The organism is Fusobacterium mortiferum ATCC 9817, from assembly GCF_000158195.2.
GTDB lineage: Bacteria > Fusobacteriota > Fusobacteriia > Fusobacteriales > Fusobacteriaceae > Fusobacterium_A > Fusobacterium_A mortiferum.
In genome coordinates this window covers 143371-258713 of record NZ_GL987988.1, presented here as the reverse complement: position 1 = coordinate 258713, position 115343 = coordinate 143371, and the positions used below count along the sequence as shown (strand labels likewise).

Sequence of the window (115343 nt, the reverse complement as noted above, 5' to 3'; positions counted from 1 at the left end):
ATCTTCATGTCCGTGAGTTACAAATAATCCCTTTATCTTATCTTTATTATTTTCTAAAAAGCTAAAATCTGGAATAACTAAATCTATTCCTAAAAGATTTTCATCCGGAAATATAACCCCAGAATCAATAATGATTATTTCATCTCTATATTGGACTACTGTACTATTTTTCCCTACTTCTTCCATTCCTCCAAGAGGTATTACATACATTTTTTCCTCTTTTTGTGCTTTAGCTTCTTTTGTTTCTACTACAATATTAGTAGCTACTTCCTTTGCTACTTTACCTGTAGCTTTTTTTACCTTTTCAGTTTTTAACTCTTTTATTCCTTCTTTGATAGCTTTTATTTTTTCTTTTATGCCATCTACTCCTGTATTACTACTTTCTAACTTAAATTTTCTCTCTAATCTTTTTCTTTTTTCTTGACTTATACTACCTTTTTCTGTTCTTAACATCTTCTCTCCTTTTTTCTAAAATCTCCCTCCATTACAAATCTTTTTCATCATTTTCTATTTTTCTCCCCTCTTGTGGAACTTCAGTTGGTCTATTTTTTATCTCTAGATATTTATCTATAAATTTTCTAGCCATTCCTCCAGCTACTGCTCCTCCTCCTCCAGCTCCTTCTAAGATAGTTGCAAAAACTATCTCTGGATCATCTGCTGGAAAATATCCTGCTACCCAAGCATGAGTTATTTTTGAATGAGCATTCTGTGCTGAACCACTTTTAGCTGCTACTTTCATTCCTTTTGTTCTTAATACTTTCGTAGTTCCATTATCCTGTGATACTGTAGCTATCAAAGCATCATTTAGAATATTATAGTATGACTTTGGATAATACTTAATCTCTTTTTTATATAGCTCTATAGGGTAGCTTTTTCCTTTAGAATCTTTAAATTCCTTCACTAAATGCGGAGTATATATCTCCCCTTTATTTGCTATTGCTGCATAGAGATTTGCTATTTGTAATGGTGTAACCAAAAGATACCCTTGCCCTATTGATAATAGTATGGTATCTCCTTTAAACCAACCACTTCCTATCATCTTCTTTTTCCAAGCTGTGTCAGGAAGCAAACCTTTTTTTTCTCCTGGAATATCAATTCCAGTTTTCTCTCCTAGCCCAAAAGAAGCAGCTACATCTATAATTGGCTTATGTCCAATCTTATCTGAATATTTATAATAATATGGATTCGCAGATTCTACTATAGATTTCTTCATATCTGTATATCCATGTCCTCCAGCTTTCCAAGCTCTCCATTTCCATTTTCCTATTTGATAATATCCAGTTTTATCATAATATTGTTCTTTTGGGTCTACACCATTTTCTAAAAAAGCTATTGCCGATACCACTTTAAATACCGAACCTGGTGGATATTCTCCTGCTATTGCCTTATTAGAAAGTGGCTTTCTAGGATCATTTATTATCTTATCCCATTCATCATAGGATATTTGTGAACTAAACATATTCAATGAGTATGTTGGATAACTTACCATTGTAAGTATCTCTCCATTTTTGGGATTTAAAGCTATGAAAGCTCCTGCTCTTCCATCAGCTTCAAACTGTTTTTCCATATATTCTTGAAGTTCCATATCCAGTGTTATATGCATATCTTTTCCTGGAATTGGATTCTTTTTTTCTTCGATTTTTCTCTGTAACTTATTAAGGGCATTAACTTCTATATATTCATACCCATCTTCCCCTTGAAGTTCTCTATCATATCTGTTTTCAAGTCCATCTTTTCCAATAATATCCCTTGGTCCATATCCTTCATCTTTTAATTTTTCATACTCTTTTTCAGATATCTTTTTTACATATCCTATACTATGGGCTGCTACATCATCAAAAAGATATCTTCTTTTTGAATAAGTCTGTACTTGAAGATATGGATAATCTATTAATTGCTCTATCAATTTATGAGCTATCTCTGGTTTTAAATCATCAATTATGACATTCTCTCTTGTATATGGAAATATCTCTCCATATTTTATTCTTTTAGATATATAATCTTCACTATAGCCTGTAATTTCACTAATTTCTTTCAATACCTCTGGTGTTTGTTTTCTCTCTTGGAGATAAACTAATCTATATCCAGAACCATTAGTTACTATAAGTCTTCCCTTACTATCATATATTTTTCCTCTAGGAGCTTCTATCTCCTTTATCTTTATTCTATTTCTTTGAGAGAGATAGGAATATTTATCTCCCATTAAAACTTGTAAATAAAAAATTCTTAACCCCATTAATAAAAAGACTAATAACATAAAAGCTTTTAATATTATATTTCTAGAGTTATTCTCCTCTCCAAGTTTTATATTAATATTCCTTCTCTTCAATTTTTTCATAATTATCCTTTAATATTTTCCCTTTTCTTTGAAATTTTTACATAAATAAAGTTTAAAACTATAAAAATACAAATATTTGCAATAACATACTCTTTTTTCAATCTATTTATAGAAAGAGCTGCATATACTCCTAACTGTAACAATGAAATTAGAATGATATTTGCTTTTCCATAAGTTAGATGTGTAAATAAATAATAAAATAAATAATAACCAAGTAATAATATAATAAGTATCTCAAAAAAATTATTTGTTTGCAAAGAACGTATCAAAATTACAAGAATAACAAGTCCTATCTCTTTTTCCTTTTTTAAACTTACTAAATAAGTTAAAAATGGTAATGTAACTCCATACATATTAGCAGTAAGAGGTAAACTCACTTCAACTACAATTAGAAAAAAAGAAATTAAATAAACCATTTTCTCTCACTACTTTGTTATTACTCTTATTTTATTTTTTAAATTATTATTTTCTATTAAACTATCTATATTTAAAGTTTTTGCTATCTTATAAGCTATAAAATAATCTTCAGAAGCATATTCTACAAAAGAACTCTCAACTTTTATTTTATCTTTTTCACTTTCAACTTTTCTATATCCTTCTCTTTTTAATTCATTACTTATACTTTGAACAGTTGCATTATTTTCTCCAGCTACCTCTATTGTAAAATCTATATTTTTCTCTTGTCCTAACACTACTACTATATTAGCAAGTGTTGGAATAGTTGGTACCTGTTGAATTTTAAAATATTTTTCATTCAATTGCATAACTATATCTTGAGCTTTTTCTATTGAGATATCATTTAATATAATATAACTCTCTTCTAAATTTTTCTCATAGTTAGCAGCATTATATTTCATTCCTAATTTATTTTTAATATTCTCTCCTGTTCTTCTAGCATATCCATTTATTCCATTAGCATTCAATACATCCACTATGATATTTTCATTTACTTCATTTTTATTTTGTTGTTCATTGTACAAAGAATCATACATAGAGTATAAGCTAGATGTTATTATATATCTTTTATTATCCACTGTTGTTTCAGGAATATTTTTAGCATTTTTTACATTTAATTTTACTTGTCCAAACTTAACTGTCATATAATTATTTACTTGAACTGGCAATAATTTATTTATAGTTTTTAAAACTTCTTCTTCATTTTTATTAGCAACTAAATCTCTTACAGTTGTATCTTTATCAATATTTATTTCAAAAGGAATTCTTACTGCTAATTTATCTTGGTACACAGCTATAAGATTTTCTTTTCCTATTATTAAGTAGCTACTATTTTTATCTAGCTCTGGATTCTTTCTCATTGAATTTACAAATAAAAATCCACCTAATGCAACTATTATTAAAATTACTGTAAATATTGCTCTCACTCTTTTATTCATCTGCTACTAACAACTCCTTTTCTAATGAGGTAATCTTTACTTCTATTATCTCATTAATCATTTTTTTGTCCCCTTTTACTTTTACTCTCAAGTAGTTTTCACTATAACCATATAGATACCCATCTATCTCTTCCTCTATTAAAATTTTTAAAGATTTTCCTATATAGTTTTCTCTTTCAATTATAGCCATCTCTTTCTTTAACTCTTCTAATCTATCTGCTCTCTCTTTTTTCACTTTTGAGTCAATCTTATTTTCTAATCTACTAGCAACAGTATTTTCTCTATCAGAGTATTGGAAAATATGTAATCCTGAAAATCCTATTTTCTCTATAAGATTATAAGAGTTTTGGAACATCTCCTCACTCTCTCCAGGAAATCCTACTATAATATCAGCTGTATATTCCATATTCCCTACACTGTTTTTTAACTTTAGAAGTCTCTCTTCTATCAAATCACTTCCATATTTTCTCTTCATCATCTTTAAAACTGTATCATCACATGATTGAAGAGATATATGTAAATGTGGCATCAGATTTTTATATTTAAACATATCTACAAATCTATCAGAAATTTTATCTGGATATACAGAACCTATTCTGACTCTTTCTAATCCCTTTACTTGTAAAATCTTCTCTAACAGATCTTCAAAATCTATATCCTCTTCTAAATCCTCTCCATAAGCTCCTAGATTTATTCCAATTAAGATTATCTCTTTAAATCCTTCATTTACAAGTTTTTCTATCTCTTTTAAGATATTCTCTTTTTTTCTTGACCTACTTCTTCCTCTTGCAAAAGGTATTTTACAATATGAACAAAAATTATTACATCCATCTTGTATCTTAACGTATGCTCTTGACATCTCTCTTAGAGTAGCAAACTCATACTCTGTGTATTCATACTCATCAAAGATATTGTCATTTTTCAATCTATCCATTGTCCTATTCTCAATATCTTCTATAAAATTTACTATCCCTTTTTTATATTTATTTCCTATTACATAATCTATATCTTCCATCTCTAGTAATTCTTTACTATTAGTCTGAGCATAGCATCCTGTAACTATTACTTTACTGTGAGGATTTACTTTTTTAGCTCTCCTCAACATATTTCTTGTTTTTCTATCTGCTACACTAGTAACAGTACAAGAGTTTACTATATAGATATCTGCCTCATCTTCAAAAGCTGTTTCTGTATACCCCTTTTGAAGAAGTTGATTTTTTATACTCTCAGTTTCATATTGATTTACTTTACAACCTAGAGTATAAAAAGCTACTCTTTTATTGAAATTCATTGATTAAAACTCCTCCTACTACAATAGAAGCTGTCTCTGCTCTTAGAATTCTTTTTCCCAATGTTACTATATTAGCACCCTTTTGTTTTAGATACTCTATCTCTTCAATATCAAAACCACCCTCTGGTCCTACTATATATAAAACACTCTTTAACTCTTTTGTCTGCTTTCTTAAAAGATTTTTTAAAGTATACTCATCTTCACACTCATAGGGAACAATTACTAAATCATAATCTTCCAGCTTCAATTTTTCTATTTTTGTTACTTCATCAATAATTAGAGGCTTCACTCCTTGACACTGTTTCAAAGCCTCTCTCACAATTAAATCCCATTTATCTTTCTTTTCACTTACCTTTGCTACTCCTCTTTTAGTACTCAAAGGTATTATTTTATTTATTCCTATCTCAGTAAGTTTTTGGATAGTTAAATCCATCTTATCATTTTTCAATATTCCAATAGCAGCATCTATCTTTACCTTAGTAGAAAATCTATCTTCAAAAATCTCATCTATAACTAGAGTTACACTTTTTTTATCTAACTCTGCTACTCTACAAAGATATTCCTTTTCTCCGTCTACTGCTCTTACTTTTTCATCTATTTTTACTCTAAAAACATTTTTTAGATGATTGACATCTCCCTTTTCATCTATTATAATCTTATTTTCTAAAATATTCTCTTCTGATATTATAACACTTATCATAGGATTCTCCTATATCATATCTTTATTTTTTATAAATTCATCTAAAGTTGTTTCTTCTAGTATCTTAGTCATAGCATTGTCCAATTTTCCCCAGATACATTTTCCAGAACAAGTTCCATCACTACATACTGCTTTATGCTCCTCACTTTCATTACAATCTATCACTTTTTCCTCTTCATCTAATATCTTATAAAGTTGATGCAATGTAATCTCTTTAGGTTCCTTGGCTAGTCTATATCCACCATTAGGTCCTCTTTTTCCCTCTATTATATTTTCATTTTTTAACTTAAATAGTATCTGCTCTAAATATTGAACTGATATTCCTTGTTCATCAGATATCTCTTTTATTCTTACTAATTTATTTTCACTACTTTTATCGGCTATATATACTAAAGCCTTTAATCCATATCTAACTCTTGTACTTATCTTCATTACTTATCCTGCTCCTTCACTCTTTTAAAATGCTCATAAGCTTTCTCTGTAACAACTCTTCCCCTGTTAGTTCTTTTAATATATCCAATTTTTACTAAGTAAGGTTCATATACCTCTTCTAAAGTTCTTCTATCTTCACCTAAAAGTAACGATAATGTCTCTATCCCCACTGGTCCTCCACCATAATTGTCTATTATAGCATTGATTATATCTCTATCTAAATCATCTAATCCCACTGAATCTACTCCTAATATATCTAATGCCTTCATAGAAATTTCTTTAGTAATTACTCCATTTCCTCTTATCTCACAATAATCTCTTACTCTTTTTAGAAGACGATTGGCAATTCTTGGAGTTCCACGACTTCTACTAGCAAGCTCTAAAGCTCCCTCTCTCTCCACCTTTACTCCTAAAATTTTTCCCCCACGAAGTATGATTTGAGCTAACTCCTCTTCAGTGTAATATTCCATTCTATGAGTAACTCCGAATCTATCTCTAAGTGGAGAACTTAAAAGTCCAGCTCTTGTAGTAGCTCCTATCAATGTAAAATTAGGCAACTCTATTCTGATAGAACGAGCAGATGGTCCTTTCCCAATTATAATATCTAACTCTCCATCTTCCATAGCTGGATAAAGTATCTCTTCCACTGTATTATTTAATCTATGGATTTCATCTATAAATAATATATCATTCTCCTCTAAAGATGTAAGTATTGCTGCTAAATCTCCTGCTCTTTCTAGTACTGGACCAGAAGTTATCTTAAGATTTGCTCCCATCTCATTGGCAACAACCCCAGCTAGAGTAGTTTTTCCAAGTCCAGGAGGTCCATATAATAGTATATGGTCTACAGAACTTCCTCTTCTTTTAGCTGCCTCTATATATATTGACATCTTATCTTTCAAAGACTCCTGTCCTATATACTCTCTAAAACTTTTTGGTCTTAGACTTTTTTGTACCTCTATCTCATTTTCAAACTCTTCATTTGCTACTACTCTCTCCACTTATTTCTCCTTACATTATCATTCCAATGATAAATTGAACAAAACCAATAATTGCTCCTAATATTGCTCCTATTACTTCAATATGTTTAAACTCTCTCGCTGCTAAAGTGTATGTTACCTCTTCTAATTTTTCTAATGAGAAGGCATCTACATTTTTTACAATAATTCCTTTAAAATCTACATTCCCTTTTAAATAATTTGAAAACATCTCAACTATATTATCTTTATTTTCTAAAATTGAATTTTTTATTATACCTTTTATTTTTTCTAGCATATCACTACTTAAAAACATAGCTAACATAGGAAAATTTCTTGTTATTTCACTTTGAAGTTTCTCTTCTAAAATTCTGTCAATAACCGCACTCATCTCTTTTTCAAGTTTCTCCCCATCTAAAGATTTTAAAATCTCTTGTAAAGAAACTAACTCAGTTTGAATAACCTCGGCTATGCTCTCTCCTATCTCGTGCTTTCTCTTAGGTAGAAGCCCCTGTATTTTAAATAATCCTAAGTTTATCTCTTTGTATGGTCTGAATAACATTTTTATTGCAACATAGTTAGTTACCCAACCAATTCCTGCTCCTATTCCTACTATCAACAGTAATTTTATAAATAATTCTGTATTCAATTTTTACTCCTTTATTTCTCTTTTTATTTTTAAATATTTCCTGTATTTTTTTACCATTCCAGTAAACTATTTTATCATAAAAACAGGATTTTTTCAATTATATTATCCTATATTATTAAGGATAAAACTACTATTTTTTTTATATTCAAATTTCTATATTTAATTTTCTATTTCTATTTTATCTACATTTTTTTCTAAAAAAAGATAAAGAAAAACAAAGATTTACATATCCTATTTTATTTTTTAAAATAAATATATAACAAATATTTAGGAGGAAAATATGGCAGATATGACTAAAGAAACATTAATAGAAACAGCTGATATGATTTGCTGTAATACCTTTATTTTTAACCACAAATGGGATATGGAAGTTTGTAAAACTCCAGTAACTTTTGATAATGATATAAAATGGAATCATATCCCTTTTGATGATCCAGAGTGGACCTTTATGATGAATAGACATAAATTCTGGACTTTCTTAGCCAAAGCCTATCATCTTACAAAAGATAAAAAATATTTAGATACTTTTATCAGACAAATAAATTCTTGGATTGATAGTGTAGATATCTTTTCTGAAGAGTATAAAGATTGTTCTCGAACTATTGAAATGGGACTTAGATGTATCAACTGGATTAAAACTTTAGAAATTTTTGAAAAAGATTATACTTTTGATAAAGAGTTTAAAACAAAAATATTTAAATCTTTAAAACAACAATGTGATGTGTTACTTGAAGTTTATGATGATTTTAGAATTTTAAGTAATTGGGGTGTTTTACAAAATTGTGGACTTATTACTTTTGCTTTTTATTACCACCTCACTGATACTGATTATTTTTCTATACCATTAAAAAGATTGAAACATCAATGTGCTATTCAAATATTACCAGATGGAGTACATTGGGAACAATCTCCTATGTATCAAAATGAAGTTTTAAACTGTATTCTTGAAGTGGCAATAAATTTTAAAAAGTATAAATTTTCTATTCCACCATTTTTAAAAAGAACAATATCTAAAATAGGATACTCAAATATGGCTATGAAAAAACCTAGCCATACTCAACCTATGCAAGGAGATAGTGATTATACAGATTTAAGAGATATTATTACTAGATGTGCTGCTATTTTAAAAGATGGAACTCTAAAATCTGCAGGGTATTCTGAAATTGATTTTGAATCTATCTGGGAATTAGATGAAGAAAGTATAAAAAATTATCCTAGTATTCCTACTAACTATCCTAAATATCCTTCTATGGCTCTTGAAGAGAGTGGAAACTTCTTCCTACGTAACTCTTTTCACGAAGATGGGAACTATCTATGGTTTAACTGTGGAGCTATTGGAAGTGGACATGGACATGCTAATTTACTCCATTTCGATTTAAACTATCAGGGAGAAGATTTCTTAATTGATTCTGGTAGATATACCTATGTGGAAGAAAATCCTGTAAGAGTAGAATTGAAAAATTGTTATGCTCATAATACAACTATTGTAGATGATGAGATGTTTTCTAAATTTAAAGGTGCTTGGGGAATAGTTGAAGCTGCTCTTCCCTTAAATAATTATTATAAATTTAATAAAAATTTTGACTATGTAGAGGGAGCTCATTTAGGATATCTTAATCTTCCTAATCCCGTTATTCCTATGAGAAAAATCTTTTATCTAAAACCAAAGCTATGGATTATAGTAGACCAGTTTAATACATCAGGAGAACATAAGTACTCTCAATTTTTTAACCTTGATGATAAGATTACTCCAACTATTGAGAATAACTCTGTTACCCTTCAAGGAAAAAATACTCTATTTATGAAGTGGTCTGATAAATTGGATATTGATATAAAAGATATTCAAATCTCTAAAGAATATAATAAGCTCCAACCTAGTAAACGTATCACTACTAATTTTTTAAATAGTGGAGCTACTACAATAATAACTGTAATCTCTCCTAAAGATTTTGAATTGGAGAAAATCCAAGTGAGAAGAGGAAATGATGATTTAGTTGAGGAAAATGAATCTAAAGCTATTAAAATCTCTTTAGATAATGATGAAATTATTTTCTTCAATTCTACAAAGGAAATTAATAATCAAAAGAAAACTTATAAATTAAATGATACTCTTTTCTACGGTAAAACTGCCTTTTTCTTAAACGGAAAATTAAGAGTTCTAAAATATTAAATATAAAAAGAGCAAGTCAACTATAAAGTTACTTGCTCTTTATTTTATAACCCAGTATCCTCTAATGTAAATATTAAAGTTATTCTTTTATTGAACTTTCTTCCATTCTCAATAACTCCAATACTTAATCCATCATTCAGATTTCCTAATTTTTCATTTTTTAATTTATAGTATTTTTTTAATTTTTCAACTCTATCTAAGGCTATATCTAAATTTTTAACAATTTTATTTTCAGACAGAAGTATAATTATATTTTCAGCACCAAATAGTGCAGAACTTGTATTATAATCTCCTACCATAACTATCTGTCCATCTTCAGTTATAAATTCCCCTTCTAATATAGCTATCTCCGCTGTTAAAGAATCTCTTTTTATCTCTTCTTTCTTTTCTCCAGCTTCCATATAGTTAAAAAATTTACACTCTTTTAATCTCTCTATGAATTCCTCTGTATTTAATTCCCAAGTATCTCCTAGAGCTACTGTTTTATCTTTGTTAAGTAAAGAGATTATTCTTTCTTTTCCCTCTTCTAAACTCTCTACACAATATATTAAATACTCTTTATTTAATAATATTCTACTCAACTCTTCAACTCTCTTATTCTTATACCATAATATATTTTTATCCATCAGTATCCCAATTCCTCTTTTATTAAAATTACTTTTACATTTCCAAAAGGTCTTTTACCGTTTGAAATAATAGATATAAAATTACACATTCTCATATGAGTAGAGCAGTTTTCGCATTTTCCACTTATATTACAAGGTGTTTTATGATTTAATCTTTTAGAGTTTAAAGGTCCTGCATATTTTAATCTTTCAAGTCCCTCATGAGTATCAGCTACTATTTTATTTATTCCACTTATAACTATAACATTTTTTGGACCATATGCCATACCTGCTACTCTATTCCCACCAGAGTCCACTTGTAACAATTTTCCATCTTCAGTTATAGCATTTGTTCCTGTTACAAGGTAATCACTTAAAAGAGATTCTCTCATAACTTTTACTGTATCTTCCCAAGTAGGTTGAGCAAATCTTTCAAAGAAAGAATACTCTTCACTTCTAAATTTTTGTAGAAGCCCTGTCATATTTAAAGTAACAGAGCCTCCCATACTTATAAAACTCCCTCTTGGTATCTCTTGTAATGTAAGCTTTTCAGCTTCTTCTACATTATTTACTAATACTACATCAAATCCATTATTTTTTAAATTTTCAATAGTTTTATTTATTTTTTCTTCCCTAAATAGAGCTTTTATATTCTGCATAATTCCTCCAGAGAATTAATTATTTTTCGCTTCTCTTTTTAATCTTAAAATTTCTGCATTCTCGTTAACTTTCTTCTTAGATAGTGGATATACTAACATAAACATTAACACAACTAAACAGAATAATGTTGCAGGAACAGCAGTTGCTAAGTTATAGATTCCATTTAAAACTTCTTGTGTTTGCTCTTTTACTCCAGATTGGAATCCTATAATTGCAAGAGCATATCCTACTATACTACTTCCAAGAGCTTGTCCAATTTTTCTCGAGAATGAATAGATAGCATAAAGTGTTCCATCTTCTCTTTTTCCACTTTTAATCTCTGCGTCATCAATAACATCTATGATAGCTCCCCATACTGTATATCCAAAGAAAGTTACTCCTGAGAATCCAACTGATGAAATAGCAACATATACCCAAGGATTTTTTATTCTTAAGAAGAATAATAAAACAAATACTAATGAAGCAAGCCCTGCCATCACGCTGATAGACTCTCTTCTTCCAATTTTCTTAACTACTAAAGTAACTCCTGTTGCCATTGCTAAAGCTACTCCTAATTTAATAGCATTATATGTTGAAAGTGCTTCTGGCATTTTGAAATAGTAAGCATATAGATAAGCATTTACTCCACCAGTTAATAGGTTACCAAATATTAAACATACAGTTCCTCCTAGTATTCCTATCATAGCACGGTTGCTAAATATCATCTTAACAGAGCTTGCAAAAGATACCCCCTCTTTACTTAATGCAGGTACTTTTATACGTTCTGTTGTACAAGTATAACAGATATAGTAACACACTATTGCTATTAAAGATATTCCTCCAGCTGCAACTGGGAATATATTTCCATTATTTCTGATAACTACTTGAACTCCTTCATCTGTTATTATACGTTGATAGATTACTAATGGTCCAAAGAATCCTATTAAAAACTCTCCAATATATGCTCCCATTGCTCTAAATGTAATAAGTGATTGTCTCTCATCTGGTTTGTCAGTTATAGCTGAAGCCATTGCTCCATAAGGAATGTTTATTCCAGTAAAACAAATACTTCCATATAATAAGTAAGTTATATACATATATACTATTTTCACAATCATTGGATAATCTCTTAAGAATGATTGATACATTAAGAAACTTGCAATAGCAACTGGAGCTGCCATTATTCTTATCCACTTTTTGAACTTACCATCTTTACCTTGTGGAGCAGTATCAACTATTCTTCCCATAGTTATATCTGTAAAAGCATCTACTAGTCTTGACACTAGAAACATTGTTCCTACTACTGCTGGCTTCATTCCCCATACTTGTGTATAGAATACCATTAAAAATTGGCTTACAAATATAAGCATTACGTCGTTTCCAAAATCTCCAAAAAGATAACCTATCTTATCTCTCATACCAAAAGGTCTTATAGTTTTATTCGTTTCCATTGTTTTATTCTCCTCAATATTCCTATATTATTTTAATTTATTACCAGTACATTTTCCACTCTGGCTTCATTATTCTTACTAGTGCTTCCATATAGAAGTAATCTCCCCATATACAACACTCATCTACTCCTGAACCATGTGGTTTACTATATACTGCTTGAGTTAACAATCCGTTTGAATATTCTATATCCTTTGTTGTATATTTCTCTATTAATGATTTCATTATTGTATTTACAGCATTCTTATAAATTTTCTTATCTGGGTCTGTATCTGGTAAATATTTTAACATCTCTAACATTCCACATACTGCTATTGCTGCTGCTGATGTATCTCTCTCTTCTCCAGAATTATCATCAAACATTAAATCCCAGTAACATACGCTGTCTGCTGGTAATTTATTTAAGAAGTAGTTTGTTACTCTCTTAAATAGTGTTACAAATTTTTCATCTTTTAGGTAACTATATGCTAGTGGGAATCCATATACTCCCCATGCTTGTCCTCTTGCCCAAGCTGATTCATCTGATGCTCCTTGTGCTGTTACTCCTTTTGTTGGTTTTCCAGTTTCTGGGTCAAAGAAGAATGTGTGGTGTGTTGAACTATCATCTCTTACCACTACACTTGCTGCTGTATTGATATGTTTTGTAGCTACCTCTCTATATTTAGGATCTCCTGTTACCTCTGTTGCCCAAAATAGTAAAGGTACATTCATATTACAATCTATTATTAATCTATATGCATTAGGATCATCTAAATCTCCCCATGCTTGAATAAATTCTCCTTTTTCTTTAAATCTTCCTAATAGATGATCAGCTGCTTTTAATGCTGCTACTTTAGCTCTTTCTAATCCCGCTACTTTATATCCTGCTACTGCTGATGGAGTATATAAAAATCCTAAGTCGTGATGGTTTACTCCTACTTTATTTGTTATTCTCTCATCATAAAATTTTATTTGAAATTGAGCTACATTTTTATATCTCTTTTCTCCTGTTATTTCATGAGCTAGCCATAACATTCCTGTCCAGAATCCACTAGTCCAGTCGTCCCATTCTCCTCCATTTAATATTCCAGGATAGATATAGTTAGTACTACAAGGTCTTGGGTATGTATTGATAAATGTTTTACAATTTCCATCTATCTTTTTTAATGCTTCATGTAATGCTCCAAATAGCATCTCTCTTGGTAATTCTACATCTTTTGAAAATCTTTCTCTCATCTCTTTAGTTAATTCCATCTTATTTCCTCCTACAACTATTTAAAATTTAAAATTATCTTGATACTTATTTGCCCATTCCTTTAAAATTTTCTCAAATTTTTCAGCCAATGGATTTTCTTCTATTTTATCTATTTTTACTGGATTTAGTTGATATGGGTCTGCTATATTATCATAAAGTAATCTTTCCACTCCATAATCTAGTCTATATCCTCTATTGATTACATAGGTATATCTCTCACTTCTTACAGCTCTCCAACCATAATCTATATTTTTTTCTCCTACCTCTTCAAAACCTTTTACAGCTCTCGCTTGTCCAGGATATGCAGAAAGTATTGCATAGTTTTCTTTCTTATCTCCTGTAAGTATAACCTCTTTTAAGTCTACTCCTTCCACAGTATTAGGAATTGGTAACCCCATAAGTGAAAGTATTGTAGGCATTATATCTACTCCATTTAATACACTTTCTGTTCTTCCTTTTATATATCTATCTCCATACTTTATTATAAAAGGAACTGCTACTGATTCCTCATACCATACATGCTTACTCCATAGTCTATGAGCACATAGTAACTCTCCATGGTCAGCTGTTAAAACGATTATTGTATCATCATAAAGTCCATCATCTTTTAATTTTTGTAATAGTCTTCCAAAGTTTTCATCTACTCCAGTTACTGCTGCAAAATATTTTCTCATTATCTCCTGATACTCATCATCAGTGAAATTAAGTCTTGGATTTACTGACTCTGTATGGTCAGTTACATCAGTTAAAAGAACATTTGGGTTTACCTTAAATTTTTTACCAGCATAGATATCTACATATTTTTGTGGTACCAAATCAAGTGGTGTATGTGGTGGATTCCATGAAACTATCAAGGCAAAAGGATTTTCCTTGTTTTTATCAATAAACTCTAATGCTCTATCTGTTTCATGCTCTACAGACCATTGTTTTACCTGTATCATTTCCTCACTATCATTCCAATAGTGTGGTTCTAAGTGATGATCATAAGCTCCATAGGAATACCAATAATCTACCCCATGTCTTTTCTTTCCAGGTGGAGTATATGCGTCCCAATCTCTTGCTCCAGATTTTGGATTTTCTACTAAATTACTCTCTGGAAGATCTAGATGCCATTTTCCTATATACCCTGTTGTATATCCATTATTTTTTAAAACATCCATTAGAGTAATCTCTTCCTCTTTTAAAAATACATTATTTAAACCATTTTTACAGTTTGTCCATACACCATGACTTATTGGATATTTTCCAGTAAACATAGTAGCTCTATTAGGAGAACATAGTGGACATGCACTCATAGCATTATCAAAACTCAATGCTTCTTCTGCAAAAGAATCAATATTAGGAGTTATTACTTCATCTTTTTTCATAAATCCCATTGCATCTCTTCTCCATTGATCTGCAAATATAAAAAGTAAATTTGGTTTTTTCATAGTTAATCCTCCCTCTTTTTATCTTCACTTTACATCAACATAATATTAAAATTTCGGCTTAATGTAAATCTTCATTATTCTTTTTTAATACAAAATAGAATATCGAAATCATCATTATTCTCTTTCAATACAAAATAGAATAATGATGATGTTTTATTTTAGAGTTATTTTTTTAAAATTATTTCTATTTCTGTATTCTTCTCCTTTTTGTTTGTTTATTTTTTTTATATTTTTTATTTTTTTCCTTTTTTTGTACATTTTTTTTGATGTTTTATTTTCATTTTTTATTGTATTTTTTTCTTATCAAACAGTTATTTTTTATAATTTCGTCTATCTTCCTCTTAATATTTAAAATTTATTAAAATTTACAAATTATTTTTTCGTCTATATTTTCAAAAAATTTTATAAAAATATCCTCTAGAATTTTGACATAGAAAAAACAAAAAATTTATGATAAAATAATACTTGTTAAGTGGCAGTTTATTGAAAGAAAAGGAGAGATTATGATATTAAAAAAAACATTATTTATTTTATTAGAAATTATTTTTTTTATAATTCCAACATACTCTCAAGATAATTTAAAAATAACTGACAAGCCATTGGAAGTTACAATATTAGCTATACATAATGACTTAGTTTTTAATGAAAATTGGTCTGTATTTAAGGAAGCATTTAAAGATACGAATATTAAATTGAAAGGAATTGGTTCAAAAAATCTTGCTGATGAAATACAAGCTTTTAATTTAATGATTACCTTTGGAGAGTTACCAGATATCATCTCATTAAGTCAAGGAGATAAACTTGAAGAGCTTGGAATGAATGGAAAAATACTTCCTCTAAATGATTTAATTGATAAATATGCTCCTAATATTAAAGCTTTTTTTGAAAAATATCCACGTTATAAAAAAGATGCAATTTCTGCAGATGGAAACATATATTTTATCCCAGATTATTATGATTGGTATGCTATGAGAGCTTCCCAGGGGCTCTATATTAGAAGAGATTGGCTTAATAACTTAAATTTAAAAGTTCCTAATACAATGGAAGAGTTTTATAAAACTTTAAAAGCTTTTAAAACTCAAGATCCAAATGGTAATGGAATACCTGATGAGATTCCATATTTTGAAAGAAATACAGAGTTTGTGGAAAAAGAGCTCTTAGGTTTATTTGGAGCTGAAATAAGTTTTTATATAGATGAAAATAAAGTTAAATTTGGTCCTAAAGAAGAAAGATTTAAAGAAGCTATTAGAGAAGTTATAAAATGGTATAGTGAAGAATTAATTGATTCTGAAATTTTTACAAGAGGGTTTCAAACAAGAGATTATATTTTAAAAAATAACCTTGGTGGAGCTACATTTGATTGGTTTAGTAGTACAAGTACATATAATACCTCATTAAAGGAAGAGGTTAATAATTTTGAATTTATAGCTATTGACCCCCCACTATATAAAGGTAAACGTTATGCTCCAGATGCTAGACCAACTTATTTAGGTGGCTGGGGAATAACTAAATCAGCTCAAGATCCTATATCTATTATAAAATACTTTGATTATTGGTTTTCTCCTAAAGGATATGAGTTAGCTAACTGGGGAATTGAGGGAGATACATTTCTAAAAGATATTGATGGAAATAAATATTTTACTAAGAAGGTTATGAAGGATAAAAATAGAACTCCTCTACAAGTTTTAAGAGAAGAGGGAGTTCAATTTAGAATAGGTGGTCCTCAAGATTATGAGTATGAAAAAGCTTGGGGAGAAACTGATGCAAATTTTTGGATGAAAAGATATACTCAAGAAGGCTTCTTAGTAGAACCTATGCCTACACTAAAATATACCTTAGCTGAAAATGAAAAATTGCAAACTATAAAACCTAAATTAGATACCTTTGTTAAAGATATGTGTCAAAGATGGATATTAGGAGTTGAAGACTTCGATACTACATATGATAATTTTTTAAAAGAATTAAAACATATTGGATTAAATGAAGCATTAGAAATAAACCAAAAAGCTTATGAGAGATTTATTTCTAGTAATTAACTTTATGCTTAGGAGAGTGTTATGAAAACTATTTTAAAAAAAGAGTATTGGAATAAAATTTCAAATAAACTTATTCCAATATTTGTTTTCCTTATTATATTTTTATTGACTATCTATAATACTAATAAAATACTCAATCAAACCCAAAAAGAAAATTTACAAAAAGCCGAAGAGCTTTACCAGAGCATTGATAAAAAATTAAATTTTCTTAATATTACTCTTTATGAGTTAAAAACTAGTTCACAATTTAAAGCATATTTTTCTGAAAACTCTTCTATTAGTGAAAAAAGATATAAGAGAATTAAACTTTATGAATATTTGAAAAAAACTAATACTATATATAATAGACTTGGATTTTCAATAGAATTTTTTGAAAAAAATGAAAATTTAGTTTTTTCCAATTTAGGAGTTATGGATAAAACTCAATATTTCAAATACAATGATTTTCCTGAAAATTTAGAAGAAAAACAAAAATTTCTTAATAAAGTGGGAGAAAAAATAAATTTTGTATTTTATCAAGGAAGTTTTGAGAAAAATAGTAATATTTATTGGATAATCTCTTTAGATAGAGAAGCTTTTTTTCAGAAATATATTTTGAATTAGATAACTGGTATCTGACTAACGGAAATTTTAATATCAATCTAGGAAAAAAACCTCCTTTTTCTGATATTATTCCAGAAAAAATGATTAAATTTAAAATAAGTTATTTTAACGGTGATTTTATATATAGTTTCCCTAAAATTAATAGGGTTGAAATTTTTTCTTATGAATTATTTAAACTTATTGTAATAGCAGGAATATTATACTTTTTATGCTATCTATTAAAACTTTTTATAATTGAGCCTGTTAGAAGTTTAGCTACTAAAATTGGTTATTCAGGAAAAAATATCAAGCAAGAAGTAAAATTTATAGAACAGAAGATTGAGGAAATCACATTAGAAAATAAAAATCTTGAATATACTATTAGTGATATGAAAGTTTATCAAAACAGAAAAAAAATTAAAGATTTTTTACTTGGATTAAATAATTTAGAAAGTATTCAAGATATTATCTCAAATATCCCTGTTTTAAATTTAAAAAACTATAGAGTTTTAATTCTTGAAATTTTAGATGTAGAAGTTACAGATAATATTTATGATAAGATTAAAATCTCTAAAGAGTTTGTTTCTAAATATTTTGAAGAGGAAGTTATTTATGAAATAGTAGATATAGACTATAAGAGTATTGCTATTATTTTAGAAGATAAACTTAGCGAAGAAGAGTTAGAAGAGGTAATGATCTGTCTTGCTAATCATTGTGAAAGAAACTTCAAATTGACATTTTCTATTGCTATTACAAAAGAATATGCTAAATTAAATGAGATGCCAAGAGCATACAAAGAAGCTAAAAAAATATTAGATTACAAGTTTGTATTCAAACAAAAAAGAGTTATTTTCCTTAAAGATTTAGACGAAACTCAAACTAAGAAATATTACTATCCTATTGAGATAGAAGCTAAGCTTATAACTAAAACTTTAAATGCTAATGAGATAGGAATTAAAAGAATCTTAGATGAAATATTTGATGAGAGTAACACAGCAGATATTGATAAAAAACATTTAAAAGAATTTAGTGGGCTTCTTTATAATAGTTTAGGAAGAATTTTAATTCAATTAAAAGAGATGAATTCAGATATTGACCCTAAAATTTTTAGTAGTGAAGAAATTTTAAGAGCCAATGATTTAAAAGAGCTTAGAGAAAAATTTGAAGAAAAAATTCTAGATGTATGTAAAATAGCTAAAGAAAAAGATGAAGATGATAACTCTGATATAAAAAATAAAATAGAAAAATATCTTGAAGATAATTACCATATAGATATCTCTCTTGATAATCTTGCTGATTATCTAGGACACTCTTTTAAATATACAAGTATTTTATTTAAAAAAGTTATGGGGGATAATTTTAAAAACTATCTAAATATCTATAGGATAGAAAAAGCCAAAGAGATTATGGCTGAAAATAAAGATATTAAAATAAAAGATTTAGCCGAAAGAATTGGATACAATAGTTCAAATACTTTTATAAGAATCTTTAGGAAATATGAGGGAGTTTCTCCTGGGAAATACTTTGGTTTAAATGAATAATAGTAACTACCTAGCCAGTAAATTACTTTAAGAAAAAAGGAAAAAGTTTTGTTAACCTATAGGGTAATACAATAAACTTTTTCCTTTTATTATAAAGCTATTTTATCTCTATTTTAGGTAGAATATTATTTAAAATATCCATATCTATTGTTCCTGTAGAATCTAACATAGCGTTAGTAGTTCCACAAGCTATTCCTAATCTAAAGCACTCTGCTAAATCTTTTCCTTGAGAAAGTGCATAAGCAAATCCCCCTACTGTTGAATCTCCTGAACCAACAGTATTTTTTATCTCTACTTTAGGAAATGTTCCTCTATATACTCTCTCTGGTGTTATAAGTAAGGCTCCTGCTCCTCCAAGAGTTACCATAACATTTTCAGCTCCTTTTTTCATAAGCTCTCTAGCTGCATCTGCTATCTCTTCAATAGAGTTTAATTTTCTTCCTAAAATATCCTCTAACTCCTCTTGATTAGGTTTTATAAGGAAAGGCTTAGCTTCTATTCCCTTTACTAGTGTACTTCCACTTGTATCAAGAATAAATTTTATACCTCTTTTATTTCCCTCTTCAATAAGAGTATTATAAACTAATGGGTCTATTCCCTTTAGTAAACTTCCAGAACCACATATTACTTTAATCTCTTTATCTTCTAATATTTCTAAATATTTTTTTATAAATAGATTACAAACTTCCATATCTCCTTTTCCAGACTCTAGGATCTCTGTAATTCCATCTATTTTCTCATCAATTATAGCAATACATGTTCTTGTTTCATACTCACTCTCTAAAAAATTGTTTTTTATAGAGTTTTCATTTAATTTTTTTAAGAAAAGTTTTCCTGTAAATCCACCAACTATACCTGTTGCTAATATATCTCCACCTAAAAGGTTTATTATTCTACTTACATTTATTCCTTTTCCACCAGCATTTTTTTCTATCCCTTGAGTTCTGTTGACATTTCCTAATCTAAAATTTTCAACATTATATCTCACATCAATAGCTGGGTTTAAAGTAACTGTTAATACTCTACTCATTATGCTTTCCCGTTACTTCCACACATTAAGATTTTTTCCATAGCAACTTTTTTCATAACCTCTTTAGCTGGTCCAAAATATTTTCTAGGGTCGCTTTCATTTGGTTTATTTACTAATACTTCTCTTAATTTTTCAGCAAATGGCATCTTTAACTCTGTTGCAATATTTACTTTTGTAATTCCTAATTCAATAGCTTTTTTAACTTGATCAGCTGGTACTCCAGAAGCTCCGTGTAATACTAATGGTACATCTACAACTGCTCTTATCTCTGCAAGTCTTTCGAAATCTAATTTTGGCTCCTCTTTATATACTCCATGAGCTGTTCCAATAGCTACTGCTAGAGAATCAATTCCTGTTCTCTCTACATACTCTTTAGCTTGAACTGGATTAGTATATTTGCTATCTTTATCATCTCTTACTAAGTCGTCCTCTTGTCCTCCAAGAACTCCTAACTCTCCCTCTACTGTTACATCAAATCTATGAGCATAATCTACTACCTCTTTAACTCTTCTGATATTCTCTTCAAAATCAAAGTGAGAAGCATCTATCATAGCTGACTTAGTTCCTAATTGAATAGCGTTTACTATCTCATCATAGCTCTCATGATGGTCTAAGTGCATAGCAATAGGGATATCATATTTATTTGCACAAATTTCTACAAGTTTTATAAAAAACTCTGGTCCTGCATATTTCATTGTTCCTGGAGTTGCAGCAACTATAATTGGAGATCTTAACTCTACAGCTGCCTCTACTACTGTTTGAATTGTTTCCATATTATGTACGTTAAAAGCTGGTACAGCATATTTTCCTTTTTGAGCATCTAATAATAATTGTCTTGTTGATACTAACATTTTTTCCTCCTATAAATCTATTAAAATTTTAAATTTACTTTTTTAAAAAATTATTTATTATATTCATGGATAATTACACCTTTAACTACTCTGTTAACCTCTCCTGTAGGACATGGATTATCAGGGTTAATTCCTAATTTTGCAGATTTTACTAAAGATATTAATTGTCCATATACTAGGTATCCTAATCCCGCAAATACCTCTTCAATCTCTCCTAGTTTTTCATCAGCAAATGAGAAGTAATAATCACAGTTATTTTTTACCTCTTCATCACATACAGTATCTAGTACGATTATTTTTTTCTTTCCACCTTCATTTTTAAACTCTTTTAAAAGGTCTAATTCATATATTCTTGTATATGGATTATTTGACATCATACATACGATAGCTGTTTTATCATTTACTATTGATTTAGGTCCATGTCTAAATCCTAAAAATGTGTTATAGAAAGAAGCCAATTTTCCACCTGTTAACTCTAGAACTTTTAAAGATACCTCTTCAGCTAATCCTTTTAAAGCTCCATCTCCTAAATAAACTATTCTCTCTATATCTAAGTCAGTTATTGTTTCAGCATCTGCTAATATTTTTTCTAGATTTTTTTCTACTAAGTTAGCTACATAAGTAACTTTTCTTTCCATTTCAGCAAAATCTTTTCTTAGTAAAACTAATACCCCTGCTACTACCATTGATGAGAAACTTCCTGTCATAGCAAATCCCTTATCATTTGTTTTTTCAGGCATTAGTAGAAGATATTTATTATCTCCCTCTTTAGAAATTTTTGCTAAATGTCCTTCTGGATTACAAGTTATAAAGATGTGATAAATATTTTTCACTAATTTATCAGCTAGGTTTACTGTAGCTACACTTTCAGGAGAATTCCCTGATCTAGCACATGAAACTAATATAGTAGCTGTATCTGCTTCTAAATATTGTTCTGGCATAGATACTATATCAGTAGTTGGTACTGATAAAACATCTATATCTACTTTGCTGTTTACATATGAACAAAGAGTATTTCCTACAAATTCAGAAGAACCTGCCCCTGTAAAAACTACTTTTACTTTTTTTCCTTGAACTTTTTCAATAAAAGCTCCTATTGACTTAAGGTTATTTTTTACTATTTCTAGTTCCTCTCTCCAAATAGAAGGTTGTTGAATTATTTCTTGCCAAGTTACACAATTTTTAAATTCCATCTTTTTTCTCCTTTTATCCTCAATTTATTTTATTTATTCATTACAAGGGCTGCTGCTCCCTTTATTCCCGCTTCCTCTTCTAACTTACCAAATGTAAAAATAAGGTTTTCCATTGTCATTCCTAATGCATATTTAGGTAGATATTTTTTTACACCATCTGTAATTATCTCTCCTGCTCTTGCTACACCACCAGTAAATATTATTATTTCTGGATTGATTATATTTAAAAGCATTCCTACCCCTTCAGCTAATTTTTCACAGAAGAAATCTACAATCTCACTTGAAAATTTATCTCCTTTTTTAGCTAAATCAAATATATGCTTTGCTTCTAGTTTTTCTAAATCTCCACCTATTACTTCATATAAGGCATTATTTTTATCTAGCTCTAATCTTCTTCTTCCCTCTCTAACTATACCAGTAGCTGAGCAATAAGTTTCTAAACAACCAGTAAGTCCACAACCACATTTATACCCCTCTTTATTTACCACTACATGTCCAAACTCTCCAGCTGCTCCTCCAGCTCCTTCTAATATTTTTCCATCTATTATTATTCCAGCTGCTATTCCTGTTCCTATTGGTATTGTTATACTATTTTTATACCCTTTTCCAGCTCCAAAAAGTGTTTCTCCTAAAGCTATTACCTTAACATCATTTCCAACTTTTACTGGTTTTCCTGTTACCTTCTCCATCAAATCCTTAGCAGGAAAATCGTTATTCCATGAAAAGTTTGCTGCTATTTTTACCACTGAGTTATTCACTACTGGTCCAGGTATCCCTAATCCTATAGCTTCTATATCCTCTACCTTAATTTTTAATTTTTCAGCTAATTCCTTTGTCTTATTCCAAATTCTATTAAAAGTATCCTCTGCTCCTTTTTTAGATTCAGTTTTTATACTCTCTTTTCCTAAAATATCTCCTTGAGCATTTAAAATACCTATCTCAACATTTGTCCCACCTATGTCTATTCCTACAAAATAATTCATCTTCTCCTCCTAAAATTTATACTGTTGTCCGTACCAATTTTATTTTAATTAAAATCAGACCCGTTAGAGTCTGTTATTTTGCTCTTCCTCAAGTTCAACTTCAAATTCGAATCTATCTCCTCTAACTGAACTTATGGTGTACTCGATAATCTCTATTCCTGTATATGTCCATCTCTGAAGCTTTATAACTGGTGTTCCCTCTACTATTGAAAGTACATCAGCAACCTTTTTGTCAGAAATTTCTAATGAAAATCTCTCAATGGCTTTTGTGAATATCATCTTGTATCTACTTTGTAGGATATCATATAATGGACTAATTAGCAAATCTTTTTTTGATAAATTTGGAAATTTTTTCACAGGTAGGTATGTTTTTTCATACATAATTTCCTCTCCATCTGCCAATCTAAGCCTTATCAGTTCAAAAACCTTATCTCCTTTTTCAATATTTAATTCTTTAGAAATTTTTTCACTAGCTTCAACTTCTTTAAAAGATAAAATTTTAGATTCAGGAACTTTACCTTGTTTTTTCATTTCCTCTGTAAAACTATAAAATTTTAAAAGTTTTTGTTTTAATCTTTGAGAGGAAACAAAAGTTCCACTTCCTTGAATTTTATATATATATCCCTTTTTCTCCAAATAATCTATAGCTTGCCTTACTGTTGATCTACTTAATTTATATTTCTCACAGTACTCTCTTTCAGCAGGTAACCTATCATTTTCATGTAACCCTTTACTCTCTATCTCTCCTATTATAATCTCTGCTAATTGATAGTACAGTGGAATCCTCTCTTTTCCTAATAACATAAGATTCCTCCATCATAATATTTTCCAATTATTATGATAATACCACTTTTATCACTTTTTTACAAGAATTTATTTTAAAGGAGTTGTCACAAATCATTTGCCACAACTCCTTTTATTTAAACTCTATTAAATTTCATAGATTATTCTATATAACCAGTTTTCTAGTGGATCTTTGATCTTTACCATTTCAGCATGAAGTTCTTCTAACATCTCTCTTTTTATTTTAGAATACTTCTCATCATAGAATAAATTGTGTAACTCTTGTGGGTCATTTTTTAGATCATATAGTTCTCCAACATCAGTGGCATTGAAGATAAGTTTATAATCATCTCTTCTCCACATTCTTTGTTCAAAAGCCACAAAATGTCCAGCAAGTTGTCCTAATACACCTTTTCTATCATTATTTTTTCCCTCTCTTAAAATAGGTAATAATGATTCTCCATCAAAGAAATCAGGTGCTTTTTTCCCTGCTACCTCATTACAAGTAGAAGTTAAATCGTGAAGATATACAAAGTTATTATCTTCCTCTCCTTTTCTATTTGAAAGTGGATCTTTTATTATCATAGGGATTCTATATGTTGTATCAAACATAAACTCTCCCTTTTCTATCATTCTATGAGCTCCCATAGCATCTCCATGGTCAGCAGTTATTGCCATAAATAAACTCTCATACAATCCCTCTTCTTTAAGGAATTTTACAAACTCTCCAATAGCGTCATCAATAAGAGTTATATATCCCCAGAACTTACTGATTACCTCTTTCCATCTCTCTTCTGAAGCACTCCACATTCCCCACATTTTAGATATATCTTTATAGTGTAGTGGCTTTCCTTCTAATGGATTATAAAAGCTCTCATCTAACACAACATCTTCTGGCTTATACATAGAATAATATGGCTCTGGTATTACACATGGTGTATGTGGTCCCCAAAAGTTCATCCATACAAAGAAAGGTTTATTTTCTTTTTTAGCTTCTAATACAGCTTTTTTAGCTTCATCTACTACGAAGAATGGTAATGAAGCTTCTCTTGGTCCACTTAATAATCCACATAACTCTTGAACTCTAAGATGTGGGTTCTCTCCAAAATACTCTCTTGTTACTTCTGGAATCTCAAATCCTTTCTCTTCTAACCACTCTCTATATCTTGGCTCCTGTTTTGGTCCTTGAGCAAATACCATATTTTTGTATACTCCACTTCCTGGATATCCATATCCATCAAAGTTGTGTCCTCTAAATCCAAAATCTCTTGGGAGTACTGTTTTTCCAACATGCCATTTACCAATTAAGTAGTTAGCATAATCTCCCATCTCAGTTATGATATTAGGATTATCTAATTTAGGATCTCCCTCTCCACCTTTTTCACTATTTCTCATTAATTCATGATTACTTGGCATCTGTCCTGTAAAAAGAGATGTTCTTGCTGGACCACACACTGAAGCTGGTGTAAAAGCATTATTAAACTTTACTCCATCTGCTGCTATAGCATCCATATTTGGAGTTTTTACTATTTTATGTCCATATGTTCCAAGCATATCTACTCTTACTTGGTCTAATAATATAAAAGCTATATTATTCATTTAATATTGCCTCCTTAGTTGTTTCTTTTTTTTGTTTTATTTATTATAAATAATATAATAACTGTTAATACAACAAATATTCCTGTTAATCTTCCTAATCCATTTCCTCCAGCTAATCCTATTGGTGATAATACTGCATAAAGATATGCTAAACCTATTATTAATAATGCTGAAAATTCTCTTACATATTTCCAATCACTTAAATCTACATTTGATTTATTTCTTGTTGATGGAACATATGGAGTTTCTCTTTTGAAAATACTTCCTAGTATAAACATTGCAACTATATCAAATACAAATAATCCTCCCATTACATGAGTAAAGTTTATTTGAACTTTAAAAATCCATACTAGTGAATAGTATAAAATAACATGTAGTAATACAACTATTCTTGCTGCTTTTCCTGATATTGTTTTATTTAAAAATCCTACTGCTACTAAAGCAACTATTGGAATATTAAAGAATCCTGCAAATCTTTTTAATAGTAAAAATAATCCTCCTGTTCCATATTGTAATAATGGAGCAATTATCATAGATACTATTGCTATTATTGTTCCTGCTATCTTAGCAACTTTAATCAAATCTTCATCTGAAATATCTTTTTTAAATATTGGTCTATAAATATCATAACAGAAAAGTGTTGCAGCACTATTGATAAATGAGTTAAATGTACTTAAAATTGCTCCAAATAAGCAAGCTGTAAAGAAACCTAATAATGGTTTAGGTAGTACTTTTGAAACTAACATTGGATAAGCTAAGTCTATTGTTTTTATAGAATCTCCAAAAATATGGAATGATACTAATCCAGGTACATTTAATAAAAATGGTAAAAATAATAGGAATACTCCTGCATATAATATACCTTTTTGTCCCTCTGCTAAACTTTTAGCTGCTAACGATCTTTGAATAATTGCTTGGTTTGTTGTCCAATAGAAGAAGTTTACTATTAAGATTCCTGTAAATATAGTTGTCCAAGGTACAGGATCTGCTGCTCCTCCCCAAGCTGTAAGTTTATCAATATGAGTAGTAGTTACTATCTCTACTCCTTTTGCCATACTTCCTTCTCCAAGATATTTTAAAGCAAAGAAAGGTATCATAGCTCCACCTATTATTAGAGCAAAACCATTTAATGTATCAGATACTGCTACTGCTTTTAATCCTCCAAATATAGCATATATTCCTCCAATAATTCCTATTAACCACACCACACTCCATAATGCTACATTAAAACTTACTCCAAACATTGCTTCTACGTCAAATATTTGTGTAAAAGCTATTGCTCCTGAGTATAAAGCTCCTGGAATCATTACAAATGTATATGCTACTAAGAATAAAAGAGACATTATCTGTCTTGTTTGTTTATCATATCTTTCTTCGAAAAACTCTGGTATTGTTGTAAATCCACCTTTTAAATATCTTGGTAGTAAGAATATTGCAAGTACACATAATGGAATTACTGATTGAACTGTCCAAGCTATTATTGAAAAGTTACTAGCATATGATGAAGCATTTACTCCAACAAGTTGTTCAGTTGATAAACTTGTAAGAACCATTGAAAACCCAATTACTGTTGCTGTCAGTCCTCTACCTGCTAAAAAATACCCCTTTGCACTATTCTCTTCATCTTTTGTTTTTAACCAAGATATAAAAGCTATTAATGCTGTAATAAACACAAATGATATAAATGTCATTTTACCACCCCTAAATTTATCTTCTAAAAAATCCTAAAACTTAACTAAAAATTTGTAGTATATATAAATCTATCTCCTCTTACTGTAGAAGTTGTATATTCTACTACATCTTTACCTTGAAACACTACCCTTTCTACCTTCATTCCTAAATCATTTTCTTTTAATCCTAAATTTTTTGCTTCATTTATGTCTAATTTACATGGATAAAATAACTCTTTTCCATGTGTCATTTTTATTCCGTACTCCTCAGATAAAATATCATAAAGTTTTTTGTCAGTAAGTTCTTTCATTTCTATTCCATCTACTAGCTTATAGTTAAGATTAATTGTTTCATAAATAAGAGGCTCATTATTTCCATATCTTATCCATTTAATTTGGCATAGCATTTCATTCTCTTCTAGTTGCATTTTTTCTCTTACATAGGCATCAGCTACTTTTATTTTCAATGAGATTATTTTTGAAACTGGAACTTTTCCAAGGCTTCTCATATCATCATAAAACTTACTAAAACTAGAACGATTTTGATATATCTTAGGAGTAGAAACATAACTTCCTTTCCCTCTCAATTTATAAATATATCCATCTTTTTCTAAAATATCTAGAGCTTGTCTTACTGTTGTACGGCTTAAATCATAAATTTTACAAAATTCATTTTCTGCTGGAATTTTATCATTTTCTTTAAGCTTTTGCTCATCTACAGCTTTTTTTATACTATGAGCTAACTGTTGGTATAAAGGTATTTCACTTTTTTTGTCAATTTTAAACATTTTTTCTCCCATGGTTTAATAAAATGATATCATCTTGTTATAACAAGTATAACCTTTCTACTTTTCCTTGTCAACCCTTATTTTTACTGGCTTAAACTTGTATCATACAAGAAATACAGCTTTTTCATCACTTTTAATCAACTTGTATCTAATAAATTTTTTCAAGGTTTTTTACAACTCATTTTGTTCTTTTTAAGACTGTAAAGAACTATTTTACAATAGATATTCTATTTAGAAAATATAATATACAAAAATAATAAATTTACTTTTTAAAACCCCCTATAATTTTTTAAATCAACTAAATTTATTTTTTTTGTTTTTTACTTCAAATTAAACTTTTTTAATAAAAAAAATACTAAAAAAAACATTTTATCTATTGACATTATATTTTTAAAGTTGTAAAATTATCGAAAGAGGTACGTACAACACAACATTTTAAGGAGGATTTTATTATGCCTAATATCGTTTTAACTAGAATTGATAACAGATTAATCCATGGTCAAGTAGCTACTGCTTGGACTCAATATTCAGGAGCAAACTTATTATTAGTTCCTAATGATGATGTTTCAACTAATCCTACTAGACAAAATTTAATGAACCTTGCTGCACCTAAAGGAGTCCAAACAAGATTTTTTTCTATTCAAAAAACTATTGATATCATTCACAAAGCTGCTGATAGACAACTTATAGCTATCATAGCTGAAACACCTCAAGATGTAGTAAAATTAGTTGAAGGTGGAGTTCCTATAAAAAAAGTAAATGTTGGAAATATGCATATGTCTGAAGGAAAAAAACAAATTTCAAAGGCTGTTTGTGTTGATGATAATGATATAAAAGCTTTTAATAGATTAAAAGAACTTGGTGTAGAAGTAGAAATACAAAGAGTTCCTACTGAAGCAAAAGAAAATATTTGGGAATTAATAAAATAAATTTTTAAGGGAGGAAGACTATGTTACTAGAATCATTGTTAATAGCAATATTTGCTGGTATTGCTGGTATTGATTTATTTAATGGACTTTTTCATATCCATAGACCTATTGTAACAGGAGCAATTGTAGGTTTAATTCTAGGTGATTTAAAAATGGGGCTTATTGCTGGAGCTACCCTTGAGCTTGTATGGATGGGAGCAGTGCCAGTTGGAGGAGCACAACCACCTAACGTTGTAGTTGGAGGTATTATAGGTAGTGCTTTCGCTATTTTAACTAAACAAGATCCTGCAACAGCAGTTGGAATAGCAATCCCATTTGCTGTAGCAGTTCAAGCTTGTATTACATTGATGTTTACTTTCTTCTCACCTGTTATGCATAAGGCAGATAAGTTTGCTGAAGAATGCAATACAAGTGGAATTGAAAGAATCAACTATCTTGGAATGGCACTATTATTTGTATTCTATTTCGTTGTTACATTTTTACCAATTTCATTGGGTGCTGAAGCAGCTAAAGAGATTGTTGAGCTTTTACCAGAGTGGTTAATAGCTGGATTTGGAGTAGCTGGTGGATTAATGCCTGCAATTGGATTTGCTATGTTATTAAATATTATGTTTAAGAAAAATTATATCATATTCTTTGTACTAGGATTTATCTTAGCAACTTATCTAAATCTACCTGTTATAGGTATTGCTGCAATTGGATTCATAATTGCTCTATACGATTACTTCATAAATAAAAAAATGGATAGCTTAGAACCTGTAGCAACAGCAAATGGTGAGGAGGATTATAGCGATGGAATATAGAGATACAAGTAAAGAGAAAGTTTTAACTAAAAAAGATTTAAATGGAATGGTTTGGAGATCATTACTTTTACAAGCTTCTTTCAACTATGAAAGAATGCAAGCTGGTGGTTGGTTATATTCTATTCTTCCTGGACTAAAGAAAATTCATAAAAATAAAGAAGATTTAAGTAATTCTATGAAATTACATCTAGAATTTTTCAACGTACATCCTTTCTTAGTTACATTTGTACAAGGGCTTGTACTTGCAATGGAAGAAAATAAAGAGAGTAGAGATTCTATAAGAGGTATAAAAATAGCTTTAATGGGACCTCTTGGTGGTATTGGAGATGCTTTATTCTGGTTTACTTTACTTCCTATTGCTGCTTCTGTTGGAGTTTCTTTAGGAATACAAGGTAATATAGCTGGTCCTATTATCTTCTTATTAGTTTTTAATATTGTTCATCTCTTCTTAAGATTTTTCTTAATGCATTACTCTTATAAAATGGGAGTAGGAGCTATTGAGAAATTAAAAGATGATACTCAATATGTAACTAACGGTTCTCTAATCTTAGGACTTACAGTTATTGGAGGACTTATAGCTTCATTTGTAAGAATGAATATCGCTTATGTTGTTAATCTAGGAAGTATTAGTATAGATATTCAAAAAGATATTATAGATAAAATTATGCCAAATATGCTTCCTCTTCTTTATACATTATTCATGTTCTATCTATTGAAAAAAGGTAAAAAGCCTATCTTCCTAATAGTAGTAACATTAGTTATTGGTATTGTTGGAAAATTCTTTGGTGTACTATAAATAATGGAGGTCATATGATACCTATTGTAATAACTGGACATGGACAATTTGCCACTTCTATAAAAGAAACCATAAAATATATTCTTGGAGAACAACCTAATGTATATTTTGTAGATTTTAATAACGGTATGGGAAATAGAGAATTAGAAGATAAATTAAAAAATCTTATTCAAGAATTAAATAGTAAGCAAATTTTATTTTTAACTGACTTAGTTGGTGGTACTCCTTTTTCAACTGCTGTTCTCTTAAGTGAAGAGAATCCAGAATACAAGATTTTTGGTGGTTGTAATATGCCAATGATAATCTCTGCAATCGAACTTTCAGAAGAAGAAGATATAAATTACATAGCAGATGAGATTTTAAACTTCGCTAAAGACAATATAATACTATTTAATCCTATTATAACTAATACCTCTACTGATGACGAAGATGGTATTTAAGAATTAACTTTAAAATTTAAAAGAAGGTACTATTGCAATTTAAGAATTTGCAACAGTACCTTCTTTTTTACTTTAAATTCTCTTTAAGAATTTATAATATTTTTTAAATTTTTTGTAACTTAATTTTTATAACTTTAGAATAAGTAGTTGTTATATAAAGAATTGTTTTCTCATCTTGATATTCAACTTTTATCCCTTTATTCTCTTCTAATTTGTATTTTCCATTTAAAACAACCTTTGAAGTATGAGGTATTGAATTATTTTTATTCCAAGCTCTAGAATATATACTTACCTCTCTCATTTTACCATTTTTATCATACTGGCTTTCATCTCTTCCTTCATAAAGTCTTAAATCTGGATCAACAAAACTAAGTTCTATCCCAGCTTCCATTGGAGCAATCATTATCATAGATGGGGTATCTATTTCAGAGATATACCTATCCTTTATCTTTCCACTTTCAAATAAAGCATATCCCCTCATTTTAGATACTTTATCTTCCACTATATGTGCATTATAATCTTTTTTAAGTACCTCATATCCTTTATCAATTTTAAATTTATTTTGTTCCTCCTCATTTCCTTTAACTAAGATACTATACTCATATCCCTTATCTTTTGGATTTTTTCCATGGTTAATATACGCTAACTCATAATTATTTTCAGTTGGAGTTCCCTCTTTTTGGTCAAAAGAGTGTTGTTTTTCTCTTTTATAATGTACCTCTCCATCAGCAACTGCATAGATATTATTTTGACTATCTATTAAAACTATATCTCCCTTCGTTACCTTTTCTACTTTTTCAATTTTCCCATCTCCTAAATAGTTTTGGAAAAGAGTAGTATGAGTTTCATTAACTTTATCGTCATTTTCTATATTGCTACCTAATAATACCACTCTATTATCAAAGAAAAATACAGATTTTCTAGCTCTATGGCTTCCATTATATTTTGGATTTTCGTGTAATTTCATAGCAAACATACCATTGTTATTTAAGTTATTTCCTCCAGAATAAGTTTCATCTGAAAGTAACATCTCCTCTATTCCACTAAATGTATCTACTTGAGCTATGCTTGATTTCATCTCTTCCAGTGGCAAAGCAATGGCAGTAGTTCCAGGATAATGTGCCCAGTTCCATCCCTCTTGTACAAATCCACTCTCTTTTAAAGAGTTTTGTAATATTTGAACAGTTCCATAACTCATATATCTTCCATATAGATTATTTTTTTTATAAGTTTCATTTCCTACCAAATATCTACTAAATCCCTTTACTCCCACTAACCACTCATCTCTTCTATGAAGTTGTAGCGATCCCATATTCATTGTCCAAGCTCCATTTGGAGTTTCTTCCTCTCTATACCCAAGTTTTTTTAATTCTTTGGCAAATTTTCCATCACTATCAAGTCTTAAATATGCTTCAGCTAGCTCCTTATCTATACCCTCTTTTTTCCCATATGCTGTATATCTAAATACATCAGTGGATATTTTAAAACTATCATTTGGATGTCTTCCACTTATACTAATTAACCAATTATATTTATTAGAATAGATTCTTGACATGAGAACAGATTTTTTTACCTTATTATAGGCAATTTCATCTAAAGCAAAGTCTGTATTTCCTAAGTAATAGATTATTGGAGTTAATCCTTCAAAAGCTCCTTTTGCATAAGCTGGATAATTTTGCATATGATGAAATACAGAGCCATCATCTTTAAATCCACCAGAAAGCCCAGGTGTATAATTTATTCCATAAGCTAGATAATTATTGAATTGTCTAAGTTGTGCAGTTGCTACTCTTTCATCTTCATTTAACATTATAGCTGTTAACATTCCAGATAACATTGTATTCAATACATCTATATTTACACCTTTTATCTCTTCACTTGGAGTATATATCATTCCCATAGCACTATACCACATTACCATCTCTTTAGCTTTAATTAAATCTCTATGAGATAAAAGCGGTTCTCTCATAAGTAAGATACTTTGATATACCTCTCTTATATTATATCCAAGATGGTGTATTGTTCCTTGAGAGCTTCCCTTTGTCCACCCTTGACTATACATAAAATCAAGAGCATCTTTAAATATAGAATATATCTCTTCTTGTTGGTTTTTATCATTTGTAGAATTATACATATATGCTAGCTCTCTTAAATAAGTTCCAAACTCTTGAAGTGGAAGATAATCTATCAAAGCAAACTCCTCTTTTGATAACTCTTCATAGATTTCTATCAACTGTGGAGTAGCTAAGAATTGTTTTTTATACTCTTCTAACTTTTCTCTCTTCTCTCTAATATTTTTATCTTTTACTTTTACACTTTTCAATATATCTTTTCTTAACTTTTCCCCTATCTTTTGTAATCCTATTCTCTCTTGAGATGTTATCTCTTTTAAATTACTTTTCTTTATTTGATTATAATTTTTATATAGAGCCATCCAGTGAGCATTAGCTGTGTAATCAGCTGGCAGATTTACAAAATTTACCTGCTCATCTCTAGCATTATATCTAGGATCTATCAAAATAGAAGGTATAATCTGATCTAAATATATCTCTCCATCAGAATTAGGAGCAACAAATACTATTTCATCCATTCCTGTAATTGCTCTTCCCTTCATATCTCTATCATACTGCACCCACATAGTTCTCCAACCTGTAAAATCCATATTTATTTCAAAGTATGACTTCGTTTCTCCATACTTTTTAAACTCTACCTTTAGTTTATCTTTTATTGGAGTTTTATTATATATCCACATAGCAAAACTTGCTCTTGATTTTTCCTTTCCTCCCTCTTGAAAAGGTTTATATCCTACATCTCCTTTTATAGAGAGTTTATCTCCTTTTTTAAATTTCCATTTTAAAGATTGCTCTCCATCTTTTACTATCTCTTTTGATATCTCTATTTTTGAATTCTTTCCAACAATTATATTTTCTGGAATTCCTCCTTCAAATTGATAATTTCCATAAGCATAACTATTGATTAAAACTGCAATAGAAAGCAACATCTTTCTAAAGGTAATCCTATTTTTTCTTGTCATCATAACCTCTTTTCTCATAAATTTAATTTTTATAATAATACTTAATACTATATAATTATCTTAATCAAAATCATTTCTAATGTAAATCTTCATTATTCTGTATAATTCATTTTATAGAATAATGTAGATACTATTTTTCTATAAAAGAAAAGAGGATAGAAAATTAATAATCTATCCTCTCTATTTATTGGGAAAATTTTATGAAAACTTATTAGCTATTTTACTTTTCTTAGTTTTATATATTTAGTAGCACCATTATTTTTTAAATCCACTTCTATTTCTGTTATAAAGTTCTTAATATTTAGCTTGATATTCTTATCTGTACTTTCTACTAACTCATATTTTCCATCTAATTCAATTTTTGAATCATAATTTTGTATTTGAGCTGGATCACTTACATATAAATCTAAGATATCTCCTTTTTCTTTCTTTAAGACTGAAAGGGTAGAGTAAGTTTTTATTCCTCCAAATTTTTGTGGTTTATCTTTCCAGAAATTTATACCCACTGTATTAGTTTGTCTATCTTTAACTATATGAGCCTCATTATCAGCTTTTACTATTTCAAATCTTGAAGTGTCAAAACTATCCACCTCTTCTTTAGAGAACATTGGTAAAATTACATAAGCATATTTTGCATCTTTAGGATTTTTTCCATGATTAATATATGTTGTAAAATATTTTTTTGTTATCTCTTTATCAGAGTTTCCTCCAATATCTTTCCAACTACCTTTATTTTCAGTTACTTTTACTACTACCTCAGGAGCTTCTACTATCTTATATCCAATATTTTCTTCTGGATAGTTTTCATTAAAGTTTATAGAAAGATTTTTAGGATTTTGAATTGTAATCTCCTCTTTTAATTGCTTTCCATCTAAATAGATTTTTCCATCTTCTAAAATTCTATTATCTATTGTAGTATGAATTATTCCATCTCTACTATCTATATTTGAAGCTATTGCTAAAATAACTCCATCTATCATAAACCAAGATTTTTTCATCTCAGTTTGTTTATTCCAAGATATCATATCCATTCCTACAAATGATTCTCTTCCAGTTTCAACTCCTCCTACAAAAGATTTTGGAGATACAAATCCTATCATTCTTCTCTCTCCTGATTTATCTCCTCTAGGATTTAAACTATTAGTTACTCCTGGTAGATGATAGTCATCTACTGTTGGCCAAAATTCTGTAAATGCACTTGAATCCTTACCATAGATATATGTCATTCCATCTCCAGTATACCAACCTTTTATATTTTCTCCATTCATTGTCTCAAAGTTAGCTACTCTTGATGAGTGCATTGACACTACTACTTTTCCATCTTTTCCATTGAAATATACAGCTCTATCCATGGCACCAAAAACTTTTGTCCCATTTACTTCTAAAGGTTTTATACTTTTATTATTCATTATATCTATTAAGATATTTTTTATAGTTTGATTACTTACTCTGTCTATTGTATAATAAGAATTATTATCTAGAATTAATTTCTTTATTAACGATTGTAACTTTTCTTTATACTCTGGACTAGCCCCCTCTGATAACATTGCAAAAGAACTAACTAACGCTCTTCCTTTCTCAATATCATTAGATTTATCTCTTGAAATAGATCTTCCATTTACAGAGTCATTCACTCCTCCATTTATCATAAGGTAGCTATATCCATTTAAAATAGACTCATAAATATTATCTATTCTTGGGTCTTTTATTTTAAACTCTGTTCCATTAATTAACCATAAAATAGAACCTAGTCCATTAAAAAGTACTGCTGCATATGTTCCATTATATGCTACATTGTCATGTTGAATAAAAGAACCATCTCTATAGAATCCATCTCCTGATGTTACATACTCTCCAACATCTGCAACAGCATTTAATCCATCTAATACTTGTACCTTATCTTCCATCAATACCCCTCTTAAAAATGAGATTATTGATGTATCCATTCTATTTCCCCCAGTAGAAATTCTCTTATCTGGAGATGAAGAGTAAGAAGCCGATGGACTTACACCTGACCACTCTGCATATTGTTGGAAATATTGAGAAGCTTTTAAGTATTTCGTTCTTTTTTCTGCTGGTACATCATCATATACTAAAGTTAATAAATCATTTAAATTTTTAGGAATTCCTAATTCCCATTGCCACCAGTTTCCTAGTTCTGGTAATCCTTCATGATAAGCATTATCATATAACCAATCTAAACTCTCTATTATATCTTGTTTAGTTTTTTCATTTTTATAGTATTTAGTTCCTGGAGTTGCATATGCCTTGGCTATTTTTACTAAGTTCTCATATTGTCTCATTACATGAACTCCATTTTTCATATTTTCAGCACCTTTAAAAATAGATGTTCTATTTTTATCAAAGTTCATATTCTCATAAACTTTATCTGCTACTCCCTCATTCATAGCCACTATTCTAGAGATGTCAGCTTTTGACATCTCCAAAATTCTATTATCTTGTGGTAAGCCAGTTAAAAACTCCACCCAACCATCTCTTATCTTTTTATAATCTCTTATCTCCTGTTGAGAAATCTCCTGTTTTTTTGTATTCTCTATTTTTTCTACCTCTTGAGAGAAAGAAGTAGTTGTTAAAGCTAGTATTGCACATATTAATATTAATTTCTTTTTCATCTTTTCTCCTTCCTCCTATTAGAAATTATAACTGAATCCTACTGTTGGTCTAAATGAGTATGCTCTTGTAACTTTTCTATCATTTTCTTTCGTTACTTTAGTTTTTAAATCTAAGAAAGTAAGTTCTCCAAAGATATTAAATCCAGGTACTACCACATGGTTATACTTTACTGTATACCTTGTTTCATAGCTTTCAGAATCTTTCTTATTATTATCTAATGAGTTATACCAAGCTCCGTTTCCTAGTGGTACTCTTAGAGCAAATGTTACACTATCTCCATTTCCAAAATAGTAAGTTGCTGATGGTCTTAATTGATTCATTTGATATCTTCCTGCTCCTTTAGCAAATACATATTCTCCTGAATTAGCATTATAACTAGAATACTTTATCCCATCATGATCCATCCATCTATCTTCTCTATAATATCCCATTCTTAATTGCCATCTTGGCATAAATCCAGTATACACTAAATTATGTTCATTTTCCATTAAGAAATCCATTTGTCCTTCTAAAAGTCCAGTGTAGTTATACTCAAATATTCCTGTAGTTTTCATATCTAATCTAAATCCACTACCTAAATTATACGAGAAGTTTGGTGTTAATCTTAATTGATGAACCCCTCTTTCTACTCTTGCTGGTCCTTTAGTATATGATAATGCTGGCTTATCTGATGTTTCATTTCTATATCCTATGTTAAATCCATATCTTCCCTTAGAATATGAATCACTCCATCTAGCTTCCCCATGAAGTCTTGTAGCCTTTTGTTCTGCTTCTCCAGCCTTAGTATCTTTTAAGAAATCATTTGCCATATAGTAACCTTCAAAATAGTATGACCATTTTGTTTTCTTATCATTTAAGCTCAAAGTAAACTTAGGTTTCATCTTCATTGATGTAGCATAATCCCCACTACTTAATGAATTATCTATTTGTGAATAATATACTCTATCTGAGTCATCTTCTGACTCCATCATCAATGCAAAAGTTCCACTCCATCTATCTGATGATAATCTAGTATTTTCTATACCACTTAAAAGAGGTCCAAAAATTGGAGTATCTGCCATAGTATCCATCTTATATGTTAATCCCATTGTTAGCATATCAGCATCATACTCATCTGATATTGAAGATGTATATCTACCATTTAAAGCTAAAGATTCTGTTATATCTAATTGTCCAAAGATACTTGTAGAAAATACATTTTCTCTCTCCATAGTTCCTACTTTATATTGGTCCGTTATACCTTGCATATTTAATCTTTTTCCATCTTTAATATTTCCTAACTCTGTTTCCCAAGCTAAATCTGCTCCTACTAAATATTTTCTATCAAAAATATACCCTGTATTTTGGAACATAAATCCTGCATGTGGAGTAATTGAGTAATAAGAAAATTCATTAGCATTTTGATTTTTTACCATTAAATTTATATTATCTTGATTTGTTGAATGAATTCTCTCCTCTTCTTTCTCATTTATATTCCCTTGCATTATTCTATTTACATCTATTCCAGCATAGAATGAAGCTTTATTTTTAGCATCATCTTTAATAGTATAGATAGCACTTGTTCCTACTCCCATAGCATATGTAGGATAATGAGATTTTAATTCCTCATTAAAGTTTCCTATATTCACTCTTCTATTTATGTTATTGTGTCCATAAACAAAAGAGAAATTTGTATTTAATGCTAATTTTTCACTTAAATTATGGTTATAATAAAGTCCTACATAAATATTATCTGTTGCTATTTCTCCACTATCTCCACCATCGAACTTAGCTTTTCCTTTACTTCCACCATATACAAATCCTAATCTTCCATTTTTTACAGATTGTTTTTCTGAGATTCCAAGTATTCCATTTTCTTGATAACTTCCAGACATAAGTCCACCTAATCTTTGATTATTATCCAAATATATTACATCTTGATACCAAGAATTTAATGGTCTAGCTGTTAAATAATCTCTTGTTAATGCTTTATTTTTCATAGTATTAACTAAATTTCTTGAATTGATAGCTGCTATATCCACAGTATATCCATGTATCCCACCAGAAATTTGTCCCATAGCTTTTGTAAATTCTTCTTCTGTTTTTAAAGTATCCAGCTCTCCAACTACTTGTTTAAAAAATTCTCCTGACATCTTACTTCTGTTTTTTTCGAATATCTTTGCAAAATTATCTAATCTACTATCTGTAATTACATTATCATAAGTTTCTTTCTTAGCAATAAGATCTCCATTTTCATCAACTTGATAATCCCATACAGCTGTTGTTTCTAATTTTGCCTCTTTTAAATTTATCTTATCTTTTCCTTCCAAACCTAAAGCTTCATTTAAATTAAACTCTGTTCTTCCATCACTTGAATTAAAAACAAAACTTGTCTTTCCTTCAAAACTTAAACTTCCAGTATCTATTATTGGATTTTCTGTTGCATTTGGGTTTGTCAACGAATCTTTAAAATCTATAATTAAATTACTATTTTTCATAGTTAAATTTCCTGTACTATCTATCTTTGCAGTAGAGGAATTTTCTAATTTATCCAATTCATTATTACTAGTATTTAAATAATCTTCTGTTCCTTTGTTATATTCTAATGCTATTGTAGAATCTGAGATTGTAGCATCTCCATTTCTAACAGTTATAGCTTCATATTTTGAAACATCAAGGTTATTATATTCTCCATCTTTTCCTTCTAAAGCAAGTACATCTATTCCAGTATTTCCTACTATTTTTCCATTTATCTTACTTCCATTTTTTAAGTAAACAGTATTATTAGTTGGCACAATTACAGTTTGATTATTCTCTTTTTTGCTAGTAGTTGAAGATTGAATAGCAATATCTCCTATGCTAATCTCTCCACTATTTACAAAAATACCACCAATTAGATTTATCCCTGTTCCACTTCCTTTTATAGTTCCACTATTAGTTCCTATCCCTTCTTTTTCTATTTTCATTCCAATAGCATTATCAAATAATTCTGTTTTTCCAATATTTTCTGCTTTTGAACCTTTTCCACTAGCTGACATTGCTGAAGTTGTTTTCCCACTAGCTTTTACTACTCCATCTTTTCCATTAACTACTTTTCCACCATTTTGAGCAAGCATTCCATTAGAAGTATTTTTTTTATCTCCATTAATAGTTAAATTTCCATTATTCTCTGCTAACGCATTTTTTCCAGCAGTCTTCATTCCTGAAGTATATTTTCCTGCATTTACTAATATATCTTCATTATTTACAACTTTTCTATTATCATTAGCCTGCATTCCTGTCGAATTATCTCCACTTACTTCAATAACTCCTTCATTAATTATATCAGTATAACTTGTTGTATTTCCATCTACCTTTGACGTTGTTATTCCTGTTGAACCATTTTTTACAATAATAGTTCCTTTATTTGTTGCTGTTCCTTTAGCTGATACTTGTATTCCATAACTTTTTCCATCAGCTTCTATTATTTCATTATTAATGGCATTTCCACTATCTATTACATTTATTCCTATTCCACTTCCACTTACTTTTATTCCACCATTATTTGTAAATGTTCCTTTTGTTCCTACTCCTATTCCATTTCTTTCAACAATAATAGTTCCTTTATTTTCTGCAGTAGCAGTTGCACTATTTATATTTATTCCTTTTGATTGATATCCAGAGTATGCTCCATCAGTAGTTCCCGATACCTTAATAATCCCATTATTTACAAAGTTAGAAGTTCCATTTACTTTTACACCACTTGCTTCTGATTTACCAGAAGTTAATTTATCACTTCCATTTACTTCAATCACACTATTTTCATCTGTTGTAAAATTACCTTTTTCTATTCTTACTCCATCAGTATTTACTCCAGAAGCTATTATTTTACCACTATTTGTTAAGTTTCCTCCATTTACATAAACTCCGATAGCACCATCTTTTGCTTCTATTATACCTTTATTTTCTGCTGTTCCTTTTGTTATTTCTATTCCTTTTGAGTTTTCACCAGTTGCTATTATTTTTCCAGTTTCATTATTTACAAAAGAAGCACTATCATTACTTACAACAACTCCACTTGCTCCCCCATTAACTTCTATTGTTCCATTATTTTCTGTTTTTACATTAGCTCCAGTTATATTTATTCCTTTTCCACCAGTACCATTAATACCAATAGTTCCATTATTTACAAACTTCCCACTTTGAATAGAAACTATCTCTACTCCTTTTCCACCATTATTAGTAGCTTTTATAATTCCATTATTAGTAGTCGCAATATCAGAACTCCCACTTGCTATATTTATAACTTTTTTTAGAACTCCATCTTCAGAATTTACCAACTCTAAATTTACTTTCTCATCAACACTAGCCCCCACATTTTTAGCAATACTTACAATTGTTGCTACACCATTCTTATCTGGTTTTTCTCCCAAATGTTTTTCTATATTCTCTTGGGTAATTACTTCTCCATCTTTAGGGTATAATCTTCCATAACTATTTGTTCCCATCAATAAAACTATTGCTGATAATAATAATAATTTTTTCTTCTGCATATTCCCTCCCTAACTCATATCTCACCTCTAATTATTATGTATTATTTTAGAGCTGAATGTTGTTTTTCATTCTTATATTATCATAATTTCTTCACAAAATAAATCATTATGATTCTATATTCCATTTTCTTTTATTAAGAGAGAATACTGCAAAGTATTTTATTATATTTATTTTCAAAAATAATTTTAAAATAAATTATTTTTTTATTTTTTAACAGCATTATTATTTTTCTATCTTTCTATATTCAATTTTCTATATATTTTTTAACCATAATAAGTTAAAGATTCTACTTCCAAAGCTTTTTTCAGTTTGTATATGTGTATATATAATATATTTATTCTTCTTGTAATAATAATCTTGTATTATTCTTCTTGTATTATTATACTTCGTCTTTTTATTAATAGGTAAATCATTTTTTTCTTAATACCCTCCCCTATTTTTTATTGATACCCCCACCATTTTTTGATTATCCATCACAGATTTTTGTGATACCCCCTCACAATTTTTATTGATAGGCATATCACACTTTTTTTCTTCCTATTATTTCATTTTCTTCTATTTCTTTTTTTATTTTTCTCCAAATTTTTCCCTAAATAAATCTTTCAATCACAGACTAACTGCATTTTTATGAACTTTATCAGGTACGTTCACTATAATTTTAACTTTTATTTTTCAAAAATTATACAAGCAATTTCTATTTATTTTAAATTAAAAAGAACTACCATATCATTAAGATACAGTAATCCTTTTATATTAAGAGGTATTGGTTAACAATTTTAATTTTTCATAAATCTATCATATGCATTTTTTTGGATTTCTTGAGCTCTCTTTAATCCTAAAGAATTTAATCTCTCTATATAGCTATCCCAATCTTTTTCTACATCTGATACACCTAATATCCATTTTTGTCCCATCTCTTCTGACACAGAACGAAGTTGAGCTTCTATTTTTAAGAACTCTTTCAGCTCATCTTTTGTATATTTTAACTGTGGCATTGGTAGATCAACTACATTATTTTTTACATATAGGTCTACTGCTTTTAATGCAGCTTCTCCAGATGTTTGCTTTTCAGCCTCTGCATCTTGGAACATTCCCAATCTATATTGAGCTCCAGTTTCTCTAATCGCTGCTACTGGATTTTTTCCATTAGGATCTTTTAAAATTTTATCAGTAAACTGAGGTTTCCCATCAATTATTGTATAATCTTCTCCCTCAATTCCAAAGTTCCATAATCTTCTTCCCTCTTCTGAATACCAGAAATCGAAGTATTTAACTATTGTTACTGGATCTTTAGCAGCTATTGTAATTCCCCAAGCTCCCATATAGTTAGGTCTTGCAAAGAATGTTTTATTATTTCCTTTATACTCTGGTGGTAACATTACTGAAAAATCAAAACCAGGTATTGTTTTTGACAAACTTTCATTATATGTTCCAGCACTTGGCCAGTCATTAGTAAATCCACCTAAGTCATTACTTAACATATAGTCTCTTGAAGTCATTCCTCTTGTAAATACCTCTTGGTCTATTAATCCCTCTCTATACCATTTTGCTAAATTTATCATAGCATCTTTCCATTCTGGTTCTGCAGGTCCAAATTTTGGTGTTCCATTATCTGCATACCACACTGCTTGTGCCTTAAATATATCTGTTAATGGTAGTAATATCTTTCTTACTACATTTCCTCTAATAAAAATAGGTACTTCATCTTTTTTCCCATTTCCATTTGGGTCTTTATCTCTAAATGTTACTAATACATTATATAGCTCATCAACTGTTTTAGGTTCTTCTAATCCTAATTTTTCTAACCAATCTTTTCTTATATAGTATTGTTGAGTTAAACTTAAATTTTTAACATCATTATAGTTAGGTATCATATAGATATGTCCATCTACTGCTACAGCATCCTTTTTATATTGAGGATTCTCTTCCCAAAATTTTGTAATATTTGGAGCATGTTCCTTTATTAAATCTTCTAACGGAATTAATCCTCCATCTATTCCTAATTTTTCTAAATCTGGTGTCAATTCATAAGCTATTACATCTGGTAAATTTCCTGATGATAACATCAAGTTAAAGGCTTGTACTTCATCACTTTGATTTTTTGATGCTACTCCTACCATTTTTACATTTGTCATATCTTCAGCTTTTTTAAATACTGGCAATTCAGAATCAAAAGCCTTTCCTTGAAATATTGCAAATACTGTAAATTCTTTATGTTTTTCTGTAATAACTGACCCTTCTAATTTTTTAACTGGTCCTGTTACTTTCTCCTCTTTTTCTTCTCCACATCCTATAAGAGCTAATATTGCAACTACCCCTAATAATATTTTTTTTAACATAGTTCCTCCTACTCTTTCCCTAAACTTATTCTTTTACCGCTCCTAATGTAACCCCTTTTCTAAAGAATTTTTGTATAAATGGATATACTATAAATATCGGTATTAATGATAGAGCTATCACAGCATATATGATTGTCTGTGGAGATGTCAAACTTTGTGCTGTTATCATTTGACTTGCTTCTCCAGCCATGTTCTTTTCTACTATTAATTTTTTTAAGAAAACTTGTAATGGTGCTTTCTTATCATCTATTAAAAGTACCATTGTCCAGAAATATCCATTCCATCTTGAAACAGCATAGAATAAAGAAACTGTTGTCAATGCTGATACTGATAGAGGTAGATATATCTTTGTCATTATTTGAAATTGTGAAGCTCCATCTATTCTTGCTGCTTCTTCTAATGATTTTGGCACTGCTTCAAAGAATGACTTTAAAATTATAACATTAAATGTATTTATTGCAAATCCTAAAATTACTCCTGTGTAACTATCTATCAATCCTAAATCTCTAAAGTTTAAATATTTAGGTATCATTCCTGGATCAAACCACATAGTTACTATTACCATAAATGTCCAAAACTTTCTAAATTTCAGCTCTGGTTTTGATAAAACATAGGCTCCACTTATAGTAAATACCATGCTCACTACTGTTCCCACTGCTGTTATAAATATTGAGTTTCCATAAGCTCTCCACATCCCTGTTAACTCCATAGCACTTTTAAAAGAATTTAAATTAAATCCTTTTGGAAAAAGTACCACTGATCCTGTCTCTACAAGATATGGATTGCTTACTGCTGCTGAAAATACATAAACTATTGGATATAAAAACATTATTGCGAATATAGTAAGAAGTATATAATTTACTGTATAAAAGATTTTTTCATCTGTTCCCATTTTTATTTTCATCTTTTTTCCTCCTACCATAAACTCGATTGAGTAACTTTTTTACTCCATCTATTTGCACTATATACTAAAATAAACCCTACTACTGCATTGAATAACCCAACTGCTGTTGCAAGTCCAAAGTCTTGCATCAACATTCCTGTTCTATATACATAAGTACTAATTACATCTGCTGTTTCATATGTTGCTGGTTGATAAAGTAATAACACTGTTTCAAAAGCTACATTTAGCATACTTCCTACTTTTAATACTAACATTACAACTATTGTAGGAATTATTGCTGGTATTGTTATATGTCTTAATTGTTGAAATTTATTTGCTCCATCAATTTTTGCTGCTTCATAAAGTTGTTCATCTACAGCTGTTAGTGCCGCTAAATATATTACAGCATTAAATCCAGCTGTCTTCCACATATTAAGTCCTGTAAATATCCCTCTAAAAAATTCTGGTTTAGCTAAAAAATATACTCTTTCAAATCCTAATTTTTCTAAGAAAACATTTACTACTCCAGTACTTGGAGATAAAATATTAACTGTTATCCCTGTTGCTACAACTATTGCTATAAAGTAAGGAATAAACGAAGCTGTTTGAACTATTGTTTTAAAATATTTGTTCTTTACCTCGTTTAACATTAAAGCTAATAAAATAGCAAAAGGAAATTCTAATAGTAAGCTATATACATTTAACATCAATGTATTTTTTAAAGTAACATAGAATTCTGGGCTTGTTAAAAAATCTTTAAAGTTCTTAAGTCCTACCCACTCACTTCCAGATATTCCTCTAAACAAACTATAATCTTTAAAAGCTATTACCATTCCATACATAGGCTTAAACATAAATACTGCATACCATATTATAAATGGTAGTAGTATTAAATATAACATTTTTTGATCTCTATTAAATTTTACTTTCATACTACCTCCAGTTATAAAGTGATATTCTCTTCAGTTTCTATATCAAATATATGAGCTCTCTTTATGTTGAAGTAAAACTCCCCTACTTCTCCATATTTTACATTTTCACTCTTTCTTGCTTCTATTCTTGATGTAAATTCATTTCCGTCTATGTTGAAGTAGATATACTCTTCATTTCCCATATGCTCTACTATACTTACATCTCCTTTTAAGAAATTTATCTTCTCTCCCTCTGGGTGTGTTACCTTATTTCCTATATTCTCTGGTCTTATTCCTAGTACTACTTTTTTACCTATATATGATTTTACCTTTTCTCCCATATCCTCTGGTAGTACTACATATCTTCCTTGTCCAAACATGAAGATTACTCCATTTTCATTTTCCTCTATTGCTCCCTCCACAAAGTTCATTGCTGGTGAACCTATAAATCCTGCAACAAATTTATTTGCTGGTTTATGATATAGATTTAACGGTGTATCTACTTGCATTATCTTTCCATAGTTTAATACACAGATTCTATCTCCCATTGTCATTGCTTCTACTTGGTCATGTGTTACATATATCATTGTAGCTGTTTGTCCCTCAGCTTTTAATTGCTTATGTAGTTGAGTTATCTTTACTCTCATTGATACTCTTAATTTTGCATCTAGGTTAGATAGTGGTTCATCAAATAGGAATACATCTGGTTTTCTTACAATAGCTCTTCCAACTGCTACCCTTTGTCTTTGTCCTCCAGACATCTCCTTTGGTTTTCTATCTAATAATTGAGTTATCTCTAATTTTTCTGCTGCTTCTCTAACTCTTCTATCTATCTCATCTTTTGGTACTTTAGCCATCTTAAGTCCAAATGCCATATTATCATATACAGTCATATGAGGATACAGAGCATAGTTTTGGAATACCATTGCAATTCCTCTATCTTTTGGTGGTAAATCATTAACTAACTTATCTCCAATCCAAATCTCTCCACCAGTAATCTCTTCAAGACCAGCTATCATTCTAAGAGTAGTAGATTTAGCACAACCAGATGGACCAACAAAAACCATAAACTCCCCGTCTTTAATATCTAAATCTATCCCATGTACAGCTTTAAACCCATTAGGATATTGTTTTTCTACTTTTTTTAATATTACTTCTGCCATTATTTTCCTCCAACTTTTTTATCAAATATCAATCTTTTACCCTTTAATAAATACTTAAAACATTAAGTATTCATTAAAAAATAAAAATTAATAAAAGGAGGGAAAAGAGTGGTGTATGGGTGAAAATAGGTTCCCTCCTTCTTAGTAATTAACTATTTTATTATCTTAAATCTTCCATTGCTACATGGTCCATATCTGTAAATGTTTGGTTCTCTCCTACCATTCCCCAGATAAATGTGTAGTTACTTGTTCCTACTCCCGAGTGAATTGACCAAGATGGTGATATTACTCCTTGCTCATTTCCTACTACTATGTGTCTTGTCTCTTGTGGCTCTCCCATTAAATGGAATACTCTTGTTTCTGGTTGCATGTTGAAGTAGAAGTATACTTCCATTCTTCTCTCATGTGTATGACAAGGCATTGTATTCCACATGTTATTTGGCTCTAATACTGTCATTCCCATTAGTAATTGACAAGATTTACATACTGCTGGGTGTACATATTGATATATTGTTCTCTCATTTGATGTTGCTAAGCTTCCTAATTTTACTGGGTTAGCTTTCTCAATATCTATTTTTACTATTGGATATGTCATGTGTGCTGGTGCTGAGTTTACATAGAATTTTGCTGGATTATTAGCATCTTCAGAGATAAATACTAACTCTTTTGAACCCATTCCTACATATAATCCATCTTTTGGATTCATTTTATACTCTACTCCATCTACTATTATTTTTCCTGCTCCACCTATGTTGATTACTCCTAATTCTCTTCTCTCTAAGAAGTATTCAGATCCTAACTCTTTACTTCCCTCTAATCTTACCTCTTTAGTTACAGGCATTATTCCTCCTGCTATTATTCTATCTACATGAGAGTAAGTTAGTGCTGCTTCATCAGCTTCAAATATTGTTCCTATAAAATAATGTTTTCTTAACTCCTCAGTTGTATAACGTTTTGAATCCTCTGGGTGATTTGCATATCTTACATCTAATTTCATTTATATTTCCTCCTAATATCTTCTCTATTCTATAATTGGTAATTATTATCTTACTAACCATCCACCATCTACTGCTAAGATGTGTCCATTTACATAATCTGATGCTTTACTTGCTAAGAATACTACTGCTCCCATTAAATCAAATGGATCTGCCCATCTCTCTGCTGGTATTCTACTTAGTATCTCTGCATTTCTCTTTTCATCTGCTCTTATTGGTGCTGTATTTGCTGTTTTGATATATCCTGGTGCTATTGCATTGATTTGGATATTGTGTGCTGCTAATTCATTAGCAAATGCTTTTGTTATTCCTGCTACTCCATGTTTACTTGCTGTGTAAGGTGGTACAAATTTTCCTCCTTGGAATGATAACATTGATGCTATGTTGATTATCTTTCCTGAACCTTGTGCTACCATTACTTTTGCTGCTGCTTGGCTTAAGAAGTATACTGAATTTAAGTTGATATCCATTACTGCTTTCCAATCTTCATCTTTGTACTCTAATAGTGGAGCTCTTCTTATTGTTCCTGCATTATTTACTAATATATCTATTTTTCCATATGTCTCTACACATGCTGAAATTACTTTATCTATTTGTGCTCTGTCTGTTAAATCTGCTTGGAAGAACTCTATTCTTCTTCCTTCAGCCTCTACCATAGCTCTTGTTTCATCCCAAGCTCTATCGTAAGTTACTACAAACAGATCTGCCCCTGCTTTAGCTAGTGCTACAACATAAGCTTGTCCTAGTCCAGTATTTCCTCCTGTTACTATTGCCACTTTTCCTTTTAAAGAAAAGAAATCCATGTTAAAACTATTTAACATAACCAATTACCTCCTATAATTTTTAATGTTTTTAGTTTATTTTAATATTTTTCAAACAAACTTTTCATTAAACCATATTACCTCTGTTGTGCCTTGATTATCTCACAATAAATTATAATTGTAAATCTTCATTTTTATATCTTCATTTTTCTACTAATTTCTATATATTTCTCTTATACTTTTCTACTCTATTTTTATATTCAATTTTCTATTGTCATTTTTCCACTTCTATGCTCTGCTTTATTCTCAATAGTACAAACATCATTCTTATTCCACAATATTTTATACATATATTTATCTGTTTCAAGTTGATAAAGCTCCTCTTCTATTTTTAACTTTAATATTTCATCTATAACTTCACTTTTTAAATTTATTAATTCCCAAATTATTCCTTTCTCTTTTCTCTCATACTCCTTCCAAATTTTAACAAAATAATATTTTCCTCTCTCTTCTATCTCTACTTTTACTCTTTCTTCTCTAAAGAATTTTAATTTCCATTCTTCTATCACTATCTCTTTAACAGATTTTTCTATTAACTCCTCTTCATTTATATTCCCATCTAAAAATATTTTTGGTAACTTTAAATACTTTTTATTAAACAGAGTAGTATATATCTCCCTATCACTCTCTATTTTATCCTCTATAAACACTGTCTTTCCTTGTAAGAAAAACCATATCTTTCTACTTTTTAACTTCTCATTCCAATTTAAAAAATCCATTATTGCTATTCCTGTACTATCTAAAGATACTCCCCCTACTTTTCTAATTTCTATAAATTTTGTTTCAGAGTTTCTTTGAGCATCTACTCCTTCCATATTCCCTTTTATCTCAGTAGTTCCAGGAATAAAATACATATCCACATTTTTCCAATATTCATCATATCCATCTATATCTTTATCGTAAAGATAATAAGCACCATCGCCTGTATACCAACCTCTTAGATTTTCTCCATTCATAGTCTCATAGTTTCCTACATTATAAGAGTGCATAGCTATTCCTACAGCAAACTCTTCCTCTCTTTTCATAACTCTATTCATTCTATTAGTTACTTTTATACTATTTCTATACTCTACTTTTTTCTCCTCTTCTAATAGTTCTTTCAACAGCTGATACATAAATGGATTTTTTTCTTCCGCTAGATATCTTTCTCCTCCATATTTCTCAACCTCTCTTTTTACAAAATTTTCTATCTTCTCTCTTTGTTCTCCAACAAAAGCTCCACTTATAAGTAGAATATCATTTAATATTCTGTGTCCAATGACTTTATCACTATTATTTTCACGAGTTATCCCTCTTCCAGATAACATATCTGTAAATCTCCCATTATAGAAAAATGGTTCAAAAGAATTAAAAATTATCTCATACAAATTTTCTAATCCTTTGATATATTTAGAGAATTTTGTATCCTTTATATTATAGAAAATCTCTCCTAATCCTGTTAGCAAAACCTCTCCATAACCACCAGCATAAGGAATTGATCCATGTTGAATAAATGATCCATCCCTATAGAAACCATCATTCTCTCCATCTATATCATCATCTTTATATTTCCATACATCTTCTAAGGCTTCTAAAGATTTTTTTATCTCCTCCTCGTCTCCTAAGATCATTCCTCTAAAAAAAGATATTTTTACAGTATCTGTTCTATTCCCCCCACTTGATAATCTTAAGGGATTTCCACTTGGATGAATTGCCACTGGATTATTTCCAGAATATCTTGCATCTGGCTGAAAATATCTACTTGTTTTAAGATTCTTTAATATTATCTCTCTTGGTAGCTCTTTATAAAGAAGTGAAAATATATTATTTAAAATTAGAGGTATACCTATCTCCCATTGCCACCAATTAGTATGCTCTCTACATTCTATATTGTAATATTCCTTTTCAAATAAAATTAAACTATTCTTTATTAACTCTAGTATTCTCTCATCATTATAATAGATAGTTCCCTCTGTTTTATAGACTTTAGCTAAACTTAAAATATCTCCATACAGCTCTTTTATTACTACAATATTATCTCTATACTCTAAATATCCATCTTTTTCTAAAATTTCCTCTAATTTTTCTACTATTTTTCTTCCATTTCTATCTAACTCTTCTAAAATCTCTTTAGTTACTTCCCCTTCCCCTATTAAATATTTTTTTCTTTTATCTATCATTAAGCAATATTCACTCATACTCTCCTCCATTACTATATTTTTATCTCAGTTGTACCATTTTTATTAAAAATATACAATCCTCATATTTCCTTATAGAATTTTGCATATAAAGATATTACAATTTTTTAAATCTAAAACTAAAATTCTTCAATATAAAAAATCAAGAATAACTTTCATCTCTAAACGAAAGTCACTCTTGATTTTTTTAGTTCTTTAATTATAACACTCTCTTTTATGTTCTTTTTAAATTTTTGTTAGCATATGTCTCATTTTTTCTTTTTTAGTTTTCATATACTTTTCATTAGTCTCATTAAATCCTGTCTCAATAGCTTCTCTTCCTGTTACTTTCATTCCATAATCCTCAAGAGCCTCTATCTTAGCAGGATTATTAGTCATTACTCTTACAGATTTTACTCCAAGAGCTTTTAACATTTGAACAGCTACTGCATAATCTCTCATATCAGGATCAAATCCTAGTGCTACATTTGCCTCTACTGTATCTGCACCCTGATCTTGAAGTGTATAAGCTTTCAATTTATTTAAAAGTCCTATTCCTCTTCCCTCTTGTCTTAGATAAAGAACTACTCCTTCTCCCTCTTCATCCACTCTTCTCATAGCTCTTTTTAATTGAGAACCACAATCACATCTTAATGAACCTAAAATATCTCCTGTAAAGCACTCAGAGTGTAATCTCACTAAAACATCTTCTTTCCCAGCTACATCTCCTTTTACTAGAGCTATGTGCTCTTTTCCATCTAGATTATTTTCAAATCCTACTATCTCAAATACTCCTGAGCCAGTAGGCATCTTAGCTCTTACACTTACAGTCATAAGTTGCTCATTCATCTTGATATATTTTTGTAAATCCTCAATAGATATCATCTTCATATCCAACTCTTTAGCAAGTAATTGTAAATCATCAAATCTAGCCATAGTTCCATCTTCTTTCATGATTTCACAACAAAGTCCCATTTCCTTTAATCCTGCTAATCTCATTAAATCTACAGTTGCTTCTGTATGTCCATTTCTTACTATTACTCCACCTTTTTTAGCTACTAATGGAAACATATGTCCTGGTCTTCTAAATTCATAAGGCTTTACATTTTCATCCAAAGCTTTCATAGCTGTCAACGAACGCTCATAAGCAGATATTCCTGTTGTAGTATCCACATGATCTATTGATACAGTAAAAGCTGTACAATGATTATCAGTATTGTCATAACACATTGGAGGTAGAGCCAATTTCTTAGCATATTCCTCTGTCATAGGCATGCAGATTAATCCTTTTCCTACTGTTGCCATAAGATTAATATTTTCTGGAGTAGCAAACTCTGCAGCACAAATAAAATCTCCTTCGTTTTCTCTGTCCTCATCATCTACTACTATTATTACTTTTCCAGCCCTTAAATCTTCAAGAGCATCTTCTATTCTATCTAGCATTATTTTTCACTCCTCTAAAATCCATTTTTCATAAGAAACTCCATAGTAATTCCCTCTTTTTTTTCAGAAGGCTCATCTTGAAATTTCATAAATCTCTCTATATATTTTCCTATCAAGTCTGTCTCTACATTTATATAATCTCCAACTCTTCTTTTTCCAAGAGTTATCATCTCCTGTGTATGAGGTATTAAAGAAACTCCAAAAGTAGTATCTCCTAGCTTCATTACAGTAAGACTAGCACCATCAAGGGTAACTCTTCCCTTTTCAACTATATATTTCATATATTTTCTATCTATCTCTATCTCATATATCTTAGCTATTCCCTCTGGAGTAATTGCTACTACTTTTCCTTCACAATCCACATCCCCTGTTACTAGATGCCCTCCCAATGGAGTAGCTAGAGTTATTGACTTTTCTAAATTTACTCTATCTCCAACCTTTAATCTTTTAAGGTTAGTTCTCTTTACTGTTTCATACATACAATCTGCAGTAAAGAAATTATTTCCTAACTCTGTAGCTGTAAGACAAGTTCCATTAGTTGCTATACTATCTCCTAACTTTGCTCCCTCTAATACTTTTTTACATTTTATCTTAAGTTTTAGAGATTTTTCACCATTTTCAATAGCTATAACTTCTCCCATCTCTTCTACTAATCCTGTAAAAATAGCACTCACTCCTCTCTACTTGTAAAACTCCATAGATACATTGTTTCCATAGCTATTTATCTTTACGTTTTTTAATTCAAATCCATCTGCTATATTTTCAACAGAAAATCCTCTTACAAATGATATAGCTTCGCTATCTCCTAATATTTTGGGAGCTATAAATATCTCTCCACCATCTATTGCATTCTCTTTAAAAGCCTTAGAGATAAGATAACTTCCACCTTCTAAAATTATTCCATCTATTCCTAGCTCTCCAGTCTTCTTTAATATTTCAGAGACTTCAAATTCATCCCCTTCTAAATATTCCACTCTTACTCTTTTTTCCTCTAGTATCTTTATCTTTTCACTCTCCCTATTCTCCTGTGAAGTGATAATAACACTCTTTCCATCTTCAAAATTTACAATTTTACTTTCTAGTGGTATCTCTAGTTTAGGGTCAATAACTATTCTATATGGGTCTCTTCCATTTTCTATTCTAGCTGTTAAACTAGGATCATCTTTTAATACTGTATTTATTCCTACCATTATCCCCATATATCTATTTCTTAATCTCTGTACTTTCTCCCTAGCTAACTCATTTGTTATCCATTTAGAATTTCCTGTTTTAGTAGCTATCTTTCCATCAAGTGTAATTCCACACTTTAAAAAAAGATAAGATTTTTTTTCTGATATATATTTCATAAAAACTCTATTGAGTTCTTTAGCTTCTCTCTCCATTACTCCAGTAACTACTTCTATTCCAGCATCTTGGAGCATCTTTATTCCTCTTCCTGATACTAAAGGATTAGGGTCAAGAGAGGCAACTATACATCTCTTGATACCCATCTCTATTATCTTCTTAGCACATGGTGGAGTTTTTCCATAGTGTGAACATGGCTCTAGTGTTACATAGATGTCTGCTCCATAAGCTTTTTCTCCAGCCATCTCTAAAGCAAATACCTCTGCATGAGGTCCACCATATTTTTTATGATATCCCTCCCCTACTACTACTCCATCTTTTACCACTACAGCTCCTACCAAAGGATTTGGATTTACAGATCCCTCTCCAAGAGCTGCTAATTCAAGAGCTCTTGCCATGTACTTCTTATCCATAATTACATCCCCTTTAGTAAGTTTACCATTTCTAAAGCTGTAACTGCTGCATCAAAACCTTTATTTCCAGCTTTAGTACCAGCTCTTTCAATAGCTTCCTCAATACTATTTGTAGTTAATACTCCAAATATTACTGGGATATTGCTATTTAAGCTAACTGTTGCCACTCCTTTTGATACTTCTGCACACACATAATCAAAGTGTGGAGTTGATCCTTTTATTACTGCTCCTAGAGTAATAATTGCATCATACTTTCCTGATTCTGCCATTCTTTTTGCTACAAGTGGAATTTCAAAAGCTCCAGGTACCCATGCTAAATCTATATTATCAGCTTCTACTTCATGTCTTAATAGTGCATCTTCTGCTCCACCTATAAGCTTAGAAGTAATAAACTCATTAAATCTAGCTGCTACTATACCTATTCTTAATTCTCTCCCTGTAAATTTTCCTTGTAATACTTTCATTTTCTTCCTCCTTGATTTCTCAGGACAAATAAAAAGCCCAGATTCTCTCTGGGCATATAAAAAAAGTATAAGATTTCTTTGCAGATATCTTTTCTTCTTCCATCCAGACTTTACTGTCGGTTTTGGAATTTCACCAAATCAGAGTTTTTACAAACTCTCGTGGACTATAACCACCGGTCGGGAATTGTTTTCACTCACCCTGCCCTGAAGATAAATATTTTTATTCTCTATAAATTAAGTATAGTCTTATTATTCCATTTTGTCAATAATTATTTTTTTCATTATCTCTACACCTTTTACTATCTCCTCCTTATTATTAGTTAAAAAGCTCAATCTAATTTTATTACACTCTTTTTTATTGTTATAGAAGATAGTTCCTGGTAGAATAGATACTCCATTCATCTTACATTTATAATAAAAATACTCTCCATCTATGTGTTCTGGCAGTTTTACCCAAAGAAAAAAACCACCCTTAGGAATATTCATAACTTCAATATCAGGAATTTTTTTTAACTCTTCTAACATCACTTTTAATTGCTCTTTTAAAATTCCCTTTATCTCTCTTATATGTCTATCTAACTCTTTTTCTTTTATAAAATATTCCAATACCTTTTGATTTAATCCAGAGGTATTAGGATCTAATCCATATTTAGCTATTATAAATTTATCCATAAATTTTTTAGGTGGAATTACAAAAGCACTATTTATTCCTGGCATCAATACCTTAGAAGAAGTTTTTAAATAGATTACTCTCTCCTCTCCTACTCTATCCATACTCTTCAAAGATGAAACTCTGTCCTTGTAAGAAAAATCAGCAAAGCAATCATCTTCAATTATATAAAAATGATAATCTTTAGCCAATTCTAATAACTCTTTTTTCTTTTTTTCACTCCAGATTACACCAGTAGGATTTTGAAAATTAAAAGTTTCATATACAAAATCAACCTTCTCTTTTTGTAACAACTCTTTAAACTCTGACATATCCCAACCATCTTTTTGTAAATCCATAGTTCTAACGTTACACATATCCTCTAAAAAATTTAAAGCATTTGGATAACTTGGATCAGATATTACCACAGTTTTTTTAGGAGAGTATCCAAAAGCTTTCATTATAACAGCTAGCGATTGCTGAGTTCCTGATGTTATAAATATATCATCTGAGTTTACAAAAATATCATATTTTTCTATATACTCAGCTATAGCCTCCCTTAAACTCTCTAATCCTTGGACATCTTGATAACCTAAAAGGTAACTTCCCTTTTCATTGAAGGCTCTTTCTATATATTTTCTATAACTATCCACAGGAAATAGATTTTTAGATGGAGTCCCATTAGAAAAATTTATTGAATATTTTTTTACATTTTGACCATAACGAAAATTTTCAATCAAAGGAAAAACCTTTTCATCAATAGAGATATCATAGTTAGCTTTCACAAAAGAACCTTTTCCCTTGATAGAATAAATATACCCATTTTCTTCTAAAAGCTTATATACTCTCAATACTGTATTACTATTACAACCATACTTACCACTTATCTGCCTTATTGATGGAAATTTTGAATTCACTTTCATCTTTTTTAAAATTATTTCACTTTTCAAAATATCATATAATTCTAGATAACTTCCTACTTTCTTTTCCATATTTTTTCCTCTTTTTTAATTTTAATATCCCCCTATTTAAATTATATAACATTTTTTTTAGAAGATAAAGAGAAAGAAATGTATATTATAAAAGCCAAGAATGACTTTCATCACTCTTGGCTTTTGGTTTTTTCTTATAAGGGACACTATGGAATAAGAAATATTTATTTTAATTTTTTCTTATTTTATTTGAGCTAATCCATATTCTAAGTCTGCTATTATATCCTCTATATTTTCAAGTCCTACTGATAATCTTACAAGACCATCTGTAATTCCAGCTGCTAATCTTTCCTCTTTAGTATATGGAGAGTGAGTCATAGAAGCAGGATGTTGAATAAGAGTTTCAGCATCTCCTAAAGATACTGCTAAAGCTGCCATTTTTACATTATTAAGTAATGTTTTACCAGCTTCAAATCCACCTTTTAATTCAAAAGCTAGTATTCCACCAAATGCATCCATTTGCTTAGATGCTACTTCATATCCATCATGAGATTTTAATCCTGGATAATAAACTTTTTCAATCTTGTCATGAGCCTCTAAATATTCAGCTACTTTCATAGCGTTTTCACAGTGTCTTCTCATTCTTAGTTCAAAAGTTTTCATACCTCTTATTATATAGAAAGCTTCAGTAGGTCCTAGTACAGAACCAGTCATATCTTTTACACCTACAAGTCTTACTTGGTCTATTATCTCTTTTTTACTTATAACTACCCCTGCTATTACATCCCCATGCCCATTTAAATATTTAGTTACTGAGTGAACAACCACATCACAACCAAGTTCTAATGGTCTTTGGCAGAATGGAGTAGCAAATGTATTATCTACTACTACTAAAGTATTTGGATTAGTATGTGCTATTTCTGCCACTGCTTTAATATCTACCACTTTCATATTAGGGTTAGCAGGAGTCTCTAAATATACTACTCTTGTATTAGATTTCATAGTTTTTCTTACTAGCTCTAAATCAGAAGTATCTATAAAGTCAACCTCTACACCAAATTTTGCTACACCATGGTTTAAGTAAGCAAATGTACATCCATATAGAGTTTTATCTGCTATTACATGGTCCCCAGCTTTTAAAAGTGTCCATAAAGTAGAAGTAATAGCTCCTATTCCTGAAGATGTTGCAACTGCTGCTTCTCCTCCCTCTAGTGCTGCTATTTTCTCTTCAAATACTGCAGTTGTAGGGTTTCCTAATCTTGAATAAATATATCCTTCCTCTTCTAGTGCGAATCTCTTTCCACCTTGCTCAGCTGAATCAAATACAAATGTTGAAGTTTGATAAATTGGTACTGCTAAAGCTCCAAATGGATTTTTATGATTCCCTGTATGAATACTCATAGTTCCTATACCTTTTTTCATAATTAATAACCTCCCTAAATTTATCTTAATCTTTCGCTCTTTATTCTTCTTGATAAAAGTGTAATTTATTTTTTTTGCAAAGTCAACACTCTTAGAAACAAAGTGTCTTAAGACACTAAAAATAATACTATACTTGATTTTTTTGTATAAATAAATTACACTTATTATATAGGGTAAACAACATAACTTAAAATTATTAGGAGGAAAATATGGAAAATAAAAAATCTAGTTTTACTGGTTTAATACCTCTGTTAATCTTTGTTATCATCTATTTAGGAACAGGAATATTTTTACAATCTCAAGGAGTAGAGATGGCTTTCTATCAGCTTCCTTCTCCAGTTGCTATCTTTGTAGGAATAATAGTTGCCTTTATTATGTTTAAAGGGACTATAAATGAAAAATTTAATAGTTTCCTTGAAGGTTGCGGTCATCAAGACATTATTACTATGTGTATAATCTATCTTTTAGCTGGAGCTTTTGCCACTGTTTCAAAAGCTATGGGTGGAGTAGATGCAACTGTTAATTTCGGACTTACTTATATTCCAGCTCATTATATAGCTGCTGGTTTATTTATAATAGCTGCTTTTATCTCAACTGCTACTGGTGCTTCTGTAGGTTCTATTGTAGCTATTACTCCTATTGCCGTTGGACTTGCTGAAAAAAGTGGAGTACCTATGCCTCTTATATTAGCAGCAGTTATGGGTGGTTCTATGTTTGGAGATAATCTTTCTGTTATTTCAGATACTACTATTGCTGCTACAAAAACTCAAGGAGTAGAGATGAGAGATAAATTTAGAGTTAACTTATACATCGCTGCTCCTGCTGCTATAGTAACTGTTATATTACTTTTGCTTTTTGGACGTCCAGAAAGTATTCCTGATGTAGAAGTTCTTTCATATAATTTCTTAAAAGTTCTTCCTTATATAGCTGTTCTTGTATTAGCTATTGTAGGTATAAATGTTTTCGTAGTATTGACATCTGGAATAATCTTATCAGGAGTTATAGGTTTTATATATGGAGATTTTACTTTCTTAACATTTTCGAAAGAGATATACAATGGATTTATGGGAATGAATGAAATTTTCTTATTATCTTTACTTACTGGTGGACTTGCTACTATGACTACTAAAGCTGGTGGTGTTCAATGGCTTATTGAACAAATTCAAAAATTTATAATCGGTCCTAAAACAGCTAAAGTTGGAGTTGGATTCCTAGTTGCTGTAACTGATATGGCAGTTGCTAACAATACAGTTGCTATCATTATAAATGGTTCTATAGCTAAAAAAATCTGTGAAAAATATGATGTTGATTTAAGAGAAAGTGCTGCTATACTAGATATCTTCTCTTGTATATTCCAAGGACTTATCCCTTACGGGGCTCAAATGCTAATCCTTTTAGGATTTACAGCAGGAGCTGTATCACCATTAGATGTTATACCTCTACTTTGGTATCAAGGATTATTATTCATCTTTACACTAGTTTTCATAGCTCTTTCAATCAATGACAAAATAATCAATAGGCTAGATAGAAAGAAAAATAAATAATAAAAACAAAAAGCTTTCTGTGGAAAATTCCCAAGAAAGCTTTTTTATTTAAATTATTATTTTACTAATAAAGATTTTCCATTCATCTCTTCTGGCTTAGCAAGTCCTAAGATATCTAACATAGTTGGAGCTATATCAGATAATTTTCCATCTTCTAATTTAGCATTTTTGTACTCATTAGAAACTAAGATAAATGGTACATTATTTGTAGTATGAGCTGTGAAAGGAATGTGAGTTTCAGGATCTTCCATTAACTCTACATTTCCATGGTCAGCAGTTATAAGTAGTGTTCCTCCAAGTTCTAAAACTTTTTCAGAAACTTTAGCTATACATCTATCTACTTTTTGTACTGCAGCTACAGCAGCATCAAATACTCCTGTATGTCCTACCATATCTGGGTTAGCATAGTTTACTATAATTACATCATACTCTCCAGAGTTTAAAGCTTCCATTAGCCCTTCTGTTACTCCACAAGCTGACATCTCTGGTTGTAAATCATAAGTTGCTACTTTTGGTGATGCAACTAATTTTCTATCCTCTCCAGCAAATTGCTCCTCTTTTCCTCCATTGAAGAAGAAAGTTACATGGGCATATTTTTCAGTTTCAGCAGTTCTTAATTGTTTCATTCCAGCTTTTGCTAAAACTTCTCCAAATGTATTTGTAATATCTTTATCTTCATATACAACTGGAGCATCTATTGTAGAATCATATTGACGCATACAATAATATTTTACTCCTAAGTATTCTCTTTCAAATCCTGTAAACTCTTTATCATTTAAAGCTCTTGTAATTTCTCTTGCTCTATCTGGTCTAAAGTTGAAGTTAATAAATACATCTCCAGCTTTTACAAGTCCATTAGCATCTACAACAGTTGGTACAACAAACTCATCTGTTTTTCCTTCTGCATAAGAAGCTTCTACTGCTTCTACTGCTGAGTTAGCTTTATTTCCTAATCCTAAAACCATAGCATCATAGGCAAGTTTTACTCTATCCCAGTTCTTATCTCTGTCCATAGCATAGTATCTTCCAGAAAGAGTAGCTATTGTTCCCTCTCCTATCTCTTTCATCTTAGCTTCTAGCTCTTCTACAAATCCTTTAGCTGATTGTGGAGCTGTATCTCTTCCATCTAAGAAAGCATGTACATAGGCTTTTACTCCATACTTTTTAGCCATAGCTAAAAGCCCAAATAGGTGTTCTATATGAGAGTGTACCCCTCCGTTTGATAAAAGTCCCCCAAAATGAACATTTTTTCCATTAGCAACAGCATATTCAAAAGCCTCTTTTAACACAGGATTTTCATATATTGTTCCCTCTCTGATATCTTTTGAAATCTCTACTAATGGTTGATATATTATTCTTCCAGAACCTATATTTAAGTGTCCTACTTCTGAGTTACCCATTTGTCCATCAGGTAATCCCACTGCCTCTCCTGAAGCTTGTAATTCAGAATGAGGATACTCTTTCATAAGTCTATTGAATGTCTCAGGGTTAGCAGCAGTTATTGCATTTTTTTGCTCTGGATTTTTATTTATTCCCCAACCATCTAATATCATTAACATTACTGGTTTTTTCATTATTTTTATTCCTCCTAAAATTTGACTACTTTGCAGCTAAAACTATTTTAGCAAATGAAGCTGCCTCTAATGAAGCTCCTCCAATTAATCCACCATCTATATCAGCTTGAGCTAATAATTCAGCAGCATTTTCAGGTTTCATTGATCCTCCATATTGGATTACCATTTCATTAGCTACTGTTCCAAACATAGATTTTAATACTTCTCTTATCTCTTTATGAGTCTCTTGTGCCATCTCTGGAGTAGCAGTTTTTCCTGTTCCTATTGCCCATACTGGTTCATAAGCTATAATTATATTTTTAGCTTCTTCAGCAGTTATATCTTTTAATCCTTCTCTTACTTGAGTTTCATTTACTTCAGCAGTTCTTCCAGCTTCTCTATCTTCTAATTTTTCTCCAACACATAAGATAGGAGTCATTCCAGCTGCTAATACAGCTTTTACTTTCTCATTGATGAACTCATTTGACTCTTTGAAGTATTCTCTTCTTTCTGAGTGTCCTAAGATTATATATTTTACTCCTATTGCTTTTAACATTGTAGGAGAAACTTCCCCAGTGTAAGCTCCAGATGATTTTGGATATACGTTTTCTGCAGCTATCTCTACGTTACTTCCTTCTACTGCTTTTACAGCATCAGATAGAGCTGTAAATGGAGCTCCTATTACTATTTTTACTCCCTCTACATCTTTTACTAATCCTTTTAATTCAGTAAGCATCTCTACTGCTTCTGCATTTGTTTTATTCATTTTCCAGTTTCCAGCTATTACATTTGTTCTCATTATAGTCCCTCCATTATCATTATATTATTCTCATCTTACATATTATCATAGAGATTGTCAATTTTCAAATATTACATTGGTCAGTAAATAACTATTAATTGAGCAATCTTTTACGATTTTCCTCTTCTAAAATATCACTATAGTAATTTTCAGTATTTTCATAGAAATCTTTTAATAAGTCACCTATGGAAAATTCTAATATCTCCATAAATGTTTCATAATCTTGAGCATCATAAGCTTTTTCAGCTTGTTCCATCTCTTGTTCAAATTCAGCTATATAATCTTCAAAATCACTATATACAAAATCTAAATCTCCACTAGCTTTCATAAGTAATAATAGATTATAGAACCATCTTAAAAAAATACCTCTTTCTACTATCTCTATCTCACTTACCATCACAGCTGCTCTTCCTACATTTTCTGGTTCTTCTCCCTCATAATCAAAGATTGAGAAAAATAGATCTATCTGCTCTTTAGCTCTCAATATAGAATCTAATAGCATCTCTCCCTCTGTTTTAGTAATAACCTCTAACAATCTTAAATCTTTCAAATCTACAACAGAGTTATCTCTCAACTTTTCACCATTTATATAGAATTTATATGGTACCTTATTATCTTGAGTTAACTGTTTTGTGATTTCATTAATCATTCTACCAAAGCTTTTAAATCTTTTTTGCTTTAGCTCCACCTTTTTATTATCTACATATAATTCCATTTTCTCTCCTAATCTATGGTTTAAAAATTTTTGAAACCGCCAAAGAAAAAATATATATTTCCTTTGGAGTTCCTAATTTTTCTATCTCCTTTATCATCTCTCTTATTGTACTTCCAGTAGTTACAATATCATCAACTATCAATATATTTTTCCCTTCAATATTTAACTTCTCATTTTTAAAAGCATTGTATATATTCTCTTTTCTACTTTTACTATCAAGCAACTCATACATATGCTTTGTATTTTTTTCTCTTCTTATTCTTTGATACTCTATCTTACAATTATCAAGTAACTCCTCTACCTGATTGAAACCTCTCTCTTTTTCTCTCTCTTTACTTATTGGTACAGGTAAAATTACATCTATTTTCTTTTCTAATAAGAGATTTTTAAGAGGAACTTTTATAAGGTAAGCTATCTCTTTTCCTAGTCCTCTCCTATTTTCTAATTTAAAATCTGCTATTAACCTTTTTATCTCTTCATTATAATAGTACAGATAGTAATAATTTTCAATATTTTTTATCTTACCTTTTTTCTTCAATAAATAGTAACACTCGTTGCAAATATAATTATTTTCTTGGGAAATTTTTTTACATATTGGACATCTTCGAGAAAAGACTAAATTTTTAATACTCTGGACAAAGTTTCTTCTTATCATCTTTTTCCATATTTACTATCTTTGCAGAGTACATCTCTGTATATCCACAATTAAGGCAAGTTTTTATATAATAAGTTCCAAACTCTAGTTTTAAACCAGGGCTTTTTTCTGGAATAACTGTTGTTTTTACTTGGTATTTATCACACCCACATTTTACACATTTAAAATCCAATTTCATCACCCCATGTTAAATTTTTTGTCCAAGATATTTTCTCCCCTAAAAAACTTATACAATCAAATCTGATTTTAGATGATAATTTTTTATTCAGCGTTAGATATACTTTAGCAGCATTGTATATCCTTCTGATTTTTCTATAATCTACTGCTTCTAATCCATATCCATATTTTAAAGTTTTTCTATACTTTACTTCTACAAATACAATAGTATCTTCAAATTTTGCAATTATATCTATCTCTCCAGCTTTCACTCTATAATTTCTTTCTAGTATTTTATATCCACGAGAGATAAGTAGTTTTACAGCTTTTTCTTCATACTTATCTCCTATCTCTCTATTATTTTTCATTTTCTCCTAGTATCTTTGTTAAAAAAGTTTTTCTATGGATAGGTGTAACTCCATATTGTAAAAGAGCCTCTCTATGAGCTTTTGTTCCATAGCCCTTATGTTTTTCAAAGTGGTATTCTGGATATTTTTTCCCCTCTTCTACTAATTGCCTATCCCTTGTAACCTTTGCAATTATAGAGGCTGCCGCTATTGATAGACTTTTTGCATCACCTTTTATTATTGGCTCCTGTTTCCCAATATACTCTCTTATTTTAAAATTTCCATCTACAAGTACTAATACATCTGTATTAGTTTTTTTATCTAATTCCTCTATCGCTCTTCTCATGGCTAAAAATGTAGCATTTAATATATTTAATTCATCTATCTCTTGTACAGAAGCTATACCTATCCCTACTTCAAAGTTTTCCATAATTATATCAAAAAGCTTTTCTCTTTTTTTCTCAGTAAGTTTTTTTGAATCATTTATCTCTTGAAGTTCTTCTGAATATCTTTTTAATTTCACAGCAGCTGCTACAACACTCCCAGCAAGAGGTCCTCTTCCAGCTTCATCTACTCCTATTATCTCTTTTCCCTTTTCCAAATCAAATTGATAAAGTAAATTATTTTCCATTTTTTATCTCACTTTCTATTTTTGATATATCAACTCCTACATGTTTTGCTGCCCTTTTAAAATCTTCAGGCAGTGGAGCTATAACTGTCATCTCAGTATTTTTTGTAGGATGTATAAATTTTAATCTATACGCATGTAGCATCTGTCTATCTGCACCATCATTCCCATTTCCATAAGTAGTATCCCCCATTATTGGATGATTTAAATGCTTCATATGTACCCTTATCTGATGAGTTCTCCCTGTTTCTATTCTTACTTTTACTAAAGAGTGATTTTTCCCCTCATCAATTACTTCATAATTTGAAATAGCTATCTTTCCATTTTCATTTACAACTGCCATTTTTTTTCTATCTCTACTATCTCTACCTATAAGAGTTTTAATTCTTCCACTTTTCTCTTTAAATATTCCTTTAGCTATACATACATAAATTTTTTCCAAAGTTTTTTCTTTAAACATCTCTGAAAGCTTTCCATGAGCTTCATCATTTTTAGCCACTACTATTACACCACTTGTATCCTTATCTAATCTATGAACTATTCCCGGTCTTATCACTCCATTTATTGTAGATAAATCTTTTATATGGTATAAAAGAGCATTTACAAGTGTACCACTATAATTTCCATGAGCTGGATGTACCACTAGATTTGGAGCTTTATTTATAACTACTATATCACTATCTTCATAAATAATATCTAATGGTATATCTTCAGGAGTTAAATCTAATACCTCATCTTCAGGTATATTTACTACTATTATTTCTGTTCCTTTTAATTTATTTCCACTCTTAGTTATTTTCTTTCCTTGTATCTCTACCAAACCATTATCAATTATTTTTTGAACATATGACCTTGTAGCATCATCTATCAACTCATTTAGAAATTTATCTATTCTTTTTCCTTTATCATTTTCATTAGCATATACTGTTAATGTTTCTTTTATATCCATTATTTTACTCCTATCTTTTCTATATACATTATATTATATCATAATCAAAAATATTTTGTAAAAAAATATAAAAAGAGAGGGTTACAACTTCTTAAATTGTAACTACTCTCCTATTTTATATATTATTTTATTTTTTTATCTTCTCTACCACTCTAAATATAATTCCAACTACTATACTTGGTAATATCCAAGCTAATCCATAATCTTGGAAAGGTAATTCTAAATAAAGCTTATATATTCCTTCTGGACAAGCATTTAACATTTGTAGAGTTTCTATAGCCCCTATAAGTCCTGCTCCAACTACACAACCGATAAAAATTCCTCTATCTTGTATATATCCCTTGAATAAATTTAAAATAATTAAAACTATAGCTATTGGATAGATAAAAACTAATATTGGTGCTGCTACTTGAACTATTAAGTCCACTCCAAATCCAGCAAATATTAAACTTACTATTACATTTATTATTACAATTTTTTCATATTTTGTCTTAAATACTGAACTAAAATAATCTCCAACTGTAGCAGTAAGACCTATTGCAGTTGTAAGGCAAGCTCCAGCAACACATATTCCTAAAAGCATATTTCCACTTTTTCCTAAAAGCTCAGCTACAATAGCATTTAAAAGCTGAGTTGTTCCTTTATTTTCTAATACTGATGTAGAAGTTGCCCCTATATATAAAAGTCCTCCATATACTATTGCTAACCCACAAACAGCTATTGCACTAGCTTTTAACAAGAAAGATAATTGCTCTTTTCTTCCTAAATCTTTATTCTTTCCAGTTATAGTTTTTAAAATTATACTTGCAAAAATAATAGCTGCAAGAGTATCCATTGTTTGATATCCATTATAAAATCCATATCTAAAATTATTTGTTGTCCCTGTTGTTACTAAATCTCCTATAGGACTAGATACCCCTTTAAAAATTATAATAGCTAATACTATTAAAAGAATTGGTGTCAAAATTTTTCCTATTCTATCTATTACAGCACTCTCTCTCAAAGAGAAAAGTAAAACTACTCCAAAATAGATCACTAAGAAAATATACTTAGCTATTGAGCTATCTGTTCCTACATATGGAGTCATCATTACTTCAAAAGCTGTAGCTCCTGTCCTTGGAATAGCTAAACATGGTCCTATTGCCAAGATTAAAGCTGTATTAAAAATTCTACTAAATAGAGGTGATACTCTATCTGAAAAATGATCTAACTCTGTTCCTGCAAATCCAGAAGCTATTATTCCCATCAATGGAAATCCTATTCCTGTAATACAAAATCCAAAAGCAGCCAATTTCCAATTGTCTCCTACTATATAACCAACTGTTGGTGGAAATATTAAATTTCCAGCACCAAATAGCATAGCAAATAACGCAAATCCAGTTAAAACAATATCTTTCGTCTTATAAATTTTTCTCACTCCTTTAAATCTGTTTATATCTTCCCCTAATATGTTTTATACCATTTTTTTAGACATAAACGACTTATAAATTATACCATCTTTTTTAAAATCAGTCAAACTTTATATTTTAAATTATTCTTTTTTCAAATTCTAAATCTATTCATTTTCAAAAAAAAGTTGTAAAATATTATAAATAAAATTTTTAAGGAGTTATATATGAAAGTTAAAATATATCCATCTAAATGTTTTGGAAAAGTCAATCTCCCACCTTCAAAAAGTATGGCTCACAGATCTATTATCTGTGCTTCCCTTGCTCAAGGAAAAAGTAAACTTGAAAATATAGCCTACTCTGATGATATTATTGCTACTATTGAGGGAATGAAAAAGTTAGGAGCAAAAATTTCCAAAGAAAAAGATAGCTTAATTGTTGAGGGAATAAAAAATTTTTCTCAATTGACAAATAGTATCATAGATTGTAATGAATCTGGTTCTACACTGAGATTTTTTATTCCTATTTTTTCTCTTACAGATAAAAAGATAGAATTTAGAGGAAAAAATAGATTATTACAACGCCCTCAAAAAATCTATGAAGAGATTTTTAAAAAACAAAATCTTTTTTATTACCAAGATAACAATAAAATAGAGATAGATGGAAAATTAAAATCTGGAGAATATATTATTAATGGAAATATCAGCTCTCAATTTATAAGTGGATTACTTTTCACTCTTCCACTTCTCACTGAAGATTCTATTATAAAAATTATTCCTCCTTTTGAGTCTAAATCTTATATTGATTTAACTATTGATATGTTAAAAAAATTTGGAATAGAAGTTTTATTTTTAGATGACTTAACTCTAACAATTAAGGGAAATCAAAAATATATTGCTACTGATTACAAAGTGGAAGGAGATTTTTCTCAGTTAGGTTTTTTTGCTGTACTTGGAGCTATAAACAATGATTTAACCTGTGAAGGATTAGATATTAATTCAAAACAAGGAGATAGAGAGATTATTGAAATCTTAAAAAATTGTGGAATAAAAATAGAAGAATTAGAAAATGGATATAAAATTTTTAGAGGACTTCCTAAAGCTTATAATATAAATTTAGAAAACTGTCCAGATCTTGGTCCTATTCTTACTGTATTATCTGCCTATGGAGATGGGGAGTTTAAAATCTATAACGCCCAAAGATTGAGATATAAAGAGAGTGATAGAATAGAGGCAATGGAAAATGAATTAAAAAAATTAGGAGTTCAAATCTCTTCAGATGAAAGTAATATCTATATTAAAGGAAATTCTAAATATATTAGTTGTAATGAAGTATTTGGACACAAAGACCATAGAATAGTTATGAGTCTTGCTATATTTGCTACTCTACTAGATTCTCCGCTCATTATTGAAGGAGCTGAGGCTATCTCTAAATCTTATCCTAATTTTTTTGAAGATCTGAAAAATTTAAATATTAAAATTGAAATTACAGACTAAAATTAAAAGAGGTAATTGTAAAATTTTACAACTACCTCTTATTTTATTTTGGAGTATTTAATCTTCTTATTGCTATATCCCTAGCTTTTATATACTGCTCTTGAGTGATATATTTTTGCATCTCTATCTGACTTCTAATTCTATCTTTTAAAATATTTGCCTCTATTGCTCCTATTTTATCAAATAAAATATCTATTTTTTCAAGATTAGCTTCTGGATTTTCTAAGACATATTTATTAACTTCTAATTCAAGCTGCTTTTTTTCTAGTACTAACATTTTATAATTTGTACTAACTCTATTTACCATAAGTTTAGCTTTTTCTATATTTTCTGGAGTTACTCCCACTTTTAAAAAATCTTCATCTGAAACTATTCCTAATCCTTCAGAAGCAAATATCACAGTCGAAAATAGTAGTGTAGTAAAAAAATAAATAACTTTTCTCATTGATGTCCCCCACTATATTTGTGTATCTAATCCAAATAATTCATCTGTATCTATCTCTATTTTTTTATCATCAAAAAAGTTTGAACTAAAAAAATGTTCCATTGATAAATCATTTTTCTTAGTATTTATTTTAGGTATACTTGTATTTATAGCATAATTTAATGTTGACTCTATTGGTGTTTCTCTAACTACCATTTGATAAGTAGAACTTGTAAAGACTCCTAGAAAAAATAATGAAATAGAAAAAAGCGATTTTCTTTTATTTTTTCTTTTCTCCTGTTCAAATAACTCTTTGTATATATTAGCTTTTACCCTATCTTTTGGTGATAACATATCAATTTCCTCCCATATCCTTGATTGCCTTATAATATATAGATTTTATTGTAGAGATATTTATATTTTTCATATCTGCTATCTCTTTTAACTTATATCCATATATATCTTTTAAAATTACAATTTCTCTTTCCTTAGGAGAGATTAATTTTAATTTCTCCTCTAAAAAGATTGGAGTTTCAATATTAGTATTATCTTCTAACATCAATATCTCCTCATTTATATCTAACTCTACCTTTCTTTTTCTAAAGAAATCATAAATTTTATTGATAGCAATCTTGTATATCCAAGTATATATATTACTCTCTGAACGAAAACTCTTCAAATTTCTATAAACACTCATAAAAACTTCCTGAGATATGTCTTCAGCATCTTCAGGATTTTTTACTACCCCTAAAACTTTGTAATATATCCTATCAAAATACTCCTCGAAAATCTCATCAAAGTCCATCAGTTTTTAACCTCACATTTTTTTATATTATTTAGACGCCATTTTTTTTAAAAAAGTCTAAAATTTCTTATCAGAATTGATTGTTCCAGAAAAATTTATTTGAACAGTATGATTTTCTAGATTTATTTCCATATCTTCTAATACTTTTATAGCTTTTCTTGTTGGTATCTTTCTATCACTATCTCCAGCTCTTCCTTTACTACCTTTCCAAGAAACTCCTACATATCCATTTATAAAAGCTTCTTCTATATATGAAAGAGTATACTCTCCCTCTTTTACATAATACTCTCTTCCTGAATCAATAACTATATTATCTAATTTTACAGTATTATATCTTCCTCTATCATAGTTTACTACAAATTTTTTTCTTCCTTCTACTCTTTCTAATGAAATTTCCTCATTACTCCTAATAGAAGTACAAGCTGATAAAAGAATAAAAAATAGACTAATTACTACTCTCCATACTCTCATTTTTCTCATCCTCCATTATTAATTTTTTTAACTCAATTAATATTTCAGACTCATCTACTTTTTTTACTATCTGTCCTTTCTTAAAAAGAACTCCTACTCCTTTTCCTCCAGCAACTCCATAGTCAGCTTCTCTAGCTTCTCCAGGTCCATTTACTATACAACCCATTACAGCTATTTTTATTTTTCTATTTTCATTTTCAAACTCTTTTTCAACTTTTTTAGCAAGTCCTATTAAATCTATCTCTGTTCTTCCACAAGTAGGGCAAGATACTATTTCCACTCCTGCCTCTATCAGTCCCAAAACTTTCAATATCTCTTTAGCAACCTTTATCTCTTCTACTGGATCTTCTGTAAGAGAAACTCTAATTGTATCTCCTATTCCATCTACTAATAATGCCCCTATTCCTATTGCAGATTTTACTGTCCCTTGGAAAGCAGTTCCAGCCTCTGTCACTCCAAGATGTAATGGATAATCTATAAGCTTACTTATTTTTCTATAAGCCTCTACCATCATCTTAACATTACTTGCCTTTAATGACACTACTATATCATTAAATCCATTTTTCTCTAATAGATTTATATGATACATAGCACTCTCTACCATTCCATCAGCAGTTGGTTTTCCATATTTTTCAAGTATATGTTTTTCAATAGAACCAGAGTTTACTCCTATTCTTATAGGAATATTTTTCTCTTTTGCCTTCTCTACAACAGCTTTAATATTTTCATCAGAACCTATATTTCCTGGATTGATTCTAAGTTTATCTATCCCATTTTCTATTGCTAAAAGAGCCAATTTATAATCGAAATGAATATCAGCACATAATGGAACATCTACTCTTTTCTTTATCTCTCCTATGGCTTTGGCTGCTTCTTCATTATTTATTGTCATTCTTACCATTTGGCAACCAGCAGCTTCCAATTTTTTTATTTGATTAACTGTTGCTTCTACATCACTTGTTGTAGTATTAGTCATAGATTGTATGACTATTGGATTTCCACCACCTATTAAAAGGTTTCCCACTTTTACTACTCTACTCATAACTATCCCTCTCTATTTTGATTTTGGCATATATTTCATTGGATTTAAAGCTTTTCCATTTTTTCTTAACTCAAAATGAAGATGTGGTCCTGTAACTCTTCCACTTTGTCCAGTTTTTCCAATTAGTTCTCCAGTTTTTACATACTGTCCTTTTCTTACTCCTATCTTATCTAAATGTCCATATCTAGTTTCATATCCACCACTATGTTGAATAATTATTATTTTCCCATATCCATTCATAGTTCCAGCAAAAGTTACTTTTCCCTCTTTAGAAGCATAAAGAGGAATAAAATGTGCTCTTAAATCCACACCAGCATGATATATATATCTTTTTAAAACTGGATGGAATCTATTCCCTTGTGGACTTGTTATTCCAGTATATTTTATAGGCATAATAAAACCAAGGTTACTTCTATTATCAGCATTAGGACTTCTCATTCCTAAATACTTATTTACATTAGGATTTTTAATATATAGTACCTCTCCTATTTGAACTACATTAGAATCTAGTTTGTTTATCTTTTTAATATCCTCTATCTCTACTTTAAATAGTTCAGCGATCTTATTTAAAGAATCTCCCTTACCTACTTTATAAAAAATTCCATTTCCTGTAAGTACAGTAAGTTTTTGTCCAATTTTTAAGTTATTTGCAGAAACTCCAGGATTATTAGCCATAAGAACGCTAAGTCCCATACCATGAGTCTCAGCTATTTCTGATAGAGTATCTCCCTTTTGAACTATATATATTTTCTTTTCAGGAATAGCATCTTCGTCTATTTTAGGTAACTCTTCAACTCCTCCTCCCTCTTCTCCCACTAAAGAGTATTCTCTAGTAAAAGTATAGAAGTTATCTGCTTGAACTTCCCAACCACCATTTTCTGCCTCTCCCTCTTCATAGTAATCAGTAAATTGTTTTAAATCTACAACTTCAGTTTTAAAAGGAGTTCCTACTAATATACCTATATAAAAAGTTATAATCAATATTATAAGTAAACCTATCTTATTTTTCATCCCCTACTCCTTTTTCAAACTGTTCTAGCATACTTTTATTGCTTTGAGTACTTTTCAATGTATCAACTAATCTTTTTAAACTTTCAGCTTTATCAAATTTTGCAAGATGTCTTCTTATTTTCCAAATTGATTCTAATTCTTTTTTAGGAATTAACAACTCCTCTTTTCTAGTTCCAGAACGTTGAATATCTATTGCTGGAAACAATCTTAATTCAGCTAAATTTCTATCTAAATGTATATCACAATTTCCTGTTGATTTAAATTCCTCATAAATTATATCATCCATCTTACTTCCAGTATCCACTAATACAGTGGCAATTATTGTCAGGCTTCCTCCCCCTCTAATATTCCTTGCTGTTCCAAAAAAGTTTTTAGGATAATAAAGAGCTGTTGGATCTATACCTCCTGATATCAGCTTACCACTAGAAGGAATTACTATATTATAAGCTCTAGCAAGTCTTGTTAAAGAGTCCATAAGAATAACTATATTTTCTCCATTTTCTACTTTTCTTTTAGCTCTTTCTAATATGCTTTCTGTTACCTTAATATGGTTTTTAGGATCTTCATCAAAAGTCGAAGCAAATACTTGAGCCCCTATTACATTTTCTTTTATATCTGTAACCTCTTCTGGTCTTTCATCTATTAAAAGTATCCATACCTCAGCATCCTTGCTAGTCTTCATTATTGAGTTAGCAAGATTACTAATTAACATAGTCTTTCCAGCTTTAGGTGGAGCAATAATTAAAGCTCTCTGTCCTCTACCTATTGGAGCTATCAAATCAATTATTCTTCCAGAAATATTTTTACTATCAGTTTCTAATATAAATTTTTCTGTTGGATATGCTGGAATAAGCTCCTCAAAAGGTACTCTTGCTTCAGCTGCTTCTAATGTTCCATCATTAACTAATAAAACTTTTTTAAGAGCATAATTTTTTTCATCTCCAGAAGGTTCTCTTACTTCACCAACTACTCTATCCTCAGTTCTAAGCTTAAATTTTCTTACTTGTGAAGCTGAAACATATATATCTTTTTCTACACTTGTTCCTCTTAAAAAACCATATCCATCTGGTAAAACTTCTAAAGTTCCCCATGCTATATCAGTATTCTCTTTACTTTCTATATCCTTTTCTATAAGCTCTTTTAATTCATTTTTCTTTATTCCTGCTTTTATTGCCAAGCCCAATTGCTTTCCTATCTCTAAAAGTTCCTTTAAAAGAAACTTATCCAATCTGTCCATATCCACCTCGATATTAACCTCTTCTTACTCTACAATTTCTCCATATAATGTCCAAGTTTTACAATCATTTATTTTTACATTTACAAATGTTCCTTCTAAAGCTTTATCTCCTTTAAATAAAACTATCTTATTAGTAGAAGTTCTTCCACTTAGTACTTCTTTATTTTTTTTACTCTCTCCCTCTACTAATACTCTAAATGTTTTACCTACATATGTTTTACTCTCTGCTAATGAACAAGCAGTTTGTACATCTATTAATCTTTGAAGTCTATCTTTTTTTACAGCCTCATCTATTTGATTTTCCATAGTAGCTGCCTTTGTTCCCTTTCTAATAGAATACATAAACATAAAACTATTTTCAAATTGAATTTGTCTTACTACATCTAAAGTATCTTGGAAATCTTCTTCAGTCTCTCCAGGGAATCCTACTATAACATCTGCTGTAAGAGCAACTCCTAGTATTCTCTCTTTTATCTTATTAGCTAAAGCTATGTATTGCTCTTTTGTATATCCTCTATTCATAGCTTTTAATATTGTAGATGAACCAGCTTGTAGTGGAAGATGTAATGATCTTGCAATTTTTTCATTTTTAGCAATTACATCTATTACCTCATCAGTAAAATCTCTAGGGTGTGGAGAAACAAATCTTACTATAAAATCTCCCTCTACCTTACAGATTTCCTCTAATAATCTTGCAAAGTTATCTCCATTTTTAAACTCTTTTCCATAAGAGTTTACATTTTGTCCAAGTAAAATTATCTCTTTATAACCTTTTTCTACATATTGTCTCACATCATGTAAAATCTCTGTCATAGGAACAGATCTTTCTCTACCTCTTACATATGGTACTATACAATAAGCACAAAAGTTATTACATCCATAAGTTATAGATATAGAAGCAGTTTTTTTAGAATCAAAGTCAGCATCTAATCTAGGTGGTAAATCATCTTCACAATCTGTAAAAACAAGATGTTTATCTACTCCATGCTCTATATCATCTATAGCTTGTGGTATTCTTCCTATATTTTGGTTTCCCATAACTATATCTATTTGAGGGAATTTTTTTACAAGCTCTATTCCTTGTTCTTGAGCGAAACATCCAGTTACCCCTATTATCATTCCTTTATTTTCTTTTATATGCTTCAACTCTCCTAATTTCCCATATATTTGAGTTGCTGCTCCCTCTCTTACTGTACATGTATTTAAAAATGTAACATCCGATTCTTCTATATTATCAGTAATTTCATATCCCATATTTTGGAACATTTTTTTTATTTTTGCACTTTCATTTACATTCATTTGACAACCATAAGTTATGATTGAAGCTTTTTTCACAATTTTTCCTCCTATTAATAACATTTTTTCAGTCTTTTTTGATTTTTGACAAAATAACTCATCTTATCATTTTACCAGTTTTTTCTATATTTTTCAAATAAAAAATAGTTTTATAATCAAAAAAATAAAGGGATAATTGTAGTTTAAAATTTTACAACAATCCCTTTAGTATTTTAATTTCTTACTTTTATTCCTCTATTTATATACTCTTTTTTTATCTCTTCTGATAGTTTTGAATCTGTTACTATTTCCATATTTTCTTGCAAGTCACTCAACTTTATCAATGAATTTGATTCTATTTTAGTTGAATCAGCTAAGATATAAACTTTTTCTGCTATATCTATCATCTTTTTTTCTACTAATATCTCATCCATTAGGTAATCAGTTAATCCTCTCTTTAATGAAATTCCACCAACACATATAAAAGCTTTATCTACGGAAAAATTTTGAAAAAATTTAGCTGTTACCTCTCCTAAAAAAGCAAATTCATTTTTATTATACATTCCTCCAGCTAAAATTAAATTAATTCCTGAAATTTCAGCTAATTCGTTTGCAATCATTAAAGAGTTAGTTATTACTGTAAGATGAGAAAATTTTTCCTTAATCAATCTAGCAATTTCTAAGTTAGTTGTACTAGCATTTAAAGCAATAGTATCTCCATCCTCTATTAAGTTTATTGCTAATCTTCCAACCTCTTTTTTCTCTTCTACATTTTTTTTCTCACGTGAAGAATAATTTAAAGCTTTTGTTTCCTTATTTTTTAAAATAGCTCCTCCATATACTTTTTCTAAATATCCTTGTTTCTCTAAAACTTCAAAATCTCTTCTTATTGTTTCTAATGAAACATCAAAAATTTCCACTAATTGTGACGTTTTTATACTTCCATCTCTTTCTATTATCTCTAATATCTTCTCTTGTCTATCATTTGCTAACATTTTTCTTTCCTTTCATTCTTTATCATTATAAAAAAATCCTCTGTTGCTTTTTTTACATCTTTATTTAATAATAATAGAGCTAATAAGTTTGGAATTATCATCAATCCCAAAACTATATCTTGAATTAACCATACTATTTTTAAACTACTCAATGAACCTAAAAGAGCTAAACAAATAAAAACATATTTAAACTTTTCTGCTACTTTTACATTAAACATATAAGTTAGAGTTACATTCCCAAAATACCATTGCGATAGAACAGTTGAAAAAGCAAAAAGTACCATACTTATACCAATTAAATATCTAAATAGTATGTGTATATTCCCAAAAGCTGTCATTACATAAATAGCTGGTGAAATATCTGTTTCTGTTACTCCTGAAGTTAATACAATAAAAGAAGTCAAAGAACAAATTACAACAGTATCTATAAAGACTTCCAATAGACCATACAAACCTTGCCTTGCTGGATGGTCTGTTATAGCAGCCGAGTGTAATACTGGTGCACTTCCCTCTCCAGCCTCATTAGAATATAATCCTCTTGCTACTCCAAATCTCATTGCTTCTTTTATAGTATGTCCTAATACTCCTCCACCTACTGCTTCAACTCTAAAAGCACAACTCACTATATTCATTATAGCATAAGGTATATGATTTATATTAGAAATTATTACAACTAACCCCCCAAAAAAATATATTAACGCCATTACTGGTAAAAGTCTCTCTGTTACTTTTCCTAATCTTTGTACTCCACCTACAACCACACTTAGAATTACTCCTCCCATAAGTATTCCAGAAAATATAGGTTTTACTTTAAAAATATCACTCATTACTATTGCTACAGCATTTGACTGTATTAAAGCCCCACCACTTATTTGTAAAAACATAAGTAAGGCAAAGATAAAGGCTATTTTTTTCAATTTTAATCCTTTAGATATATAGTACATAGGTCCACCTACATAAGTTCCATCTTCAGCTTTTTCTCTATATATCATTCCTAAAACTATTTCAGCATACTTAGTTGCCATTCCTACTATTCCAGCAGCCCACATCCAAAATACAGCTCCTGGTCCTCCACTAGCTATTGCAGTAGCTACCCCTACTATATTACCATTTCCAACACAACTACTAAGTGCTGTACACAAAGCTTGAAAAGATGAAAGTGTTCCTTCTCCTTTTACTTCTTTCTCTCCTTTTAAAGAGTTAATTAATTCTCTAACAGCTAAAGGAAAACCTTTTATTTGTATACCTTTTGTTAAAATTGTAAAAAATAGTCCTACTCCTATCAATGTAATAATCAGATAATTTCCCCAAATTATTCCAGATATTTTTTCTAGTATATTTTCCAGCCCCTGCATATTTTTCTCCTTTCAATCTATTTTGAAAAAAGCTCATAAAACTATATTTAGTATATAATTTTATGAGCCCTTTTACAAGTTATAAATTTTCTTTCATATATTCATCTCTTAATTTTTTTAAATATTTTACTGTTACTTCTAAGCCTTTCATCTGATCATCTAATAACTTTTCCAACATATCCTGTGATATCTCATGAGGATAATAGTATTGAGATGGTTTTATTATATCATAATTATATAGATGTTTTTCTACTTGAAAAGCTCCTTCTCCCACCTTAAAGACTCCTCCAGCTCCTGGACTTCTCTTAAATTGAGCACAATATGGATAACAAGATTCTACATTTATTCTTGTCAAACTTGATTTTTTCATCATAATATTAAAACAAGTTTTTAAATCTATATTTCCTGTTCCTGCTGGTACTCCACATACTACATAACCATATTTATCATTAGGTTCCTCTATTATAATATGATCTTTAAAATGAGTAGAATAAGTATAAGGTGCCATATTTTCTGCAGCTTTTACAGGTTCTTCCCAAGCCATCATTGAGTTTCCAAAATCATAAAGTAACCCTACCCATTGGGAGTTTATTTCTTTTATTACTCTTACTAATTCCTCTGAAGTTTCATATTCATGATTTTCTAATGCCAATTTTATTCTATATTTTTCAAGAAGAGGTATTATTTTTCTTACCTTTTCTATCCCTTCAACATAAGAGTTTTCATCAAAATCACAACGAACTTTTGCAAAATCGTAAGCTCCCTCTGCTCCAGATGAAGTTTCAATATTTTTTGCTGGTTTTATTGGAATGTATGACCTAACTACTTCAGCTCCTAATTTATTAGCTACCTCTAAAACTTCAACTAATCTATCATAATCAAGATTTCTCATATCTAATTCTATATACATCCCATATTTTCTTAATAACTCTTTTATTTTATTTAGATGTTCATCTGAAGCACTCTCTAATGCTCCCCATTTTTCATCTAATCCATAATCTTTTATTACATTGATCTGTACTCCATCTAATCCTAATTCATGAGCTTTTTCTATAAATCCAAATATATCCATTCTCTTATGTTGTAACCATAGATGTAAACTTTCTGTTTCTAAACCTAACTTTAACATTTTTCCTCCAAACTAAGCAACTTCTTCTTGTTTTCTTTTAATCATTTTTAACAATAATGTTGTTATAACTATACCTACCACAGCAAATCCCGCCATTGTTGTAAATACCATCTTATACCCTGCTAATCCTGGATATTTATCTAACATACTTCCATATAAAGTAAATGCAAACATTTGTGGACAATATCCTAAAATACAAGCTATTGACATAGCAGCTCCACTTATATTTCTTGGAACTTTAATCTCATCTACTGGTGCAAAGAAAACGGCTCTCATACTGAAAATAATCGCTCCAAATCCTAATGTACAAACCATTCCAGCATATACATTCATACTTTCATGAGGTAACATTATAAATCCTATCATTGCTACTAATGCCACTACTAAAGCTGCTCTTAGGAATTTTGTTGCTGATTTAAATTTCTTATCAACTAACATTCCCCCTACAGGTCCACCTACCATTTTTAATCCATATTGGTTTATTATTCCGTAAGCTCCTACTAAAGTTACAGGCATTCCATAAATATCTTTTAGGAAAGGTATAAAGTATGTAAGTCCACAATATACTGAATAAATTGATGCAATTGTCAATGATACTACCCAAATTTCTGGCATCTTAATAGCTTGAATAACTCCATCTAAAGCTAATTTATTTTTATTTACTTTTTCTCCATCTTTAGCTATAACTTTATCATCTTCTACTAAAATATAAGAAATTATTCCTGTTACTATAACTGCTGCTGAATAAAATAGTATTGCCCCTCTTAATGCTCCAGAACCTTTTCCTAACATTGCAAATATTCCTAATGCTGAGAAAGCTATTATTGTATCAACTACCCCTCTTCCAGCTTCTAAAAATCCAAATAATCTTCCTTGCTCCGTTTCATCTCCTAATAATCTAACTGCTTTTAATAATACTGGCCAATATAAAACCTCTCCAAATACTGATAATAATCCCCAAGCTAATAAAATTCCATAATATGGTGGGAAAGTTGAAATATATACCCCTATTAATCCTATACCTACTAATGAACCTGAAATCATTATTCTCTTAGAAAATCTATCTGCTAAATATATTGAAGCAAAGTTTCCTATTGTTTGTACTAGACCATATACCGATAATGCTGCTCCTATTTGTGTATGAGTAAGTCCCATAAACTCTTGCATAGGTACATAGAAAGCATCCTTTAATGAGGATAATTTAAATACTGTTCCTCCACCTATAACCAATACCACAAAGGTAAACCACTTTTTAAAAGTTGCATTTTTTGTCATTTCTTCTCTCCTTTTGTTCTATTTTTATATTTTATATATACACTTTATCATATAGCAACAAAAAAATCAAGAGTTTTTTGTGGTTTTTATTTGTTTTATGTTGTTTTATTTTTCTTTTAAATTTTGGAGTCCATCTTCCTTACCCCATGCTCCTATTGTTGGAACTATATTTATAAAAGCATCTTCATCTATTTTAGTAACAAAATCTTTAATCAACATAGCCTCCCTTAAAGAACAAACTGATATTATTTTCTCTCTTCTTATTTTACTTTTTCCACCAACTACATGTCCTATACTATAACCTCTATGTATAGTATTACTCATAAAATTAGAAATTTTTACTATTTGATCACTTATAATCACTACCTTTACCATAGAAGCTCCAAAACCAAATAAAACTGTATTTATAGTCTTACTATATACCATCTGCATAATAATAGCATACAATACTGCTGTCCTTCCAAAAACAAAACTTGAAATTAATAATATTGTTATATCTATTCCTAATAATACTTGACTCAACCCCATAAAATTAAATATTTTTTTATGTAATATTTTTGCTACTGTGTCTGAACTTCCTTGAGAAAATCCTCTCTTTAATACTAATCCTGTTCCTACACCCATAAATATTCCATAGTATATACAAATCAATAATTTATCTGGAGTATCATATAAAAAATTAAATTGTATTTTATTCATAAAAATCAAAATTAAGGGATATGTAGTAGAAAGTAAAACTATTTTTTTAACTTCTCTTTTTCCAAGAAAAATATAGGCACATACTAATATTCCTAAACAAATAGCATAATAAATATAGGTATAATTAAAGTTTAATAGCTTTCCTATTGTTAGGGATAGCCCTGTTATTCCTCCTACCGTTAAATTATTTGGCTTCAAGATACATACTATTGAAAAAGCTTGTATTACACAACCTATATACACAATTAAATAATCTAGCCACTTTTTTTTCATATTTGACCTCCTAAAAGTTTATATAATAAAAAATACCACATTTCCGTGGTATTTGTAAAGTTTTTTGTTGTTTTACTTGAAATAATTATTGTTTTTCATTTGTAAATATTTACTAAAAATTCTAATATATATTTCTCTAATATTTTTTAATAGTTTTATTCTTTTTTTAGATGTCCGCCTTTTACTTAAATAAATATTTTATTTATATTCTCAATTATATAAAATTATAAAAGAATAACATTAAAGCTGTTATCTTTTCCTTATAAAATAATTTTATCTTCATTTTTTTGTAATAATATTTAATGTACACTAATATTAAAATATATAAAGCTACTAAAAATCTCCTTAAAATTTAAATATATGAGGTTTTAGAATATCCCACATTTAAGAGTATTTAAATATTTATTATATTAGGACTATTCCTTATATTCTTTCAACATTAGTATAATTAAAACAAAAAAAACTCCAGATTTAAGCTACATCTACTGTCAATAAGATAGATAAAATAGAAAACCTATTTTCAGGCTAAATATTAAAATTTTTATAGATATGATATTTTAGATAATAGCTATTTGATATAAAAATAAAATTATTTTAGAAAAAGAGGAGTAGAAAAATAAAATTAAAATTAAATAAAAATTTTCCTCTCTCCATAAAAGCAGAGAGAGGAAAAATTAAATAAATTATACTATTTTAAAGTTAAAACTAAAGCTCCTAACAATCCAGCATTATCTCCTAAATCTGGATAAACTATATAGTTACCTATATCCTCTAATATTTCTTTTGTTTGTATATACCCCTTTAGTAACCTCTTTACTTCTTTTCTTATCTTAGGAAAAAGTTGTGATTGTTTCATTACTCCTCCTCCTAAGATTATCTTTTCTGGAGACAGAGTTAATATAAAATTCACTACTCCTTGAGCTATATAGTAAGCTTCTATATCCCAAGCTTTATGATCCACAGGTAACTCATGACCTTTTACTCCCCATCTTGCTTCTATTGCTGGTCCTGCTGCCATTCCCTCAAAACAATCTTTATGGAATGGACACTTTCCTTCATATGTATCCTCAGGATGTCTTTTTACTAAGATATGCCCCATCTCTGGGTGCAACATACCATGTACTAATTTTCCAGAAACTACTGCTCCTCCACCAATTCCTGTTCCTATTGTAATATATAGACAGTTTTCTAATCCTTTAGCTGCTCCCCAAGTAGCCTCTCCTAAAGCTGCTCCATTAACATCTGTATCAAAGAACATAGGTATATCAAAATATTTTTTTAGATATCCTACTATGTCACAATCAGTCCAAGCTAATTTTGGAGTCTTAGTTATATATCCATAAGTTTTAGATTTTGGATTAACATCAATTGGTCCAAAAAATCCTATCCCAAGTCTTTCTATATTTTTATCTTTAAAAAATTCTACAACCTTTGCCAAAGTTATCTCTGGTGTTTCAGTAGGAAAACTCACCTTTTCAAAAATCTCTCCTTTTTCATTACCTACACCACAAATAAATTTTGTTCCTCCAGCTTCTATCGCTCCTATTCTCATAATAACTCCAATTTATTAATACATTTTTGCTTTGTCTATACAGTTAAATAATTCTAATTTATGTTTAACAACTTTTTTAGCTTCTACAATAGCTTTAGCAAAAATCTCATGTGGTTCCATAACTTTTTCATTTTCTTTTAAAGTTTCTCTTACAGTTTTAAAGAATACACTTTTAATATCACTTGAAATATTTATTTTACAAATTCCTAATTCTACTGATTCAGAAATTTCAGCATCTGGATTTGCAGATCCTCCATGTAAAACTAATGGTATTCCTACTTTTTCTCTAATTTCTTTTAATAATTCTAAATTTAATTTTGGTGTCATCCATTTAGGATATAATCCATGAGATGTTCCTATTGCAACAGCTAATGTATCTATTCCTGTTCTTTCAACAAGTTCTTTTGCCTTTTTAGGGTTTGTATATATTATTTCACTTGCTCCACCTTCATGTGATTCACCTAAATTTCCAATTGTTCCTAATTCTGCTTCAACTGAAACATTTAAAGGTTTTGCAATTTCTACTATTTCCTTTGTGATTTTTACATTTTCTTCAAATGAACAGTGTGAAGCATCAATCATCACAGATGTAAATCCGCATCTTATTGCTCTTAAAATTTGTTCTTTTGTTCCTCCATGATCTAAATGAATAACTACTGGAACTGGACTTCTCATTGCTCTTTCCTTAGCATACTCTACAAATTCATCTGTCAAATATTCAAGTTCAGAAGGATGAATTGCTAAAATTACTGGAGAGTTATTTGTTTCACATTCCTCTATTGCTACTTTTAATAGTTCAGCACTTCCTATATTGTAAGCTCCTACTGCAAATTTCCCTTCTTGTGCTACTTTTAATAGTTCTTTCATGTTTAATAACATATTTTTACCTCCATATAATAATATTTTTATAAAATTACTTTTTCATTTCATTATAAATTTTCTATCTCAAAATCATCTAAATTCATATCTTCTTCCATTATAAGTTCCCCTTCTTCTTCTAGACTAGGAACCTTTTTAGTTATTGAAAGAATCGCTGCCATTATGCAACTTCCTATTATCAAAGCTGCTGTAAACCCTAAGGGATTTTGAACAAACGGAATAATGAAGACTCCTCCAGATGGAATGCTTGAACCTACATCCCACAGCATTGAAAGCCCTCCAGCTACCATTCCACTTATTGTACTTGCTGCTATTACTCTAAAAGGATCTCTTGCTGCAATAGGTATAACTCCTTCTGTTATCATGCATAATCCCATTGGAAAAGCAACTTTTGCCCCCTCTATTTCAGCTTTAGTATATTTATATTTTGTTAAAAGTACAGATAATCCTAAACCTAATGGTGGAACCATGGCAACCATAACTTTTACAGCCTCTGGTCCATAAATTCCATTCAAAATTAATCCATCTACAAAGATTGATGCTGTTTTATTGACTGGTCCTCCAAAATCGAATCCAACCATTCCTCCTAAAATAGCTCCAGTTAAAAATTTCCCCTTTCCATCTAAATTTGTTAAAAAATCTAATAAGAAGCTTTGTAAAGCCACAATTGGTATTCCTACAATAAAATATGCTCCTAATCCACATACAATTATAGCTAATAAAGGTAACAACATTACTGGTACTAATCCTTCCATAGACTTTGGTACTTTTAAATTTTTCTTTAACCAAAGTACAACAAATCCTACTACAAATCCAAATAAAATTCCTCCTAAAAACCCTGCCTTTATTTCATTTGCTAAATATCCTAATACTAATCCTGGTGCTATTCCTGGCTTATCAGCTATAGAATATGCTATTGAAGCACAGAAAACTGGAACTAATAGATTCATCCCATAAACTCCTAAATTTACAAGCACATCACTTACTTTTGTTTCTATTCCAAATCTAGGAATTATTTGTCCTATTGCTATGCATAATCCTGCTGAAACTACTAATGGTAACATAAAAGAAATTCCTGTCAACAAATGCTTTTTAATTTGTAAATTTTTCATACTCTAACCCTCCAAAATACTTAATTTTAAACACTTTCTTCTAGTTTTTCATATAATTTTACAGTTCCTTTTATTGCAACATTAGTTGGAACTTTTATAACTTTTTTTCCTTTAAATCTTTCTGTTCCGATTTTTATATCAGTAGCTAAAATTACAAAATCTGCATTCTTTATCTCTTCTGCTGTTAATTCATTTTCTATTCCCATTGACCCTTGTGTTTCAAAATTTACTATATGCCCTCTCTCCTTTCCTACTGTTAATAATTTTTTTTGAGCCATAAAAGTATGAGCTAATCCTGCTGTACATGCACAAACTCCAACTATTTTCATAATTACCACTCCTCTTCTAAAATTTTTATTATTTCTTCTTTATTTGTTAATTCTTTTATTTTTAAAATATTTTCTTCTTCTGAAAGATTTCCAGCAATTCTTGATAATAATTTTAAATGCACATCATTCTTATCCTCTAATTTCACAGCAAATAAAACTACTAAATCAACTAAAGAATCATCTAAAGTTTCCCACTCAATTGGTGTTTTTAATTTAGCTACTAGAATTGTTGTTTCTTTGACTCCAGATGATTTTCCATGAGGTAAAGCTAATCCATTTTCAATCCCTGTAATTCCTTCTGCCTCTCTTTTATAGATATCTTCAATAAAGATATTCTTGTCAAATAATTTTCCCATCTTATCTAATTTCTCTGCTAAAGTTTCAATCAATTCATCTTTTGATCTTGATTCAACATCTAAAAAAATATTTTGCTCCTTAAGTATTTTGTTCATATTTTCACCTCATCAACTTTCTTATAGTCAAATTTTAGCATCTTTTTTTATTTTTTCAAGACCATATTTGTTTCAAAATATAACGAAAAATATTTTTTCTAATTTTTATGAATAATTTTTTTCATTTTTTTATGAAATATATTTTATTAACCAAATATTTTAAAAAATGATATAATAAATCATAAGTATTACTTTTTAATAAGGAGAATTGATATGAGCTTAAATAAAAAACACTTTGAATTACTTCTTTCATTAGAAAAATTAAATACTTTATCTGAATTATCTATATTTTTAAATACATCAGAGAGAAATATTAGATACCAAATAGAAGAACTAAATTTTGACTTAAAAGAGGAATATCAAATTATTATAAATAAACAAAATATATCTTGGTCTGGTATAAATATCTCTTATGAAAAAATATTTAATGATATAGATAAGATTTATTATTCTTTTTCAACTTCAGAAAGAATAGCATTATTTATGCTTCATTCTTTAATCTTCAAAGAAAATATAAACATATCTTTATTTAGTAAAAAATTAGATATTTCAAAACCAACTCTTAAAAATGATATAAAATTATTACAAGAACAACTCAAAGAAAGTAAAATATATTTACTTCAAAGTGAAACATCTGACTACTATTTTAAGTATAACGATATTGATTTTTGCTTTTTTTTAGTCTCATTTTTAAATAAATATATAATTTTTAAAAATAATAATTTCAAACCTAGAAAAAAAACTTTTTTCTACCAATATTTTTTTAAAAAACTAAATATAAATGAGTTATTTAAAATAGACTATAGTCTTATTAATGCAATTCAAGAGAATAATTTTATTTCTGATGAAGCTCTTAATCTATTTATAATTTTTACTTGTATTTTAAATTACTATCAACCAAATCTAAAATATAAGAGTAATATAAATTTTTTTAAATCTTCATCTGAATTTAAAATTATAAATAATATACTTCCAGAACTAAATATCGACTACAAACTTTGGCTTTGTGATTTTTTAATAGGAATATCTTATAACAAAAATAATCCTTTAGGAATTTTTAAAAATTGGTTAAATATTGAAATGGAAATATATAAAATTATTTTAGACTTTTCAAATTTAAAAAAGATTAATTTAACAGAGGATAAAATCTTACATCAAGAGTTATTAAATCATTTAAAACCATTGTTATACAGAGCTTTAAAAAATATTAATTTAGGTAACTCTATTTTAAGAGAAATCAAACATAACTATAACAACTCTTTTGAAATTTGTAAAAATATATTTATTGGTTTTGAAAAAAATACAAGTATAAAAATTTCTGAAGATGAGATTGCATTTGTTGTGCTTCTTTTTGAAAGAGCTATTCAAAGAATTGAAAAAAATAAAACTATTAAAAATATTGCAATTGTTTGTAACTTTGGAATAAGTACATCTAGTTTTCTAAAAATGAGATTAAAGGAATTATTTAAGATAAATAATATTCAAACATACTCATTACAAGAATATCAAAATAATTTAAATAAAATTCCAGATTTAATAATAACAACTATTGATTTAGAAGAAAGAGATGATAAAATTCCAATAGTAAAAGTAAGTCCTATTTTAACAAAAACTGATATTGAAATATTAAAAAACTTTTCTTTTGATATTTCTATGATTAATACAGAGGAATTTATAGCTGAACTAAAAAAAATTTGTGATAAGTTAGAAATAGAAAAATTAAAGACTTTAATTAAAGATAAGTATTCTTCATTTTTTTATGAAAAACCACTTAAACATATAGAAAAATTTATTGAACCATTTTTAATTAATGAAATTGATAAAGTTGACTCAATTGAGGAAGCTATTAAAATTTGTGCTTCTCCATTATTTGAATATAAATATGTTGATAATTCCTATATAACTTCATTAATAAAAACAAGTACAACTCCCAAAAATACTAATATTTATATTGGAGAACATACAATTTTTCCACATTGTTCAAATAAAAATAATGTTTTTGATACAAAATTTAGTTTCTTAAAATTAAAAGAACCTATTATTTTTAAAAATAAGAAATGTAAATTAATTATTTGTTTTTGTACAAATCAAAAAAATATCTATCATAATTTTTTATTTAAGCTTTTTGAACTTATTGAAAAGGAAGAAGAAGAATTTTATAAATTACCTTTATCTGAATACTATGATTATCTAAATAACTTATAAAAATATAATATTTTTATAAAAAAAGAAGATTATTTCACCTCTAATCATTAATACTTATAGAATGATTATTAAAGTAAAATTTTCTTCTTTTTCTATTCTTTATCTAATCTAAATTATTTTAAAATCTATCTTAAAACTACTTCTATCTTAGCTTTTCCCAAATCAAAATAGTATACTCCATTTTTTAAATTTCCATCTTTTTCTGCCTCTTCATCAGTAAAGTCAAAGACAATCTCATTTAAAACTAAAGTATAATTTCCTACTTCTACTGGAATCAAATCTATTTTTGATATATTAGAACTTGAGTAAGTCATCTCTTTACTCTCTATTATCATACTAACAATATTTTTTCCTTCATTCATTAATAATTGTTTTAACTTCATTTTATTCTCCCTTTTTATTTTAAAATTAATCCCTCATCCATTACAAAATTAGGTGTAACCTCAATTTCTAACTCTGATAGACTAGCTCTTACTAAAGTAACTTTATACTTATCTCCTATACTATAAAATTTGCCAGTATCCGTATCTCTCATCACATACTCTCTATCATCAAACTCATAGTAATGTTTAGCAGAAACTACATCCCAGAAACACTCTACATGATCCTCAGTTTCAAAGAATACTCTCTTATTACTAAATCCAACAATTGTAGCATCATACTCTTCTCCAACTTTATCCATCATATATTCCACAAGTTTAATTTTTACGCTTTCGTCTTCTACTTTCATAGCAGCTCTCTCTGTTTTAGAAATATGAGCACAAGTTACAGGTAACTCCTCCATATTTTTTATAATAGTTTTCTTATTTGGATAACCATGTAATACCGAATTTAAAATTCTATGCACAGTTAAATCTGCATATCTTCTTATTGGAGATGTAAAATGTGTATAGTATCCAGATGCAAGTCCAAAGTGTCCATAATTTTCTACTGTATACTTAGCTTGTTTCAATGCCATTAGTATCATCTTATGAACTAATAGATTAATTCCCCTCTCTTTAGAATCTTCTATTATTTTTTGAAACTGTTTAGGGTGTATTTCTTCTAAAGAGTGTATTCTATATTTAAACTTTGCTAAAGTTTCATTCAGATTTTTTATTCTTTCCATATCTGGCTTTTCATGAGTTCTATATACAGATGGTATCTCTAACCAGAAAAGTTTTTCTGCCACTGTTTCATTGGCAGCTATCATAAAATCCTCTATTATTCTTTCAGATTCTCCTCTATCTCTACTCTTAATATATTCAACTTTTCCCTTTTCATCTAATACAAGTTTTATCTCTGGAATATCAAAATCTATACTTCCTCTTTTATATTTTACCTCTCTAATTATTTTAGAAAGTTCTAACATATCCATTACCATATCTTTTATAGGAGCATAAGTTTTTAAAGTTTCCTCATCTCCAGCTATCATCTTATTGACATTATTATATGTCATTCTATATGCTGTCTTTATAACTGATTTATATGTATCAGAGTCTACAACCTTTCCTTTTTTATCTATTTCCATCTCGCAAGTAAAAGTAAGTTTGTCCTCATTAGGATTTAAAGAGCAGATACCATTAGAAATCTCTTTAGGGAACATAGGTAGTACTCTATCTACTAAATATACAGAGTTTCCTCTCTTATATGCCTCTCTATCTAATACTGACCCTTCAGGAATATAGTGGGATACATCAGCTATACTTACAATCAATTTATAGTTTCCATTTTTTAATTTTTCTACATAGACAGCGTCATCTAAGTCCTTAGCATCATCGCCATCTATTGTTATAATAGGTAGATGTCTTAAATCCTTTCTTCCCTCTAACTCTTTTTTCCCTATCTCCATAGGTATTCTTCTAGCCTCTGCCATTGCTTCAGGTGGAAAAGTTTCAGACATTCCTTCTCTAATAATCAATGCCTCTATCATATTTTTAGTATCATATGGATTTCCAAGTATCTCTACTATTTCTCCCTCTGGTTTTCTCTCATTATCTCCCCAGAAAGTTATTCTTACCACTACCAACTGATTATTTTCGGCATTTTTCATTCTTATAGATGGAATATAGATATCTCTTCCAAAAGAATGGGTAGGAGTTACAAAACCAAAGTTCTTATTTTTTTGGAATATTCCTATAACTATATCCTTATCTCTGCTTATTACTCTTACTACTTCTCCCTCTTTTTTTCTGTCTCCCTTCATACCTGCTGTAAGTCTTACAAAAACTGTATCTCCATCAAGAGCTCCATTAAATCCACTCTTTGGAATAAATATCCCCTCATCTTCAGTATCTACAAAAGCAAATCTATCCCTTATTATACTAAATACTCCTTTAATATATCCTTGTGTTTCTGGAAGATTATACTTTCCTCTATTATTTTTGATAAGCTCACCATCACTTACCCATTTCTCTATTATCTCTCTATTCTCCTTTTTAAATTTTGGAGACCATCCTAACATCTTAGTTATCTCATCAAGTTTTAAACCTTTTCCCTTTGTATTTTTAAATATATCTTTTAATTTCTCTAACTCTTTTTCTATTTTCATAATTTACCTCCTCAAGCTTTTTAACCAATCTCTCATCTCTAAAGTATTTCTATGTATTTTTCCACCAATACTCTCTAAATATTCTATCTTCTTATCAATCTCATAGATAATCCCCTCATCTAAATCCTTATCAACTATCTCTCTTATTTTTTTTACATTTGGATAATCTCTATTTTTTTCTATTCCATCAGCTATATATATTATTCTACTAAGCTTAGATAATCCTTTTTTGCCTATTGTATGATATTTTATAGCTTCTAAAATCTCTTTATCTTCTATTTTTAACTCTTCTTTTACTATTATATAGCCTACAAATCCATGTAATATTTCAGTTATCTTTATATCTTCTTCAGTTAATTCATCTGCAAAATATTTTCTACACACCTCTTCTAATTTTCCAACTTCTACACTTTTAGCTATATCATGTAAAATTGCTGCTACTCTAGCTTTTTCTTCATTCACACCATATTTTTTAGCTAGCTCCACAGCTTTTTCCTCTACTCCTAAAGTATGTATATATCTTTTCTCAGTTACTCTTTCTTTAACCATCTCTCTCAATTTTTCTAACATTTTCCCTCCTTAAAAAAATGGAAAATAATCCAGATTATTTATATCTAAATCCTTTTCTACATTATATCATATTTAGATATTCTCTCTAATAAAATTAATCTGTTTATTTTCCATCACACATTAAATATTTGTATTTCTTGTATAAATTTTTGAGAAACTTCCTGTTTCCTCTTTACCATCTATTAAAAACTTTATTTTTCTGATATTTCCTATCTCTGTAACACTATTTACTATAGAGTATATTGCTAACAAATTTTTTCTATTCTCTACTTTTAGCTCCAACATATTAGCATCTACATCTATATAGAGCATATCACCTTTTATAAAGATATTTCCTATCTCTATTTGAGAAGTTTTTAAAATCTTACTCTCCCATAAATTTTCCATACTTACTTGAACAATTTTTCTTATTTTATCCTTTGGTTTTATATAGAGTGGAATCTCCTTTTCTTTTCTTAATAACTTATCTACATTATCTGAAACTACATAGAAATTTATTTTTTCTACTTTTCCTTCTTCAGTAACTACTTTTTCTTTATTAGTTATCTCTATTATATTTATCTTTTTTGAAGAGCTTCTCATTTGAAAAAACATTACACCACTTACTATAACTATTCCCCAAATTATACAAACAACTGCTATTAATTTTTTATTCAAAAGCCACACCTCTTTCTAATAAAAATTTTCTCTTACCATTTTAGCTATCTCTTGAGCCATTTTCTTTTGAGAAGTTGAACTTGTTAATTTTTTTATATCATCACTATTATTTATAAATCCTAATTCTATTAATACTCCAGGACCATTAAATCCTCTCAGTACAGCAAAATTTGCTCCATGTATTCCTCTATCTTTCATTCCCATAGCTTTAGCTAATGCTGAGGATGTCTTTTTAGCAAAACCTATTGATATCTCTTGATTTTTCTTATAAGCTAGTTCTCCCATTATCTGTACTATATTATTAGTTTTTTCTCCATATTTATCCCCAACACTGTTTTCAAAAGCAGCTATTCTCTCAGCATAAGGGGAAGATTTTTTAGAAAAATAGAATACCTCTGTCCCAGTAAGAGTATTTTTCACAGCTGAGTTTACATGTATACTTATAAACATATCTGCCTTGGCCCTATTAGCTATTCTTGGTCTTTCTCCTAAAGTCACAAATACATCACTATCTCTAGTCATAACCACGTTAAAATCTTTTTTTAACTCATCTCTTAAATATCTAGCCACTGAAAGAGCAATTGTTTTTTCATAATATTTCTTATATCCTATAGCTCCAGGATCCTTTCCTCCATGTCCAGCATCAATAGCTATAGTATATTGCTTCTTAGTACTTTTATCATTAAAATAAAATACAAAGTCATTTCCACTAAAGGATGTTGAATAGGATATATTTTTATTTAATTTTATAAAAAAACCTACTGAATTTCCATAATTCACTGTAGAAAAATCCTCTACATACTTTGAAGTATAGTTTTTATCATTTATCTTAGTTGAAAGATTACTTCCTGGAAACTCTATAAATATAAGTCTATTATATGAATCATAGTTTATCTGATAGGCTGACTTATTACTTCCAGTAAATATAAAAGAGAGTTTACTTCCCTTTTCACTGACAGAACTAATCGTTCCTCCAAAACAAATACTTCCAATAATTAGAAATAATATTAAAACTCTTTTCATTAACCTCTCCATCTCTTATAAATATTTAGGCTACTATTAACTTAAAGATAACCAACATATTAAGAAAAAAGAGGGTAGGAAATTGTTTCCTTAAACCCTCCTAAAACTTTTTTATATTATTGTAATACTGTTGATATAGCAGATTTTCTAAAAGTAATTTTTACTCCTTTATCTACTCTTACTTCTACATAATCTCCTAATACTGCCACTACTGTTCCTTTTATTCCACCAACAGTTATAACTTCAGACCCCTCTTTTATAGAGTCTAACATCTCTTGCTGTTTCTTTTGTTTTTTCTTATTTGGTAATATTAATAGGAAATAAAATACTGCTATCCATATAGCAAAAGTAAGTATCATCCCACCGTATTTTCCTAATAGTTGTTCCATTATTTATCCCCCTCTGACAAAAATTTTCTTCTCCTTAGTATACCACAAAACAATCTATTTTTCAAACTATTTAAAAAATGATTTAACTTTATCTAACCATGTTTTATGCTTTTTATAATTTTTTTCTTTTAAACTATCTTCAAAAGCTCTCAATAATTTTTGTTGTTCTTCATTTAAGTCTATTGGAGTTTCTACTACTACTTTTACTATTTCATCTCCTACTATAGAACCTCTTAGAGCAGGTAATCCTTCTCCTCTCATTCTAAAGCTCTTACCTGTTTGAGTTCCTGCTGGGATTTTTATAGTTTTTTTACCTTTTAAAGTAGGTACTTCTACTTCTCCACCTAGTGCTGCAGTAGTAAATTTAATTGGTATTTCGCACATGATATCCATCTCATCTCTTTCAAAGATAGCATGCTCTTTTACTCTTATTATTACATATAAATCTCCATTTGGTCCACCAGTTTCACTAGCTTCTCCCATACCTTCTAATCTTAATTTTTGTCCTGTTTCTACCCCTGCTGGAATTTTTACTTTTTTCTCTACTGTTTCTCTAGCTATTCCTGTTCCACCACAAGATTTACATTTCTTCTCAGGTACTTTTCCTTTTCCATGGCACTCATCACATTCCATTTGACTTACCATATTTCCTAATATAGTTCTTTGAGTTACCTCTACATAACCTCTACCATTACACTTTGGACAAGTTTTCATAGAGCTTCCAGACTCTGCTCCTGTTCCATCACAGCTCTTACATTTTCCATTTCTTTTATATTTTAAAGTTTTTTCTACTCCAGTTGCTACCTCTTCAAGAGTTAATTCTACTTGATATCTTAAATCTCTTCCAGGCTCTACATAGCTTCTTCTCGAAGAACCACCAAATCCTCCTCCGAATCCACCAAATCCAGAACCTCCTCCACCAAAGAATGAACTGAATATATCTTCAAAGCCTCCAGCTCCTCCACCAAAGCCATTGAATCCTCCTCCGAATCCACCAGCTCCTTGCTCAAAGGCTGCATGTCCAAATTGATCATACTGAGCTCTCTTTTGTGCATCTGATAAAATTTGATAAGCTTCATTTACCTCTTTAAATTTTTCTTCAGCTTCTTTTTTTTCTTTATCACTTGCATTACTAAATTTATCAGGGTGGTATTTCATGGCTGCTTTTCTATATGCTTTTTTTATCTCATCTTCTGAAGCCCCTTTAGATATTCCTAGAACTTCATAATAATCTCTTTTTTCTGCCATTTAATATTCTCTCCTTCTCTAAAAATCTCTACACATTCCCATTTATTATATCATAAATTTTAAAATTAAAGAATTTCTATTTCTATTTTTCTTATAAATTTCTCTTTCGCTTCAAGAGTTTCTATTCCATTTTTCTCTTCAATATTTCCACTGCAATTATCATAATCAGATATACCACACCAAGGTTCTAAACATACATATTCTGATCCTACCATATTCCAGAAAGCTATATATTTAAATCCTTCATAAGTGAAGTTAACATTGTATTTAGTCTTATCATTTTTTAAATTTACTTTATAAGAGTTTGGATTCTCTATTATTAGAGCATCATTTTTAAATCTATCCTTTGTTAATACAAGTTTCTTTCCTTCAAAAACTTTCTCTACTTTTTTAGAATTTATTAAAGCTCCATTTAAAACTTTTACTTCACCACTCTCTTCCTTTTCAAACTCTATATAATAATCTGAATAATCAATATTTTCTCCTACAGGAGTGGCAAATGCTGGGTGAGCTCCTAAAGAGAAATACATCTTTTTATCTCCTAAATTTTCAACTCTATACTCCATTCTTAATTTTTTTCCATTTAAGATATACTTTAAATAAAGTTTAAAATTAAAAGGATAAATTTTTAATGTTTCTTCATTACTTTCAAATAAAAATTCAATGCTTGTATCATCTTGAGAACTTACTTTAAATTCATAATCTCTAGCAAATCCATGTTTTGTAGTTATCTGATATTCTTTTCCAGCATAAAAATATCTATTATCCTTTATAGCTCCAACAAAAGGAAATAATATAGGAGAACATTTAGCCCAGAATTTTGAGTCCTTTTGCCACATATACTCTCTATTATTTTCTAAATCTCTAAGTCCTACTAATTCTGCTCCAAAACTTTCTAATCTGACTTCTAATAATCCATTATTTAATCTTAATTCCATTTTATCTCCTATCCTCCCTATAATTTAAGATAAGGGAAGAGGGGTATAACCCCATCTCCCCTTCTATCTTTTATGTTAGAACTCTATTTTTATATTTTTATTAATCTACTACTTCAGCTTCAGCTACATCGTCATCTGCTTTTTTATTTTCTTGAGCTCCTGCTTGTTGTCCAGCTTGTGCTTTTGCTTGAGCTTCTTTATAGATTTCTTCAGCAAATTTATGAGCTACTTGAGATAAGTGCTCCATAGCTTTATCTATAGCTTCTTTATCTTCTCCATCTTTTACTTTTTTAAGCTCTTCGATAGCTGCTTCGATATCTTTTTTCTCTTGCTCAGAAGCTTTATCTCCATACTCTTTTAATGATTTTTCAGTAGAAGAGATTAACATATCTGCTTTGTTTCTAGTTTCTACTAACTCTTTGAATTTTCTATCTTCAGCTTCATTAGCTTCAGCTTCTTTAGTCATTCTTTCGATATCTTCTTTAGATAGGTTAGTTGAACCAGAGATAGTTACTGTATTTTGTTTTCCAGTTCCTAAATCTTTAGCTGATACGTGTACAATTCCGTTTGCGTCAATATCAAATGTTACTTCGATTTGAGGGATTCCTCTAGGTGCTGCTGGAATTCCTTCTAGGTTAAATTCTCCTAATTTATGGTTATCAGAAGCTTTTGCTCTTTCTCCTTGTAATACATTGATTGTAACAGCTGGTTGGTTATCTACTGCTGTTGAGAATACTTGAGATTTTTTAACTGGGATAGTTGTATTTTTCTCTATCATCTTAGTGAATACTCCTCCAAGAGTTTCAATTCCTAATGATAATGGAGTTACGTCTAGTAATAATACATCTTTAACGTCTCCCATTAATACTCCACCTTGAATAGCTGCTCCAGCGGCAACAACTTCATCTGGGTTGATTCCTTTATTTGGTTTTTTACCAAAGAATGATTCTACCCACTCTTGAACTGCTGGTATTCTTGTAGATCCTCCTACTAATAATACTTCATCAATTTCAGATGGATTTAATTTAGCATCTGATAAAGCTGTTTTTGTAGGTCCTTGAGTTGCTTCAACTAGGTGTCTAGTTAAATCATTAAATTTAGCTCTTGTTAATTTCATCTCTAAGTGTTTAGGTCCTGTTGCATCCATAGTGATGAATGGTAAAGAGATTGAAGTTTCCATCATTGATGATAACTCTTTTTTAGCTTTTTCAGCTGCATCTTTTAATCTTTGGTAAGCCATTTTATCATTTGATAAATCTATTCCTGTTTCTTTTTTAAATTCAGAAGTTAACCAATTGATGATTTCAGCGTCGAAATCGTCTCCTCCTAAGTGGTTGTTTCCTGCAGTTGCTATAACTTCGATTACTCCATCAGCTATTTCAAGTACAGATACGTCAAAAGTTCCCCCTCCAAGGTCAAATACTAGAACTTTTTCCTCTTTTTTCTTTTCTAGTCCATAAGCTAGTGCTGCTGCAGTTGGTTCATTGATAATTCTTTTTACATCTAATCCAGCAATTGCTCCAGCGTCTTTAGTTGCTTGTCTTTGAGAGTCTGTAAAGTAAGCTGGTACAGTAATTACTGCTTCTTTAATCTCTTCTCCTAAATAAGCTTCAGCATCTTTTTTAAGTTTTTTAAGTGTCATAGCAGAAATTTCTTGTGGAGTATATTTTTTTCCAAAGATTTCTACTTTGTAGTCAGAACCCATATGAGTTTTGATTGAACTTACAGTTGAAGTTGGATTTGTAATAGCTTGTCTTTTTGCTATCTCTCCTACTATAATCTCTCCATTTTCTTTTACGTTTACTACTGATGGAGTAGTTCTTGCTCCTTCAGCGTTAGGGATAACTGTTACGTTACCTCCTTCCATTATTGCCACACAAGAGTTTGTTGTTCCTAAGTCAATACCAATTATTTTACTCATTTTTAAAACCTCCTAAAATACTCTTCAATTTATATAAAAATTTTTATTTACTATATTATTAATTATCCTCTTTTACAAACTTTAACCATTGATGGTCTGATTACTTTACCTTTCATTGTATATCCTTTTTGAAGCTCTAATACAATGTGGTCATCTTCAAATTCTGGATTATCCTCTACCATTACAGCATGGTGGAATACTGGGTCATATTTCCCCTCAGCCTTTATTTCCTCTACTCCTTCAGACTCCATAATTCCTTTTAATTGTCCTAGTATCATATCCACACCTTTTACCAGTCCATCAAAATCTTTTGTAGCAGAAGAAGCTGTTATTGCTCTTTCTAAGTTGTCTAATCCATCTAATAGTTTAGTTATTATCTTTTCAGAAGCAAATTTTCTAAGCTCTTCCATCTCTTTTTCTTTTCTTTTTGTAAAGTTTTGAAATTCAGCTTGTTTCCTTAGATATGATTGTTTCCAATCTTCTACTTCTGCTTGTAATTTTCCAATTTCTTCATCTTTTTTTGCTAATATACCTTCTTGCTTTGTCTCTTCTACTTTTGTATCTTCATCTTTACAAGAGCACTCACATTCTGGTCCACATCCACACTCTTTTTTCTCTTCTTCTTTTTTCCCAAACATCTCTTTTATCTTATCTTTCATCGATTTCTTCCTTTCTCTCAATCTGATTTTGATTTATTACTTTATTAACCTCTTGAGTTACATATTTTATAAGTCCCATTGTCTTAGAGTAAGCCATTCTCTTAGGTCCTATTACTCCAATTACTCCTTGTGAATCTCCTATACTATAAGTTGAATACACAAAACTATAATCCTCTAGACCTCTTATTCCTAACTCATCTCCAAATACTACCTCTACTCTACCATCAGTAGTATTTCTTGTATTTATTATATGTTCAAATATTCCTCTGATATCTTTTCTTTGATTGAAAAGTTCTAGAGCTTCTGAAACCTCATTAACATGTTTATCTCTAAATATACTTGGTACATTATTAATAAATAGTTTTCCATCCTCTTCATAATGCTGTGCCACTTTAGGAATAAGTTTTTTCTTTCCTATTATGTAATCCTCTATATCTGTTTGAGTCAATTCCTCTAACTTCAATCTTTCATTTATCTCTTCAGCTAATTCTTGTAATTCCTCTTTAGTAATAGGTTCTTTCAAAATTAACTTTTTAGTCCTTACAGATCTATTTTCTAAAACAATTATAGCTACTATCATAAGATTATCTATATGGACCAACTCTATTTTTTTTACTCTCTCTATCATTACTGCTGGTTCCATAGCGATTCCTGCATAAGTAGTCAATTTTGAAAGTAGTGTAGAAGTTTGTTGTAATAACATATCTAACTCATTTACACGATTTTCATAGGCTAATTCTATATTTTCTCTCTCCTGCTTTGTAAGTTTTTCAACTTTTAAAAGTTCATCAAGATAATATTTATATCCTTTATCAGTAGGTATTCTTCCAGAAGATGTATGAGTCTTAGCTATAAATCCCATATCTTCCAAATCAGCCATTACATTTCTGATAGTTGCTGACGAAAGGTCAATTCCATATTTTTTTACCAATGTCCTAGATCCTATAGTATCACCAAAATTAAGATAATAGTTTACTATAGCATTTAATACGAGTTTTTCTCTCTCTGTTATAGACATCTTTATCACCTTTTTGTTAGCACTCATTTATCAAGAGTGCTAATTCTTATAATGTAAATATATAACATTTTTCATTTTTTGTCAATAGTTTTTTAAATTTTTGCAGAATAAAGGGAGCTAAAATGATTTTGTATCATAATAGCTCCCTATTTTTAATTATATTTTTTTAAAATATTCATTAGTTTTTTTATATCAATTGGCTTGGGAATATGGTCATTCATTCCACAGTTTTTAGCCTTTTGAATATCATCCAAAAAAGTATTGGCAGACATTGCTATAATCTCTATATTTTTAGAATCCTCTCTTTCTAATTCTCTTATAACCTTAGTTGCCATATATCCATCCATAATTGGCATCTGAATATCCATTAATATAAGATTTATTTCTCCTATCTTAGAATTTTTAAAAATTTTTACTGCTTCTTCTCCATTATTTGCTACTATTACTTGTGCTTTAGTAAGAGTTAATAAATCATGAGCTATTTCACAATTCAATTCATTATCTTCTACAAGTAATATTTTTTCCCACATAAATCTATATCTTCTAATTTTTTTCTTCTATTATCTCTTCTTTCATTTCTTTTTTTCTTGTTTCTCTTTCAAAAGGAAGAAATACCCTCTCCAAAAACTCCTTAGTCATTCCAAAACCAGTATCTTTTATTTCAAAACGAAAATTAGAATATATATCTCTTTTTATCTCTTCTATTGTTAAACTTATTTTATCTCCAACTCTTGTATATTTAAAAGCATTAGAAATAATATTATTTAAAATTTGACGTATCTTATTAAAATCTCCTATAACATGATTATGTTTAATCTTATATATTACTTCAAAATCTTTTTGCATTTTTTTAGCATCAACTTCAAATAATATTAAACTTTCTTCTATGCTTTCTTTCAATAAAAATTCTTCTCTATTTAATTCATATTTTCCAAAATCAGCTTTTGATAAATCTAAAATATCGTTTATTAAGTTTAATAATTGTTTACTTGAACTATTAATTTTTTCTAAATACCTTGCCACTTCATTTGGATTATTTATATGGGATTTTGCTAATTCAGATAATCCTATTATTCCATTTAAAGGAGTTCTCATATCATGTGACATATTTGAAAAAAATATATTTCTTGATTCCATATTTTTCTCCATAGTATTCAATGAATCTTTTAATAATTCAATATGTTCTAATTGTTGTTTTTTTTCATCATTAATCTCTTTAAAACATAAAATAACTTCATTAATACTTAAAGATTCATCATAAAGTACTCTTACATTTACCCATCTATATTCATTTCCAAATTTTCTCTTAAAATCTCCACCAAAATCTCTAATTCTTCTTTTTACTAAATCTCTTATGCTTTCTATTGAAAATACCTTTTGAAATTCTTCTCTTGCTTCTAATTCTATTACATCAAGTAATATATCTAAAAACACTTGATAATTTCCCACTTGAGACAATAATTCCTTCATATATCCGGAACCTTTTAACATAAAATATTTTTCTTTTTTAAAATCAATACGATAAATTGCATAATATGAATTTCCTAAAATTCTTACAGCCTCATTTGTTTCCTCTATTTTTTTATTTAAACATATATCTCTATAATAGACTATTATCCCTACTATTACAAAAAGAATAAAAATACCTATATAAAAATGGTATAATTCTTTTACTTCACTTAAAAGAGTACTATAAGGTATAGTAAGTACAGATATCCATCCATTTTTAGACAGTGAATAATAAACTCCTCTTTTTTTACCTTGCATATCAATAGTAAAAGAATCAGCAACATCATGTTTCCCTTCTAAAATTTCTTCTAATACTTTTTGAATATATACTTTTATCTCTGCTTCACTATTTTTATTTTCATGTATACTATAAATTATATTTCCTTTTACATCACAAAGATAATAAGAACTTCCTACAGGTAATTCACTAATCTCCTCTTTCTCTGATAACTCATCTAAATATATATCAACAGCTAAAATATCATTCTTTTCATTTATTTTTTTGGCTACTGTAAATCCTATTTCACCTGTTCTAACATCTCGATAGATATCTGTATATATAACATTTCCATTAGCTAGAATAGCTAAATTATACCATTCAGCTTTATCTACATCAAAAGTTTCATCCCCTTCCCAATAAGTTGCACCTATTATTTTCTTATTTATAGCTGCATATACTTCTACTTTCTTTGTATTTAGTTCTTGATTAATATAATCAGTATAATTTTTCATCCATTCTCTTAACTCTTTTTCGGTTCTATTCTTTTTAATTTGATCATCCAACCATATACTTGCAGTTCTAACAAACATATCATAATTTTCTATTTTTTCATTTTCTTTTACTAACAAATGTTCTGCTACTTCTTCTCCCATTAATTGTACATTATCTAAAATTTTTCCTCTAACTATAATTAATGAAACTACAGATAAAACCATAAAAAAAAAGCAATATTGTTAATCCAAACCACGCTCTTTTTCTAATATATTTTTTCACTTTTCCTTTCATTCCTTTACTCCATATATTTTATATGCTCATAAAAATAGTATATTCTATCTCATATTTTTAGTCAATGTTTAAAATCCAATAACTAAATTCAGTTTAAATAAAAAAAAGAAACTATGTAATTTAAAATTTACAATAGCTTCTTTTTTAAATATTATTTTTTAAACATAATTTTTACTGTACTTCCTATCCCTATCTTACTTTCAATCTCTATATTAATATTTAGTATATTTGCTATCTTCTTTACAATAGAAAGTCCTAATCCATGGCTTCCTTCTTCCCTACTTCTTGCTTTATCTTCTCTATAAAATTTTTCAAAAATCTTATTTAAATTTTCTTCACTAATTCCTTTTCCTCTGTCAATTATTTCAATTGTGATATTTTTATCTTTTTTTAAAATAATTGTTACTTTTTTCTTATTTCCATATTTTACAGCATTCTCTATTAAATTTATTAATAGTTGTTTTAGTAAAAAATTATCTGAAATTATAGTATATTCTTCAGAAATAATTATTTCTATCTCTTGAAATGGATACAAATTTTTTAAACCTTTAACTATATTTATTATTAAATCTTTTAAATTAATCTCTTCTTCATTTATATAATTCTCTTCATCCTTAGCTAAAAATAATAATTTATTTACTAAATTAGCCATATTTTTACTTTCTTCCCCTATTGCATCTAAACTTTCCTCTACTAACTCTTTATTTGAATATCCCCATCTTTTTATCAGATCTACATATCCACTTATTACAAAAATTGGAGTTTTTAACTCATGGGAAGCATTATTTACAAAATCTATCTGCTTTTGTGTCTGTTCTTTTAGTCTTTTTAACATATTATTATACGAAATAATAACTTGTTGAAATTCATAGTATTCGTTTTCTTTAAAATTTGTATCCAAACTTTCTAAATTTATCTCATTAGTTAATCTCTGAAGTTCATTCAAAGAGGATGTAAATCTATTATAAAATCTTTTTGAAATAAAATAAGCTAATAAAGTTGTAAAAATTAAAATTAATGTAGATAAACCAATAATATTTAACATCAATCTTTTTTCAGCTTTTAAATTTTTTATAATATATACTTCTAAATTAGGATATTCCTTTATATTTATTTTTCTTTTTAAATATTGAAGATTATAATAACCACACTCTTTCACAATATCATAATAATCTTCATTCTCTACTTGTTTTAACTCATTTTCTGAATAACTTTTTGATAATATTTGTCCATTTAATTCAAAAATAATAGAACTCCCTAATATTTTAGGAGCTTCATCTAAAGCAGAATCAATTATATCATTTATTTTTCTACCACTCTCTAACTTTTCCTTAAACTCTTTTGTTTCGTACTGTAAAAAACTATCAATAGCATATAAATCATCAGCAGAACTTCTCTTTATATATGCTTCAACAGTTATAAAAATCACTATACCTGAAAAAGTAAAAATTAAAATTAAAATCATATAGCTTTTTAAAAGCATTTTAGATATCTTTTTCATAAGAATCTCCTCTTTTAAGCTTTAACATATATCCAAATCCTCTAATATTTTGTATATATTTTTTATTTGGAGCTTCTATCTTTTTTCTCAGAGAATTTAAATATACGTCGACTATCTTCTCTTCTCCTTCAAAATCATATCCCCATATTTCTGTTATAATCTTTTCTCTTGAAATAGTTATCTCTCTATTTAAAATAAATAGTTCCAGCAATCTATATTCAGTTTTAGTTAGAGATACTTTTCTTTTTTCTATAATTAGCTCTTTTTTAATAATATCTAAAACTAAATCTTCATATTTTAATTGATTAAGTTCTTGATAATCTTTCTTATTTCTTAAAGCAACTCTCATTCTAGCAAAAAGTTCCTCTATATTAAAAGGTTTAGTTATATAATCATCAGCACCCATATCTAATAGCTCAACTTTGCTTCTAATATTTTCTTTTGCAGTTAATACTATTATAGGTACATCTGAATTTTTTCTTAACTCCTTACAAACTTCCTCTCCTGAAATTTCAGGTAACATCAAGTCTAATAAAATTAAATCATATCTTATTAATTTAGCCTTTTCTAATCCCTCCTTTCCATCTTTAGCTAAACTTACTAAATACCCTTCATGTTCTAACTCCAATTGTAAAATTCTTCTTATTCTTAAATCATCTTCTATAATTAAAATATTCTTCATTTCTTCACCTCTTATATTATTTTAACATTTATAAGATAAAAATTTAAATAATTTAAAAGTTTTCTTTTGAGATAATTTTTGATTTACTATCTTTGCAATAATATAAGATAAAAAAATACTAAATAATACATCTGAAGTCCAATGATATGAAAGGTATATTCTACTAATTCCAACCATTCCTCCTATAAAAAATAAGATCAATTTTACAATTTTATTTTTTAAATTAAAACTCAAAAACCAAATTGTTGTAAATATAGTTATTGTATGTCCTGATGGAAAAGAATGATAACTAGAATTCCACAATAAATTATGTTCATATAAATATTTTAATCCATAAAATCTATCTGGAGAGAAACTAACATATGGTCTTTCTCTTCCTATTATTCTCTTTAAAATTGAAACCACTATTCCTGAACTCAAAAATGTATATATATTTCCTTTTATAAAAAAATAATATTTTTTTTGTTTAGTATTTTTTATCATATAAATAAAAAACAATGTCAAAATAATTTCAAAATATCCCTCTCCTAATTTAGTAATATTTTGGAAAAAAATATCTACTTTTTCTTTATCTAAATAATTATAAAATATACTCACATAATTATTTCCTATCAGTTTTGTTATTGTCATATCTAATTTTAGAATAAAGTTATACATAAAATCACCTCAACATTATTTTAATAGTAAATAGTTAAGATTTCGTTAATTTTACTTTTTTATACTAATTTTAACTTTTCTATACTATAATGAATATGTTAATACTAATAACTTAGGAGGAAAAATGTCTACTAAACTATTATTAAAAAAATTTCTTCAAGCTTCTGAGATTTTAAAAACTTGCCAAAAAGAAGTTATTCAAGATTTTAAAAATTATGATTTTTTTGAAGAAATTACATTAAATTATTCTGATAGCAATTTTATTACTTTATTTAAAAAAAATTTTTTTACTATTCTTATGCTAAGCCTTATAAATGAAAGTAATATTCCTAAATTTGGGATTATCTCCTATGGAAAAATAATCATATTTTTAAGGCAGGTAATAACTTCTGTTGATAATATTTTAGATGAAGAAAAAAAAGGAAATATTTTTATAAATTCTCTTAATAACCCATTAGTAGAAAATAGTTTTATTTCTCTTATTACACAAGAACTTCTGACTAAAGAAATTTTAAAATTAAATTGTAATAATAAAAAAAGTTAATTTAAAGGATTATTTATAGAATAATACTCTTATTTCTTGATTAAACATAAATTATATGCTATTTTATTAATATATTTTTATTGTGGAGGTTATGATGAAAAATCTTAATTTATTAATAAAACCAGCCTCTAGTACTTGCAATTTACAATGTAAATATTGTTTTTATTATGATGTGGCTGACAATAGAGAAATTAAAAATTATGGAATAATGGATGATGAAACACTTGAAAATATGGTAAAAAAAGTCTTTGAGGAAGTAGAATATCAAGTTAATTTTGCTTTTCAAGGAGGAGAACCTACAACAGCTGGAATAGAATATTTTGAAAAATTTCATTTTTTTGTAGAAAAATATAATACTAAAAAAATTCATGTCACTTTTGCTCTTCAAACTAACGGAACACTAATAAATAAAAAATGGGTTACTTTTTTTAAAAAATATAACTATCTAATAGGAATATCTTTAGATGGAAATAAAGATATTCATGATACCTTTAGATTGGATAAAAAAAATAATGGAACTTTTTCTCAAATTTCTAAAAATATAAAACTTTTAAAAAAAGAAGGAGTAGAATTTAATATTTTAACTGTTATAAATAAACTCACTGCTCAAAATGGAAAACTCATTTATAATTTTTATAAAAATAATGGATTTAGATATTTCCAATTTATTCCATGTCTAGATGCTCTTTATGATACAGAAAAAAAAGATTTTACTCTTACAGCAGAGGATTATGGTAATTTTTTAAATGATACTTTTGAATTGTGGTATCAAGATATAATGAGTGGAAAGAGAATAAGTGTGAGATATTTTGATAATATAATAAAGATTATTTTAGGAGAACAGCCAGAAGCTTGTGATATGGTTGGACATTGTAATATAAATGCTATTATTGAAGCTGATGGAAGTATTTATCCTTGTGACTTTTATGTTTTAGATGAATATAAATTAGGAAATATCAACAATTCATCATATACAAATCTTTTTAACACTAAAGTTGAACAAGATTTTTTACACTCTTCTCTAACTATACATAGTAGTTGTAAAATGTGTCCATATTTTAAAATTTGCCGTGGTGGATGTAGACGTCATAAAAATTTAGATAAGAATAATGAATATAAAAATAGATTTTGTCACAGTTATCAAATGTTTTTTGAAAAAAATATAGATAAACTTTTAAAAATAACTAATTTCATAATTAAAACTAGAAATACATCAAAAAATTATAACTAAGATTATATTTTTTCTTCTTATTATTTAAAAAACTAAAATTTCCCATTCACTTTATTCACTAAGGATTGACTATTAAAAGTTGATCCTTAGTATATTTTATTTTTTAATATATTAAAAAATAAAACAATCATTAAATCAAATTTAATGATTGTTTATCTTTAATAAATATAATTTTTTAAACTTTTAATCAATTATCTTTTTTTAGCTTCTTCGAACTTTGCCCATACTCCAGCTTTAACTAAAATTGATTTTACAGTTCTAGTTGGTTGAGCTCCATTTAATAAGAATTTTACTATTTCTTCCTCTTTTAATACTACTCTAGAATCTTCTAATGGGAAGTAGTTTCCTAAATAAGCAACTGCTTTACCATCTCTTTTTGATAATGCTTCCATAGCTACAACTCTATAAGAAGGTCTTTTTTTGTCTCCTAATCTAGTTAATCTTAATTTTAACATAAATTTCACGTCTCCTTTTATTATTTATATTTTAATCTTTAAATTATTTATTAATTTTTAGAATGGAAATTTTCCACCCTTTCCACCTTTAAATCCACCAAATGATGGTAATGAAGGTATTTTTCCACCACTGAACATTTTCATCATAGCTTTCATTTGCTCAAATTGCTTTAAAAGTCTATTTATATCTGCTACCTCTGTTCCACTTCCTTTAGCAATTCTTTGCTTTCTGCTAGCTTTTAATATTTCAGGTTTCTTTCTTTCCTCTTTAGTCATAGATTGAATTATCGCTTCTACCTTTTTCATCTCTTTTTCAGCAGGAGCTAAATCTCCAATCTGTCCCATACCTGGTATCATTTTTAAAATACTTCCTAACGAACCAAGTTTTTTAATATTTTGTAGTTGTTTTAAGAAATCATCTAAATCAAATTTTTGAGTTCTGATTTTTTCTTCTAGTGACTTTGCATCTTCTTCATCTATTGCACTTTGTGCTTTTTCAACTAATGATACAACATCTCCCATTCCTAATATTCTTGAAACAAGTCTTTCTGGATGGAAAAGCTCTATATCATCAATTTTCTCTCCAACTCCTACAAATTTTATAGGTTTTCCTACAACTGCTTTTATTGAAAGAGCAGCTCCTCCTCTAGTATCTCCATCTAATTTTGTAAGTACTACTCCATCTATATTTAACACATTATTAAATGACTCTGCTAAATTTACAGCATCTTGTCCTATCATAGCATCTACTACTAATAGTATCTCTTGTGGTCTAGTTAATCTCTTTATCTCTTTTAACTCATCCATAAGCTTTTCATCTATATGAAGTCTTCCTGCTGTATCTATTATCATATAAGTAGAACCTAACTCTTTAGCCTTGGCAAGTCCTCTTTCACAAATTCCAACAGCATCCTGATGATTTTCTTCTGAATAAACTTCTATTCCTGTTTGTTCTCCTAAAACTTGTAATTGTTTGATAGCTGCTGGCCTATATACGTCAGCTCCTACCATAAGAACTTTTTCACCTTGTTTTTTTAAGTAGTTACCAAGTTTAGCAGCAAAAGTAGTTTTTCCTGCTCCTTGCAATCCTGCAAGCATAAGTACAGTAGGATTTCTTACTCCCTTAGTAAGTCTAGCATTAGTTCCACCTAAAAGTTCTACCAATTCATCATTTACTATTTTTATAAACTGTTGCCCTGGATTTATTCCTTTTAATACATCAGTTCCAATAGCTTTTTCTTGAATCTTTGCTGTAAAATCTTTTACAACTTTATAGTTAACATCCGCTTCTAAAAGGGACATTTTTACCTCTTTAAGAGCATCTTTTATATTACTTTCACTTAGTTTTCCATGACCTCTAACTTTTTTAAAAATTTCTTGAAATCTAGAACCTAAATTATCTAACATACTACACCTCAACTAAAATAGCTTTTCTATTATCTCATCTAGTCTTTCTTTCTTGAAATCCTCTTTCAAGCTTAAGAGTTCATTATATACTCTTCTTTCTCTTTCATGAAATCCTAGCTTCTCTTCATATTCTCTCAGTTGTTTTATTCCTCTTTTTATATTATCATATACCGCCTGTCTACTCACGCCATTATTTTTAGCTATCTCCGAAAGAGATAAATCCTCTTCAAAGTGATTGATTAAATACTCTTTTTGCTTATCGCTTAACAGATTTCTATAATAATCTAATAGGGTTGAAACTTCTAAAAACTCATCTAATTCCATTATATCACCAGCATATTATATAAAATTTTCCAAAAACTGTCAAGTGTTTTTTCTTTACAATTTTGATTTTTTAATATTATATATCCCTATATAAAAAGAACTGTTACAACTATATTGCAACAGCTCTTTTCTTCTTATTTTAAATTTTTAATTCTAATTTTTCTCCATATCTAAGTTTATTTCTCATTCCTTGGATAATATTATCAAGTTTTGTTAAATCCTCTAATATTCCTCTCTCTTCTTCAGTAATATTCATAATTTTATAAATACCACCATTATTTATAACTATTCTCTTATCTCCCATAAGAGCAAGTAAAGGGTCATGTGTAGCCATTAAAACTATTTTTTCCTCTCCTACAAGTAAGTCTAAAGCTTTTTTTCTATCTATCCCCGCGTTTTCTATCTCATCTATAAGAACTATTGGAGAGGTACTTAATATTGCTGTATCTGCTATCATAAGCGCTCTTGATTGTCCACCACTTAAACTTGTAATTGGAGTATCTATTTTAAATTTCTCTCCAGCTAATTCATTAGCTTTTTCAAAAATTCTTCTAATTACTTCTTCTTCATTCTCAACCATTCTACTCTTAGCATGTAACTCTAAAAATTCATAAACAGTTAAATCCATTACAAAGTTCATATTTTGTGAAAGTTGAGCTACTAATTTATTGCTCGATGAAAATCTACTTTTTTTATCAAGAGGTTTTCCATTCACTAATATGGTTCTTTTTGTTGGTGTATCTCCTTGAGCTCCCCATTCTATATCTGCTAATAATCTACTTTTTCCACTTCCAGTAGGACCCACTATTGAGATTATCTCCCCTTTATGAATAGTAAATTCTTTAAACTCCTCTTTTTCTCCAAATTTATTTATTCCAGCTAAAATTGTCATCTCCTCTATACTATTATCTTCTATTCCTAATATCTCTACCATTTGATTAACAAATTCAACTAAATTTTCTATAAATTTCTCTCTATCTAATGATTTTTCTTCTAAAACAACTTCATCATAACTATTTAAAATCTCTTCTATATTTTTATTTAACTCTATCTCTATCTGGTTATCTTTTAAAAATTCTTCTATAAAAGGATATTTTTCAACAATATTTTTTAAATTACTTTTCAATAAAAATTTTTTACTTACCACAACTTCCTCCTTTACAAGAAGAGCTTAAATCTATCTTTCTAACATTTCCCATTTGATGCTCTTCCCCAATTCTAGTCTCCCCTAAACAGTAAGAACATAGAGCCGATGGCATAGAGAATCTTAAACTTTTTCCTTTTAAACTTTCCAACCTATCATCTTCATCATAGATAAGAGTTCCAAACTCATAAGCCCCCTGTCCATTAAGTCCATTTACATGCATAATAGTAGCCTTAGGATTTACAGACATTACTCTTGATGAAAAAACCTCTCTCTCTGCTTGAGATACTATATCCCCTTTTGTTATTACTACTATATCAGCACTCTTTAACATTGGTCCTATTTTTTTAGGAGTATTTACACCACTTAGATTATCTATTACACATACAGCTTTTATATCCTTAATATATGGAGAACACCTATTACATAACCCAGCACTCTCCGTAATAAGTATATCTAAATTTTCTTCTAGTCCCCATTTTACTACCTCTTCAATATTACTTACAAAATAATGGTCTGGACATAGAGAACCTGATAATCCCTTTCTGACTGGGACTCCTATTTTTTCATATAATTTATCATCATCAGTATATAAGCAATCAAATTTTACTACTCCTACTTTAATTCCCCTTTGTTTAAAACTCTCTATTGTCTTTATTATCAAGGAAGTTTTTCCAGATGATGGTGGTCCTGATATTGTTACTAAATTCATCTTATTCCTCCTCACTTGCTCTAAAAAATATCTCTTTTGTCTTCTCTAGTATTTTACCAATATTATTATTATGAATATAATCCCAACCACACCACATAAATTTCTTTCCTTCTATTCTATTATCTACATTTGGATTTACAGTAGGAAATAATCCTTGATGAGAAAATACTGTTCCTACCTCTTCTCCTGCTAAATAATCTACAAGTTTTTTTATCTTTTCAGCTTTATCCTTTTTAGTAAGCATAAATATTGGAGAAATTGCAGCACCATCATTTGGCCATACTGGTACCATTGGTCCATCAGCTTTTATCATCTTTGTAAAGAAATATGGCATAATAGTAACTGTTGGGGTATTAGTCTTCATTTTATCTGATTTTACCATTTGAGATGGATGTAAATTTTCTAACAACGCTCTTCCTAAATTTACTACTCCCTCTTCTCCATAGTTTTTATTAATATTTATTAAGATAGAATTGAATAAATCAAAATCTGATATTGGTAAACTTACAGATTTTCTAAATTCTGGTTTTAATAAGTCTGCCCAAGATTTTGGCATCTCTCTATCTCCAAGCATATTCTTATTTACTAAAAATACAGCTGGTACTACTCCTAACATAGAGTAATCTCCATCTGGGTCCTTTAGAGATATCTCATCATTTTGAAAATCCTTATTATACTTTTCTATCCCTGTTATATCTTTAAATATATGTTCTTTTTTGAATTTTCCCATAAGACTTTCTTCAAAAAATAAGTCAAATCCTGCTGATATAAATATATCTGCTAATTTCTCAGGATGATTAGCCTTTATTACATCATCTTTTAACCAATCAAGTCCAGCTGATGCAGCTTTTAACTCATATTTTACCTTTATATCTGGATTTTCTTCTAAAAATTTTGTAAATCCTTCTAATAATGGTATTCTTATTGGGCAAGGTAAAAGTCCCATAACTGTTATCTCTTCATCTACTATATTATTTTTTTTCATAGTAATATCTGTACTCTCTCTATTTTGAGTTACATACTCATTTAATATCTCTATAAAAGTTTCAACATTTACTTTCTTAGTAAGTAAAGCATTTTTTAAGCTCAGCTTTCCTAACATATTTTTCATAGTTTCATTACTTAAATTTTTAAATCCCTTTGACTCTAAAAATTCTATACTCTCTGGATATTTTTCACATATCTCTAATATTGTCATACTCTCATCTATATATCTCATAATCTCCTCCATTAATCTTTCCTATTTTCATATACATTATACTATATAATATAAAAAAAATCAGTAACATATGTTACTGAAATATAAAAAGACTATGAATAATATAATACTCATAGTCTTCAAAATAACTTCCTATACTTAAGCTTTTATTACTTTGTCATTTGAGTCCATAAATTTTAAGTACTCTTCTTTTGTCATTATAGGAATAAAGTTTTTCAAGATTTCTTTTCCTTTTTCAGCATTATCAAATAATAAATCTACTACTGTTAAAGCCATAGCTTTTGCTGGAGCTAAATAAGCATATTCTTCATCTACTATTTGATATTCTCTTGTATGAAGAGCTCCTTTTACTCCTCCAAACATTGGATGTAAAGTGGGCATAATATGAGATACATCTCCAAAATCAAATGAACCTGTAAAATCTCCACCTTCTATAATATCTTCCGAAGTAAGTCCCATATACTCTAAATTTCCTCTTAAAACTTTCTCCATGCTATCATGTTTTAAAATTGGTAAATATCCTGGTATCTCTGTTATCTCAATCTCTGCCCCTACTGCCATAGCTCCTGCCATAAGTGCTCTATTTACTTTCATATTTGCATCTATCATACTCTCTATTGTTCTTGCTCTTACATAAGATTCCATTCTTACATCTGCTGGAACAACATTTACTATATCTCCACCTTTTGTAATAATTGGATGAAATCTTACTCTATCTGCTTCTTTAAATGTTTCTCTTTGAGCATGTACATTATTTATTGCCAACATAGCTGCATTTAAGGCATTTATCCCCTCATATGGAGCCGAACCTGCATGAGCTTCCTTTCCTATAAATTTAACTTCTTTTCCTATAAATCCGTTACTTTCTGGAGCTGTTAATACTTTTTTATCTCCTGTATCTAATACATGAAACATCATAGCCATATCAACATCATCAAAAGCACCTTTTCTTATAAGTTCTTGCTTCCCACCAAAATATTTTATATATCCATCTTTTCTTAATTGGTTTCTATAAGCTAATTCTACAAATTCTTCAGCTGGTGTTGCTATAAAATCTATCTTTCCATCTAATTCTTTATATACTCCTGATTTTATTAATCCTACTGCAGCACCTAACATTCCAGCTATCTGTACATTATGTCCACAAGTATGAGAAGCTCCTATTGAATTAGCATCACAATGATCTTTACAAGATATTCCATCTAACTCACCTAAAACTGCTACTTTTGGTCCTTCCTTTTCCTCATTTACTCTAGCTCTACATCCTGTATATGCTATTTTATCTTCAGTTTCTAATCCTAATTCATTTTTAAAAAATTCTCTTACTGTTTTAGTAGTTTCAAACTCTTTGTATCCAAATTCTGGATTATGATAAATTTTTCTTCCTACTTCTATAATACTATCTTTATTTTCTTCTATTGCTTTTATTACTCTCTCTTTTAATTCTTCTCTTGTCATTTTTTTCTCCTATTCTTCTATTTTGAGATATAATTAATAAGAGCTTTTGTTGTTTTATATAACTCTTCTAATTCTAAAGTTTCATTAACAGTATGGACGTCATACATCCCAACTCCAATAATTATTGAGTTATACCCATTCTTAGCAAATATATTACTATCAGAACCTCCACCTATAACTTTCAATTCTGATTTTACTCCTAACCCTTCATATATTTCTGAAAACTCTTTTGCAAATTTTAAATTATCTTTTGGTTTTAATGTAGGATAATCACATTCATAACAGATTTCGTATTCTCCTTGCATTATATTTACTGCTTCATCACAACAATCTTTATATTCTTCTATTACTTCTAGTATTTTTTCTTCAGAATGACTTCTTACTTCAGCTTTTACTATACATTCATCTGCTACTACATTAGTTGGAAAATTTGAATTTATTACTCCTATATTTGAAGTTGTTAATTCATCTATTCTTCCCATTTTCATTTTTGAAATAGCTAAAGCTGCTAAATTAATAGCATTTATCCCTTTCTCTGGTTCTATTCCAGCATGTGCTTTTTTTCCTTTGAATTTAATTACTACATCATATTTACTTGGTGCTGTATGAGCTATAAGTCCTGCTCTTCCAGCATTATCTACAACTATCATATTTTTAGCTGGTATCATATCTTTAGGTATTAAATTCCAAGAAATATTTTTTGCTCCTAACATACCTTGTTCTTCACAAGGAGTTAAAACTATAAAAATATCTTTATGAGATCTATTCTCCTCTTTTAAAACTTTGATAGTCTCAATAATACTTGCTATTCCTGCTTTATCGTCTCCACCTAAAGTTGTTGTACCATCTGTTCTTAAAATACCATTTTCTAATATTGGAGTTATATTTTCACAAGGTTCTACTACATCTAAATGAGCAGCTAATGTTACTCCTTCTCCTTCTAAATTTCCCTTTATTTTAGCTATTATAGTAGGCGAATTTCCATTATATTTCTTAAAACCTTCATCTAAGTATAACTTCGCACCTAATTTTTCTAATTCTTTAACTAAATATTTAGCAAATTCTCCCTCTTTTTTAGAAGGGGAATAGATTTTTATCATTTCTATTAGGTTCTCAACCATTCTTTCTTTTTGCATTCTAACACTTCCTTATTTACTTTTGTTTATCCATAACTTTTTTTGCAAATGCAATTGTTGAAAAAACTGATACTAATGTTACAATAAAAGATGGATTTCCAGGAATCAATGCTACAACTTTTGTCATAATAAATGATACTACTAAAGCAAAAATACCTGTTTTTGGAGATTTAATAGCAAATTGAGCAAATACTCCTCCAAATAAAGCTGGAATTATTAAACTTAAAACTGTCATAAATGATTGTGGTAATCTTGATAATAAAGTTTGCCCCGCTAAAACTGCTAACATTAAGAAAAAGATTCCTACCCAAATTGATACTCCTATTCCTATTGTTCCCATTATATTTCCTTCATCTGTTCCTGTTTCATAACCAGAACTCTCAACAGCTGAAATAGCTGCAGGTATTCTCATATTTACAAGATTTCCAGATAAGAATCCCATATATAACCCTGCTCTTCCAACAATTGGATAATAACTTATTGGTTCACTAAAATAAAATGCTCCTGAAACAGAAATTTGAGATATTGCTCCTGCTATAATAGGTCCTAATCCTGGATTAAAACCAAATACAAATGTCATGATAATTGGTGGTAGTATACTTACTAGTACACCTAATATCATAGTTACTCTTCCTATTTTTGTTACTTCATCTATATACTTATCAAAACTCATTTTATTATCACCTTTCCTAAATTGTTAAAGTAGCTATAATAGCCCCACCAAACATTGCTATTGTTAAAGCCCATTCCTTTATCCAAGAAATTTTTTCTCCAATTTTAAGACATACAATCATTATTACCAATCCTGATATTGCAGAAACTGTTACTTCCGGATTTGTAGTTACTTTTAAATAATTTCCTATATTAAAATAAGCAAAAGACCCTAGCATAGCTCCTAATCCCACAGCAGGTAATAAAGCTTTTCTTCCATTAGTTAATAATCCATTTACTTTATCCATCTTATGAGCAAATAGAAAAACAAAAATTATCCATCCTAATGAACCTAATGCCATTGTCCATAAAGCATTTGTAAAAACAACTGGTGTCATATTTGTTGATAATTCTGAACCTAAAGCTTGTGCTCCAAAGTTAGCAGCCATAGCTTCAAAGTTTGATCCTCCTATAACACTTAATCTAAAAGCTGAAACTGGAGAACCCATTGTTACTAATAACGCCAACAAACTTCCTACTACTCCTAAAGCTGGTCCTATACTAGATATAGCACTTGTTCTTATTCCTTTTTTTACTCTTTCATCATCCATTCCCATTTCTTTTGCAGCTTTCAATGATTTCATTATTATTAAAGCTGATTGAATTAAAACTACTGAAATTCCAATTAGAGCAGCTATCCACATTATTGGATGATTTGCATACTCCATGTGTCCTAAACTTTCCATAACTTTCCTCCTTAATTTTTTGTCCTTATTAGGACCTTTATTATATAAATATATATATATCAGTTTTTTTATAAAAAGTCAATATTTTTATTCTATTTTTCTACTTTTTTTTTAAAAATAAAACAGTATCAAAAAGGTGTACTTTAAAAAATAAAGGACAATTTTTTATAAAATTGTCCTTTATTCCTAATTTATTTTAAATTTTATAATTCTTTTTGGTCTCCCTACCCCTACTGAATTTTCTACTTGTACGCTTTCAGCATAATCTTTCTCTATTATTTTTTTTAAAATTCTATTTGTACTTCGTTGGGTAATATTTAAAATTTCTGCTATTTCAGAGCTTGTAAATTCATCTTTTTTCTTTTTACACATTATCCCTTTTATTTTTTCTAAATAGCTTGAATTTATTCCAATCTCATCAGCTATCTTTTTCATTCTTTTACTTGATACTTTTTTATACTCTAACTCTTTTGAGCTATATAATGGTCCTTTTATCTTTTCTCCATTTGAGTAAAATATTTTTCCATTTTTATTTAAACTTAATTTTAATGAAATTCTAGCATTTTTTTCAGCTTGAAATATTGTATTCCCTTCACCTATTCCAACTACTATCTTTTCCTCTAATAATTCAAGTTCATTTTGTAAGCTAAAAATCCTTTTTAAATTCTCGGTATTTTTCAATACCTCTATATTTGATATAATAATATATTCTTTTTTATCAGAAGTTTGAATATTTCCTTCTAATTCTTTAGCATATTCTAATAATTTTTTCTCTATTTTCATTTTATTTTCTAAATTATTATCTAAATTCATATTTAAAGATTCTAATTTTATTATTTCTATTCCTATTTTTCCTTTTCTATTATTTACTAATTCTATTCTATTTAATAAAGCCTTAAATTCATTTTCAATCTCTATATTAGTTGCTTGGATTCTATACACTGGTATTTTCTTTTCTTTTAATACATTATAAATATATCCAAAAGCTGTAAACACACAATTTATCTCTCCATTTTTATAAGCTTTTAAATATTCCTCTAGGTATTCTTCCTCTTTTTTTAACATTTCATATTTTTGATAAAAAATTTTTTCTAACTTTATATCAAACTCTTTTAGAACATTTAATAGAATTTCTTCTTCCACTACATCTATTCCTAATTTTAGATTTAATATATTATTTTTTTCTTCTTTTAATTCCCAAAAGCTTTTTATTAAACCTATACTTCCACGCCTTGTATATACTACTGGTTTTTCTAAATCAAATTTACTATTATTAACTAGTGAGTAATACACTCCTATTCCTGTTAAATATATTCCATCAACTTCATCTTTTATCTCTTCCAGTACTTCATGGATTTTTTCTATTTTATCCTCTTTTTTTAATACAAATTCTATATCTATATATTTTTTTTCTAATATATTGTATATTTTATCTACCGAATCTGCAGCTCCTACTATTGCTATCCTCATACCTATCCCTCTAAAATTTTTTAAATATTTTTTCTATTATAACATTTTTTTTAAAATAAAAAAAGCTGAGTAGCATTAAAAAAATGCTTTACTCAGCTCTCTTTTTTTGTATAATATAGTCGCCAAACAAAATATACAAAAGGAGATATACATGCTTTTAAAACACATATTCTCTGATATTAATATATCAAATCTTTTAACTCATGTCAAAAAATATTTTTACTATAATCATTTTCTTTACATTGAAGAGACTATTCAAAAATTTCTTGCTTGTTCAATTGATAAAGCTTTCATTGTTTATCAATGCCCTCTGTGCGGTAGCGCTCATAAATTTAAAATTT

Annotated in this window: 106 protein-coding genes and 1 riboswitch (1 of these 107 running past the window's edge); of the genes, 14 read left to right on the top strand and 92 right to left on the bottom strand. The window is 29.0% G+C overall.

What is annotated here, in order from left to right; all coding sequences use genetic code 11:
- The 9 genes in view from FMAG_RS02240 to FMAG_RS02200 are tightly spaced (at most 31 nt apart) and all read right to left on the bottom strand, a layout consistent with a single transcriptional unit that may run on beyond the window.
- A protein-coding gene (locus FMAG_RS02240) for a ribonuclease J (RefSeq protein ID WP_005883654.1) crosses the window boundary here: on the bottom strand, window positions 1–453 show its 5' end (the start). 1446 nt of this gene lie to the left of the window's left edge; only the first 453 of its 1899 coding nucleotides appear in the window; it begins with the start codon at window positions 451–453; its stop codon lies off the left edge, out of view.
- Between the two features lie 31 nt (window positions 454–484).
- Entirely contained in the window at window positions 485–2338 is a 1854-nt protein-coding gene (gene mrdA / locus FMAG_RS02235; protein ID WP_005883652.1) for a penicillin-binding protein 2, read from the bottom strand.
- Between the two features lie 2 nt (window positions 2339–2340).
- Window positions 2341–2754, bottom strand: coding sequence for a hypothetical protein (locus tag FMAG_RS02230; RefSeq protein WP_005883650.1), 414 nt, complete (start codon window positions 2752–2754; stop codon window positions 2341–2343).
- Window positions 2755–2763: 9 nt separating this feature from the next.
- Window positions 2764–3732 (bottom strand): LytR C-terminal domain-containing protein, encoded by a 969-nt coding sequence (locus FMAG_RS02225; RefSeq protein WP_005883648.1) that lies wholly within the window; start codon window positions 3730–3732, stop codon window positions 2764–2766.
- A complete protein-coding gene (gene mtaB, locus FMAG_RS02220) occupies window positions 3725–5023 on the bottom strand; it encodes a tRNA (N(6)-L-threonylcarbamoyladenosine(37)-C(2))-methylthiotransferase MtaB (protein ID WP_005883646.1) in 1299 nt (432 codons plus the stop codon). Before mtaB ends, FMAG_RS02225 begins: the two co-directional genes overlap by 8 nt.
- Window positions 5010–5723 carry an RsmE family RNA methyltransferase gene (locus FMAG_RS02215; RefSeq protein ID WP_005883644.1) on the bottom strand — a complete coding sequence of 238 codons (714 nt, stop codon included), beginning with the start codon at window positions 5721–5723 and terminating at the stop codon, window positions 5010–5012. Before FMAG_RS02215 ends, mtaB begins: the two co-directional genes overlap by 14 nt.
- 9 nt (window positions 5724–5732) lie before the next feature.
- Window positions 5733–6155, bottom strand: a complete 423-nt coding sequence (locus tag FMAG_RS02210) for an RrF2 family transcriptional regulator (RefSeq protein WP_005883642.1) — start codon at window positions 6153–6155, stop codon at window positions 5733–5735.
- Window positions 6155–7156, bottom strand: coding sequence for a Holliday junction branch migration DNA helicase RuvB (ruvB, locus tag FMAG_RS02205; protein ID WP_005883640.1), 1002 nt, complete (start codon window positions 7154–7156; stop codon window positions 6155–6157). The genes FMAG_RS02210 and ruvB overlap by 1 nt, the downstream gene beginning before the upstream one ends.
- Window positions 7157–7166: 10 nt before the next feature.
- Window positions 7167–7781 (bottom strand): DUF445 domain-containing protein, encoded by a 615-nt coding sequence (locus tag FMAG_RS02200; RefSeq protein ID WP_005883638.1) that lies wholly within the window; start codon window positions 7779–7781, stop codon window positions 7167–7169.
- Between the two features lie 280 nt (window positions 7782–8061).
- Between FMAG_RS02200 and FMAG_RS02195 the strand changes: the two genes are divergently transcribed.
- Entirely contained in the window at window positions 8062–9951 is a 1890-nt protein-coding gene (locus FMAG_RS02195) for an alginate lyase family protein (protein ID WP_005883636.1), read from the top strand.
- 44 nt (window positions 9952–9995) lie between these two features.
- On the opposite strand, the gene FMAG_RS02190 is transcribed toward FMAG_RS02195, so the two are convergent.
- The 5 genes from FMAG_RS02190 to FMAG_RS02170 are packed head-to-tail and all read right to left on the bottom strand — an operon-like array spanning window position 9996 to window position 15308.
- Window positions 9996–10577 (bottom strand): LUD domain-containing protein, encoded by a 582-nt coding sequence (locus FMAG_RS02190; RefSeq protein WP_005883633.1) that lies wholly within the window; start codon window positions 10575–10577, stop codon window positions 9996–9998.
- A complete protein-coding gene (locus tag FMAG_RS02185; protein ID WP_005883631.1) occupies window positions 10577–11215 on the bottom strand; it encodes a lactate utilization protein in 639 nt (212 codons plus the stop codon). The genes FMAG_RS02190 and FMAG_RS02185 overlap by 1 nt, the downstream gene beginning before the upstream one ends.
- Before the next feature lie 15 nt (window positions 11216–11230).
- Complete coding sequence (locus FMAG_RS02180) at window positions 11231–12646, bottom strand: MFS transporter (protein ID WP_005883629.1); 1416 nt, start codon at window positions 12644–12646, stop codon at window positions 11231–11233.
- A gap of 40 nt (window positions 12647–12686) precedes the next feature.
- On the bottom strand, window positions 12687–13877 hold the full coding sequence (locus tag FMAG_RS02175; RefSeq protein WP_005883627.1) for a glycoside hydrolase family 88 protein: 1191 nt from the start codon (window positions 13875–13877) through the stop codon (window positions 12687–12689).
- A gap of 21 nt (window positions 13878–13898) precedes the next feature.
- Entirely contained in the window at window positions 13899–15308 is a 1410-nt protein-coding gene (locus tag FMAG_RS02170) for a sulfatase family protein (protein WP_005883626.1), read from the bottom strand.
- A gap of 503 nt (window positions 15309–15811) precedes the next feature.
- Between FMAG_RS02170 and FMAG_RS02165 the strand changes: the two genes are divergently transcribed.
- The 3 genes from FMAG_RS02165 (at window position 15812) to FMAG_RS02155 (ending at window position 19467) form a co-directional block, all read left to right on the top strand.
- Window positions 15812–17344: a type 2 periplasmic-binding domain-containing protein gene (locus FMAG_RS02165; protein ID WP_005883624.1), complete on the top strand. Its 1533-nt coding sequence runs from the start codon at window positions 15812–15814 to the stop codon at window positions 17342–17344.
- 21 nt (window positions 17345–17365) lie between these two features.
- Window positions 17366–17947, top strand: coding sequence for a hypothetical protein (locus FMAG_RS02160; protein WP_005883622.1), 582 nt, complete (start codon window positions 17366–17368; stop codon window positions 17945–17947).
- 80 nt (window positions 17948–18027) lie between these two features.
- The gene (locus FMAG_RS02155) at window positions 18028–19467 is read left to right on the top strand and encodes a helix-turn-helix domain-containing protein (RefSeq protein ID WP_005883620.1); all 1440 of its coding nucleotides are present in this window, start codon (window positions 18028–18030) and stop codon (window positions 19465–19467) included.
- 97 nt (window positions 19468–19564) lie between these two features.
- Here the strand turns inward: FMAG_RS02155 and pfkB are convergent, their stop codons facing one another.
- The 8 genes from pfkB to FMAG_RS02115 all read right to left on the bottom strand — a co-directional run bounded on the left by pfkB (window position 19565) and on the right by FMAG_RS02115 (window position 28364).
- On the bottom strand, window positions 19565–20497 hold the full coding sequence (pfkB, locus tag FMAG_RS02150; RefSeq protein WP_005883618.1) for a 1-phosphofructokinase: 933 nt from the start codon (window positions 20495–20497) through the stop codon (window positions 19565–19567).
- Window positions 20497–21348: a tagatose bisphosphate family class II aldolase gene (locus tag FMAG_RS02145; RefSeq protein WP_005883616.1), complete on the bottom strand. Its 852-nt coding sequence runs from the start codon at window positions 21346–21348 to the stop codon at window positions 20497–20499. The genes pfkB and FMAG_RS02145 overlap by 1 nt, the downstream gene beginning before the upstream one ends.
- A 50-nt stretch (window positions 21349–21398) precedes the next feature.
- Window positions 21399–22541 carry an SIS domain-containing protein gene (locus FMAG_RS02140; RefSeq protein WP_005883614.1) on the bottom strand — a complete coding sequence of 381 codons (1143 nt, stop codon included), beginning with the start codon at window positions 22539–22541 and terminating at the stop codon, window positions 21399–21401.
- A 29-nt stretch (window positions 22542–22570) separates the two neighbouring features.
- A complete protein-coding gene (locus FMAG_RS02135; protein ID WP_005883612.1) occupies window positions 22571–23524 on the bottom strand; it encodes an ROK family protein in 954 nt (317 codons plus the stop codon).
- Window positions 23525–23587: 63 nt separating this feature from the next.
- Window positions 23588–24328, bottom strand: coding sequence for a GntR family transcriptional regulator (locus tag FMAG_RS02130; RefSeq protein ID WP_005883610.1), 741 nt, complete (start codon window positions 24326–24328; stop codon window positions 23588–23590).
- 126 nt (window positions 24329–24454) lie between these two features.
- Complete coding sequence (locus FMAG_RS02125) at window positions 24455–25906, bottom strand: sulfatase-like hydrolase/transferase (RefSeq protein ID WP_005883607.1); 1452 nt, start codon at window positions 25904–25906, stop codon at window positions 24455–24457.
- 14 nt (window positions 25907–25920) lie between these two features.
- On the bottom strand, window positions 25921–27597 hold the full coding sequence (locus FMAG_RS02120; protein WP_005883605.1) for a solute:sodium symporter family transporter: 1677 nt from the start codon (window positions 27595–27597) through the stop codon (window positions 25921–25923).
- A gap of 44 nt (window positions 27598–27641) precedes the next feature.
- Window positions 27642–28364, bottom strand: a complete 723-nt coding sequence (locus tag FMAG_RS02115) for a GntR family transcriptional regulator (RefSeq protein ID WP_005883603.1) — start codon at window positions 28362–28364, stop codon at window positions 27642–27644.
- A 452-nt stretch (window positions 28365–28816) separates the two neighbouring features.
- Between FMAG_RS02115 and agaV the strand changes: the two genes are divergently transcribed.
- From agaV to FMAG_RS02095, 4 genes are read left to right on the top strand one after another with little or no spacing between them, the layout of a single operon-like run.
- Window positions 28817–29293 carry a PTS N-acetylgalactosamine transporter subunit IIB gene (agaV, locus tag FMAG_RS02110; protein WP_005883601.1) on the top strand — a complete coding sequence of 159 codons (477 nt, stop codon included), beginning with the start codon at window positions 28817–28819 and terminating at the stop codon, window positions 29291–29293.
- 20 nt (window positions 29294–29313) lie between these two features.
- Window positions 29314–30096 carry a PTS N-acetylgalactosamine transporter subunit IIC gene (agaW, locus tag FMAG_RS02105; RefSeq protein WP_005883600.1) on the top strand — a complete coding sequence of 261 codons (783 nt, stop codon included), beginning with the start codon at window positions 29314–29316 and terminating at the stop codon, window positions 30094–30096.
- Complete coding sequence (locus FMAG_RS02100) at window positions 30086–30892, top strand: PTS system mannose/fructose/sorbose family transporter subunit IID (protein ID WP_005883598.1); 807 nt, start codon at window positions 30086–30088, stop codon at window positions 30890–30892. Before agaW ends, FMAG_RS02100 begins: the two co-directional genes overlap by 11 nt.
- A gap of 14 nt (window positions 30893–30906) precedes the next feature.
- A complete protein-coding gene (locus FMAG_RS02095; protein ID WP_005883596.1) occupies window positions 30907–31332 on the top strand; it encodes a PTS sugar transporter subunit IIA in 426 nt (141 codons plus the stop codon).
- Window positions 31333–31435: 103 nt separating this feature from the next.
- Here the strand turns inward: FMAG_RS02095 and FMAG_RS02090 are convergent, their stop codons facing one another.
- From FMAG_RS02090 to megL, 16 genes are all read right to left on the bottom strand, one after another.
- Window positions 31436–34366 carry a chondroitinase family polysaccharide lyase gene (locus tag FMAG_RS02090; RefSeq protein ID WP_005883594.1) on the bottom strand — a complete coding sequence of 977 codons (2931 nt, stop codon included), beginning with the start codon at window positions 34364–34366 and terminating at the stop codon, window positions 31436–31438.
- Between the two features lie 215 nt (window positions 34367–34581).
- Window positions 34582–36999, bottom strand: coding sequence for a polysaccharide lyase 8 family protein (locus FMAG_RS02085; RefSeq protein WP_005883593.1), 2418 nt, complete (start codon window positions 36997–36999; stop codon window positions 34582–34584).
- An 18-nt stretch (window positions 37000–37017) separates the two neighbouring features.
- Window positions 37018–41511 (bottom strand): autotransporter outer membrane beta-barrel domain-containing protein, encoded by a 4494-nt coding sequence (locus tag FMAG_RS02080; protein WP_005883591.1) that lies wholly within the window; start codon window positions 41509–41511, stop codon window positions 37018–37020.
- 777 nt (window positions 41512–42288) lie between these two features.
- Window positions 42289–43851: a type 2 periplasmic-binding domain-containing protein gene (locus FMAG_RS02075; protein ID WP_005883590.1), complete on the bottom strand. Its 1563-nt coding sequence runs from the start codon at window positions 43849–43851 to the stop codon at window positions 42289–42291.
- Window positions 43852–43876: 25 nt separating this feature from the next.
- Complete coding sequence (locus FMAG_RS02070; RefSeq protein ID WP_005883588.1) at window positions 43877–44755, bottom strand: carbohydrate ABC transporter permease; 879 nt, start codon at window positions 44753–44755, stop codon at window positions 43877–43879.
- An 11-nt stretch (window positions 44756–44766) separates the two neighbouring features.
- Window positions 44767–45666 carry an ABC transporter permease gene (locus FMAG_RS02065; RefSeq protein ID WP_005883586.1) on the bottom strand — a complete coding sequence of 300 codons (900 nt, stop codon included), beginning with the start codon at window positions 45664–45666 and terminating at the stop codon, window positions 44767–44769.
- Between the two features lie 11 nt (window positions 45667–45677).
- Window positions 45678–46808 (bottom strand): ABC transporter ATP-binding protein, encoded by a 1131-nt coding sequence (locus FMAG_RS02060; RefSeq protein WP_005883585.1) that lies wholly within the window; start codon window positions 46806–46808, stop codon window positions 45678–45680.
- A 160-nt stretch (window positions 46809–46968) separates the two neighbouring features.
- Window positions 46969–47805 carry a 5-dehydro-4-deoxy-D-glucuronate isomerase gene (kduI, locus tag FMAG_RS02055; protein ID WP_005883583.1) on the bottom strand — a complete coding sequence of 279 codons (837 nt, stop codon included), beginning with the start codon at window positions 47803–47805 and terminating at the stop codon, window positions 46969–46971.
- Window positions 47806–47850: 45 nt separating this feature from the next.
- Complete coding sequence (kduD, locus tag FMAG_RS02050; RefSeq protein ID WP_005883581.1) at window positions 47851–48624, bottom strand: 2-dehydro-3-deoxy-D-gluconate 5-dehydrogenase KduD; 774 nt, start codon at window positions 48622–48624, stop codon at window positions 47851–47853.
- A 200-nt stretch (window positions 48625–48824) separates the two neighbouring features.
- The gene (locus tag FMAG_RS02045) at window positions 48825–50801 is read right to left on the bottom strand and encodes a polysaccharide lyase family 8 super-sandwich domain-containing protein (protein WP_005883579.1); all 1977 of its coding nucleotides are present in this window, start codon (window positions 50799–50801) and stop codon (window positions 48825–48827) included.
- 225 nt (window positions 50802–51026) lie between these two features.
- Window positions 51027–52223, bottom strand: a complete 1197-nt coding sequence (locus tag FMAG_RS02040; protein ID WP_005883577.1) for a bifunctional 3,4-dihydroxy-2-butanone-4-phosphate synthase/GTP cyclohydrolase II — start codon at window positions 52221–52223, stop codon at window positions 51027–51029.
- A 14-nt stretch (window positions 52224–52237) separates the two neighbouring features.
- Window positions 52238–52888: a riboflavin synthase gene (gene ribE, locus FMAG_RS02035; protein ID WP_040493671.1), complete on the bottom strand. Its 651-nt coding sequence runs from the start codon at window positions 52886–52888 to the stop codon at window positions 52238–52240.
- Window positions 52889–52903: 15 nt separating this feature from the next.
- A complete protein-coding gene (gene ribD / locus FMAG_RS02030) occupies window positions 52904–53980 on the bottom strand; it encodes a bifunctional diaminohydroxyphosphoribosylaminopyrimidine deaminase/5-amino-6-(5-phosphoribosylamino)uracil reductase RibD (protein WP_005883572.1) in 1077 nt (358 codons plus the stop codon).
- 2 nt (window positions 53981–53982) lie between these two features.
- Window positions 53983–54444 carry a 6,7-dimethyl-8-ribityllumazine synthase gene (ribH, locus tag FMAG_RS02025; protein WP_005883570.1) on the bottom strand — a complete coding sequence of 154 codons (462 nt, stop codon included), beginning with the start codon at window positions 54442–54444 and terminating at the stop codon, window positions 53983–53985.
- An 87-nt stretch (window positions 54445–54531) separates the two neighbouring features.
- Window positions 54532–54660: riboswitch (FMN riboswitch) on the bottom strand.
- Window positions 54661–54693: 33 nt separating this feature from the next.
- Window positions 54694–56085: an aminotransferase-like domain-containing protein gene (locus tag FMAG_RS02020; RefSeq protein ID WP_005883568.1), complete on the bottom strand. Its 1392-nt coding sequence runs from the start codon at window positions 56083–56085 to the stop codon at window positions 54694–54696.
- A 180-nt stretch (window positions 56086–56265) separates the two neighbouring features.
- On the bottom strand, window positions 56266–57447 hold the full coding sequence (megL, locus tag FMAG_RS02015) for a methionine gamma-lyase (RefSeq protein ID WP_005883566.1): 1182 nt from the start codon (window positions 57445–57447) through the stop codon (window positions 56266–56268).
- A 209-nt stretch (window positions 57448–57656) separates the two neighbouring features.
- On the opposite strand from megL, the gene FMAG_RS02010 reads away from it, so the two are divergent.
- Window positions 57657–58991: a Na+/H+ antiporter NhaC family protein gene (locus FMAG_RS02010; RefSeq protein ID WP_005883563.1), complete on the top strand. Its 1335-nt coding sequence runs from the start codon at window positions 57657–57659 to the stop codon at window positions 58989–58991.
- 56 nt (window positions 58992–59047) lie between these two features.
- Here FMAG_RS02010 and gpmI read toward each other — a convergent pair whose 3' ends face one another.
- The 9 genes from gpmI to brnQ form a co-directional block, all read right to left on the bottom strand.
- Entirely contained in the window at window positions 59048–60565 is a 1518-nt protein-coding gene (gpmI, locus tag FMAG_RS02005) for a 2,3-bisphosphoglycerate-independent phosphoglycerate mutase (RefSeq protein WP_005883560.1), read from the bottom strand.
- A 25-nt stretch (window positions 60566–60590) separates the two neighbouring features.
- Window positions 60591–61343 (bottom strand): triose-phosphate isomerase, encoded by a 753-nt coding sequence (gene tpiA / locus FMAG_RS02000; RefSeq protein ID WP_005883559.1) that lies wholly within the window; start codon window positions 61341–61343, stop codon window positions 60591–60593.
- Window positions 61344–61437: 94 nt separating this feature from the next.
- Entirely contained in the window at window positions 61438–62058 is a 621-nt protein-coding gene (locus FMAG_RS01995; protein ID WP_005883556.1) for a hypothetical protein, read from the bottom strand.
- A 13-nt stretch (window positions 62059–62071) separates the two neighbouring features.
- Window positions 62072–62596: a ComF family protein gene (locus FMAG_RS01990; protein WP_229771478.1), complete on the bottom strand. Its 525-nt coding sequence runs from the start codon at window positions 62594–62596 to the stop codon at window positions 62072–62074.
- Between the two features lie 85 nt (window positions 62597–62681).
- Window positions 62682–62891: a zinc ribbon domain-containing protein gene (locus FMAG_RS01985; RefSeq protein WP_005883554.1), complete on the bottom strand. Its 210-nt coding sequence runs from the start codon at window positions 62889–62891 to the stop codon at window positions 62682–62684.
- Window positions 62875–63237 (bottom strand): YraN family protein, encoded by a 363-nt coding sequence (locus FMAG_RS01980; protein ID WP_005883553.1) that lies wholly within the window; start codon window positions 63235–63237, stop codon window positions 62875–62877. Before FMAG_RS01980 ends, FMAG_RS01985 begins: the two co-directional genes overlap by 17 nt.
- Window positions 63227–63847 (bottom strand): ribonuclease HII, encoded by a 621-nt coding sequence (locus FMAG_RS01975; protein ID WP_005883552.1) that lies wholly within the window; start codon window positions 63845–63847, stop codon window positions 63227–63229. The genes FMAG_RS01980 and FMAG_RS01975 overlap by 11 nt, the downstream gene beginning before the upstream one ends.
- Entirely contained in the window at window positions 63837–64796 is a 960-nt protein-coding gene (locus tag FMAG_RS01970) for an RluA family pseudouridine synthase (protein WP_040493537.1), read from the bottom strand. The genes FMAG_RS01975 and FMAG_RS01970 overlap by 11 nt, the downstream gene beginning before the upstream one ends.
- A 124-nt stretch (window positions 64797–64920) precedes the next feature.
- Entirely contained in the window at window positions 64921–66201 is a 1281-nt protein-coding gene (brnQ, locus tag FMAG_RS01965; protein WP_040493667.1) for a branched-chain amino acid transport system II carrier protein, read from the bottom strand.
- Window positions 66202–66408: 207 nt separating this feature from the next.
- Between brnQ and aroA the strand changes: the two genes are divergently transcribed.
- Window positions 66409–67677, top strand: coding sequence for a 3-phosphoshikimate 1-carboxyvinyltransferase (gene aroA, locus FMAG_RS01960; protein WP_005883549.1), 1269 nt, complete (start codon window positions 66409–66411; stop codon window positions 67675–67677).
- Window positions 67678–67720: 43 nt separating this feature from the next.
- Here aroA and FMAG_RS01955 read toward each other — a convergent pair whose 3' ends face one another.
- From FMAG_RS01955 to FMAG_RS01870, 18 genes are all read right to left on the bottom strand, one after another.
- Window positions 67721–68122, bottom strand: coding sequence for a hypothetical protein (locus FMAG_RS01955; protein ID WP_005883548.1), 402 nt, complete (start codon window positions 68120–68122; stop codon window positions 67721–67723).
- 12 nt (window positions 68123–68134) lie between these two features.
- Window positions 68135–68455 (bottom strand): hypothetical protein, encoded by a 321-nt coding sequence (locus FMAG_RS01950; protein ID WP_005883541.1) that lies wholly within the window; start codon window positions 68453–68455, stop codon window positions 68135–68137.
- Window position 68456: 1 nt separating this feature from the next.
- Window positions 68457–68906, bottom strand: coding sequence for an RNA polymerase sigma factor (locus FMAG_RS01945; RefSeq protein ID WP_005883539.1), 450 nt, complete (start codon window positions 68904–68906; stop codon window positions 68457–68459).
- Window positions 68907–68963: 57 nt separating this feature from the next.
- The gene (locus tag FMAG_RS01940) at window positions 68964–69377 is read right to left on the bottom strand and encodes a hypothetical protein (RefSeq protein WP_005883537.1); all 414 of its coding nucleotides are present in this window, start codon (window positions 69375–69377) and stop codon (window positions 68964–68966) included.
- Entirely contained in the window at window positions 69352–70419 is a 1068-nt protein-coding gene (ispG, locus tag FMAG_RS01935) for a flavodoxin-dependent (E)-4-hydroxy-3-methylbut-2-enyl-diphosphate synthase (RefSeq protein WP_005883535.1), read from the bottom strand. Before ispG ends, FMAG_RS01940 begins: the two co-directional genes overlap by 26 nt.
- 12 nt (window positions 70420–70431) lie before the next feature.
- Window positions 70432–71430, bottom strand: coding sequence for a peptidoglycan DD-metalloendopeptidase family protein (locus tag FMAG_RS01930; protein ID WP_005883534.1), 999 nt, complete (start codon window positions 71428–71430; stop codon window positions 70432–70434).
- Window positions 71420–72667 (bottom strand): transcription termination factor Rho, encoded by a 1248-nt coding sequence (gene rho / locus FMAG_RS01925; protein WP_005883533.1) that lies wholly within the window; start codon window positions 72665–72667, stop codon window positions 71420–71422. Before rho ends, FMAG_RS01930 begins: the two co-directional genes overlap by 11 nt.
- Before the next feature lie 24 nt (window positions 72668–72691).
- On the bottom strand, window positions 72692–74002 hold the full coding sequence (gene miaB, locus FMAG_RS01920) for a tRNA (N6-isopentenyl adenosine(37)-C2)-methylthiotransferase MiaB (RefSeq protein ID WP_005883532.1): 1311 nt from the start codon (window positions 74000–74002) through the stop codon (window positions 72692–72694).
- A gap of 173 nt (window positions 74003–74175) precedes the next feature.
- Window positions 74176–74937: a DeoR/GlpR family DNA-binding transcription regulator gene (locus FMAG_RS01915; RefSeq protein ID WP_005883531.1), complete on the bottom strand. Its 762-nt coding sequence runs from the start codon at window positions 74935–74937 to the stop codon at window positions 74176–74178.
- On the bottom strand, window positions 74931–76292 hold the full coding sequence (locus FMAG_RS01910; protein ID WP_005883529.1) for an alanine/glycine:cation symporter family protein: 1362 nt from the start codon (window positions 76290–76292) through the stop codon (window positions 74931–74933). Before FMAG_RS01910 ends, FMAG_RS01915 begins: the two co-directional genes overlap by 7 nt.
- A gap of 79 nt (window positions 76293–76371) precedes the next feature.
- Window positions 76372–77421 carry a sugar phosphate isomerase/epimerase family protein gene (locus FMAG_RS01905; protein ID WP_005883528.1) on the bottom strand — a complete coding sequence of 350 codons (1050 nt, stop codon included), beginning with the start codon at window positions 77419–77421 and terminating at the stop codon, window positions 76372–76374.
- Window positions 77422–77433: 12 nt separating this feature from the next.
- A complete protein-coding gene (locus FMAG_RS01900) occupies window positions 77434–78696 on the bottom strand; it encodes an MFS transporter (RefSeq protein ID WP_005883526.1) in 1263 nt (420 codons plus the stop codon).
- Window positions 78697–78801: 105 nt separating this feature from the next.
- Complete coding sequence (locus FMAG_RS01895) at window positions 78802–79668, bottom strand: YitT family protein (protein ID WP_005883524.1); 867 nt, start codon at window positions 79666–79668, stop codon at window positions 78802–78804.
- A 688-nt stretch (window positions 79669–80356) separates the two neighbouring features.
- Window positions 80357–81220, bottom strand: a complete 864-nt coding sequence (locus FMAG_RS01890; RefSeq protein WP_005883522.1) for an ROK family protein — start codon at window positions 81218–81220, stop codon at window positions 80357–80359.
- Window positions 81221–81235: 15 nt separating this feature from the next.
- On the bottom strand, window positions 81236–82099 hold the full coding sequence (locus FMAG_RS01885; protein WP_005883520.1) for a ketose-bisphosphate aldolase: 864 nt from the start codon (window positions 82097–82099) through the stop codon (window positions 81236–81238).
- A gap of 50 nt (window positions 82100–82149) precedes the next feature.
- Window positions 82150–83211, bottom strand: a complete 1062-nt coding sequence (locus FMAG_RS01880; protein WP_005883517.1) for a PTS fructose transporter subunit IIC — start codon at window positions 83209–83211, stop codon at window positions 82150–82152.
- A 26-nt stretch (window positions 83212–83237) separates the two neighbouring features.
- On the bottom strand, window positions 83238–83540 hold the full coding sequence (locus FMAG_RS01875) for a PTS fructose transporter subunit IIB (RefSeq protein WP_005883515.1): 303 nt from the start codon (window positions 83538–83540) through the stop codon (window positions 83238–83240).
- Window positions 83541–83542: 2 nt separating this feature from the next.
- Complete coding sequence (locus FMAG_RS01870; protein WP_005883513.1) at window positions 83543–83992, bottom strand: PTS sugar transporter subunit IIA; 450 nt, start codon at window positions 83990–83992, stop codon at window positions 83543–83545.
- Window positions 83993–84205: 213 nt separating this feature from the next.
- On the opposite strand from FMAG_RS01870, the gene FMAG_RS01865 reads away from it, so the two are divergent.
- The gene (locus FMAG_RS01865; protein WP_005883511.1) at window positions 84206–86197 is read left to right on the top strand and encodes a BglG family transcription antiterminator; all 1992 of its coding nucleotides are present in this window, start codon (window positions 84206–84208) and stop codon (window positions 86195–86197) included.
- Between the two features lie 125 nt (window positions 86198–86322).
- Here the strand turns inward: FMAG_RS01865 and FMAG_RS01860 are convergent, their stop codons facing one another.
- The 16 genes from FMAG_RS01860 to FMAG_RS01785 all read right to left on the bottom strand — a co-directional run bounded on the left by FMAG_RS01860 (window position 86323) and on the right by FMAG_RS01785 (window position 102505).
- The gene (locus tag FMAG_RS01860; RefSeq protein ID WP_005883509.1) at window positions 86323–86580 is read right to left on the bottom strand and encodes a hypothetical protein; all 258 of its coding nucleotides are present in this window, start codon (window positions 86578–86580) and stop codon (window positions 86323–86325) included.
- Between the two features lie 14 nt (window positions 86581–86594).
- Entirely contained in the window at window positions 86595–88727 is a 2133-nt protein-coding gene (gene rnr / locus FMAG_RS01855; protein ID WP_005883507.1) for a ribonuclease R, read from the bottom strand.
- Window positions 88728–88730: 3 nt separating this feature from the next.
- Window positions 88731–89297: a bis(5'-nucleosyl)-tetraphosphatase (symmetrical) YqeK gene (gene yqeK / locus FMAG_RS01850; protein ID WP_005883505.1), complete on the bottom strand. Its 567-nt coding sequence runs from the start codon at window positions 89295–89297 to the stop codon at window positions 88731–88733.
- Between the two features lie 120 nt (window positions 89298–89417).
- The gene (locus tag FMAG_RS01845) at window positions 89418–89954 is read right to left on the bottom strand and encodes a GerMN domain-containing protein (protein ID WP_005883503.1); all 537 of its coding nucleotides are present in this window, start codon (window positions 89952–89954) and stop codon (window positions 89418–89420) included.
- 15 nt (window positions 89955–89969) lie between these two features.
- Entirely contained in the window at window positions 89970–90977 is a 1008-nt protein-coding gene (locus FMAG_RS01840; protein WP_005883501.1) for an N-acetylmuramoyl-L-alanine amidase family protein, read from the bottom strand.
- Window positions 90978–91093: 116 nt separating this feature from the next.
- Window positions 91094–91366: a preprotein translocase subunit YajC gene (yajC, locus tag FMAG_RS01835; protein WP_005883499.1), complete on the bottom strand. Its 273-nt coding sequence runs from the start codon at window positions 91364–91366 to the stop codon at window positions 91094–91096.
- Window positions 91367–91432: 66 nt separating this feature from the next.
- On the bottom strand, window positions 91433–92614 hold the full coding sequence (dnaJ, locus tag FMAG_RS01830; protein ID WP_005883497.1) for a molecular chaperone DnaJ: 1182 nt from the start codon (window positions 92612–92614) through the stop codon (window positions 91433–91435).
- 65 nt (window positions 92615–92679) lie between these two features.
- A complete protein-coding gene (locus tag FMAG_RS01825; RefSeq protein ID WP_005883495.1) occupies window positions 92680–93552 on the bottom strand; it encodes an aldose 1-epimerase family protein in 873 nt (290 codons plus the stop codon).
- A gap of 100 nt (window positions 93553–93652) precedes the next feature.
- A complete protein-coding gene (dnaK, locus tag FMAG_RS01820) occupies window positions 93653–95473 on the bottom strand; it encodes a molecular chaperone DnaK (RefSeq protein WP_005883493.1) in 1821 nt (606 codons plus the stop codon).
- A gap of 62 nt (window positions 95474–95535) precedes the next feature.
- Window positions 95536–96132, bottom strand: a complete 597-nt coding sequence (gene grpE, locus FMAG_RS01815) for a nucleotide exchange factor GrpE (protein WP_005883491.1) — start codon at window positions 96130–96132, stop codon at window positions 95536–95538.
- Window positions 96122–97150: a heat-inducible transcriptional repressor HrcA gene (gene hrcA / locus FMAG_RS01810; protein WP_040493530.1), complete on the bottom strand. Its 1029-nt coding sequence runs from the start codon at window positions 97148–97150 to the stop codon at window positions 96122–96124. Before hrcA ends, grpE begins: the two co-directional genes overlap by 11 nt.
- A gap of 152 nt (window positions 97151–97302) precedes the next feature.
- Window positions 97303–97680, bottom strand: a complete 378-nt coding sequence (locus FMAG_RS01805) for a response regulator (RefSeq protein WP_050795417.1) — start codon at window positions 97678–97680, stop codon at window positions 97303–97305.
- Window positions 97681–97693: 13 nt separating this feature from the next.
- Window positions 97694–99595, bottom strand: a complete 1902-nt coding sequence (locus FMAG_RS01800; RefSeq protein WP_040493528.1) for a sensor histidine kinase — start codon at window positions 99593–99595, stop codon at window positions 97694–97696.
- A gap of 221 nt (window positions 99596–99816) precedes the next feature.
- On the bottom strand, window positions 99817–101166 hold the full coding sequence (locus FMAG_RS01795) for a sensor histidine kinase (RefSeq protein ID WP_005883486.1): 1350 nt from the start codon (window positions 101164–101166) through the stop codon (window positions 99817–99819).
- On the bottom strand, window positions 101150–101848 hold the full coding sequence (locus FMAG_RS01790; protein ID WP_005883484.1) for a response regulator transcription factor: 699 nt from the start codon (window positions 101846–101848) through the stop codon (window positions 101150–101152). The genes FMAG_RS01795 and FMAG_RS01790 overlap by 17 nt, the downstream gene beginning before the upstream one ends.
- Window positions 101849–101869: 21 nt before the next feature.
- Window positions 101870–102505 (bottom strand): phosphatase PAP2 family protein, encoded by a 636-nt coding sequence (locus FMAG_RS01785; RefSeq protein ID WP_005883482.1) that lies wholly within the window; start codon window positions 102503–102505, stop codon window positions 101870–101872.
- 124 nt (window positions 102506–102629) lie between these two features.
- Between FMAG_RS01785 and FMAG_RS01780 the strand changes: the two genes are divergently transcribed.
- Window positions 102630–103049, top strand: coding sequence for a hypothetical protein (locus FMAG_RS01780; RefSeq protein ID WP_005883480.1), 420 nt, complete (start codon window positions 102630–102632; stop codon window positions 103047–103049).
- Between the two features lie 94 nt (window positions 103050–103143).
- Complete coding sequence (locus FMAG_RS01775; protein WP_005883477.1) at window positions 103144–104280, top strand: anaerobic sulfatase maturase; 1137 nt, start codon at window positions 103144–103146, stop codon at window positions 104278–104280.
- A 191-nt stretch (window positions 104281–104471) separates the two neighbouring features.
- Here the strand turns inward: FMAG_RS01775 and rpsP are convergent, their stop codons facing one another.
- The 11 genes from rpsP to FMAG_RS01720 all read right to left on the bottom strand — a co-directional run bounded on the left by rpsP (window position 104472) and on the right by FMAG_RS01720 (window position 115002).
- Entirely contained in the window at window positions 104472–104735 is a 264-nt protein-coding gene (gene rpsP, locus FMAG_RS01770) for a 30S ribosomal protein S16 (RefSeq protein WP_005883475.1), read from the bottom strand.
- 57 nt (window positions 104736–104792) lie between these two features.
- On the bottom strand, window positions 104793–106142 hold the full coding sequence (gene ffh / locus FMAG_RS01765; protein ID WP_005883473.1) for a signal recognition particle protein: 1350 nt from the start codon (window positions 106140–106142) through the stop codon (window positions 104793–104795).
- A gap of 12 nt (window positions 106143–106154) precedes the next feature.
- Complete coding sequence (gene ylxM / locus FMAG_RS01760; protein ID WP_005883472.1) at window positions 106155–106466, bottom strand: YlxM family DNA-binding protein; 312 nt, start codon at window positions 106464–106466, stop codon at window positions 106155–106157.
- A gap of 139 nt (window positions 106467–106605) precedes the next feature.
- Complete coding sequence (locus FMAG_RS01755; protein ID WP_005883471.1) at window positions 106606–107613, bottom strand: ATP-binding cassette domain-containing protein; 1008 nt, start codon at window positions 107611–107613, stop codon at window positions 106606–106608.
- Window positions 107603–108322, bottom strand: coding sequence for a GTP-binding protein (locus FMAG_RS01750; protein WP_005883470.1), 720 nt, complete (start codon window positions 108320–108322; stop codon window positions 107603–107605). Before FMAG_RS01750 ends, FMAG_RS01755 begins: the two co-directional genes overlap by 11 nt.
- Window position 108323: 1 nt before the next feature.
- The gene (locus FMAG_RS01745; RefSeq protein ID WP_005883469.1) at window positions 108324–109541 is read right to left on the bottom strand and encodes an ABC transporter substrate-binding protein; all 1218 of its coding nucleotides are present in this window, start codon (window positions 109539–109541) and stop codon (window positions 108324–108326) included.
- A gap of 138 nt (window positions 109542–109679) precedes the next feature.
- The gene (locus FMAG_RS01740; RefSeq protein ID WP_005883468.1) at window positions 109680–110999 is read right to left on the bottom strand and encodes a M20 family metallopeptidase; all 1320 of its coding nucleotides are present in this window, start codon (window positions 110997–110999) and stop codon (window positions 109680–109682) included.
- A gap of 17 nt (window positions 111000–111016) precedes the next feature.
- Complete coding sequence (locus FMAG_RS01735) at window positions 111017–112135, bottom strand: M20/M25/M40 family metallo-hydrolase (RefSeq protein ID WP_005883467.1); 1119 nt, start codon at window positions 112133–112135, stop codon at window positions 111017–111019.
- A 16-nt stretch (window positions 112136–112151) separates the two neighbouring features.
- Complete coding sequence (locus FMAG_RS01730; RefSeq protein WP_005883466.1) at window positions 112152–112808, bottom strand: hypothetical protein; 657 nt, start codon at window positions 112806–112808, stop codon at window positions 112152–112154.
- Window positions 112809–112824: 16 nt separating this feature from the next.
- A complete protein-coding gene (locus tag FMAG_RS01725) occupies window positions 112825–113532 on the bottom strand; it encodes a DUF5058 family protein (protein ID WP_005883465.1) in 708 nt (235 codons plus the stop codon).
- Window positions 113533–113718: 186 nt separating this feature from the next.
- On the bottom strand, window positions 113719–115002 hold the full coding sequence (locus FMAG_RS01720; RefSeq protein WP_005883463.1) for a hypothetical protein: 1284 nt from the start codon (window positions 115000–115002) through the stop codon (window positions 113719–113721).
- Window positions 115003–115153: 151 nt separating this feature from the next.
- Between FMAG_RS01720 and FMAG_RS13900 the strand changes: the two genes are divergently transcribed.
- Window positions 115154–115343, top strand: a 190-nt coding sequence (locus tag FMAG_RS13900; RefSeq protein ID WP_005883461.1) for a hypothetical protein, incomplete at its 3' end; no start/stop codon positions are given.

Excerpts from the sequence above, each read along its gene's own strand:
- FMAG_RS01840 (WP_005883501.1), bottom strand. The coding sequence starts at position 90,977 with ATGAAAAGAGTTTTAATATTATTTCTAATTATTGGAAGTATTTGTTTT.
- FMAG_RS02210 (WP_005883642.1), bottom strand. The coding sequence starts at position 6,155 with ATGAAGATAAGTACAAGAGTTAGATATGGATTAAAGGCTTTAGTATAT.
- FMAG_RS02060 (WP_005883585.1), bottom strand. The coding sequence starts at position 46,808 with ATGGCAGAAGTAATATTAAAAAAAGTAGAAAAACAATATCCTAATGGG.
- FMAG_RS01750 (WP_005883470.1), bottom strand. The coding sequence starts at position 108,322 with ATGAATTTAGTAACAATATCAGGACCACCATCATCTGGAAAAACTTCC.
- FMAG_RS02195 (WP_005883636.1), top strand. The coding sequence starts at position 8,062 with ATGGCAGATATGACTAAAGAAACATTAATAGAAACAGCTGATATGATT.
- FMAG_RS01865 (WP_005883511.1), top strand. The coding sequence starts at position 84,206 with ATGAGCTTAAATAAAAAACACTTTGAATTACTTCTTTCATTAGAAAAA.
- FMAG_RS02170 (WP_005883626.1), bottom strand. The coding sequence starts at position 15,308 with ATGAAAAAACCAAATTTACTTTTTATATTTGCAGATCAATGGAGAAGA.
- rnr (WP_005883507.1), bottom strand. The coding sequence starts at position 88,727 with ATGAAAATAGAAAAAGAGTTAGAGAAATTAAAAGATATATTTAAAAAT.
- FMAG_RS01785 (WP_005883482.1), bottom strand. The coding sequence starts at position 102,505 with ATGTATAACTTTATTCTAAAATTAGATATGACAATAACAAAACTGATA.
- gpmI (WP_005883560.1), bottom strand. The coding sequence starts at position 60,565 with ATGAAAAAACCAGTAATGTTAATGATATTAGATGGTTGGGGAATAAAT.
- mrdA (WP_005883652.1), bottom strand. The coding sequence starts at position 2,338 with ATGAAAAAATTGAAGAGAAGGAATATTAATATAAAACTTGGAGAGGAG.
- FMAG_RS02095 (WP_005883596.1), top strand. The coding sequence starts at position 30,907 with ATGATACCTATTGTAATAACTGGACATGGACAATTTGCCACTTCTATA.
- FMAG_RS02090 (WP_005883594.1), bottom strand. The coding sequence starts at position 34,366 with ATGACAAGAAAAAATAGGATTACCTTTAGAAAGATGTTGCTTTCTATT.
- FMAG_RS01790 (WP_005883484.1), bottom strand. The coding sequence starts at position 101,848 with ATGAAGAATATTTTAATTATAGAAGATGATTTAAGAATAAGAAGAATT.
- FMAG_RS02165 (WP_005883624.1), top strand. The coding sequence starts at position 15,812 with ATGATATTAAAAAAAACATTATTTATTTTATTAGAAATTATTTTTTTT.
- FMAG_RS01955 (WP_005883548.1), bottom strand. The coding sequence starts at position 68,122 with ATGAGAAAAGTTATTTATTTTTTTACTACACTACTATTTTCGACTGTG.
- FMAG_RS01730 (WP_005883466.1), bottom strand. The coding sequence starts at position 112,808 with ATGAGTTTTGATAAGTATATAGATGAAGTAACAAAAATAGGAAGAGTA.
- FMAG_RS01985 (WP_005883554.1), bottom strand. The coding sequence starts at position 62,891 with ATGAAATTGGATTTTAAATGTGTAAAATGTGGGTGTGATAAATACCAA.
- rho (WP_005883533.1), bottom strand. The coding sequence starts at position 72,667 with ATGGACAGATTGGATAAGTTTCTTTTAAAGGAACTTTTAGAGATAGGA.
- tpiA (WP_005883559.1), bottom strand. The coding sequence starts at position 61,343 with ATGAGAACAAATGTAATAGCTGGAAACTGGAAAATGAATAAAACAAAT.
- FMAG_RS02155 (WP_005883620.1), top strand. The coding sequence starts at position 18,028 with ATGATTAAATTTAAAATAAGTTATTTTAACGGTGATTTTATATATAGT.
- FMAG_RS02075 (WP_005883590.1), bottom strand. The coding sequence starts at position 43,851 with ATGTTAAAAAAAATATTATTAGGGGTAGTTGCAATATTAGCTCTTATA.
- FMAG_RS01980 (WP_005883553.1), bottom strand. The coding sequence starts at position 63,237 with ATGAAAAATAATAGAGAGATAGGAGATAAGTATGAAGAAAAAGCTGTA.
- FMAG_RS02185 (WP_005883631.1), bottom strand. The coding sequence starts at position 11,215 with ATGCAGAATATAAAAGCTCTATTTAGGGAAGAAAAAATAAATAAAACT.
- FMAG_RS02045 (WP_005883579.1), bottom strand. The coding sequence starts at position 50,801 with ATGAGTGAATATTGCTTAATGATAGATAAAAGAAAAAAATATTTAATA.
- ylxM (WP_005883472.1), bottom strand. The coding sequence starts at position 106,466 with ATGGAATTAGATGAGTTTTTAGAAGTTTCAACCCTATTAGATTATTAT.
- FMAG_RS02080 (WP_005883591.1), bottom strand. The coding sequence starts at position 41,511 with ATGCAGAAGAAAAAATTATTATTATTATCAGCAATAGTTTTATTGATG.
- FMAG_RS02225 (WP_005883648.1), bottom strand. The coding sequence starts at position 3,732 with ATGAATAAAAGAGTGAGAGCAATATTTACAGTAATTTTAATAATAGTT.
- agaV (WP_005883601.1), top strand. The coding sequence starts at position 28,817 with ATGCCTAATATCGTTTTAACTAGAATTGATAACAGATTAATCCATGGT.
- hrcA (WP_040493530.1), bottom strand. The coding sequence starts at position 97,150 with ATGTCTATAACAGAGAGAGAAAAACTCGTATTAAATGCTATAGTAAAC.
- FMAG_RS01800 (WP_040493528.1), bottom strand. The coding sequence starts at position 99,595 with ATGGTTTTATCTGTAGTTTCATTAATTATAGTTAGAGGAAAAATTTTA.
- FMAG_RS02120 (WP_005883605.1), bottom strand. The coding sequence starts at position 27,597 with ATGACATTTATATCATTTGTGTTTATTACAGCATTAATAGCTTTTATA.
- kduD (WP_005883581.1), bottom strand. The coding sequence starts at position 48,624 with ATGTTAAATAGTTTTAACATGGATTTCTTTTCTTTAAAAGGAAAAGTG.
- FMAG_RS01950 (WP_005883541.1), bottom strand. The coding sequence starts at position 68,455 with ATGTTATCACCAAAAGATAGGGTAAAAGCTAATATATACAAAGAGTTA.
- FMAG_RS02115 (WP_005883603.1), bottom strand. The coding sequence starts at position 28,364 with ATGTTTAAAATTGACAAAAAAAGTGAAATACCTTTATACCAACAGTTA.
- FMAG_RS02215 (WP_005883644.1), bottom strand. The coding sequence starts at position 5,723 with ATGATAAGTGTTATAATATCAGAAGAGAATATTTTAGAAAATAAGATT.
- FMAG_RS01910 (WP_005883529.1), bottom strand. The coding sequence starts at position 76,292 with ATGCAGGGGCTGGAAAATATACTAGAAAAAATATCTGGAATAATTTGG.
- FMAG_RS02065 (WP_005883586.1), bottom strand. The coding sequence starts at position 45,666 with ATGAAAGTAAAATTTAATAGAGATCAAAAAATGTTATATTTAATACTA.
- megL (WP_005883566.1), bottom strand. The coding sequence starts at position 57,447 with ATGAAAAAAGGTATAGGAACTATGAGTATTCATACAGGGAATCATAAA.
- agaW (WP_005883600.1), top strand. The coding sequence starts at position 29,314 with ATGTTACTAGAATCATTGTTAATAGCAATATTTGCTGGTATTGCTGGT.
- FMAG_RS01740 (WP_005883468.1), bottom strand. The coding sequence starts at position 110,999 with ATGACAAGAGAAGAATTAAAAGAGAGAGTAATAAAAGCAATAGAAGAA.
- FMAG_RS01940 (WP_005883537.1), bottom strand. The coding sequence starts at position 69,377 with ATGAGAGTATGGAGAGTAGTAATTAGTCTATTTTTTATTCTTTTATCA.
- FMAG_RS02175 (WP_005883627.1), bottom strand. The coding sequence starts at position 13,877 with ATGGAATTAACTAAAGAGATGAGAGAAAGATTTTCAAAAGATGTAGAA.
- ribD (WP_005883572.1), bottom strand. The coding sequence starts at position 53,980 with ATGGATAAGAAGTACATGGCAAGAGCTCTTGAATTAGCAGCTCTTGGA.
- FMAG_RS01825 (WP_005883495.1), bottom strand. The coding sequence starts at position 93,552 with ATGGAATTAAGATTAAATAATGGATTATTAGAAGTCAGATTAGAAAGT.
- kduI (WP_005883583.1), bottom strand. The coding sequence starts at position 47,805 with ATGAAATTAGATGTAAGATATGCAAATCACCCAGAGGATTCAAAACGT.
- mtaB (WP_005883646.1), bottom strand. The coding sequence starts at position 5,023 with ATGAATTTCAATAAAAGAGTAGCTTTTTATACTCTAGGTTGTAAAGTA.
- ispG (WP_005883535.1), bottom strand. The coding sequence starts at position 70,419 with ATGAGTAGAGTAGTAAAAGTGGGAAACCTTTTAATAGGTGGTGGAAAT.
- FMAG_RS02070 (WP_005883588.1), bottom strand. The coding sequence starts at position 44,755 with ATGAAAATAAAAATGGGAACAGATGAAAAAATCTTTTATACAGTAAAT.
- aroA (WP_005883549.1), top strand. The coding sequence starts at position 66,409 with ATGAAAGTTAAAATATATCCATCTAAATGTTTTGGAAAAGTCAATCTC.
- FMAG_RS01945 (WP_005883539.1), bottom strand. The coding sequence starts at position 68,906 with ATGGACTTTGATGAGATTTTCGAGGAGTATTTTGATAGGATATATTAC.
- FMAG_RS02085 (WP_005883593.1), bottom strand. The coding sequence starts at position 36,999 with ATGAAAAAGAAATTAATATTAATATGTGCAATACTAGCTTTAACAACT.
- FMAG_RS01915 (WP_005883531.1), bottom strand. The coding sequence starts at position 74,937 with ATGTTAGCAAATGATAGACAAGAGAAGATATTAGAGATAATAGAAAGA.
- FMAG_RS01885 (WP_005883520.1), bottom strand. The coding sequence starts at position 82,099 with ATGTTATTAAACATGAAAGAACTATTAAAAGTAGCACAAGAAGGGAAA.
- dnaK (WP_005883493.1), bottom strand. The coding sequence starts at position 95,473 with ATGAGTAAAATAATTGGTATTGACTTAGGAACAACAAACTCTTGTGTG.
- pfkB (WP_005883618.1), bottom strand. The coding sequence starts at position 20,497 with ATGAGTAGAGTATTAACAGTTACTTTAAACCCAGCTATTGATGTGAGA.
- grpE (WP_005883491.1), bottom strand. The coding sequence starts at position 96,132 with ATGAAAGATAAGATAAAAGAGATGTTTGGGAAAAAAGAAGAAGAGAAA.
- FMAG_RS01900 (WP_005883526.1), bottom strand. The coding sequence starts at position 78,696 with ATGACAAAAAATGCAACTTTTAAAAAGTGGTTTACCTTTGTGGTATTG.
- FMAG_RS02040 (WP_005883577.1), bottom strand. The coding sequence starts at position 52,223 with ATGCTAGATAGAATAGAAGATGCTCTTGAAGATTTAAGGGCTGGAAAA.
- FMAG_RS02180 (WP_005883629.1), bottom strand. The coding sequence starts at position 12,646 with ATGGAAACGAATAAAACTATAAGACCTTTTGGTATGAGAGATAAGATA.
- ffh (WP_005883473.1), bottom strand. The coding sequence starts at position 106,142 with ATGTTAGATAATTTAGGTTCTAGATTTCAAGAAATTTTTAAAAAAGTT.
- FMAG_RS01930 (WP_005883534.1), bottom strand. The coding sequence starts at position 71,430 with ATGAAAAATAAGATAGGTTTACTTATAATATTGATTATAACTTTTTAT.
- FMAG_RS01875 (WP_005883515.1), bottom strand. The coding sequence starts at position 83,540 with ATGAAAATAGTTGGAGTTTGTGCATGTACAGCAGGATTAGCTCATACT.
- FMAG_RS02130 (WP_005883610.1), bottom strand. The coding sequence starts at position 24,328 with ATGTTATTAGGAAAAGAGAGGATTCCACTGTACTATCAATTAGCAGAG.
- FMAG_RS01780 (WP_005883480.1), top strand. The coding sequence starts at position 102,630 with ATGTCTACTAAACTATTATTAAAAAAATTTCTTCAAGCTTCTGAGATT.
- yqeK (WP_005883505.1), bottom strand. The coding sequence starts at position 89,297 with ATGTTAGAAAAATTGAGAGAGATGGTTAAAGAAAGAGTAACTGAGAAA.
- rpsP (WP_005883475.1), bottom strand. The coding sequence starts at position 104,735 with ATGTTAAAATTAAGATTAACTAGATTAGGAGACAAAAAAAGACCTTCT.
- FMAG_RS02140 (WP_005883614.1), bottom strand. The coding sequence starts at position 22,541 with ATGGAATTTAAAAATTGTGTAACTTGGCAAGAAATAATTCAACAACCT.
- FMAG_RS01870 (WP_005883513.1), bottom strand. The coding sequence starts at position 83,992 with ATGAACAAAATACTTAAGGAGCAAAATATTTTTTTAGATGTTGAATCA.
- FMAG_RS01725 (WP_005883465.1), bottom strand. The coding sequence starts at position 113,532 with ATGGAAAGTTTAGGACACATGGAGTATGCAAATCATCCAATAATGTGG.
- FMAG_RS01880 (WP_005883517.1), bottom strand. The coding sequence starts at position 83,211 with ATGAAAAATTTACAAATTAAAAAGCATTTGTTGACAGGAATTTCTTTT.
- FMAG_RS02100 (WP_005883598.1), top strand. The coding sequence starts at position 30,086 with ATGGAATATAGAGATACAAGTAAAGAGAAAGTTTTAACTAAAAAAGAT.
- FMAG_RS01890 (WP_005883522.1), bottom strand. The coding sequence starts at position 81,220 with ATGAGAATAGGAGCGATAGAAGCTGGAGGAACAAAATTTATTTGTGGT.
- yajC (WP_005883499.1), bottom strand. The coding sequence starts at position 91,366 with ATGGAACAACTATTAGGAAAATACGGTGGGATGATACTTACTTTTGCT.
- FMAG_RS02135 (WP_005883612.1), bottom strand. The coding sequence starts at position 23,524 with ATGAATTATTTTGTAGGAATAGACATAGGTGGGACAAATGTTGAGATA.
- FMAG_RS02010 (WP_005883563.1), top strand. The coding sequence starts at position 57,657 with ATGGAAAATAAAAAATCTAGTTTTACTGGTTTAATACCTCTGTTAATC.
- FMAG_RS02145 (WP_005883616.1), bottom strand. The coding sequence starts at position 21,348 with ATGTTAGTATCAACAAGACAATTATTATTAGATGCTCAAAAAGGAAAA.
- FMAG_RS01720 (WP_005883463.1), bottom strand. The coding sequence starts at position 115,002 with ATGAGGATAGCAATAGTAGGAGCTGCAGATTCGGTAGATAAAATATAC.
- FMAG_RS01995 (WP_005883556.1), bottom strand. The coding sequence starts at position 62,058 with ATGGAATTATATGTAGATAATAAAAAGGTGGAGCTAAAGCAAAAAAGA.
- FMAG_RS02230 (WP_005883650.1), bottom strand. The coding sequence starts at position 2,754 with ATGGTTTATTTAATTTCTTTTTTTCTAATTGTAGTTGAAGTGAGTTTA.
- ribH (WP_005883570.1), bottom strand. The coding sequence starts at position 54,444 with ATGAAAGTATTACAAGGAAAATTTACAGGGAGAGAATTAAGAATAGGT.
- FMAG_RS01735 (WP_005883467.1), bottom strand. The coding sequence starts at position 112,135 with ATGCAAAAAGAAAGAATGGTTGAGAACCTAATAGAAATGATAAAAATC.
- FMAG_RS02020 (WP_005883568.1), bottom strand. The coding sequence starts at position 56,085 with ATGGAAAAGAAAGTAGGAAGTTATCTAGAATTATATGATATTTTGAAA.
- FMAG_RS01860 (WP_005883509.1), bottom strand. The coding sequence starts at position 86,580 with ATGAAGTTAAAACAATTATTAATGAATGAAGGAAAAAATATTGTTAGT.
- FMAG_RS01895 (WP_005883524.1), bottom strand. The coding sequence starts at position 79,668 with ATGAAAAAAAAGTGGCTAGATTATTTAATTGTGTATATAGGTTGTGTA.
- FMAG_RS01775 (WP_005883477.1), top strand. The coding sequence starts at position 103,144 with ATGAAAAATCTTAATTTATTAATAAAACCAGCCTCTAGTACTTGCAAT.
- dnaJ (WP_005883497.1), bottom strand. The coding sequence starts at position 92,614 with ATGGCAGAAAAAAGAGATTATTATGAAGTTCTAGGAATATCTAAAGGG.
- FMAG_RS02190 (WP_005883633.1), bottom strand. The coding sequence starts at position 10,577 with ATGGATAAAAATATATTATGGTATAAGAATAAGAGAGTTGAAGAGTTG.
- FMAG_RS01975 (WP_005883552.1), bottom strand. The coding sequence starts at position 63,847 with ATGGAAAATAATTTACTTTATCAATTTGATTTGGAAAAGGGAAAAGAG.
- FMAG_RS02160 (WP_005883622.1), top strand. The coding sequence starts at position 17,366 with ATGAAAACTATTTTAAAAAAAGAGTATTGGAATAAAATTTCAAATAAA.
- FMAG_RS01805 (WP_050795417.1), bottom strand. The coding sequence starts at position 97,680 with ATGTGGGAAAAAATATTACTTGTAGAAGATAATGAATTGAATTGTGAA.
- FMAG_RS01745 (WP_005883469.1), bottom strand. The coding sequence starts at position 109,541 with ATGAGATATATAGATGAGAGTATGACAATATTAGAGATATGTGAAAAA.
- FMAG_RS02125 (WP_005883607.1), bottom strand. The coding sequence starts at position 25,906 with ATGAATAATATAGCTTTTATATTATTAGACCAAGTAAGAGTAGATATG.
- FMAG_RS01795 (WP_005883486.1), bottom strand. The coding sequence starts at position 101,166 with ATGAAAAAGATATCTAAAATGCTTTTAAAAAGCTATATGATTTTAATT.
- FMAG_RS01905 (WP_005883528.1), bottom strand. The coding sequence starts at position 77,421 with ATGTTAAAGTTAGGTTTAGAAACAGAAAGTTTACATCTATGGTTACAA.